At 53.0% G+C, this 115,343-nt stretch carries 101 protein-coding genes, 1 tRNA gene and 1 other RNA gene (2 of these 103 cut by a window edge); 55 read left to right on the plus strand and 48 right to left on the minus strand.

Going from position 1 to position 115,343, the window contains the following annotated elements; genetic code table 11:
• The 21 genes from FDX19_RS05865 to nikR form a co-directional block, all read left to right on the plus strand.
• Positions 1–453, plus strand: partial view of an AI-2E family transporter gene (locus FDX19_RS05865; RefSeq protein ID WP_137381982.1) — the end only. Its footprint begins 594 nt before the window's first position; 453 of the gene's 1,047 nt are visible here — the last part of the coding sequence; its start codon lies beyond the left edge, outside the window; its stop codon occupies positions 451–453.
• A gap of 471 nt (positions 454–924) precedes the next feature.
• Complete coding sequence (locus FDX19_RS05870) at positions 925–1,302, plus strand: hypothetical protein (protein ID WP_122973906.1); 378 nt, start codon at positions 925–927, stop codon at positions 1,300–1,302.
• Between the two features lie 68 nt (positions 1,303–1,370).
• The gene (locus FDX19_RS05875) at positions 1,371–2,432 is read left to right on the plus strand and encodes a class I SAM-dependent methyltransferase (RefSeq protein ID WP_137381983.1); all 1,062 of its coding nucleotides are present in this window, start codon (positions 1,371–1,373) and stop codon (positions 2,430–2,432) included.
• 40 nt (positions 2,433–2,472) lie between these two features.
• The gene (locus tag FDX19_RS05880) at positions 2,473–3,195 is read left to right on the plus strand and encodes a beta-ketoacyl synthase chain length factor (protein WP_137381984.1); all 723 of its coding nucleotides are present in this window, start codon (positions 2,473–2,475) and stop codon (positions 3,193–3,195) included.
• The gene (locus FDX19_RS05885; protein WP_137381985.1) at positions 3,192–4,007 is read left to right on the plus strand and encodes a 1-acyl-sn-glycerol-3-phosphate acyltransferase; all 816 of its coding nucleotides are present in this window, start codon (positions 3,192–3,194) and stop codon (positions 4,005–4,007) included. The genes FDX19_RS05880 and FDX19_RS05885 overlap by 4 nt, the downstream gene beginning before the upstream one ends.
• A complete protein-coding gene (locus FDX19_RS05890; RefSeq protein WP_048213596.1) occupies positions 3,988–4,245 on the plus strand; it encodes a phosphopantetheine-binding protein in 258 nt (85 codons plus the stop codon). The genes FDX19_RS05885 and FDX19_RS05890 overlap by 20 nt, the downstream gene beginning before the upstream one ends.
• A 12-nt stretch (positions 4,246–4,257) precedes the next feature.
• Positions 4,258–4,509 carry an acyl carrier protein gene (locus FDX19_RS05895; RefSeq protein ID WP_005121566.1) on the plus strand — a complete coding sequence of 84 codons (252 nt, stop codon included), beginning with the start codon at positions 4,258–4,260 and terminating at the stop codon, positions 4,507–4,509.
• Positions 4,510–4,515: 6 nt separating this feature from the next.
• Complete coding sequence (locus FDX19_RS05900) at positions 4,516–5,097, plus strand: hypothetical protein (protein ID WP_137381986.1); 582 nt, start codon at positions 4,516–4,518, stop codon at positions 5,095–5,097.
• Positions 5,094–6,455 carry an AMP-binding protein gene (locus FDX19_RS05905; RefSeq protein ID WP_137381987.1) on the plus strand — a complete coding sequence of 454 codons (1,362 nt, stop codon included), beginning with the start codon at positions 5,094–5,096 and terminating at the stop codon, positions 6,453–6,455. The genes FDX19_RS05900 and FDX19_RS05905 overlap by 4 nt, the downstream gene beginning before the upstream one ends.
• Positions 6,442–6,795, plus strand: coding sequence for a beta-hydroxyacyl-ACP dehydratase (locus FDX19_RS05910; protein WP_137381988.1), 354 nt, complete (start codon positions 6,442–6,444; stop codon positions 6,793–6,795). Before FDX19_RS05905 ends, FDX19_RS05910 begins: the two co-directional genes overlap by 14 nt.
• Positions 6,786–8,477 carry a glycosyltransferase gene (locus FDX19_RS05915; protein ID WP_137381989.1) on the plus strand — a complete coding sequence of 564 codons (1,692 nt, stop codon included), beginning with the start codon at positions 6,786–6,788 and terminating at the stop codon, positions 8,475–8,477. Before FDX19_RS05910 ends, FDX19_RS05915 begins: the two co-directional genes overlap by 10 nt.
• 3 nt (positions 8,478–8,480) lie before the next feature.
• Entirely contained in the window at positions 8,481–8,903 is a 423-nt protein-coding gene (locus tag FDX19_RS05920) for a thioesterase family protein (protein ID WP_045448568.1), read from the plus strand.
• The gene (locus FDX19_RS05925) at positions 8,900–9,505 is read left to right on the plus strand and encodes an outer membrane lipoprotein carrier protein LolA (RefSeq protein WP_137381990.1); all 606 of its coding nucleotides are present in this window, start codon (positions 8,900–8,902) and stop codon (positions 9,503–9,505) included. The genes FDX19_RS05920 and FDX19_RS05925 overlap by 4 nt, the downstream gene beginning before the upstream one ends.
• Positions 9,474–11,792, plus strand: a complete 2,319-nt coding sequence (locus tag FDX19_RS05930) for an MMPL family transporter (protein ID WP_137381991.1) — start codon at positions 9,474–9,476, stop codon at positions 11,790–11,792. Before FDX19_RS05925 ends, FDX19_RS05930 begins: the two co-directional genes overlap by 32 nt.
• The gene (locus FDX19_RS05935) at positions 11,789–12,457 is read left to right on the plus strand and encodes a DUF3261 domain-containing protein (RefSeq protein WP_249357530.1); all 669 of its coding nucleotides are present in this window, start codon (positions 11,789–11,791) and stop codon (positions 12,455–12,457) included. The genes FDX19_RS05930 and FDX19_RS05935 overlap by 4 nt, the downstream gene beginning before the upstream one ends.
• A gap of 1 nt (position 12,458) precedes the next feature.
• A complete protein-coding gene (locus FDX19_RS05940) occupies positions 12,459–13,628 on the plus strand; it encodes a beta-ketoacyl-[acyl-carrier-protein] synthase family protein (protein ID WP_137381992.1) in 1,170 nt (389 codons plus the stop codon).
• A complete protein-coding gene (locus FDX19_RS05945) occupies positions 13,625–14,101 on the plus strand; it encodes a 3-hydroxy-fatty acyl-ACP dehydratase (RefSeq protein WP_137381993.1) in 477 nt (158 codons plus the stop codon). The genes FDX19_RS05940 and FDX19_RS05945 overlap by 4 nt, the downstream gene beginning before the upstream one ends.
• Positions 14,098–14,829 carry a 3-ketoacyl-ACP reductase FabG2 gene (locus FDX19_RS05950; protein ID WP_137381994.1) on the plus strand — a complete coding sequence of 244 codons (732 nt, stop codon included), beginning with the start codon at positions 14,098–14,100 and terminating at the stop codon, positions 14,827–14,829. Before FDX19_RS05945 ends, FDX19_RS05950 begins: the two co-directional genes overlap by 4 nt.
• On the plus strand, positions 14,826–16,055 hold the full coding sequence (locus FDX19_RS05955; protein WP_137381995.1) for a beta-ketoacyl-ACP synthase: 1,230 nt from the start codon (positions 14,826–14,828) through the stop codon (positions 16,053–16,055). Before FDX19_RS05950 ends, FDX19_RS05955 begins: the two co-directional genes overlap by 4 nt.
• Position 16,056: 1 nt before the next feature.
• Entirely contained in the window at positions 16,057–16,635 is a 579-nt protein-coding gene (gene acpT, locus FDX19_RS05960) for a 4'-phosphopantetheinyl transferase AcpT (RefSeq protein ID WP_137381996.1), read from the plus strand.
• 49 nt (positions 16,636–16,684) lie between these two features.
• Complete coding sequence (nikR, locus tag FDX19_RS05965; protein WP_005121550.1) at positions 16,685–17,086, plus strand: nickel-responsive transcriptional regulator NikR; 402 nt, start codon at positions 16,685–16,687, stop codon at positions 17,084–17,086.
• Between the two features lie 83 nt (positions 17,087–17,169).
• Here nikR and FDX19_RS05970 read toward each other — a convergent pair whose 3' ends face one another.
• From FDX19_RS05970 to FDX19_RS06015, 10 genes are all read right to left on the minus strand, one after another.
• Positions 17,170–18,294: an ABC transporter permease gene (locus FDX19_RS05970; RefSeq protein ID WP_137381997.1), complete on the minus strand. Its 1,125-nt coding sequence runs from the start codon at positions 18,292–18,294 to the stop codon at positions 17,170–17,172.
• Positions 18,294–21,041 (minus strand): ribosome-associated ATPase/putative transporter RbbA, encoded by a 2,748-nt coding sequence (rbbA, locus tag FDX19_RS05975; RefSeq protein ID WP_137381998.1) that lies wholly within the window; start codon positions 21,039–21,041, stop codon positions 18,294–18,296. The genes FDX19_RS05970 and rbbA overlap by 1 nt, the downstream gene beginning before the upstream one ends.
• Complete coding sequence (locus FDX19_RS05980) at positions 21,038–22,105, minus strand: HlyD family secretion protein (RefSeq protein ID WP_137381999.1); 1,068 nt, start codon at positions 22,103–22,105, stop codon at positions 21,038–21,040. Before FDX19_RS05980 ends, rbbA begins: the two co-directional genes overlap by 4 nt.
• Before the next feature lie 362 nt (positions 22,106–22,467).
• The gene (locus FDX19_RS05985) at positions 22,468–23,634 is read right to left on the minus strand and encodes an iron-containing alcohol dehydrogenase (RefSeq protein ID WP_137382000.1); all 1,167 of its coding nucleotides are present in this window, start codon (positions 23,632–23,634) and stop codon (positions 22,468–22,470) included.
• Positions 23,635–23,667: 33 nt separating this feature from the next.
• Complete coding sequence (locus tag FDX19_RS05990; RefSeq protein WP_137382001.1) at positions 23,668–23,982, minus strand: putative quinol monooxygenase; 315 nt, start codon at positions 23,980–23,982, stop codon at positions 23,668–23,670.
• 17 nt (positions 23,983–23,999) lie between these two features.
• Complete coding sequence (locus tag FDX19_RS05995; RefSeq protein ID WP_137382002.1) at positions 24,000–24,575, minus strand: glycerol-3-phosphate responsive antiterminator; 576 nt, start codon at positions 24,573–24,575, stop codon at positions 24,000–24,002.
• Positions 24,575–26,131: an FAD-binding oxidoreductase gene (locus tag FDX19_RS06000; RefSeq protein WP_137382003.1), complete on the minus strand. Its 1,557-nt coding sequence runs from the start codon at positions 26,129–26,131 to the stop codon at positions 24,575–24,577. The genes FDX19_RS05995 and FDX19_RS06000 overlap by 1 nt, the downstream gene beginning before the upstream one ends.
• The gene (locus FDX19_RS06005) at positions 26,128–27,807 is read right to left on the minus strand and encodes a glycerol-3-phosphate dehydrogenase/oxidase (RefSeq protein ID WP_137382004.1); all 1,680 of its coding nucleotides are present in this window, start codon (positions 27,805–27,807) and stop codon (positions 26,128–26,130) included. Before FDX19_RS06005 ends, FDX19_RS06000 begins: the two co-directional genes overlap by 4 nt.
• Positions 27,804–29,348: an FGGY family carbohydrate kinase gene (locus FDX19_RS06010; RefSeq protein ID WP_137382005.1), complete on the minus strand. Its 1,545-nt coding sequence runs from the start codon at positions 29,346–29,348 to the stop codon at positions 27,804–27,806. The genes FDX19_RS06005 and FDX19_RS06010 overlap by 4 nt, the downstream gene beginning before the upstream one ends.
• Positions 29,345–30,835, minus strand: a complete 1,491-nt coding sequence (locus FDX19_RS06015; RefSeq protein ID WP_368666070.1) for an MFS transporter — start codon at positions 30,833–30,835, stop codon at positions 29,345–29,347. The genes FDX19_RS06010 and FDX19_RS06015 overlap by 4 nt, the downstream gene beginning before the upstream one ends.
• 548 nt (positions 30,836–31,383) lie before the next feature.
• Between FDX19_RS06015 and FDX19_RS06020 the strand changes: the two genes are divergently transcribed.
• From FDX19_RS06020 to FDX19_RS06035, 4 genes are all read left to right on the plus strand, one after another.
• On the plus strand, positions 31,384–32,673 hold the full coding sequence (locus tag FDX19_RS06020) for an MFS transporter (RefSeq protein ID WP_048213619.1): 1,290 nt from the start codon (positions 31,384–31,386) through the stop codon (positions 32,671–32,673).
• A complete protein-coding gene (locus FDX19_RS06025; protein ID WP_137382007.1) occupies positions 32,645–33,670 on the plus strand; it encodes an alcohol dehydrogenase catalytic domain-containing protein in 1,026 nt (341 codons plus the stop codon). Before FDX19_RS06020 ends, FDX19_RS06025 begins: the two co-directional genes overlap by 29 nt.
• Positions 33,671–33,690: 20 nt before the next feature.
• Positions 33,691–34,875, plus strand: coding sequence for a mannonate dehydratase (gene uxuA / locus FDX19_RS06030; RefSeq protein ID WP_137382008.1), 1,185 nt, complete (start codon positions 33,691–33,693; stop codon positions 34,873–34,875).
• Positions 34,876–34,980: 105 nt separating this feature from the next.
• Positions 34,981–36,453, plus strand: coding sequence for a fructuronate reductase (locus FDX19_RS06035; RefSeq protein ID WP_137382009.1), 1,473 nt, complete (start codon positions 34,981–34,983; stop codon positions 36,451–36,453).
• A gap of 10 nt (positions 36,454–36,463) precedes the next feature.
• Here the strand turns inward: FDX19_RS06035 and FDX19_RS06040 are convergent, their stop codons facing one another.
• Together FDX19_RS06040 and FDX19_RS06045 are read right to left on the minus strand one after the other, a co-directional pair.
• A complete protein-coding gene (locus tag FDX19_RS06040; protein ID WP_137382010.1) occupies positions 36,464–37,135 on the minus strand; it encodes a FadR/GntR family transcriptional regulator in 672 nt (223 codons plus the stop codon).
• A 143-nt stretch (positions 37,136–37,278) separates the two neighbouring features.
• Complete coding sequence (locus FDX19_RS06045; RefSeq protein ID WP_137382011.1) at positions 37,279–38,472, minus strand: NAD(P)/FAD-dependent oxidoreductase; 1,194 nt, start codon at positions 38,470–38,472, stop codon at positions 37,279–37,281.
• Between the two features lie 229 nt (positions 38,473–38,701).
• On the opposite strand from FDX19_RS06045, the gene pitA reads away from it, so the two are divergent.
• Entirely contained in the window at positions 38,702–40,201 is a 1,500-nt protein-coding gene (pitA, locus tag FDX19_RS06050) for an inorganic phosphate transporter PitA (RefSeq protein ID WP_137382012.1), read from the plus strand.
• A 64-nt stretch (positions 40,202–40,265) separates the two neighbouring features.
• On the opposite strand, the gene uspB is transcribed toward pitA, so the two are convergent.
• The gene (gene uspB, locus FDX19_RS06055; RefSeq protein WP_003023371.1) at positions 40,266–40,601 is read right to left on the minus strand and encodes a universal stress protein UspB; all 336 of its coding nucleotides are present in this window, start codon (positions 40,599–40,601) and stop codon (positions 40,266–40,268) included.
• A gap of 393 nt (positions 40,602–40,994) precedes the next feature.
• Between uspB and uspA the strand changes: the two genes are divergently transcribed.
• Positions 40,995–41,432 (plus strand): universal stress protein UspA, encoded by a 438-nt coding sequence (uspA, locus tag FDX19_RS06060; RefSeq protein WP_137382013.1) that lies wholly within the window; start codon positions 40,995–40,997, stop codon positions 41,430–41,432.
• A gap of 281 nt (positions 41,433–41,713) precedes the next feature.
• Positions 41,714–43,186, plus strand: coding sequence for a dipeptide/tripeptide permease DtpB (gene dtpB / locus FDX19_RS06065; RefSeq protein ID WP_137382014.1), 1,473 nt, complete (start codon positions 41,714–41,716; stop codon positions 43,184–43,186).
• 87 nt (positions 43,187–43,273) lie between these two features.
• Here dtpB and FDX19_RS06070 read toward each other — a convergent pair whose 3' ends face one another.
• A complete protein-coding gene (locus FDX19_RS06070; RefSeq protein ID WP_137382015.1) occupies positions 43,274–43,777 on the minus strand; it encodes an Rrf2 family transcriptional regulator in 504 nt (167 codons plus the stop codon).
• 231 nt (positions 43,778–44,008) lie between these two features.
• Here FDX19_RS06070 and FDX19_RS06075 point away from each other — a divergent pair, with 231 nt between their 5' ends.
• Complete coding sequence (locus tag FDX19_RS06075) at positions 44,009–45,208, plus strand: NAD(P)/FAD-dependent oxidoreductase (protein WP_137382016.1); 1,200 nt, start codon at positions 44,009–44,011, stop codon at positions 45,206–45,208.
• Positions 45,209–45,314: 106 nt separating this feature from the next.
• On the opposite strand, the gene rsmJ is transcribed toward FDX19_RS06075, so the two are convergent.
• Entirely contained in the window at positions 45,315–46,064 is a 750-nt protein-coding gene (gene rsmJ / locus FDX19_RS06080; RefSeq protein ID WP_137382017.1) for a 16S rRNA (guanine(1516)-N(2))-methyltransferase RsmJ, read from the minus strand.
• A gap of 133 nt (positions 46,065–46,197) precedes the next feature.
• Entirely contained in the window at positions 46,198–48,240 is a 2,043-nt protein-coding gene (prlC, locus tag FDX19_RS06085) for an oligopeptidase A (protein ID WP_137382018.1), read from the minus strand.
• Between the two features lie 207 nt (positions 48,241–48,447).
• On the opposite strand from prlC, the gene FDX19_RS06090 reads away from it, so the two are divergent.
• Together FDX19_RS06090 and gorA are read left to right on the plus strand one after the other, a co-directional pair.
• Complete coding sequence (locus tag FDX19_RS06090) at positions 48,448–49,290, plus strand: 23S rRNA (adenine(2030)-N(6))-methyltransferase RlmJ (RefSeq protein ID WP_137382019.1); 843 nt, start codon at positions 48,448–48,450, stop codon at positions 49,288–49,290.
• A gap of 104 nt (positions 49,291–49,394) precedes the next feature.
• Positions 49,395–50,747: a glutathione-disulfide reductase gene (gene gorA, locus FDX19_RS06095; protein WP_137382020.1), complete on the plus strand. Its 1,353-nt coding sequence runs from the start codon at positions 49,395–49,397 to the stop codon at positions 50,745–50,747.
• A 96-nt stretch (positions 50,748–50,843) separates the two neighbouring features.
• Here gorA and FDX19_RS06100 read toward each other — a convergent pair whose 3' ends face one another.
• Positions 50,844–52,007 carry a mandelate racemase/muconate lactonizing enzyme family protein gene (locus FDX19_RS06100; RefSeq protein WP_137382021.1) on the minus strand — a complete coding sequence of 388 codons (1,164 nt, stop codon included), beginning with the start codon at positions 52,005–52,007 and terminating at the stop codon, positions 50,844–50,846.
• Between the two features lie 183 nt (positions 52,008–52,190).
• Here FDX19_RS06100 and FDX19_RS06105 point away from each other — a divergent pair, with 183 nt between their 5' ends.
• Positions 52,191–53,117, plus strand: a complete 927-nt coding sequence (locus FDX19_RS06105) for a LysR family transcriptional regulator (RefSeq protein ID WP_137382022.1) — start codon at positions 52,191–52,193, stop codon at positions 53,115–53,117.
• A gap of 65 nt (positions 53,118–53,182) precedes the next feature.
• Here FDX19_RS06105 and FDX19_RS06110 read toward each other — a convergent pair whose 3' ends face one another.
• On the minus strand, positions 53,183–54,577 hold the full coding sequence (locus FDX19_RS06110) for a cytochrome-c peroxidase (RefSeq protein ID WP_137382023.1): 1,395 nt from the start codon (positions 54,575–54,577) through the stop codon (positions 53,183–53,185).
• A gap of 426 nt (positions 54,578–55,003) precedes the next feature.
• On the opposite strand from FDX19_RS06110, the gene FDX19_RS06115 reads away from it, so the two are divergent.
• Positions 55,004–56,653 (plus strand): alpha,alpha-trehalase, encoded by a 1,650-nt coding sequence (locus FDX19_RS06115; protein WP_137382024.1) that lies wholly within the window; start codon positions 55,004–55,006, stop codon positions 56,651–56,653.
• A gap of 38 nt (positions 56,654–56,691) precedes the next feature.
• Here FDX19_RS06115 and FDX19_RS06120 read toward each other — a convergent pair whose 3' ends face one another.
• Positions 56,692–58,281, minus strand: a complete 1,590-nt coding sequence (locus FDX19_RS06120) for an STY4199 family HEPN domain-containing protein (RefSeq protein WP_137382025.1) — start codon at positions 58,279–58,281, stop codon at positions 56,692–56,694.
• Between the two features lie 411 nt (positions 58,282–58,692).
• Between FDX19_RS06120 and FDX19_RS06125 the strand changes: the two genes are divergently transcribed.
• Positions 58,693–59,043, plus strand: a complete 351-nt coding sequence (locus FDX19_RS06125; protein ID WP_137382198.1) for a lysozyme — start codon at positions 58,693–58,695, stop codon at positions 59,041–59,043.
• Between the two features lie 18 nt (positions 59,044–59,061).
• Here the strand turns inward: FDX19_RS06125 and FDX19_RS06130 are convergent, their stop codons facing one another.
• Complete coding sequence (locus FDX19_RS06130) at positions 59,062–59,664, minus strand: response regulator transcription factor (protein WP_137382199.1); 603 nt, start codon at positions 59,662–59,664, stop codon at positions 59,062–59,064.
• Between the two features lie 369 nt (positions 59,665–60,033).
• Positions 60,034–60,792: an SDR family NAD(P)-dependent oxidoreductase gene (locus FDX19_RS06135; protein ID WP_137382026.1), complete on the minus strand. Its 759-nt coding sequence runs from the start codon at positions 60,790–60,792 to the stop codon at positions 60,034–60,036.
• A gap of 119 nt (positions 60,793–60,911) precedes the next feature.
• On the opposite strand from FDX19_RS06135, the gene FDX19_RS06140 reads away from it, so the two are divergent.
• The 3 genes from FDX19_RS06140 (at position 60,912) to FDX19_RS06150 (ending at position 64,503) form a co-directional block, all read left to right on the plus strand.
• Positions 60,912–61,811 carry a LysR family transcriptional regulator gene (locus tag FDX19_RS06140; RefSeq protein ID WP_137382027.1) on the plus strand — a complete coding sequence of 300 codons (900 nt, stop codon included), beginning with the start codon at positions 60,912–60,914 and terminating at the stop codon, positions 61,809–61,811.
• Positions 61,812–61,881: 70 nt separating this feature from the next.
• Complete coding sequence (gene yhjD / locus FDX19_RS06145) at positions 61,882–62,880, plus strand: inner membrane protein YhjD (RefSeq protein ID WP_137382028.1); 999 nt, start codon at positions 61,882–61,884, stop codon at positions 62,878–62,880.
• A gap of 300 nt (positions 62,881–63,180) precedes the next feature.
• Entirely contained in the window at positions 63,181–64,503 is a 1,323-nt protein-coding gene (locus tag FDX19_RS06150; protein ID WP_137382029.1) for an MFS transporter, read from the plus strand.
• An 82-nt stretch (positions 64,504–64,585) separates the two neighbouring features.
• On the opposite strand, the gene FDX19_RS06155 is transcribed toward FDX19_RS06150, so the two are convergent.
• Positions 64,586–66,646: an AsmA family protein gene (locus FDX19_RS06155; protein WP_137382030.1), complete on the minus strand. Its 2,061-nt coding sequence runs from the start codon at positions 66,644–66,646 to the stop codon at positions 64,586–64,588.
• Positions 66,647–66,723: 77 nt separating this feature from the next.
• Complete coding sequence (gene pdeH / locus FDX19_RS06160) at positions 66,724–67,491, minus strand: cyclic-guanylate-specific phosphodiesterase (RefSeq protein ID WP_137382031.1); 768 nt, start codon at positions 67,489–67,491, stop codon at positions 66,724–66,726.
• A gap of 227 nt (positions 67,492–67,718) precedes the next feature.
• Here pdeH and FDX19_RS06165 point away from each other — a divergent pair, with 227 nt between their 5' ends.
• Positions 67,719–68,648, plus strand: coding sequence for a sugar kinase (locus FDX19_RS06165; protein ID WP_137382032.1), 930 nt, complete (start codon positions 67,719–67,721; stop codon positions 68,646–68,648).
• A gap of 99 nt (positions 68,649–68,747) precedes the next feature.
• On the opposite strand, the gene FDX19_RS06170 is transcribed toward FDX19_RS06165, so the two are convergent.
• From FDX19_RS06170 to FDX19_RS06185, 4 genes are all read right to left on the minus strand, one after another.
• Positions 68,748–70,241, minus strand: a complete 1,494-nt coding sequence (locus FDX19_RS06170) for a pitrilysin family protein (RefSeq protein ID WP_137382033.1) — start codon at positions 70,239–70,241, stop codon at positions 68,748–68,750.
• A gap of 222 nt (positions 70,242–70,463) precedes the next feature.
• On the minus strand, positions 70,464–71,750 hold the full coding sequence (dctA, locus tag FDX19_RS06175; RefSeq protein ID WP_048213643.1) for a C4-dicarboxylate transporter DctC: 1,287 nt from the start codon (positions 71,748–71,750) through the stop codon (positions 70,464–70,466).
• Between the two features lie 157 nt (positions 71,751–71,907).
• The gene (gene hmsP, locus FDX19_RS06180; RefSeq protein ID WP_137382034.1) at positions 71,908–73,914 is read right to left on the minus strand and encodes a biofilm formation regulator HmsP; all 2,007 of its coding nucleotides are present in this window, start codon (positions 73,912–73,914) and stop codon (positions 71,908–71,910) included.
• A 226-nt stretch (positions 73,915–74,140) separates the two neighbouring features.
• On the minus strand, positions 74,141–74,248 hold the full coding sequence (locus tag FDX19_RS06185; RefSeq protein WP_137382035.1) for a type I toxin-antitoxin system toxin Ldr family protein: 108 nt from the start codon (positions 74,246–74,248) through the stop codon (positions 74,141–74,143).
• 426 nt (positions 74,249–74,674) lie between these two features.
• On the opposite strand from FDX19_RS06185, the gene megL reads away from it, so the two are divergent.
• Both megL and FDX19_RS06200 read left to right on the plus strand, forming a co-directional pair.
• The gene (megL, locus tag FDX19_RS06195) at positions 74,675–75,871 is read left to right on the plus strand and encodes a methionine gamma-lyase (protein ID WP_137382036.1); all 1,197 of its coding nucleotides are present in this window, start codon (positions 74,675–74,677) and stop codon (positions 75,869–75,871) included.
• A 117-nt stretch (positions 75,872–75,988) separates the two neighbouring features.
• A complete protein-coding gene (locus tag FDX19_RS06200; RefSeq protein ID WP_137382037.1) occupies positions 75,989–77,287 on the plus strand; it encodes an amino acid permease in 1,299 nt (432 codons plus the stop codon).
• Between the two features lie 32 nt (positions 77,288–77,319).
• Here the strand turns inward: FDX19_RS06200 and FDX19_RS06205 are convergent, their stop codons facing one another.
• From FDX19_RS06205 to FDX19_RS06260, 12 genes are all read right to left on the minus strand, one after another.
• On the minus strand, positions 77,320–78,522 hold the full coding sequence (locus FDX19_RS06205) for a sigma-54-dependent Fis family transcriptional regulator (protein WP_137382038.1): 1,203 nt from the start codon (positions 78,520–78,522) through the stop codon (positions 77,320–77,322).
• Between the two features lie 176 nt (positions 78,523–78,698).
• Positions 78,699–79,703, minus strand: a complete 1,005-nt coding sequence (dppF, locus tag FDX19_RS06210) for a dipeptide ABC transporter ATP-binding subunit DppF (protein ID WP_043018667.1) — start codon at positions 79,701–79,703, stop codon at positions 78,699–78,701.
• Positions 79,700–80,683 (minus strand): dipeptide ABC transporter ATP-binding protein, encoded by a 984-nt coding sequence (gene dppD, locus FDX19_RS06215; protein ID WP_137382039.1) that lies wholly within the window; start codon positions 80,681–80,683, stop codon positions 79,700–79,702. The genes dppF and dppD overlap by 4 nt, the downstream gene beginning before the upstream one ends.
• 10 nt (positions 80,684–80,693) lie before the next feature.
• Positions 80,694–81,596 (minus strand): dipeptide ABC transporter permease DppC, encoded by a 903-nt coding sequence (dppC, locus tag FDX19_RS06220; protein ID WP_137382040.1) that lies wholly within the window; start codon positions 81,594–81,596, stop codon positions 80,694–80,696.
• Positions 81,597–81,605: 9 nt separating this feature from the next.
• Positions 81,606–82,625: a dipeptide ABC transporter permease DppB gene (dppB, locus tag FDX19_RS06225; RefSeq protein ID WP_003827415.1), complete on the minus strand. Its 1,020-nt coding sequence runs from the start codon at positions 82,623–82,625 to the stop codon at positions 81,606–81,608.
• Between the two features lie 166 nt (positions 82,626–82,791).
• Positions 82,792–84,399, minus strand: coding sequence for a dipeptide ABC transporter periplasmic-binding protein DppA (gene dppA / locus FDX19_RS06235; RefSeq protein ID WP_137382041.1), 1,608 nt, complete (start codon positions 84,397–84,399; stop codon positions 82,792–82,794).
• Positions 84,314–84,550, minus strand: a complete 237-nt coding sequence (locus FDX19_RS25060) for a hypothetical protein (RefSeq protein WP_170974355.1) — start codon at positions 84,548–84,550, stop codon at positions 84,314–84,316. The genes dppA and FDX19_RS25060 overlap by 86 nt, the downstream gene beginning before the upstream one ends.
• Positions 84,551–85,150: 600 nt before the next feature.
• Positions 85,151–85,282: non-coding RNA, RtT sRNA (locus tag FDX19_RS06240), on the minus strand.
• 33 nt (positions 85,283–85,315) lie between these two features.
• Positions 85,316–85,392: transfer RNA gene (locus FDX19_RS06245), tRNA-Pro, on the minus strand.
• Positions 85,393–85,482: 90 nt separating this feature from the next.
• Positions 85,483–87,174 (minus strand): kdo(2)-lipid A phosphoethanolamine 7''-transferase, encoded by a 1,692-nt coding sequence (eptB, locus tag FDX19_RS06250; RefSeq protein ID WP_137382042.1) that lies wholly within the window; start codon positions 87,172–87,174, stop codon positions 85,483–85,485.
• 209 nt (positions 87,175–87,383) lie between these two features.
• On the minus strand, positions 87,384–88,586 hold the full coding sequence (locus FDX19_RS06255) for an MFS transporter (RefSeq protein WP_137382043.1): 1,203 nt from the start codon (positions 88,584–88,586) through the stop codon (positions 87,384–87,386).
• Between the two features lie 251 nt (positions 88,587–88,837).
• The gene (locus tag FDX19_RS06260) at positions 88,838–89,539 is read right to left on the minus strand and encodes an autotransporter outer membrane beta-barrel domain-containing protein (protein WP_137382044.1); all 702 of its coding nucleotides are present in this window, start codon (positions 89,537–89,539) and stop codon (positions 88,838–88,840) included.
• 159 nt (positions 89,540–89,698) lie between these two features.
• Here FDX19_RS06260 and tag point away from each other — a divergent pair, with 159 nt between their 5' ends.
• On the plus strand, positions 89,699–90,268 hold the full coding sequence (gene tag, locus FDX19_RS06265; RefSeq protein ID WP_137382045.1) for a DNA-3-methyladenine glycosylase I: 570 nt from the start codon (positions 89,699–89,701) through the stop codon (positions 90,266–90,268).
• Positions 90,258–90,698, plus strand: coding sequence for an N-acetyltransferase (locus FDX19_RS06270; protein ID WP_137382046.1), 441 nt, complete (start codon positions 90,258–90,260; stop codon positions 90,696–90,698). The genes tag and FDX19_RS06270 overlap by 11 nt, the downstream gene beginning before the upstream one ends.
• Here the strand turns inward: FDX19_RS06270 and FDX19_RS06275 are convergent.
• Positions 90,667–93,000 carry a molybdopterin guanine dinucleotide-containing S/N-oxide reductase gene (locus FDX19_RS06275; RefSeq protein WP_137382047.1) on the minus strand — a complete coding sequence of 778 codons (2,334 nt, stop codon included), beginning with the start codon at positions 92,998–93,000 and terminating at the stop codon, positions 90,667–90,669. The genes FDX19_RS06270 and FDX19_RS06275 overlap by 32 nt on opposite strands.
• Before the next feature lie 160 nt (positions 93,001–93,160).
• Here FDX19_RS06275 and FDX19_RS06280 point away from each other — a divergent pair, with 160 nt between their 5' ends.
• From FDX19_RS06280 to ghrB, 6 genes are all read left to right on the plus strand, one after another.
• Positions 93,161–93,823, plus strand: coding sequence for an OmpA family lipoprotein (locus FDX19_RS06280; RefSeq protein WP_101742802.1), 663 nt, complete (start codon positions 93,161–93,163; stop codon positions 93,821–93,823).
• Between the two features lie 141 nt (positions 93,824–93,964).
• Complete coding sequence (locus FDX19_RS06285) at positions 93,965–94,981, plus strand: LacI family DNA-binding transcriptional regulator (protein WP_137382048.1); 1,017 nt, start codon at positions 93,965–93,967, stop codon at positions 94,979–94,981.
• Between the two features lie 100 nt (positions 94,982–95,081).
• The gene (locus tag FDX19_RS06290; protein WP_137382049.1) at positions 95,082–95,831 is read left to right on the plus strand and encodes a sugar phosphate isomerase/epimerase; all 750 of its coding nucleotides are present in this window, start codon (positions 95,082–95,084) and stop codon (positions 95,829–95,831) included.
• 3 nt (positions 95,832–95,834) lie between these two features.
• Entirely contained in the window at positions 95,835–96,773 is a 939-nt protein-coding gene (locus FDX19_RS06295; RefSeq protein ID WP_137382050.1) for a sugar kinase, read from the plus strand.
• Positions 96,774–96,837: 64 nt separating this feature from the next.
• On the plus strand, positions 96,838–98,118 hold the full coding sequence (locus tag FDX19_RS06300) for an MFS transporter (protein WP_137382051.1): 1,281 nt from the start codon (positions 96,838–96,840) through the stop codon (positions 98,116–98,118).
• Positions 98,119–98,140: 22 nt separating this feature from the next.
• Positions 98,141–99,115, plus strand: a complete 975-nt coding sequence (gene ghrB, locus FDX19_RS06305) for a glyoxylate/hydroxypyruvate reductase GhrB (RefSeq protein ID WP_137382052.1) — start codon at positions 98,141–98,143, stop codon at positions 99,113–99,115.
• Between the two features lie 61 nt (positions 99,116–99,176).
• Here ghrB and FDX19_RS06310 read toward each other — a convergent pair whose 3' ends face one another.
• On the minus strand, positions 99,177–99,887 hold the full coding sequence (locus FDX19_RS06310; RefSeq protein WP_048213663.1) for a DUF3053 domain-containing protein: 711 nt from the start codon (positions 99,885–99,887) through the stop codon (positions 99,177–99,179).
• A gap of 380 nt (positions 99,888–100,267) precedes the next feature.
• Between FDX19_RS06310 and FDX19_RS06315 the strand changes: the two genes are divergently transcribed.
• The 3 genes from FDX19_RS06315 (at position 100,268) to cueP (ending at position 101,777) form a co-directional block, all read left to right on the plus strand.
• Complete coding sequence (locus FDX19_RS06315) at positions 100,268–100,558, plus strand: HTH-type transcriptional regulator (protein ID WP_048213664.1); 291 nt, start codon at positions 100,268–100,270, stop codon at positions 100,556–100,558.
• A gap of 280 nt (positions 100,559–100,838) precedes the next feature.
• On the plus strand, positions 100,839–101,051 hold the full coding sequence (gene cspA, locus FDX19_RS06320; protein WP_000014594.1) for an RNA chaperone/antiterminator CspA: 213 nt from the start codon (positions 100,839–100,841) through the stop codon (positions 101,049–101,051).
• A gap of 186 nt (positions 101,052–101,237) precedes the next feature.
• Entirely contained in the window at positions 101,238–101,777 is a 540-nt protein-coding gene (gene cueP, locus FDX19_RS06325) for a copper-binding periplasmic metallochaperone CueP (protein WP_137382053.1), read from the plus strand.
• A gap of 66 nt (positions 101,778–101,843) precedes the next feature.
• Here the strand turns inward: cueP and glyS are convergent, their stop codons facing one another.
• The 3 genes from glyS to FDX19_RS06340 form a co-directional block, all read right to left on the minus strand.
• Positions 101,844–103,913, minus strand: a complete 2,070-nt coding sequence (gene glyS, locus FDX19_RS06330; protein ID WP_137382054.1) for a glycine--tRNA ligase subunit beta — start codon at positions 103,911–103,913, stop codon at positions 101,844–101,846.
• Between the two features lie 9 nt (positions 103,914–103,922).
• Complete coding sequence (gene glyQ, locus FDX19_RS06335) at positions 103,923–104,834, minus strand: glycine--tRNA ligase subunit alpha (RefSeq protein WP_001168551.1); 912 nt, start codon at positions 104,832–104,834, stop codon at positions 103,923–103,925.
• Positions 104,835–104,929: 95 nt separating this feature from the next.
• The gene (locus FDX19_RS06340) at positions 104,930–105,238 is read right to left on the minus strand and encodes a YsaB family lipoprotein (protein WP_137382055.1); all 309 of its coding nucleotides are present in this window, start codon (positions 105,236–105,238) and stop codon (positions 104,930–104,932) included.
• A 171-nt stretch (positions 105,239–105,409) separates the two neighbouring features.
• Here FDX19_RS06340 and FDX19_RS06345 point away from each other — a divergent pair, with 171 nt between their 5' ends.
• Positions 105,410–106,405 (plus strand): acyltransferase, encoded by a 996-nt coding sequence (locus FDX19_RS06345; protein ID WP_137382056.1) that lies wholly within the window; start codon positions 105,410–105,412, stop codon positions 106,403–106,405.
• Here the strand turns inward: FDX19_RS06345 and yiaB are convergent.
• The 3 genes from yiaB to xylA form a co-directional block, all read right to left on the minus strand.
• Positions 106,402–106,767, minus strand: coding sequence for an inner membrane protein YiaB (yiaB, locus tag FDX19_RS06350; protein WP_137382057.1), 366 nt, complete (start codon positions 106,765–106,767; stop codon positions 106,402–106,404). The two genes, FDX19_RS06345 and yiaB, sit on opposite strands and share 4 nt — an antisense overlap.
• Positions 106,768–106,936: 169 nt before the next feature.
• Positions 106,937–108,391, minus strand: coding sequence for a xylulokinase (xylB, locus tag FDX19_RS06355; RefSeq protein WP_137382058.1), 1,455 nt, complete (start codon positions 108,389–108,391; stop codon positions 106,937–106,939).
• Between the two features lie 72 nt (positions 108,392–108,463).
• The gene (xylA, locus tag FDX19_RS06360) at positions 108,464–109,786 is read right to left on the minus strand and encodes a xylose isomerase (RefSeq protein ID WP_137382059.1); all 1,323 of its coding nucleotides are present in this window, start codon (positions 109,784–109,786) and stop codon (positions 108,464–108,466) included.
• Between the two features lie 359 nt (positions 109,787–110,145).
• Between xylA and xylR the strand changes: the two genes are divergently transcribed.
• A complete protein-coding gene (gene xylR / locus FDX19_RS06365) occupies positions 110,146–111,324 on the plus strand; it encodes a D-xylose utilization transcriptional activator XylR (RefSeq protein WP_137382060.1) in 1,179 nt (392 codons plus the stop codon).
• A gap of 46 nt (positions 111,325–111,370) precedes the next feature.
• On the opposite strand, the gene FDX19_RS06370 is transcribed toward xylR, so the two are convergent.
• The gene (locus FDX19_RS06370) at positions 111,371–112,195 is read right to left on the minus strand and encodes a protein bax (RefSeq protein ID WP_061066797.1); all 825 of its coding nucleotides are present in this window, start codon (positions 112,193–112,195) and stop codon (positions 111,371–111,373) included.
• 316 nt (positions 112,196–112,511) lie between these two features.
• Between FDX19_RS06370 and malS the strand changes: the two genes are divergently transcribed.
• Both malS and avtA read left to right on the plus strand, forming a co-directional pair.
• Positions 112,512–114,542 (plus strand): alpha-amylase, encoded by a 2,031-nt coding sequence (gene malS / locus FDX19_RS06375; protein WP_137382061.1) that lies wholly within the window; start codon positions 112,512–112,514, stop codon positions 114,540–114,542.
• Between the two features lie 176 nt (positions 114,543–114,718).
• Positions 114,719–115,343 carry the 5' end (the start) of a valine--pyruvate transaminase gene (gene avtA / locus FDX19_RS06380; RefSeq protein ID WP_137382062.1) on the plus strand. It continues 626 nt past the right edge of the window, so 625 of the gene's 1,251 nt are visible here — the first part of the coding sequence; it begins with the start codon at positions 114,719–114,721; its stop codon lies off the right edge, out of view.

Below are 115,343 nucleotides of genomic sequence, written 5' to 3' on the forward strand. Positions count from 1 at the left end.
CTGAAAACGTTGCTCAGCTTATGGACTGGCGCCATCGTCTGGCTGGGACTGGCGCTAATGGGCATTCAGTTTGCTCTGATGTGGGGCGTGCTGGCCTTCCTGCTCAATTATGTGCCCAACATAGGCTCGGTTATTTCCGCCGTGCCGCCCATGATTCAGGCGTTGCTGTTCAATGGCCTTTACGAATGCGTGCTGGTCGGCGCGCTGTTTCTGGTGGTGCATATGGTGATTGGCAATATCCTTGAGCCGCGTATGATGGGGCATCGCCTGGGATTGTCGACGCTGATCGTTTTCCTTTCCCTGTTGGTATGGGGATGGCTGCTCGGTCCCGTGGGCATGTTGCTCTCCGTCCCATTAACCAGCGTGTGTAAAATCTGGATGGAAACCACCACCGGCGGCAGCAAACTGGCCATTTTGCTTGGTCCCGGCAGACCCAAAAGTCGGCTACCCTGAAAAACTACCAACCGAGGTAGTTTTTATCTTTTTATATGCCCGTTAAACTGATATCCATACAGGTATATATCGCAATTTATCTTAAATAAAGAGTGAAAAGGATTTCATTTTTTAATAAAGAAAATACATAAGTCAAGGTGATGGTTTCTTTGCCAAAACGCATAAAAATAATGACTCCCCCCACAGCATTTAACTCAAACTATCTGCCTATATTTAAAGGTTATTTTATTTGATACGTTTTATCTAAAAATCTATACTTCTCGCCGATGATTACGCTGAAAAATTTCCGTTGAAGAAAATCACTGCATATTACCATCCGGCAACCTCATTGCCTTGCTATTGGACACGTGAAATAAGATGCTAATTTAGCTTAAATAAAATCACAGGTACTGCAGGGCGATCATTATTTCGAAGCTTATTATTAAACACGTATAAACAGTACTTTGAGAGGGAGTTTTAATGAAACAGTATATTAAGTGGTTTGCGGCCATTGCCGTTGTCGGTGCGCTGGCGGGTTGTGCGCGTACTGCGCCGATCGATCAAGTTCACACCAGCGTAAGCGCGGGGCACACTCAGGATCAGGTTAAAACCGCGATTCTGAAAGCGGGCATTCAACGCCAATGGGTCATGTCTGAAGCCGGTCCTGGTGTCATTAAAGCACGCCAACAAACCCGCGATCATGTGGCTGAAGTCCGTATCACCTATACCGCCACCAGCTATGACATTAAATACGACAGCAGCCTTAACCTGCAGGCTTCTGGTGGAAAAATCCATAAAAACTACAACCGCTGGGTACGCAATCTGGATAAAGACATCCAGCTCAATCTGTCCGCCGGTGCCAATCTGTAATTACGCCTAAAGTCGGGCCGAAAAGGCCCGATACTCTTACTCTCTGCCATTTAACAGGTTGTCCCCACATGTACGAACAGGATTCGCTTAGCGCACTGGATGCCATTACTGAAGCACAACGTATCGCCTTTGCCCCTATGCTTTTTCAAACCGCGTTGTGTCTGCGAAATGCGGGAGTACTCACCTGGCTGGACAAGCAAGGTAAACGCGGCGCCACGCTCGACGAAATTACCGAGAACAGCACCATCAACGAATATGCCGCCAGCATCCTGTTAGATATGGGGTTAAGTGGGCGAATCATTACCCACAAAGAAGGATATTATTACCTCGCAAAAGTCGGCCACTTCCTTTTACATGACACGATGACGCGTGTGAATATGGATTTCACCCAGGATGTTTGTTATCAGGGACTGTTCTATCTGGAGAATGCGCTGAAAGAAGGGAAGCCCGCGGGATTAAAAATTTTTGGCGACTGGCCAACAATCTATCCTGCACTGTCGCAATTACCCCTGGCTGCGCGTGAAAGTTGGTTCGCTTTCGATCATTACTATTCAGATGGCGCATTTGATGCCGCATTGCCATATGTATTCGCCAGCGCCCCTGCAACCCTGTACGATGTCGGCGGAAATACTGGGAAATGGGCGTTACGTTGTTGTCAACATGATGACAATATTGCAGTCACTCTATTAGATTTGCCGCAACAAATTGCACTTGCCCGCGAAAATATCGAAAATGCGGGATTATCCCATCGCATTAATTTCCATGCTGTGGATATGCTTAGCGACTCGCCTTTACCCGCAGAGGCAGATATCTGGTGGATGAGCCAATTTCTGGACTGTTTTTCCCCGGAACAAATTATCGCCATACTGAGCAACATTGCTCGGGTGATGAAACCGGGCGCGAAGCTGTGCATTATGGAACTGTTTTGGGATGCCCAAAAATTTGAAGCGGCCTCATTTAGCCTGAATGCGTCTTCGCTTTATTTTACCTGTATGGCGAATGGCAACAGCCGTTTCTACAGCGTAGAGAAGTTTTATCACTATCTGAATCAGGCAGGTTTTCAGGTAGATGAACGCCACGACAACTTAGGTGTTGGGCATACTTTATTGATATGTCAGAAGAAAAAATAAGAAACAATCGGAAAAACCGATTTACCGCGGATACGCGTTGATGAAATTTGCATTCAACATTATCGACTGGCAGGCCAAGGCGCCAGGGTTAAGCGAAACAGAACAGTGGCATGAATGGTCACGGTTTTCGCACGCCATCGATCCCACCGCGCCATTGGCTAAACTCAGCGAGTTACCGATGATGACGGCTCGCCGCCTCAGCTCCGGTAGCAAACTGGCCGTTGATTGCGGGCTGGCGATGCTACGCCGTCATGATATCGATGCCGTGTTGTACACCAGCCGCCATGGTGAACTGGAGCGTAACTACAGGATCCTGCACGCCCTGGCGACTGAGCAGGCTCTCTCACCAACCGATTTTGCCCTCTCTGTGCATAATTCTGCGGTGGGAAACCTGACCATCGCCGCGAAAAAACCGATTGTCTCCTCCTCGCTTTCTGCTGGCAGGGATACGTTCCAGCAGGGGCTGTGCGAAGTCATCGGGCTGTTGCAGGCGGGATATCAGCGCGTATTGATGGTCGATTTCGACGGTTTTCTGCCCGAGTTTTATCATCCACAGTTGCCGCCTGATATGCCAACATGGCCGTTTGCCGTCGCACTGGTTATTGAATCCGGTGATCGCTGGCAATGCGAAACCCGTCCACACCACGCGCAAGGTGAGACGCCATTGCCACAAAGCCTGTTGTTTTTACAGCATTATTTGCAAGATACCGCGGCGTTTACCCTGCCAGGCGAGCGCGTACAGTGGCAGTGGAGTCAGGGATGAACACGATTTTCCTGCGGCTTAATTGGGTATGGCGACTGGTGATGACCGGTTTTTGCTTTGCCCTGTTTGGCCTCGGCGGACTGCTCCTTTCTACCGTCTGGTTTAACGTATTGCTCATCGCGGTATGGGATAAAGCCCGACGTCGGCGTATCGCCAGACGCAGCATTGCTGCCAGTTTTCGCCTCTTTTTAACGGTGGTAAAGCGACTTGGCGTGCTGGATTACCAGATTGCAGGACGAGACATTTTACGCAACGAACAAGGGTGCCTGGTCGTCGCCAATCATCCGACGCTCATCGACTACGTGCTACTGGCCTCGGTCATGCCAGAAACCGACTGTCTGGTGAAAAGCGCATTACTAAAAAACCCGTTTCTCGGCGGCGTGGTCCGGGCAGCAGATTATCTGATTAACAGTCAGGCTGATGCGCTGTTACCTGCGTGCCAGCAACGTCTGGAACAAGGCGATACCATTTTAATTTTCCCCGAGGGAACCCGTACACGCCCCGGAGAGGAAATGACGTTACAGCGTGGTGCGGCGAATATCGCCGTACGCTGCAGCAGCGATTTACGCATCGTCACCATTAACTGCAGCGAACAAATGCTGGATAAAGAAAGCAAATGGTACGACGTCCCATCGATAAAGCCCATGTTCACCATTTCAGTACACGAACGGGTTAAGATCGACCAATTTTACGACGCAAATTCACAAGAACCGGCGCTGGCCGCAAGGCAGTTGAACCGGCATCTTTTGCTTCAATTACAACCAGGTACTTTACCTCTTTCAGGAATTAATGATGCAAGCGCTTTATCTTGAAATCAAAAATCTCATTATAACGACATTGAATCTCGACGAACTGACAGCTGACGATATTGATACCGAAGCGGCACTCTTTGGCGATGGATTAGGTCTGGACTCAATCGACGCCCTGGAGCTGGGGCTGGCGGTGAAAAACGAGTATGGCGTGGTCCTCTCAGCAGAGAGCGAAGAAATGCGTCAGCACTTCTTCTCCGTCGCCACGCTGGCATCGTTCATTCACGCGCAACGTGCCTGAGGATAGTCCGTTATGACCGAACAAAAAGCCATTTACGAAGAAGTCTCCTCACTGCTGGTCAAACTGTTTGAAGTCGACCCGCAGGACATTAAGCCTGAGGCGCGCCTGTACGAAGATCTGGAGCTCGACAGCATCGACGCCGTCGACATGATCGTGCATCTGCAAAAGAAAACCGGTAAGAAAATCAAGCCGGAAGAGTTCAAAGCAGTACGCACCGTACAAGATGTCGTCGACGCGGTAGAACGCCTTCTCAAAGAAGCGTAATTCACCGTGTCGGGCACTCGCTCGCTGCCAGTCGTACAACTGCTAACAGGCCTACTGTTGTTGGCCTGGCCGTTTTTGATCTGGTTTGGCCTTGCGCATAACAGTTTGCACTGGTTGCTACCGTTGATGGCGCTACTCCTTTTTTTACGCTTTCGCCAGACCCGGCGACAGGCGGGGCCGTTGCGCGTCGTGACTCAGGTCGTGGCGGTCGCAGGTATCACGTTGTGCATTGCCAGTTATCTGCTCAAGACGCATCAGTTGCTGCTGTTTTACCCGGTAGTGGTAAACAGCGTCATGCTGTCGGTATTTGGTGGCTCTCTGTGGTCCGCGATGCCCATTGTTGAACGCCTGGCGCGGCTGCGCGACCCAAATCTGCCCGAGGCAGGAGTACGCTACACTCGCCGTGTGACGCAAATCTGGTGCGCCTTTTTCATCATCAACGGCAGCGTTGCGCTCTTTACCGCACTGAATGGCGATATGACCCTGTGGACGACCTGGAACGGTATGGTTTCCTATCTGCTGATGGGAACATTGATGGTCGGCGAGTGGTTAGTTCGCCAACTGGTGATAAAACGAGATACCCAATGAAGCAGCCCCTCACACTTGCTCAATGGCTCTGTGACCCACGCCCGAACGACGTTCCTGTTGCGTGGCAGGAAGAGCATACCTGGACGCTGGGTCATCTGCGCCTCGATGTGGCCCAGCTGATAACATACCTGCAGCAGCAGGAAGGTGAGCGCTGGGCATTGTGCTTCGAGAACAGCTATTTATTTATCGTCGCACTGCTGGCCACGTTACATGCTGGCAAAACGCCGGTGATCCCAGGGCATTGTCGCGTTTCGTTGTTAAACGAGCAGCACAGGCTGTTTGACGGGGTACTGAGCGATAAAGCGCTGGAGTGGCAGGGAACGCTGCGGGTGGTCAGTTCTGCCATGACACCCGTGAGCCACGACATCACCTTTCCGGCAATACGCAGCGACGCCTTTGTGGAGCTGTTCACTTCCGGTTCGACCGGCCAGCCGAAACGCGTGATCAAACCGATCGCTCGTCTGGATAGCGAAGCGGCATTGCTCGCGACGCGCTTTGCCGATCGTCTGGCAGGCTGCCGGGTGGTTGCGTCTGTGGTTCCGCAACATCTGTATGGTCTGACGTTTCGTATTTTCTTGCCAATGGCCTTAGGTCTGCCGCTGCACGCGGCAATGCTGTGGTATGCCGAACAACTGGCGGCGTTGAGCTCTGATCATCGGTATGCGTTTATCAGCAGTCCGGCATTTCTGAAACGCCTCGACCATCACCTGGCGCCGCCGCCGGTCGAACTGATTCTGTCTGCGGGCGGTATGCTGCCCTGGCAGGACGTCGCGCAGGCTGCTGACTGGCTGAATGTCTGGCCCGATGAGATCTACGGCAGCACTGAAACCGGAGTCCTTGCGTGGCGTTATCGCCATCAAGATGATGTGGCATGGCTGCCTTTTCCCGGCGTCAGATTTCAGCCAGAAAATGACGCATTTCGCGTATTTTCACCGCTAATTGCCGCTGATGATGGCCTGTTGCTGGATGATATTCTGCAATTTACTGAAAACGGTCAGTTTCGCCTGATGGGCAGGCGCGGGCGAGTCGTCAAGATTGAAGAGAAACGCATTTCACTCAGCGAAGTGGAGCAACGCTTACTGGCGCTGGACGGTATCCGTGACGTCGCGGCATTGCCGGTCTCACGCGGGGGGCGCCAGGGTGTTGGCGTCCTGCTGGTTCTGGATGACAAAGCCCATCAACGCTGGCTCGCGTGCGGAGGAAAACCGCAAGAACTGACCTGGCGACGTTCGCTGTTACCCTGGCTGGAGCCGGTCGCCGTTCCCCGCTACTGGCGGGTGATTGATGAGATTCCGGTCAACAGTATGAACAAGCGTGTCTATGCGCAATTACAGGAGTTATTTCATGAAACCCCATGAAATCGAGCGCCATCAGGCACAGCCTCAACAGGCTGAGATTGTTTTACATCTCGACCCTTCGCTGTTTTGGTTCAGCGGACATTTTGCCGTGCAGCCACTGCTGCCAGGCGTTGCACAGCTGGATTGGGCGATGCATTACGCCACCACGTTGCTGGTCCCTGGCTGGCGTTTTCACAGTATTCAGAACGTGAAGTTCCAGTCACCGCTATTGCCTGAAACCACCGTCACCCTGAGCCTGAGCTGGCAGGAAGAACGTCAGATGCTCTCTTTTAGTTACCAGCGCCACGACGGTGAAGCGCGCCATACCGCCAGCAGCGGGAAAATTCGGTTATGCCGCTGACGTTTTCCCCGTGCGTGTTGATCCCCTGCTATAACCACGGCGCGATGATGTCGGGCGTATTGGATCGTCTTCAACCGTTCAATCTCCCCTGCATTGTGGTGGACGATGGCAGCGACAAGACCACACAAGACGAACTGGCACGCCTGGCGGCAGAATACCGCAATCTGACGTTAATTCGCCTGCCGGTCAACGCAGGCAAAGGCGCGGCGGTGATTAGCGGAATTCAGGCGGCGGCAGATGCCGGGTTCAGTCATGCCGTGCAGGTCGATGCCGACGGGCAGCATGCCATTGAAGATATTCCCAGGCTGCTTGCATTAGCAAAAGAACATCCGACAGCGCTCATTTCCGGGCAACCGATTTACGATGATTCTGTTCCTCGCTCGCGCCTGTACGGACGCTGGGTAACCCACATCTGGGTGTGGATAGAAACGCTCTCGTTGCAGCTAAAAGACAGTATGTGCGGCTTCCGGGTGTATCCGGTGGCACCTACACTGCAACTGGCACAGCGCGTGACGCTCGGCAAACGGATGGATTTTGATACCGAAGTGATGGTGCGCCTCTACTGGCAAGGCAACACCAGCTATTTTATCCCCACGCGAGTTACCTATCCGCAGGACGGGCTATCCCATTTCGACGCGCTCAAAGACAATCTGCGCATTTCATTAATGCACACTCGCCTGTTTTTTGGCATGTTGCCGCGCATCCCCTCCCTGCTTTTTCGTCGTTCATCAACACACTGGGCGCAGCAGCAGGAAGTCAAAGGGCTGTGGGGAATGCGTCTGATGCTGCTGGTCTGGCGTTTACTCGGTCGCAAAGCCTTCTCCCTGCTACTGTATCCGGTAGTCGGCGTTTACTGGCTCACCGCATCAACTGCCCGAAAAGCCTCTCAGAGCTGGATTAGCCGCGTACGGGCGCAACTGATCGCACGCCGGATGCCAGTACCGTCAAACCTGACCAGTTATCAGCATTTCCTGCGTTTTGGCGGCGCGATGCTGGATAAGATTGCCAGCTGGCGCGGTGAGCTGCACATCGGCCGCGATGTTGTTTTTGCACCAGGCGCAGAAGAGACGCTAAATGTCAGCGACCCGCGAGGAAAACTGCTGCTGGCTTCGCATCTGGGCGATGTCGAAGCCTGTCGGGCACTGGCCCAGCTGCAGGGCAGTAAAACAATCAATGCGCTGGTATTTAGCAATAACGCCCAACGCTTTAAACAAATTATGGAAGAAATGGCCCCGCAGGCTGGGTTAAACCTGCTTCCGGTGAACGATATCGGCCCGGATACCGCCATTCTGCTCAAAGAGAAACTGGATCGTGGCGAATGGATAGCCATCGTCGGCGATCGCATCGCCGTCACGACCCAACGTGGCGGCGAATGGCGTGTCTGCTGGAGCCGCTTTATGGGACAGGTTGCGCCATTCCCACAGGGCCCGTTCATTCTTGCGTCTATTTTACGCTGCCCGGTGGATCTGATTTTCGCCCTGCGCCAGCAGGAAAAGCTACATATCCACTGCGAACCGTTTGCTGACCCGCTGCTCTTGCCACGCGCCACCCGACAACAGGCATTACAACATACCGTCGATCGCTACGCCGAACGCCTTGAGCACTATGCACTTCAGTCGCCACTCGACTGGTTTAACTTTTTCGATTTCTGGCAACTGCCGGACACCAAAGACAAGGAGTAAAGGGTGCTTAACGATCCCCGCTTTACGGCTGAAGTCGAGCTGACCATTCCGTTTCACGACGTCGATATGATGGGTGTAGCGTGGCATGGCAACTACTTCCGCTATTTCGAGATTGCCCGTGAGGCACTGCTGAACCAATTCGATTACGGTTATCGGCAGATGAAAGAATCTGGCTATCTGTGGCCGGTGGTCGACACTCGCGTGAAGTATCGCAATGCCCTGACTTTCGAGCAGCGTATCCGTGTACGCGCTCAAATTAAAGAGTTCGAAAATCGCCTGCGTATCGGCTACGAAATTTTTGATGCTGAAACAGGGAAACGCGCCACAACAGGCTACACCATCCAGGTCGCCGTCGACGAAAAAAGCCGTGAACTGTGCTTTGTCAGCCCCGATATTCTGTTTGAACGGATGGGAGTGACACCATGAAATTATGGCCATTGCTCCTATTGCTCGTCAGCCCTTTCGTCAGTGCTCTGACGCTTGACGCCCTGCAACAGCGTTTTACCGAACAACCGGTGGTTCGCGCCCACTTCGATCAAACCCGGACGATAAAGGATCTGCCGCAGCCGCTGCGATCTCAGGGCAACATGTTGATCGCCCGCGACCAGGGCCTGTTATGGGACCAAACCGCGCCATTCCCGATGCAGTTGCTACTGGATGACAAACGGATGGTTCAGGCGATTAACGGTCAACCGCCGCAGACCATCACCGCGGAGAATAACCCGCAAATGTTCCAGTTTAACCATCTGCTACGGGCGCTATTCCAGGCGGATCGTACGGTGCTGGAACAAAACTTCCGCGTGGCATTTGCAGACTTAGGGGACGGTCGCTGGACGCTACGCCTGACGCCAATCACCACCCCGCTGGATAAGATTTTTGCGACGATTGATTTAGCCGGCAAGACCTACCTGGAGAGTATTCAGCTCAATGATAAGCAGGGCGATCGTACCGATATCGCGCTTTCCCAACACCAACTCACGCCAGCGCAACTGACCGATGACGAACGCCAACGCTTTGCCGCCCAGTAAACGCCCCGCGCTGCTATGGGGAGCCGCCTGCCTGATTCTGCTGGGCATCTTGCTGACGCTGCTACCTCAGGCCCGGCTTAACAGCAGCGTGCTGGCCATGTTGCCAAAACAGACACTGGGGGCCATCCCGCCGAGTCTGAACGAGGGGTTTATGCAGCGCCTTGACCGCCAGTTGGTCTGGCTGGTGAGCCCCGGTAAACAACCGGACCCGGCGGTGGCACGCGACTGGCTGGCGCTACTGCAAAAATCGCACGCGCTGGCCCAGGTGAAAGGCCCGATGGATGCCAACAGCCAGCAGGCCTGGGGGGCTTTCTTCTGGCAACATCGTAACGGCCTGATAGATAACGACACCCGCGCCCGTCTGCAAAACGGCGGCGAAGCGCAGGCCCAGTGGATCCTGTCCCAGCTTTACTCGGCGTTCTCCGGCGTCAGCGGCAAAGAGCTACAAAACGATCCCCTCATGCTGATGCGTGGCTCGCAGTTGGCCATGGCTAAAAATGGGCAGCGTTTACGCCTGATGGACGGCTGGCTGGTCACGCAGGACGAGCAAGGCAACTACTGGTATCTGTTACACGGTGAGCTGACTGGCTCATCGTTTGATATGCAACAGACGCACCAATTGGTCAGCACGCTCAATACGCTGGAAGGTGAGTTCAAAACCCACTATCCGCAGGCACAACTGCTGTCTCGCGGGACGCTGTTCTACAGCGATTACGCCAGCCAGCAAGCGAAACAGGATATCTCGACCCTCGGTATAGCGACCGTGATCGGGGTGATCCTGCTCATCGTGGCCGTGTTTCGTTCGCTGCGTCCGCTGCTGCTGTGCCTGATTTCAATTGGTATTGGCGCGCTGGCGGGAACCGTCGTCACGCTGCTGGTTTTTGGCGAGCTCCATCTGATGACGCTGGTGATGAGCATGAGCATTATCGGTATTTCCGCCGACTATACGCTCTACTATTTGACCGAGCGGATGGTGCACGGTGCAGAAACATCGCCATGGCAAAGCCTTGCCAAAGTACGCAATGCCCTGCTCCTGGCCCTGCTCACTACCGTGGTAGCTTATCTGATTATGATGCTGGCCCCCTTCCCCGGTATTCGCCAGATGGCGGTATTCGCAGCGGTGGGTCTGAGCGCCTCGTGTTTGACGGTCATTTTCTGGCACCCCTGGTTGTGTCGTCGCTTGCCGGTGCGCCCAGTTCCGGCCATGGTGCTCATGCTACGCTGGCTTGCCGCCTGGCGGCGGAATAAGACATTATCCGTTGGCCTGCCGGTGGCGCTGGCATTGTTCTCGTTGGCAGGCATGGCGACGCTACGCGTAGACGATGATATCTCCCAGTTACAGGCGCTGCCGCAGGGCATTCTCGCTCAGGAAAAAGCGATTACCGCCCTGACCGGGCAAAGCGTCGACCAGAAGTGGTTTGTCGTGTACGGCAAATCCGCTCAGCAAACGCTGGAGCGACTGGAAGCCTTGACTCCCGCGCTGGAAGAGGCAAAAAAAGGCGGATTACTCAGCGGATATCGCACCATTCCGCTCAATTCACTCGCCCGGCAGCAGCAGGATCTCACCCTGCTAAAAGATGCCGCGCCCGCCGTCACAAAGGCCTTAAACAGCGCCGGACTGGCAACGGTGAAACCCGAGCTTAGCGCCATGCCGGTCACCGTCGATGCCTGGCTTTCCAGCCCGGCCAGTGAGGGCTGGCGCTTGCTGTGGCTGTCGCTGGCGGACGGCGAAAGCAGCGTACTGGTTCCCGTTGAAGGCGTGAAACACAGTGATGCTTTAAACTCGCTCAGCACGAAATATTCCGGCGTGGCGTGGGTGGATCGTAAGAGCAGCTTTGACAATCTGTTTGCCCTTTATCGCCATATTCTGACCGGCTTGCTGTGCGTTGCGCTGGCGGTAATTACCTGTGGCGCCGTGATTCGACTTGGCTGGCGTAAGGGCTTAATTAGCCTGGTACCCTCCGTATTGTCTTTAGGTTGTGGCCTGGCGGTACTGGCCCTGAGTGGCCATGCGCTCAACGTGTTCTCACTGCTGGCATTGGTGCTGGTACTGGGGATTGGCATTAACTACACGCTGTTTTTCAGTAATCCACGCGGCACACCACTGACGTCACTACTGGCTATCACGCTGGCGATGATGACCACGCTCCTGACGCTCGGCATGCTGGTCTTTAGCGCCACTCAGGCAATCAGCAGCTTTGGCATTGTGCTGGTAAGCGGCATTTTCACCGCCTTCCTGCTGTCACCGCTGGCGATGCCAGGGAAAAGAGAGAAGAAAAAACGATGAGTAAACCGATATTTCGTTGGTTGAGTGGGCTTTTGCCGGATGGCGGCATTGTCGGTCAACACCAGCGCATCAATTGTAGGCCGGATAAGCACAGCGCCATCCGGCGGGGCCTGCTCGTCGCCACGTTACTGCTGGCCGGATGCGGCCACTCGCAGCCGGAACAGCAAGGCCGTCCGCAAGCCTGGTTAGAGCCGGGCGCTCGTGTGACGCTACCCGCGCCGGGGATTTCTCCCGCGGTGAATTCACAACAGCTGCTGACCGGAAGTTTTAACGGCAAAACTCAGTCGCTGTTGGTGATGCTTAACGCTGATGATAAGAAAATCACACTGGCTGGATTGTCATCAGTTGGCATTCGCCTGTTCCTCGTCACTTACGATGAAAAAGGGCTGCATGCCGAACAATCAATCGTGGTCCCGCAGCTGCCGCCAGCCAGCCAAGTGCTCGCCGACGTGATGCTTAGCCACTGGCCGATTAGCGCCTGGCAGCCACAGCTGCCGAAGGGCTGGACGCTCACCGATATCGGCGACAAGCGCGAGCTGCGCAACGCCCGCGGCAAGCTGGTCACCGAAATCACCTACCTGAACCGCAAAGGCAAGCGCGAACCGATCAGCATTGAGCAGCACGTGTTTAAATACCACATCACCATTCAATACCTGGGTGACTGAGATGATCTACATTTCTGCCGTTGGCATGATTAACGCGTTGGGTAATAACACCGATGAAATCGCAGCCAATCTCACACGTGGCATCGCGCCAGGAATGCGTCCGCGCGCGAACTGGCTGCAGGGACACCCACCCGCCGTATTAGCAGGCGTAGACGGTGAACTGCCCGCAATCCCTCAGCAATTTAGCGCTCATCGTTCGCGCAATAACCAGCTACTGCTGGCCGCACTGGCACAAATCCAGCCCCAGGTGGACGACGCAATCACCCGGTTTGGCCGCGATCGTATTGCTGTCGTTCTCGGCACCAGCACCTCCGGTCTGGATGAAGGTGACGTTCACGTTGATCTGATGCTCAATGACAAAGAGAGCACCGACTGGCGCTACCCGCAGCAGGAACTGGGCGATCCGTCGCGTTTTCTTAGCCACTGGTTGGCGCTGGATGGCCCGGCCTTTACGCTCTCAACCGCCTGCTCGTCCAGTGCGCGGGCTATCATGAGCGGGCGTCGCTTAATCGAATCTGGTTTGGTGGATATTGCCATTGTCGGCGGTGCCGATACGCTAAGTCGGATGCCCATTAACGGTTTCCACAGTCTGGAATCGCTCTCCCCAACGCGATGTCAGCCGTTTGGCCGCGACCGCAATGGGATCACCATCGGCGAAGGCGCCGCCTTGATGGTATTAACCCGCGAGCCCCAGCCCATTGCGCTCCTGGGCGTCGGTGAATCCAGCGATGCGTACCATATTTCGGCTCCCCACCCGCAGGGAGAGGGCGCCATTCGCGCCATAGGCCAGGCGCTTAACGACGCAGGAATGACACCGGAACACGTGGGCTATATCAATCTGCACGGAACGGCCACTCCGCTAAACGATCAGATTGAGTCCAACGTCGTGAGCACGCTATTTGGCGACACGGTCCCATGCAGTTCCACCAAACACCTGACCGGGCACACGTTGGGCGCTGCGGGGATCACCGAAGCCGCGATCGGTATGCTGATTTTGCAACGCAACCTGCCGCTGCCAGCGCAGGATTTTAGCCAGTCGCCACGCGATGAAACATTGCCACCCTGCGGCATCATTGAACAGCCGCAGCCGCTGACTCGTCCGGTAATCTTATCTAACTCGTTCGCCTTCGGCGGTAATAATGCCAGCATCCTGCTCGGGAGAATCTCATGAGCCACTATTTATCACCGGGGGATTATTTACCACATGATGCGCCGATGCTGCTCCTTGAAGAGGTCGACAGCGTGACGGACGAGACCGCCACCTGCCACGTGACGGTATCGGCCAACAGCGTACTGGCCCCGTTCCTCGATCCTGATGGCAATCTACCCGGCTGGTTCGCACTGGAATTAATGGCGCAGACCATTGGCGTCTGGTCTGGCTGGCACCGCCAGCAACACGGTCAGGCGAGTATTGCGTTAGGCATGGTGCTGGGCGCACGCGAGTTAGTCTGTGCTGCGGGTGTTCTGCCTGCCGGGAAAAAGCTGAGCATCCATGTCAAATTGCTGATGCAGGATGCACGATTCGGTAGCTTTGAATGCGTCATTCAGGCAGACGACAAGACGCTGGCAACCGGTCGCGTCAACACCTTCCAGCCGACAGCAGAAGAAATTAACACGCTATTTCAACAAGGAGCGTCCACATGAGTCGTTCAGTTTTAGTTACGGGTGCCAGCAAAGGTATCGGTCGCGCCATCGCCAGACAACTGGCGGCAGACGGCTTTGTGGTCGGCGTGCACTATCATCGCGATGCGCAAGGTGCACAAGACACGCTGGAGGCTATCCTCGCCGCGGGCGGCACAGGGCGTCTGTTGACGTTTGACGTTGCCAATCGCGAGCAGTGCCGTGAAGTACTGGAGCACGATATTGAGGTTCACGGCGCATGGTACGGTATTGTCAGCAACGCCGGAGTCACTCGTGATGCCGCCTTCCCTGCGCTCAGCGATAACGACTGGGATGCGGTGATCCACACCAACCTCGACAGCTTTTACAACGTCATTCATCCGTGCATGATGCCGATGATTAGCGCACGCCAGGGAGGTCGTATCATCACACTGTCTTCGGTATCCGGCGTGATGGGCAACCGCGGTCAGGTTAATTACAGTGCAGCAAAAGCCGGTATTATTGGCGCCACCAAAGCGCTGGCCATCGAACTGGCAAAACGCAAAATTACCGTAAACTGCATTGCACCGGGACTGATTGATACCGGGATGATCGAGATGGAAGAAGCCGCATTGAAAGAGGCGATGTCGATGATCCCCATGAAACGGATAGGTCAGGCTGAAGAAGTGGCCGGACTTGCCAGTTATTTAATGTCGGATGTGGCGGGCTATGTCACTCGCCAGGTGATTTCCATCAATGGAGGGATGTTATGACACGTCGTGTCGTGATTACAGGCATGGGCGGCGTCACCGCCTTTGGGGAAAACTGGCAGGATGTCTCCGCCAGGCTGTTGGCCTATGAAAATGCGGTACGCAAAATGCCGGAGTGGCAGGTTTATGACGGGCTGCACACGCTGTTAGGTGCGCCAATCGACAACTTCACGCTGCCGGAACACTATACCCGCAAGCGCATTCGCGCCATGGGTCGCGTATCGCTGATGTCCACTCGCGCATCAGAACTGGCGTTAGAACAGGCCGGACTGATTGGCGATCGGGTACTGACCAACGGTGAAACCGGAATAGCATACGGTTCCTCCACAGGCAGCACCGGGCCGGTGAGTGAGTTCGCGACCATGCTGACCGAGAAACACACCAATAACATCACCGGCACGACCTACGTGCAAATGATGCCGCACACCACGGCTGTTAACACCGGGTTGTTTTTCGGCCTGCGTGGGCGAGTCATCCCGACATCCAGCGCCTGCACCTCTGGTAGCCAGGCCATTGGTTACGCATGGGAAGCCATCCGTCACGGCTATCAAACGGTGATGGTTGCCGGCGGTGCAGAAGAACTGTGCCCTTCCGAAGCCGCCGTATTTGATACGCTGTTCGCCACCAGCCAGCACAACGACGAACCGAAAACCACCCCCTCCCCATTCGATGAAAAACGCGATGGCCTGGTCATCGGGGAAGGCGCAGGTACGCTGGTGCTGGAAGAGTTGGAACACGCTAAAGCACGCGGAGCAACGATTTACGGTGAAATCGTCGGCTTTGCCACTAACTGCGATGCTGCCCATATCACCCAGCCACAGCGTGAAACAATGCAGATTTGCATGGAAAAATCGCTGAGCATGGCCGGTATTAGCGCCCAGGATATCGGCTATATTTCCGCGCACGGTACCGCAACCGATCGTGGCGATATTGCAGAAAGTCAGGCGACTGCCGCAATTTATGGTGATAATGTGCCGCTATCCTCGCTTAAAAGCTATTTTGGGCATACCCTTGGCGCTTGTGGCGCGCTGGAGGCCTGGATGAGTCTGCAAATGATGCGTGAAGGCTGGTTTGCGCCTACGCTGAATTTGAGTCAGCCAGATGCCAATTGTGGCGCGCTGGATTACATTATGGGTGAAGCCCGCAAGATTGATTGCGAGTTTTTGCAGAGCAATAACTTTGCGTTTGGCGGCATCAATACTTCTATCATCATCAAACGTTGGCCGTGATATGTACCGGATCGTTCTAGGGAAAGTTTCTGATTTAAGCACCGGCGTACTGCCTCATGCGCTCTATGAGCTGGCACCGCAGGGTGCTCGCCGCGCACGCTGGCTGGCGGGCCGCGTGCTGCTTTCCCATGCCCTTTCGCCATTGCCTGATATCGTCTACGGCGAGCAAGGAAAACCGGCCTTTTCAGCCGACACGCCGCTGTGGTTCAATCTTAGCCACAGCGGTGATGACATTGCTCTGCTGCTTAGCGACGAAGGAGAAGTGGGCTGCGATATTGAAGTCGTGCGCCCGCGCGAAAACTGGAAGACGCTGGCGAATACGGTGTTCAGTCTTGGGGAACATGCCGAAATCGAAGCGGAACATCCGGACCACCAACTGGCGGCTTTCTGGCGCATCTGGACACGCAAAGAAGCCATCGTTAAGCAGCGTGGCGGCAGCGCCTGGCAAATTGTCAGCGTCGATAGCACTACGCTGACATCCTCGCTCTCCGTTAGCCAGTGCCAGCTCGACACCCTGAGTCTGGCCGTGTGCACGCCAACGCCATTTACCCTGACAGCCGACGCCGTGCAGAGGCTGTAACTCCCGCATTCCCTGTGCGCCGACGCGCGACATGAAAGGTTAACTGCAGATGCAACGAGTCACCATTACTCTCGATGACGATTTACTGGAAACGCTGGATAGCCTGAGCCAGCGCCGTGGTTACAACAACCGCTCTGAAGCGATTCGCGATATTTTGCGCGGTGCACTGGCGCAGGAAACGACCCAGGAGCATGGCACTCAGGGTTTCGCGGTACTCTCGTATGTTTATGAACATGAGAAGCGTGATTTGGCCAGCCGCATTGTTTCGACGCAGCACCATCACCATGATTTGTCGGTCGCTACGCTACACGTTCACATCAACCATGACGACTGCCTGGAAATCGCCGTGCTGAAAGGCGATATGGGCGATGTGCAGCATTTTGCCGATGATGTGATTTCCCAGCGCGGCGTACGTCACGGTCATTTGCAGTGCCTGCCGAAAGAAGAGTAATTGCCTGTTTCGTTGCCGGATGGCGGCTGCGCCTTATCCGGCCTACGTAGGCCGGGCAAGCGAAGCGCCCCCGGCAATAATGATTACGCCATCGTGCCAATCGTCTTGCGAAAGCGTAGTAGCGCTATCAGGAAAAACGCACTGCCAATCGCCAGCAGCGTCAGAAACTGCGGCCAGACGATACTGAACCCAGCCCCACGATAAAGAATCGCCTGCGCCAGGCTGACAAAGTGGGTCGTTGGCATGGTTAGCATGATGTCCTGCACGGCCTGCGGCATACTTTCACGCGGCGTAGAGCCCCCTGAGAGCATCTGTAACGGCAACAGCACCAGAATCATCAGCAATCCCAGTTGCGGCATCGACCGTGCCAGCGTCCCCATAAAAATACCAATCGAGGTAGTGGCAAACAGGCTCAGCGCCACGCCCAGCATAAATAGCGGTATCGAGCCTTCAATCGGCACGCCGAGTACCCCTTTCACCATCAACATCAGCGACAACCCGGAAACGACCAGCACCACCAACCCCATCGACCAGATTTTTGCCATCATGATTTCAAACGGTGTCACCGGCATCACCAGCAGGTGCTCTATCGTCCCGTGCTCGCGTTCGCGGATCAGCGCCGATCCGGTGAGCACAATCGCCAGCATGGTAATGTTGTTGATGATTGCCATCACCGCGCCAAAACGGGCAGGTTCCAGATTAGGGTTAAAGCGCATGCGCATTTCCAGCGCTACCGGCGGCTCAGTGTTGTCACGGTAACGCGCCACAAAGCTATTCACTTCGCCACTGATGATATTCTGGATATAGCTGTTGCCGGTAAACGCCTGGCTCATTCGCGTGGCATCCACGTTAACCTGAATATCCGGCTGTCGTCCTGCCAGCACATCGCGCTGAAAATCAGGCGGAATATTCACAGCAAAGGTATAGCGTCCGGCATCCAGCCCGGCATCCATTTCATCGGCAGTGATCATCTCCGGCGGTAAAAACCACGGGCGATAAAAGCTGTTCACAATGCGGTTCGACAGCTGCGACTGGTCCATATCGGCGATAGCAATCGGCGCCAGATGCAGCGACCCAGGCAGCACCGTCGCAGAAGAGTAAACCGATACCGTGAAGGCGAAGACAATCAGCGTCAGCATCGCTTTGTCACCCAGCAGGCTGCGCAACTCTTTGATACCAAGATTATAAATATTGCGTAATCGGCGCATCACCCCTCCTGTTTTTTCAGCAGTAATACGCTCAGACCGATCACCACCGGAATGGCGATTGCCAGCGGGATAAACAGCTGCCACAGATCCATCAGATCCAACGCTTTCGAGAACGTTCCACGCGCAATGGTCAGAAAATGACTGGTCGGGTAGATTTCGCCAATCCACCGGCCCGGCCCTTCCAGCGAAGCCACCGGATCGATCATCCCGGAAAACTGCGTCGCCGGGATCAGCGTGATAATCGCGGTACCAAAAATGGCGGCGATCTGGCTTTTCATAAACGTGGAGATTAACAGCCCCAGTCCGGTAGCAATGGTGACGTACAGCAGCGCGGCCAGCGTCAGGGTTAAAAAACTCCCCTTATGCGGCACACCGAACACAAACACCGACAACGCGCACAGCAGCAGGAAGTTCAGCATGCCCAGCACGATGTACGGCAACTGTTTGCCGAGTAAAAACTCGCTGCGGGTCGTGGGCGTAACGTACAGGTTGATAATCGACCCCAGCTCTTTCTCACGCACTACGCTGAGGGCGCTGAGCATGGAAGGAATCATCATCAACAGCAGTGGGATCACCGCCGGAACAATCGCCGGCAGGCTCTTCACATCCGGGTTGTAGCGATAACGCGTCTCAATGGTCATCAGCCCGTTCTGACCACTGGCATTGGGCTGACGCGCCATTACATCCTGCAGCCAGGTCTGGTGCATAGCCTGTACGTAACCCCTTACCGTTTCGGCCCGGCTCGGCATCGCGCCATCAACCCAGACGCCAATCTTCACCGGCGTGCCACGCGCAATATCGCGGCCAAAGTTAGGTGGAATTTCTATCGCCACCGCCACTTCGCCCGAACGCATTCGCTTGTCCAGCTCGTCATAGCTGGTAAGCGGCGGCTGCTCGATAAAATAGCGCGATCCCGCCAGATTCAGCGTCCACGCCTGGCTGCTGACGGTCTGGTCACGGTCGAGTACGGAGAAACGCAGATTTTCCACGTCCATGCTGATGCCGTAGCCCATGATCAGCATCAGAATCACCGTCCCCATCAGCGCCAGCGTTGAACGCACCGGGTCCCGCCGCAGCTCCAGCGCTTCACGCCGGCTGTAGCTGAACAAGCGCCGCAGGCTAAAGCCCTGGCGCGGCGGCTGACTGTTTTCATGCACTGCCGGAACATTGGCGGGCGGTAACTGAGCTTCCGGTGCCGGGCCTGCGGCTTCCTGTAGCCAGGAGATAAACGCCTCTTCCAGGTTGGCAGCTCCACGCTGTTTCACCAGCTCCTGCGGCGTGCCGCTGGCGAGCACTTTTCCGGCGTGCATCAGCGACATGCGGTCGCAGCGCTCCGCCTCATTCATAAAGTGGGTGGAGATAAAAATAGTCACTTTGTCCTGGCGCGACAGATCGACCATCAGTTGCCAGAACATATCTCTCGCCACCGGATCGACCCCGGAGGTCGGTTCATCAAGAATGAGCATCTCCGGGCGATGGATCACCGCCACCGCCAGCGACAGGCGCTGACGAATCCCCAGCGGTAAGGCGCCAGGCAGCACGTCTTCAACATCGGTCAGCGAAAAGCGCTCGCTCATCTCCTGCACACGCCCGGGGATTTCCGCTTCGGGGATATGGAACAGCCGTGCATGAAGCTCAAGGTTTTGCCGCACGGTCAGTTCGCTGTAGAGCGAAAAGGCCTGCGACATATAGCCCACCCGACGGCGGGTATCGATATTTTTCGGGTCAACCGCTTGCCCAAACAGCCACGCCTCACCTTCGCTTGCGGGCAGCAGTCCGGTGAGCATCTTCATGGTGGTGGATTTACCGCAGCCGTTGGAGCCGAGAAAGCCGAAGATCTCCCCGCGGGGAATGCGAAAGTTAACGTGGTCAACGGCGACAAACTTGCCGAAGCGCATGGTCAGATCTTTCGCCTCAATGGCGACCTCTTCCTGCTCGGCGTGATACGGCGGGATCACCACCGGTTTATGCGCCTGGCGCTGGGCTTCGGGTAACAGCGCGATAAATGCCTGTTCCAGCGTGGCGCTGTTCGTTTTTTCGCGCAACTGCTGCGCGCTGCCGGTAGCTAATACCTCACCCGCGTTCATCGCCACCAGCCAGTCAAAGCGCTCGGCTTCTTCCATATAGGCGGTGGCAACCAGCACGCTCATATTGGTCTGACGCTGGCGAATGCTGTTAATCAGATCCCAGAACTGGGCGCGTGACAGCGGGTCTACCCCGGTGGTGGGTTCATCAAGAATGAGCAATTCCGGGTCGTGGATCAACGCACAGCACAGCCCCAGCTTTTGTTTCATCCCGCCCGACAGTTTCCCGGCTGGGCGGTCGCGAAACGGCGCCAGCCCGGTGCTGTTCAGCAGTTCGGTAATCCGTGCTTCTCGCTCCGTTTTGTCATGGCCAAACAGCCGGGCAAAGAAGTCGACGTTCTCATACACCGACAGCGTGTGGTACAGGTTTTTACCCAGTCCTTGCGGCATCCAGGCAATACGCGGGCAGACATCACGACGATGCTTCGGGTCGCGCATGTCGCCACCCAGCACCATCACGTTACCCTGTTCAATCACCCGCGCACCGGAAATAAGCGACAGCAGGCTCGATTTTCCGACGCCATCCGGGCCAATCAGCCCCACCATACAGCGGGCGGGGATATCCAGCGTGATATTGTTCAGCGCGACCGTTGTCCCGTAATGCTGACTCACGCCGTCAAGGTGCGCCACGGGAGGAACGGGAACCAGCGCCAGATGCGTCATTGCGGCAACCTCACCACCAGGGAGTCAGGCCAGGCGCGACTTTCATCCAGGCGCACCCAGGCCATGCCCGGTAGACCGGTTTTCACGTACTCAAGATGCTGCTGCAACAGCTCTGGCGGAATACGCGCTTTCACGCGGAACATCAGTTTCAGCCGCTCATCGCTGGTTTCGACCGTTTTCGGCGTGAACTGCGCGACGCTGGCCACAAAGCTGATGGTCGCAGGGATACGCAGATCCGGCGCGGCATCCAGCACCAGGCGTGCTTCGCCGCCAATCTTCAGTAAACCAGCCTGTTCGGTAGGTAAGAAGAACGTCATGTAGACATCGCTGAGATCGACCATATTCAGCACGCGCCCGCCAGCGGACAGCACTTCGCCCGGTTCGGCTACGCGATACTGTACGCGACCATCGCGCGGGGCTTTAAGCTCGCTGTCATCGATATCTGCCGCAATGCGTCGTTCGGTGGCCTGTGCAGCTTCGACCCGGGTTTGCGCCTGGATGATACTGGTGCGAGCGGCTTCAATCGCCGCTTTCGCGGCAGAGACCTGCGCCTTTGCCGATTCCAGCGCCGCACGCGCACTTTCAGCGGCGGCGCGGTCGTCATCCAGTTGTTGCTCAGACACCGCACCACGCTGGGACAGTGAACGGGAGCGCACATGGCGTTTAGAGACCGACTGCAGCTCTGCTTCACGCTGTTTGACTACCGACTGCGCGGCCCGCATTTCACTTTGCCGTTGTTCCAGCAGCGCTCGTGCCGCCGCCACCGCACTTTCCGCTTCTTTGATTTGCGCGACCGCTTCCAGTCGCTGCTCGTGCAGCACGCGGGTATCCATTTTCGCCAGCACCTCGCCCTGACGGACAAACTGCCCTTCCGACACGAGAATCGTGTCAATTCGCCCGGCAATCTTGGTGGCAATATCCACTTCGGTGGCTTCAATTCGGCCATTGCTGGCTGCAAACCCTTCCGGTATTCCCGCAGGACGGAGCATCCACCATGCTATCGCGGCCACCACAATCAGGATGCCCGCCCCCCACCACATCAGATGACGCTTAAACTTATCCATATTCGACCCGCCGTAATCCCTGTTATCAAACGATGCGTGTCACAAAACCCACTGAACCGCTATCCAGTGAGAGATTCCATCCGGGATGAGAAGGAATGAAAAACGATGGCCAAAGAGCGGACAGGCGTTAAGGCAACGCTTACCGCGAAGGAAGTGAATGACGAAAATGCTGTGAAATCGGGTAGTAATGTTGTCATCATCAGCGTTCCTGGCCGGAAATGAAACACGCATACTCATAACTGCTATCTATTGAATACTAACACCTGGATTCGATATGTCTATTCGGTTGTTCTCGCGTTGTCCTCGGCCAAAACAGTGTCCGGCAATCCGCTCGCCGGACAAGCTTCTGGCGAGTGTTCTGTTTAAAACGCGTGTTGGTATAGCCGCAACGCATCGTCTGCCGTGAGCGGAACAGGGTTGTTATCCAGAAGACGGGTCTGCTGCATGGCATCCTGAGCCAATATCGCCAGCGTTTCAGCAGGGATATCGACATCGCGCAGCCTTTTCGGTGCACCAGATTCAGCAATAATGCGTACCATCGCAGCAATAAATATCGCGGCATCTTTCTCTATATTCCCCGACACCTCCTCGCCAATGACAGCCGCCAGCTCGGCATAGTATGGCGCAGCGACTGGCGCATTAAACTGCAGCACCGGAATCAGCATCAGCGCATTCGACAAACCATGTGGAATATGATGGCGAGCCCCCAATGGATAAGCCAACGCATGCACCGCCCCCACGGGAGAGTTGGCGAAAGCCTGACCTGCCAGCATTGCCCCCAACAACACACTTTCTCTGGCTTCCCGATTGTGGCCATCATGGCAGGCCGTCACCAGATGGCGACTAATTAAGCGTAATGCTTCCCGTGCCAGCGCATCCGAAATGGGGTTCTTCTTATGTTTACCGGTATAAGCCTCAATGGCATGAACCATCGCGTCGATGCCGGCCGCCGCCGTATGAACCGGAGGAAGTCCAAGCGTCAATTGTGCATCCAGCAGCACCAAATCGCCATATAGCTGTGGTGCGACAATCCCCATTTTGCTGTCATCATTGGTCGTCAAAATCGAAATATTAGTGACTTCTGACCCCGTCCCTGCCGTGGTAGGGATGTTAATCAGCGGCAGACGCTGCCCGGACACTTTGCCAATACCGTAAAGCGCCTGCAGATCTTGCTCAGAGTTGATTAACACGGCCACCAGCTTCGCGACATCCAGCGAGGAGCCGCCGCCCAGACCAATAACCATGTCGCAATGGTCATCGCGAGCAACCTGTAAGGCTTCCCGGACAAGACGTTCCTGCGGATCGGGTTGGACCCGATCATAGACCGTCACCTGAAACCCTGCCTCTTGCAGGCTATGCAAAACAGGCGGCAGAATCCCTGCTTTGACCAGTCCGGGGTCGGTCACCAACAACACGCGACGCGCGCTAAATCGCAGCTGAATAATCTCCCCTGCTCGTGATGCTCCCGCCCATTCGACGATAATTTCCGGTACAGTTGAAAACGTAAAATCCTTCATGACAGTGTTCATTGATGTACTCCTGGTAGTAAAAATAGCCAGCTTTTAACTACGCGGTGCATCGGCATGAGTGAGAAAGCTTTTCACCTCTTTACGCTCCAGCAACGGGTTGATAATCCCAACGCCAATACGTTGAAAATGCTCCGTTTGTCGATGAATTTCGAGACCTTGTTCGCAACGATAAGTCTCAATAATCACAAAGCGATCGCCGTCTTCCGTGGAACGGAAAAACTCATAGGCGATGTTTTCAGGCTCCTGACGCGAGGCCTGGGCAAGCAGTCTGAGCTCTTCATTGACCTTGTCCCCCATTCCCTGACGAGAATAGTAATGTGCAATAACAAGAAGTTGTGTATTTTCCATAGTCGGCTCCCGGTGTTCTAACGGCGAAGGTCTATATCCCATAACGCGCTATCACTGCTCGAAACGGCTATCGCGCCGTGTAACAGCGCCGTTTGAGCATGTTCCTCGTTACAGACGAAGCCTGATGCCACTATCGGCGGCAACACATTACGGTCAGCCTGTGAGAGTAGCGGCAACATCTGCGCGGGCATCAGTTGCACGTAATCGGGTTCGCTTTGTTCTACGGCTTTCAGGCTACGTAACCAGGTGGAACGGTCGGTGACAAAGATTTTCTGCATCGTCACCAGTCCACACTTTTTCGCACGCTGTACGGTTTGTAAACGCGTCGAGAGCAACCCCATCGCTCCCGTTTCGGCCACATAATCAATGCCGCCCTTATCCTGGGACAGCCCATTGCAGCTGTCGATATTCACGATGACGTACTTCCCCGCCTTCGACAGCAGTTCTATCACCGGATGGAGCTTAATCAGGTCAATGTTGGCAATAATGCAGACTTCCGCCTTGCTGGACAGCGCGGTTTTCAATTGCTCAATTCCGTAAATCGCCATGATGACGGGCTGGCGCGCCAGGAGCACGCCAAGATTTTTGATCATTATTGACCTGCCTGATGTGAAGGAAGATCGACGCTTAACCCCAGTTTGCCTGGGTTAAGAATGTTTTTCGGATCCAGCGCATATTTGATATCCGCCAGAACGGAAAGCGATTCGCCTAAAGAAGCCTGCATATAGGGCGAACGCAGGAGACCCACACCATGATGGTGGCTAAGGGAGGTGTTGTGCTTAATTAACACCGCATTCGCTGCATCCCATGCCGCACGATACCAGGCCGCACGTTGTTCAATCGCCACATCACCGCGCAATGAGAAATAGAGGCATGCGCCGTCGATGTAGGCGTGAGACTGATGCGCCGAACCGGCCAGCGTGCCGGGTACGGCGTTAATCGCAGCCACCACATCATCATACACGTCGCTAAGATCGCGCCAACGACCCACCATTTCCAGCGTATCCGCCACCAGACCTGGGCTCTTTTTAAAGCCTTCAGCACTTTTTCCGGTCAGATATCGGGTGTCCAGCCAGCGTTCAAAAATAGCCTCGCCGTCGAGTTGTTGTCCGCTGCGTTGGCACACGCGTTCGCTGATAGCCAGTACCGCATCGACAATCTCAGGCTCCCCCTCATCCGCAATCAACAGGACATTGGTCTCTGGTAAACCAAACTGCACGCCGCTTTCCAGGTTATCGTACAGGCGCAACGCTGCGGGGTTCGCGCCATGCTGTAAGATTTCACGGCATGCCTCCAGACCACTGGCGAAGCTGGAAAAACCCCAGGCGATGGCACGCCCATAGTCAGGTAAACGATGCAGTTTCAGACGCACACGGACAATCACCCCCAATGTGCCTTCAGAACCAATAAACATCTGCTGTAGATCAGGCCCCGTTGCGCTACGCGCATAGCCACCCACGGTGATTAAGCGGCCATCGGCAAGGACGACATCCATCCCAAAAACCATATCTTCAATTTTTCCGTAGCGGGTCGACAACTGTCCCGCGCCACGACAGGCCACCCAACCGCCCACGGTACTGATACCAAACGATGACGGCCAGTGGCCCATCGTCATGCCGTACTCTTTTTGGATGGTTTGTTCAAAAATATCGCCGAACATGCCGGCTTCAACGTCAACAATCTGACTTTGTGGATCGAAGTCGATAAGTTTGTTGAGTTCGCAAACATCCAGCACAATGCCCCCCCGCAACGGCAATGCGGCGCCAGTGACGTTACTGCGCCCGGCGGAAACCGTGACCGGGATTGCCAACGCATTCGCCAGACGCATCACATCCTGAATTTGTTCTACCGTAGAGACACGTACAATCGCCCCTTTTGACGTGGCCGGTGCGCCCTGGGTTTCCGCAATCATCGATCCGGCCCACCAGTCGCGGGTCCAGGTAATCACATCAGACTCCGACGTCAGCACCTCATCAGCAATGACCCGCAGTCGATCAAACGTTGCCTCGCTCATCACCACCGGATCAATTTGCATCCCTTTCGCGCCACCGCTGCTTTTGATATCCGTCGCCCATGCCGGGCACGTGTGTGCACCTACCGTATAATTTCCACGGTTGTAACCGCGTTTAATCGCTTCTTTACTGATCATTCGGATGTCCCCATAAGAGTTGATTTTTCATGTTTAATTGCCGCCCGATAGCTGGCTACCTGCCGGGCCACCTGTTCAGGCTGAAGCTTGAGCTCTTGTTGCAGAATTTCCCCCACGCGTTCCGCAGCATTCGCTGACGCATCACGAGCCATCAGACGGGCACGAATTCGGCGCGATAACACATCATCAATGGTACTGGCGAGTTCATGGCGCACGGCATACACCACTTCCGCTTCGGTATAGGGAAGCCCTTCCACAATTGGCTTTGCCAGTAAGGGATTGGACTGGATAAGGTCACTGACAAAATGCGCTTCCGTCCCGTAGCGCTCCCCCAGGTGCGCAGACAAACCGCCCGATGCCAGAATCGCCTGCGGGTCATAGCCCGCCGCCCCCAGCAACCAGGCGGTTTTGGTTGAGCAGGCCTTTTTACGGCCGAGTATTTTGCTGGCGGCATCGATGGTCTCTTCTGCCATATGACGTGATGTCGTCAGCTTGCCGCCGACAATCGTAATCAGACCATCTGCCGCAACCGTGATTTCATGATTACGTTTCATCTCAACGGTCTTGCCTCCCGCCGTCCCCACCAGAGGGCGGCAACCGGCGATACTTCCCACCACGTCTTCCGGGCGGAGATCGGTTTTCAATGCCGAATTCGCCCCTTCCAGCAGAAAGTCCAGTTCAGCGCGATTGCAGTGAACATCATTGAGATCGCCCTGATAATCCTCATCGGTGGTACCCAAATAGGAAACGTTGCCCCAACGGGTGATCGTTGCGCGGCGACTGCGCCCGGCAACCGGGATCGTCACCGTGCAATCATTGCGGATCTTCATCCACGGAATAGCAACATGTACCCCTTTGGCAGGACGGATATTCAGCGGCGATGCGTCACCTTTTTTCAGCCCATTCCAGTCACGTAGCCAGACGCCCGTCGCCATGATGACAACCCGTGCGTTGACCTGAATTTCTCTGCCATCGGCATAGACGATGGCTCCATTCACTTTGCCGTGCTGGTCGCGCGTGGTTTCGATGACTTCCGCGTGGTTGGTCACCACCGCGCCATGAAACGCCGCCGTGCGCACCAATGCCAACGTCAGTCGGGCATCGTCGACGCGGGCATCGAAATACATAAAACCACCGGATAGCTGTTCTTCTTTGAGCGTCGGGCAATGCGACAGCACTTCCGCAGGGGTCAATTTTTGGTGAAGGATGCCTTCCCGCCATCCTCCCGCAAGGTCGTAGGTCCAGAGCAGGCTTTCAAATGCAGCGGACATCCGCTTGTCGAATACGCCATTTTTATCGAGCACCGGGAATAAAAAAGGTAACCGTTGCACCAGATGACGGGCATTCCTCCGCATACGCTGGCGTTCGAGCAAAGAGTGGCGAACCAGTCCCAGATTTCCTTGTTCGATATAGCGCAGACCGCCGTGTACCATTTTCGATGACTTTGATGAAGTGCCTGAGGCAAAGTCACTTTTCTCAATCAGCGCCACCCGGTAGCCACGCAGGCTGGCATCCAACGCCGCATAGGCTCCGGTTACGCCACCACCGACAATCAGAATGTCGTAGGTGTCGCTTTCCAGTCGATCCAGTTGCTCAGGTCGATGCAGACGCAGCGGCTCTGCACCGTACATCTCACTACAGGTTTTGTTGGGCTTTCGCGAAGGGAATAACTTCATGAGTAAGTGTGCTCCTGATTAGCTGAGGTGAGGCTGTCGGCGGCTTCCATTTCGAGTGCAATACGCATCGCCCAGCGGTTAATTTTTTGCTCGCGAAGGTCATGACTGATTTTCGGCTCAAATAGCCGCGCGGTTTTTAGCATGGCGCAGGCATCCGACAGCGAGTCCCACAGCAGCCCATTGGCTCCTGCCAAAAACGCAACGCCACGTAAGCTTGCCCGCGCCGTTTCGGCCATTCGCCGCACAGGAATACCGCTAAGATCGGCCTGGATTTGCAATAACGTATCGCTATTTGATAACCCTCCCCCGACCACCAACTCTTTTGTGGGGATCCCGGTTGCCGCTTCATTTGCGCGAATACAGGCCGCGACCGAATGCGCAATCCCTTCCAGAATCGCGTAGGCCACCTGCGAGCGCGTGGTCGAAATTGAGATACCGTTCAGGGACGCACGGGCATGAGGCTGGAGATGGGGTACGCGTAGCCCCGTTAGCGCCGGAATAAAACTTACGCCACCCGCGTCGCTAGCCTGCGCGGCCAGTTCGCTGATCTGTTCGGGTGAGTCAAACCAATGCAGCTTTTCGCACACCCAGTTGAGCGCCGAACCGGTAGTGGGGACAAAGGTTTCGACAGAGAAATGTGAAAGCCCTTTTTGGCGACGCGCCGTCATGGTGAGCGTACTTTCACAGCCCTTTTGCAATGTTGGTACCGCTGGCCCCATCATTAAATCAACAAAGCTGCCAGTGCCATGCATACAAAAAGCCTGCCCTCGCTCGGTACACCCCAGCCCAATCGCCCCCGCAAACTGATCCCCTGCGCAGGCCAGGATCGGCACGCTTATCCCCAGAATATCTTCACGCGTGGTGCCGAAGTCATCGGCATCATCATGTAATTCAGGCAACAATGACGCCGGAAAGCCCAGCGTCTGTAGCCATGGCAAATGATAGTGATGCTCTTTGAGGCAATACGCGCCAGCAGAGGTGGCATTTGTCGGAGTGGTGACACTTTTTTTCTCCTGCGCCAAATGCCAAAGCAACCAGCTATCAACGGTACCAAAGACCAGTGTTCCAGCCTGATACGCCTTCGCCACCGCAGGCGTATTGGCAAGATGGTGCGACGCCCAAAGATAAGGAGAGCGTATCCCAACCGGTCGCCCAATCAGCGGCAGCAGTTTTGCGTCCCATTCAGGGGCTAGCTGGGCCAGTTCGTCCGTGAAACGCGCATCCTGCCAGACCATCGCCGGAGTTAATGCCTTGCCCGTTTGCGCATCCCACAGCACTGCCGTTGAGCGTTGGGTCGCAATCGCCAGCGCCACAATGCGCATCTTGTTGCATTGCGCGTTAGCTATCGCTTTGCGACAAACCTCAATAGTGGCCTGCAAGACCTCGTCAGCATCTTGTTCCACCACACCATGACGCAGACTACTGACCTGAAGCGGCTGGTATTCCAGGCAGTGAACCTGGCTATTTTGTGCAACAACTGCCGCACGGGTCCCCGATGTACCTTCATCAATAGCCAGAATGACATCTTCGTATTCACTCATTTCGTACTCCTGTTTGATTCTGGGGCCATCGACTCTGGATAAGGTGAATGGGGTGATTCGAACTGCGGCGCACCAGGCTCGTTATCCGGCTGAATAGTGGTGCGGGTGGGGTCCCACGGAATAACAAAACAGATAATGCTCGCAAACAGCGGCACGGCAGACATGATCAGGAAGGTCGTTTGCAGGCCATACAAATCACGGAAGACCGGGAAAATAAACAGCCCAAGCGCCGCACCTATTGCCCCGAGCGCACCGACCACGCCGTTCGCGCCAGCCCGCAGTTCACTGCGAAAAGAGAGTGACGACAGGCTTTTCCCGTTTGCACCAGGTCCGCCAGAGTGGCAAAGAATAAACAGTGCAGGGACCAACAAAGAGGCCCAAAGTGGCATAGTGTCACTGAACAGACCCAGCGTGAGTAGCACGAGGAAGGCCACGGCAAAACCGATCGCCGAGGCGCGGCGCAACCCCAGACGGCGTCCAATCGCAGGCGATAAGAAACCGCCGACGATGCCGAAAACGTTAAAAAATAGTGAACATAAAGTTGCGTAAACAAAGTTTTTACCAAACATCGCAGCACTAATAACCGGCAAATACCAGCCCACACCGAAATATTGGATCGACTGACAGATTTGAACGGTCGAAGCCAGAATCGTACGTGGTAAATAAACACCACGGAATATTAACAGCACATTTCTTGCGCCTTTTTCAGCCTGCCCAATAACGGGTTTCTGTTCTGCTTTTGGCGCCAGAATAAATTGGTCACCGTATATTTTATTCATGGCAACGATAGCGTCAGGTAATCGTGATTTCCTTGCCAACCAGACCGGACTTTCCACTAAATAACGGAACTGGAAAAATAGAACGATCAGTCCACATAATGCCGTTACAGCAATGGAATAACGCCAGATGGCATCACCTACGTCCCATGAGTAAAACATCAGCGCTAATACCAAATTTAAACAAACGGCAACATACCAGACACCCTGCCAGGTATTTAGACGGCTTTTGAGTTTCACAGGCGTGAACTCTGCCAGCATGGCCATTGCCACAGCAAAGTCCATCCCGTAAGAGACACCAACAAAGAAACGACCTACGATAATCGTGCTAAAACTGGAAGATGACATCACCAACAAAGCACCAATCACCGCCATTATTTTGGCAATAATCAGCGGTGGCACACGACCCCAGCGATCGGCTATCCAGCCGCCAATCGGGTTAAATAATATGGCGACCCAGGATGAAAATGAGGTGAGTAGTGCAACTTCGGTCGCAGTAAGATTTAAATTGCGGGTCATTGGGTTTAATCCAGCACTGAGGGCTGAATTTGAAAAAGCATCAAGAAAAAGACCGCCTAGCGCCAACCACCAAATAACACCAGCTCTGCCACTGATTTTTCCCCTGGCATCGATGCAATTAATGACATCATCTACACCGCGGATTTTTATCGGATTTGAGAATGAACATGCGGACATGGCTTTCCCCTTCATAATATTCGGAAGAAGGTCGCCATTAGCTAAAAAAATGCAATAAGAGACCATCTTAATTTCACAGATAGTCTCTTATCTAAAATCTGTATTTTTCCACTCTAGAAGGTAACCCAAAGCGTGTCAAAGCGACTTTTAGTCCCATCGTTGATTCTGTGACATGTAGCTCAAATGTTAATGAAGCATTACAAAAAGAGGTCGTTATAAACCATTTTTCCGTTCTCTGCGGGTGGGATACCACTGTGACTGTACCTGGCCGCTGCGCTGGTTGACTGATTTGCGCTGAACGTTCGCCGTTTTCCCTGTACGACGCTATTGCAATATCCACCCAAAATAGGTGTTGAATACGAAGCTCGTTTTTATCCCAAATTTCACCACTAACATCAAAAACCTTAAAATTCATAAAGATATGCCAACACACATTTGACCGTGATTATTTAACGCGCTAATTTTTCGTTATGTTGATCACATTCGTATCAAAAGAATGGTGATCTTAAAATAGGTTTTAAATATTGTGGTCAGGCCACTAGACCACAATAAGAGGATATATCATGAAAAGAAAAACAATGGGATGGCTTATCGTTTTTCTTCTTTTTATAGTTTACATGCTTAACTATATGGATCGTTCAGCATTGTCGATCACCGCTCCACTCATCGAAAAGGAATTAGGATTCAATGCTGCTGAGATGGGTATGATATTCAGCGCATTCTTTGTTGGTTATGCACTATTTAACTTTATCGGTGGCTGGGCCAGTGACCGATTTGGCCCCAAGACAGTATTTCTGGTCGCCGCATTACTCTGGTCAGTATTTTGTGGGATGACCAGTCTGGTTACTGGCTTATGGACTATGCTGGCTGTTCGCGTATTATTCGGCATGGCTGAAGGGCCGGTCAGTGCTGCAGGTAATAAAATAATCAATAACTGGATTTCGCGTAAAGAATCGGCCACTGCCATCGGTATTTTCAGCGCAGGTTCGCCGTTGGGCGGCGCAATTTCCGGTCCGGTGGTTGGTCTGCTGGCTCTTTCATTAGGCTGGCGTCCGGCATTCGGTATTATTTTCCTGTTTGGTTTAGCCTGGGTATTACTTTGGTATTTCATTGCCAGTGATAAACCCTCAAAAAGTAAACACCTCGCCCCGGAAGAACGGGTCGATTTTGAAAACCATGATGACATCATTTTAGCGGATGACGGTAAAGCGATGCCTTCTCTCGGCTACTACATGAAGCAGCCGATGGTGTGGGCAACGACGCTGGCCTTCTTCAGCTATAACTACATACTCTTTTTCTTCCTGACCTGGTTCCCAAGCTATCTGAACCACTCGCTACACCTTGATATTAAAGAAATCAGTATTGCAACGGTGATCCCCTGGGTGATTGGTGCAATCGGCATGGTATTGGGGGGCGTATGCTCTGACTTTATCTATCGGGTAACGGGCAACGCCCTGCTTTCTCGCCGTCTCATTCTCGGTGTTTGCCTGGCTGGAGCGGCAATCTGTGTGGCGGTTTCTGGAACGGTTACCACTATCGGCAGTGCCGTTGGATTGATGTCAGTCTCGTTATTCCTGCTGTATTTGACTGGACCTATTTATTGGGCAGTTATTCAGGATGTCGTGCACAAAGATAAAGTGGGTAGCGTCGGTGGTGCCATGCATGGGCTGGCAAATATATCCGGAATTATTGGCCCTTTGGTCACCGGATTTATTGTTCAGTTCAGCGGTAAATATGATTACGCATTCTATCTGGCTGGTGCTATTGCGATTGTTTCCAGCTGCCTGGTATTCGTATTTGTCAAAAATAAAGGATTAAAAACAAATGAAAGTCAAAGCTGTCTACATCAATAAACCTGGTGAAATTGAAACCCGTTGGGTTGATTACCCGGAAAAGAAAGATAATGAAGTATTAATAAAGGTTGATGCTGCTGGAATATGTGGCTCTGATATAGGTGCATTTCGCGGCACTAACCCCCTGGTGACCTATCCACGTATTATTGGACATGAAGTCACGGGTATTGTTATTAAACAAGGCAAGGGTATGCCAGCAAATATTAAGGAAGGTGACCGCGTTATCGTTGATCCTTATATTTATTGTGGTCATTGCTACCCCTGTTCAGTGGGGAGAACAAATTGCTGTGAAAACCTGAAGGTCATTGGCGTACATATTGATGGTGCAATGCAGGAGGTGGTTGCTCACCCCGCGCATTTGATTCACAAAATCCCGGATGACGTCGCCACTGAGATGGCTCCGTTGGCTGAACCATTGACTATCGCACTGCATGCGCTACATCGCGCCAAACTGACGGCCGGGGAGCATATCGCCATTATTGGAGCCGGTGCGATTGGTCTGATGGCAGCATTGAGCGCATTGCGCTACGGTGCGACGCCAATTCTGATCGATATCGTGGACGAACGACTTCAGTACGCAAAATCGCTGGGCGTGCCTTACGTCATCAATCCGTCGAACACCCAGGTTGTTGAGGCGATTAAAGATATCACGCAGGGGACGATGGCACAGGTTGTCGTCGAAGCATCTGGTGCCAACAGTGCAATTCGCGAAACGCTGGATCTTGCTTCGTTTGCGGGTCGTATTGCTTTCACCGGCTGGCCAAAACAGGAGACATCGTTACCCACTAACCTGATCACGTTTAAAGAGTTGGATCTGCGCGGATCACGTACCAGTGCTGGCGAATTCGAAGAAGCGTTACAGATGCTGGCTACGCTGAACATTAATCCTGCAGATGTCGTCAGCAAGGTGGTGAATATTGATGATGTGCCTGACGCCGTGAAGGAACTCGCTCAATACCCGGAACGCTATCTGAAGATCAATGCGACCTTTCATTAATTTTTCCAGGAGATAAAGCAATGGAACAAACCTGGCGTTGGTATGGCCCGAACGATCCCGTGTCGTTGTCCGATGTTCGTCAAGCCGGTGCAACGGGTGTGGTAACTGCACTGCACCATATTCCAAACGGTGAAGTCTGGTCCGTAGAAGAAATTCTCAAACGCAAAGCGATCGTGGAAAAAGCGGGTCTGGTCTGGTCGGTCGTGGAAAGCGTGCCGATCCATGAAGACATCAAGACCCACACGGGCCAGTACGATCTGTGGATCAAGAATTACCAGCAGACGCTGCGCAATCTCGCCCAATGCGGCATCTTTACCGTGTGCTACAACTTCATGCCGGTTCTGGACTGGACCCGTACCGACCTGGAGTATGTGCTACCCGACGGTTCAAAGGCTCTGCGCTTTGACCAGATTGAGTTTGCCGCCTTTGAGCTGCATATCCTCAAGCGTCCCGGTGCGGAAGCGGACTACAGCGCGGAGGAAATTGCCCAGGCTCACCAGCGTTTTGCGGATATGAGCGAAGAGGACAAAGCCCGGCTGACGCGAAATATCATTGCCGGTCTGCCAGGTGCCGAGGAAGGCTATACGCTGGATCAATTCCGTAGCCACCTTGCAACCTATAAAGATATCGACAAAGCAGCCTTACGGGAAAATTTCGCCTGGTTCCTGAAAGCCATTATCCCGGTAGCGGAAGAAGTGGGTGTACGTATGGCGGTTCATCCGGATGATCCACCGCGCCCAATTCTTGGCCTGCCGCGCATCGTTTCTACTGTAGAAGATATGCAGTGGATGGTGGATACCGTAAGCAGTACCGCCAACGGTTTTACGATGTGTACAGGATCTTACGGCGTACGCGCAGACAACGATTTGGTGGATATGATCAAACAGTTCGGCCCGCGGATTTACTTTACGCACCTGCGTTCCACACAACGCGAAGAGAATCCCAAAACCTTCCATGAGGCGGCACATCTTTCCGGGGATGTCGATATGTACAACGTCGTGAAAGCGATAGTCGAAGAAGAACAGCGGCGTAAAGCGGAAGGCAACGCCTCACTTATCCCCATGCGACCAGACCATGGTCATCAAATGCTTGATGATCTGAAAAAGAAAACCAACCCAGGGTATTCCGCTATTGGTCGCCTTAAAGGCCTGGCTGAAGTACGCGGCGTTGAACTGGCTATCCAGCGTGCCTTCTTCAATCAGTAACCACATTGCCGCATGGTATCCCCGCCATGCGGTTTTTCACTTTCAGTCAGGACCGGTCTTTGATAGCGCATTATCAAAGAAGATCATCAATGACAGGAGTTTGTCATGGACAAGAATCTCGCCACCGCCCAGATTTCCACCCCACGCCCGCGCTGGGATCGTTCACGCCTTGTTTCGCGCATCGTACATCTTGGTTGCGGTGCTTTTCACCGCGCTCATCAGGCACTCTATACACATCATTTGCTGGAAAGCAGTGACAGCGACTGGGGTATCTGTGAGGTCAACCTGATGCCCGGAAACGATGCCACACTGATTCAAAACCTGAAGGCGCAGGATCTGCTGTACACCGTTGCCGAGCGCGGAGCACAAACGACAGAGCTTAAAATCATTGGCGCGATGAAAGAAGCGCTGCATCCTGAGTTTGACGGCTGTGAAGCCATTATCCACGCAATGGCACGTCCAGAAACGGCTATCGTTTCACTGACCATCACCGAAAAAGGATATTGCACAGATGCCGCCAGCGGCGAGCTGGATCTGAATCATCCGTTTATCCAGCACGACATTGCTCACCCACAGTCCCCCAAATCCGCAATGGGTTATATCGTCGAAGCCCTCGCGCTACGCCGCCAGCAGGGATTGAAGGCTTTTACTGTGCTGTCCTGCGACAACGTGCGAGAAAATGGCCACGTCGCAAAAACCGCGGTCCTGGGTTTAGCCGCCGAGCGCGATCCGCAGCTGGCTGAGTGGATTGCCGAACAGGCAACGTTCCCCTGCACGATGGTAGACCGCATCGTTCCGGCAGCAACAGAAGAGACGTTAGCGCAAATCGCTGAACAGCTTGGGGTAGATGATCCCTGTGCCATTGCCTGTGAGCCGTTCCGTCAGTGGGTGATTGAAGATAACTTTGTCAATGGGCGTCCGGACTGGGATCGCGTGGGCGCACAGTTTGTAGCAGATGTGGTGCCTTTTGAGATGATGAAGTTACGCATGCTCAACGGCAGCCACTCTTTCCTGGCGTACCTTGGTTATCTGGGCGGGTATGAAACGATTGCCGATACGATGACCAACCCGGCGTATCGCAATGCAGCGCGGGCTTTAATGCTCAATGAACAAGCGCCGACGCTGTCGATGCCGGAAGGAACAGACCTTGCGGCTTATGCAGAGCTGCTGATTGCGCGCTTTACTAATCCATCACTGAAGCACCGAACCTGGCAAATTGCGATGGATGGCAGCCAGAAATTACCGCAACGCTTGCTGGACCCCATTCGACTCCATCTGAAAAAAGGCGCAGACGCTCGCCATCTGACGTTGGGAGTCGCCGGTTGGATGCGCTACATCAGCGGTGTGGATGAACAAGGTCATCCGATTGAGGTGATAGATCCGCTGTCAGCGCAGTATCAGGCTATTTATCAACAGTATCAATCAATAGAAGAACGTGTCCGGGCGCTGTTAACCATTGACACTATCTTTGGGCGAGACCTTTGCGAGAACACAGACTTTATCGAACGCGTAACCGCTGCCTGTCAGCAGTTGCACAGCGTAGGCGCACGTGCCGCGGTAGCCGCTCTACGCCAATAGCGTGGTGTGATTAAAGACCCACGATCTGTCTGACATAGGCCAGATGTTCCAGCGATTTTTGGTAAGCACCGTCAGCATCAGCCTGGCGGATCGCATCCACAATCGCTTTATGCTGTGTATTCATGCTGGTTAATACATCCCGATTGCCGGAACGTTTGTCCAGTCCGGCATACGGGATATTAACGCGCTGTTCCCACAGCATTCGCGACATATCAAGCAGTACGCGGTTCTGGCTGGCTTCTGATACTGTTAAATGAAATTGCTTATCGAGGGAATAAAAACCATGCACATTGTTTTCGCTAATGGCCTTTTCCATGCTGAGATGCAGTGCTTCAAGCTGGCTAATGAGATCATCTTTCCCGGCCTGAGCAGCAAGACGCGCACAATGGCTGTCGACCAACTCACGCGAATAGAGGATTTCTTCAATCGTATAATCACTGGTGGAATGCTTTTTATCAGCAACAATCACACCATTACCTGACTGGATGGTGATCCATCCGGAAATCTCCAGCACAATCAGCGCTTCTCTGAGCGATGCGCGACTTACGCCAAGTTGCTTCGCCAGCTCACGTTCGGGGGGTAAGAAGCTTCCCGGCGGAAAAATACCATCATTGATGAGCTTAATGATGAGATTGGCTATCTTTTGATAGAGCCGCTCCTGTTTTACCTCAGGAATAACCATGTGTCTCCCGTTCTCTTATCTGTGCGATTTTTAACTGATTTATCATATCATTCCTGGAGTTAAGAAACGCACGTCAGAGTCAGTTCATGTATCACACATCACGATGATATTTTTTCTTATTGTGTGCAGACAGAGTCTTTCACTTATGCAGACCCCAAATCCTGTGCACATGCCCAGGCGCTCGACCACGCCCACTGGAAGTTATACCCACCCAACCAGCCGGTGACATCCATCACTTCACCAATAAAGTACAGCCCTGGCACTTTGCGGGCTTCCATCGTGCGCGAAGACAGTTCGTTGGTATCCACGCCACCCAGCGTGACCTCCGCTGTGCGATACCCTTCCGTACCGTTCGGCTGCACCCGCCATTCAGTTAACGTCTCCACCAGCGTTTGCTGATCGCGCACGTTAAGTTGTTTCAGCGTTACATCCGGGATTTGCCCTAATTGCTGCAGGCATTCCACCAGACGTTTCGGCAACTGCATCGCTAACGTGTTCTTTAAGCTCTGATTTGGATGTGCGCTTCGTTGTTCGTCGAGAAAGCTCGCAAGGTCAACATCCGGCAACAAATTAATGCTGACAAATTCGCCGGGCTGCCAAAAACTGGAAATTTGCAAAACGGCCGGACCTGAAAGCCCACGGTGCGTAAAGAGCAGGTTTTCACGAAATACGGTGCCGTCTTCAGCGGTGATTACGGAAGGAACAGACACGCCTGAGAGCACCTGAAGCTGCTCCAGCAGTGGCTTATGCAACGTAAAGGGCACCAGGCCTGCGCGCGTCGGCAACACCTTCAGTCCAAACTGTTCGGCAATTTTATAACCAAACGGCGTTGCCCCCAGACCCGGCATGGAAAGCCCACCGGAGGCAATCACCAATTTCTTCGCACCGACCGTCATCCCGTTCAGTTCCAGGATGAAGCCGTCATCATCTCGTGTGACGCTCAGGACTTCGCTACGTAACCGCATCGTAACGTTACCTTTTTCGCACTCGGCAACCAGCATATCGACGATTTGTTGGGCCGAATCATCGCAGAACAGCTGACCAAGCGTTTTTTCGTGCCAGGCAATGCCGTGTTTCCCCACCAGATCGATAAAGTCCCACTGTGTATAGCGAGCCAGCGCCGATTTGCAAAAATGCGGGTTTTGACTCAAATATGCAGCCGGTTCCACATAAAGATTGGTAAAGTTACAACGCCCTCCGCCGGACATGAGGATCTTACGTCCCGGCTTTTTACCATTATCAATCAGCAGTACTTGACTGCCTGCTTGCCCTGCCTGCGCGGCACAGAACATACCCGCTGCGCCAGCGCCTATAATAACGGTATCAAACCTTTCCACGTTGCGATCCTCTCTAAAAAGCGGGCGTGAATTGTAAAGATTCCTCAGTGGTCGCACCAGCACCAAACTATCAATAATAGGTATTTATATGAATTCTATAGGATAATTCTTTAGTGGTGTAAAACAAAGCAGGAGACAAATCAAAAAAACTCTATATTTCACTTTGCCCGCGCCGCCAAAGTCACTGATAATGCGCCGCGTTCATGTCCTCAAAATGGCGTAACGTCCTATGCTACATTTGTTTGCTGGCCTGGATTTACATACCGGGCTTTTATTATTGCTTGCTCTGGCTTTTGTGCTGTTCTACGAAGCAATTAACGGCTTCCACGATACAGCCAATGCTGTCGCAACCGTGATCTATACCCGTGCAATGCGTTCGCAATTGGCGGTGGTCATGGCTGCGTTGTTCAACTTCTTTGGTGTTTTGCTGGGTGGTCTCAGCGTAGCGTATGCCATCGTGCATATGCTACCAACGGATCTGCTGCTCAACATGGGTTCTTCACATGGCCTCGCCATGGTGTTCTCCATGCTGCTGGCGGCAATTATCTGGAACCTCGGTACCTGGTACTTTGGTCTGCCTGCATCCAGCTCCCACACGCTGATTGGCGCGATCATCGGTATTGGTTTAACCAATGCGTTGATGAACGGGACTTCAGTGGTGGACGCACTTAACATCCCGAAAGTGCTCAATATTTTCGGTTCGCTGATCATTTCCCCTATTGTCGGTCTGGTGTTCGCTGGCGGTCTGATCTTCTTGCTGCGTCGTTACTGGAACGGCACCAAGAAGCGGGCGCGTATTCACCTGACGCCAGCAGAGCGTGAAAAGAAAGATGGTAAGAAAAAGCCGCCGTTCTGGACGCGTATCGCGCTGATCCTCTCCGCTATCGGTGTGGCGTTCTCTCATGGCGCTAACGATGGGCAGAAAGGTATTGGTCTGGTAATGCTGGTACTGATTGGCGTAGCGCCTGCAGGTTTCGTGGTGAATATGAATGCTTCTGGTTACGAAATTACGCGTACCCGTGATGCTATCAATAACGTCGAAACCTACTTCCAGCAGCGCCCTGACCTGCTCAAACAGGCGACCGGCGTTGATCAGTTGATTCCGTCTCCGACGGAAACGGCGACAACGACACCAGCAGAGTTCCATTGTCACCCGGCAAATACCATCAACGCGCTTGAGCGTGCGAAAGGTATGTTGGCGAACCTGGAAACCTACGACAAGCTAAGCGTTGAGCAGCGTAGCCAGCTGCGTCGCATTATGCTGTGCATTTCTGATACGACCGATAAAGTCGTGAAACTGCCTGGCGTAAGCAGCGACGATCAGCGCCTGCTGAAGAAACTGAAAACCGACATGCTGAGCACCATTGAGTACGCACCCGTGTGGATTATCATGGCTGTTGCTCTGGCTCTGGGCTGCGGTACGATGATTGGCTGGCGTCGCGTGGCGACCACTATCGGTGAGAAAATCGGTAAGAAAGGCATGACCTATGCTCAGGGGATGTCGGCACAGATGACTGCCGCAGTCTCTATCGGTCTCGCCAGTTACACCGGTATGCCTGTTTCCACCACTCACGTTCTCTCCTCTTCTGTTGCAGGGACGATGGTTGTTGACGGTGGCGGTTTGCAGCGTAAAACGGTAACCAGCATTCTGATGGCCTGGGTCTTCACCCTGCCAGCAGCGATTATCCTTTCCGGGGTGCTGTACTGGCTCTCCCTGAAGCTAATCTAAGCGCATGCACAGTAAAAAAGCGGGTCAGGAAACTGACCCGCTTTTTTTATATCTGTCGTAGAAATCAGTGCCAGATAATCAGCGCGACCATACTGATTAACACCAGCCCACATAACGCGCTGGTAAGGATGAACTGACCGCGAACCCGCTCACAGCGGCGAATAAACTCATCGTCATGATGATCACGGTAACGCTGAGCGTAGATATACCACACCAGACGCATCTGCTTGTTAGGTTGCCCATGCGAGGTAAAAAAGCCGCCCCCATCGACATACTGGTAAAGTAATGGATCGCAACCACGAAGTACCACTAACAGTGCGCGTAGCGAAGAAAAATAACGCGCCATATTAACAATGCAAACGACACATAAAGCCCAGAATAACGCAATGGTGCTTATCATATCTCCTCCCCGGCGACCCGCCCACGGAAATCCTTTCCGGGACTACCGCTCCCCGATACCCTGCCAAACCATTCAGTGAAGAGTACAACTGAAACCGCTCGTGTTAGTGTCACGCATCCGAGCGCCTCTCTAAATAGTGTAGGAGATCAGTTAATTTTTTTGCCAGAAGGTTAAGCACTATCAATGCAATTAACTAAAAAATTTGTTTAACTACTTGGCAAGCAAGGCGGATTGACGGATTATCCCGGTCGCTATAATGTAAGGATAGTCCTTATAAGGTACGTTTTTACGACTGGGCTAGCCCCGCGCACAACGTTCGCAGGACGCGGATGACGCGGCGGCAAATGAACGCCAGCAGGCTAGTCATCGACAACTTATGGAAGGAGTAACACTATGGCTTATAAACACATTCTTATCGCGGTTGATCTTTCTCCAGAAAGCAAAGTTCTGGTTGAAAAAGCGGTCTCTATGGCGCGGCCTTACAATGCGAAAGTCTCCCTTATCCACGTTGACGTAAACTATTCCGACCTGTACACCGGGCTAATCGACGTGAATCTGGGCGACATGCAGAAACGCATTTCTGAAGAAACCCACCACGCCTTAACCGAGCTGTCCACCAATGCAGGCTACCCAATCACCGAAACCCTGAGCGGTAGCGGCGACCTGGGCCAGGTCCTGGTCGATGCCATCAAAAAATACGACATGGATCTCGTCGTTTGTGGCCACCACCAGGATTTCTGGAGCAAACTGATGTCCTCCGCGCGTCAACTGATCAACACCGTGCACGTCGACATGTTGATTGTTCCGCTGCGTGACGAAGAAGAAGCATAAAATGCTTGCTGCCGGGGAATAACCCGGCCCGCTGCAAACAGTAAAGCCTGTAAACGCCCGCCTGTGCGGGCGTTTTTGTTTTTATCATTCGGACACAATTAGTACATCAATCCAACAAATAAATCATAATTAGTGTGATCAACTAATTGGATCGAAAACTATCTCTATAATAATCTACTCTTACGGCTAATCGCCGCAGTCTATAACAAAATAAGACTTTTTCGGCGCGTTTAAGAATACGCGTTCATACTTTTCGGGATGGCTTTGAAAGGCGAAGGAATATGAATACTACTGCACCTACGGGCTTGCTGCAGCAACCTCGTCCGTTCTTCATGATCTTCTTTGTGGAATTATGGGAACGATTTGGCTATTACGGCGTTCAGGGCATCCTGGCGGTATTTTTTGTTAAGCAGCTCGGATTTTCTCAGGAACAGGCTTTTATCACCTTTGGCGCGTTTGCGGCATTGGTATACGGCCTGATCTCCATCGGCGGCTATGTCGGCGACCATCTTTTAGGGACCAAACGCACGCTGGTGCTCGGCGCTATCGTACTGGCACTTGGTTACTTCATGACCGGGATGTCACTGCTCAAGCCCGACCTGATTTTTATCGCACTGGGTACCATTGCCGTGGGTAACGGGCTGTTTAAAGCCAACCCGGCAAGCCTGCTGTCAAAATGCTATCCCCCGAAAGACGCCCGTCTGGACGGTGCTTTTACCCTGTTTTATATGTCGATCAACATCGGTTCGCTGTTGTCACTGTCGCTGGCGCCGGTGATTGCCGATAAGTTTGGTTACGCCGTTACCTATAACCTGTGCGGTGCCGGGCTTATCGTTGCGCTGCTGGTCTACTTTGCCTGTCGTGGCATGGTGAAGAATATCGGTTCTGAACCCGATCATAAGCCGCTGAATTTCCGTAACCTGCTCTATGTGCTGGCCGGTACGGTGGTGATGGTATTCATCTGCGCCTGGCTGATGCACAACGTTAAAGTTGCCAACCTGGTGCTGATCGTACTGTCGATTGTCGTCACCATTATCTTCTTCCGTCAGGCATTCAAACTGGATAAAACCGGACGCAATAAGATGTTCGTGGCCTTTATCCTGATGCTGGAAGCGGTGGTGTTCTACGTGCTGTATGCACAGATGCCGACATCACTGAACTTCTTTGCCATCAATAACGTGCATCATGAAATTCTCGGTATTACCATCAACCCGGTGAGTTTCCAGGCGCTGAACCCCTTCTGGGTGGTACTGGCAAGCCCGGTGCTGGCCGCGATTTATACCCGTCTGGGCAACAAGGGCAAAGACCTGACCATGCCGATGAAGTTTACGCTTGGCATGTTCCTGTGCTCACTAGGCTTCCTGACTGCCGCCGCAGCCGGAATGTGGTTTGCCGATGCGCAAGGGCTGACGTCTCCGTGGTTTATCGTGCTGGTTTATCTGTTCCAGAGTCTGGGTGAACTGCTGATTAGCGCCCTGGGACTGGCAATGGTCGCCGCGCTGGTGCCACAACACCTGATGGGCTTTATTCTTGGGATGTGGTTCCTGACCCAGGCAGCAGCCTTCCTGATGGGGGGTTACGTCGCAACGTTTACAGCCGTACCGGAAAACATTACCGATCCACTCCAGACGCTGCCTATCTACACCAACGTGTTCAGCAAGATTGGCCTGGTCACCCTGGCGGTAACGGTCGTGATGGCGATGATGGTGCCATGGCTGAACCGCATGATTAATACGCCGAGTACCGAACAGTAATACACCGTGCCGGATGGCGGCTATTGCCTAATCCGGCCTACGTTCACTATGCCCGGTACGCCTTGCGCTATCGGGCATTTCCAACCGCTACCCTTTGCGCGCGTTTATCCACTCCTGCACTTCCACCACGAAGGTATCTGGCGCTTTGCGGTACATCTTACGTGCCAAATCCAGAATGGTATGCTGGCCAAGCGCTTCTTCCATGCGCTGTTGCGCCATGTCCATTACCGAACGCACGCCGCAAATGCCTTCACAAGCCCACTGTGGCGGATGCTCCTCAAAAACGGCCAAACGCTGGCGAATTTCACGACACTCAAAAATACGCTTATCGCCATCGATGGCATTGACCACATCCAGCACAGTGATGTCTTCCGCGGGTTTAGCCAACTGGAAACCGCCGCCCTTGCCCTCAATACTGCGCACCAGACCTGCTTTCGACAGACGAGTGAAGATTTTTGCCAGATAGTCATATGGCACGCTTTGTAGTTCGGCAATTTCTCGCACGCTCATATCCCGCGCATCGCCTTTGCTGTCGACCATACACATCAGGCTATGGATGCCGTACTCAACCCCGGAACTGTAAAATGCCATTTTTTATCTCAGCCAAAATGAATCTGAGTTTATTGTAGCTTTTTCATCTAAAGCATTCCAGAGAACAGAGTGATTCCTCATAAGCATAAAAATATAAATAGATATTTATCAAATAGATAATAAAAAATCTCAACGCAATAAAGAAAAAAGGATCAGGATCGCATTGCAATCCATAACTACGACCAATAAAATCCGAGTAAATAATTCGTAGTCACCAGTGAGATACAACTAATGCAGAAACAAATTCTGATCGTGGGTGCCGGTTTTGCCGGTATGTGGGCAGCATTGAGCGCCGCACGTCTGGCGGATAAAAACCAGCAGGCCATTGATATTACGGTGATTGCGCCACAGCCAGAGCTACGTGTACGCCCGCGTTTTTATGAAAGCGCGGTCCACACGCTGGTCGCCCCGCTGCAACCGTTATTCGACACCACCGGCGTTAACTTCCTGCAAGGTCACGTTGAGCAGATCCTCCCGGCCTCTAAAGAGGTAAGCTGGAAAGATGCCAACGGTGAAATTCATCTGCGCCGCTACGACCGCCTGGTGCTCGCCAGCGGCAGCCACGTAAACCGCGACATTGTCGCCGGCGCCGCCGAGCACGCGTTTGACCTCGACCAACTCGAGAGCGCCGCCGTACTGGAGCAGCACATTAAGGATCTGGCGTTACAACCGGAATGTGAGGCTCGCAATACGGTCGTGGTCTGTGGCGGCGGCTTTACCGGGATTGAAATGGCGCTGGAATTGCCGGGGCGTTTGCGCGAAATATTAGGTGCTGATGCTAAGACCAGAGTTGTCGTAGTTGAACGCGGCGCTCAACCAGGCGGGCGCTGGAGCCAGGAATTACGTGATGTCATTATCGAAGCCTCCGCTGAACTGGGCGTCGAATGGCGGGTCAATGCGGAAGTGGAGTGCGTGGATGCCTGCGGCGTCACGCTGAAAGATGGGCAGACCATCGCCTCACAGACCGTTATCTGGACGGTTGGCGTCCAGGCAAACGAGTTAACGGCGCAAATTGACGCACCGCGCGATCGCCAGGGTCGCCTGCATGTGGACGCTAACCTTCAGGTCATCGGCCATGATGATATCTATGCCACCGGCGATGTGGCTTATGCCGCCACCGATGATAAAGGTAATCACGCGCTAATGACCTGCCAGCACGCTATTTTACTGGGCAAATTTGCCGGAAATAACGCGGCAGCCAGCTTGCTAAACGTTGCGCCACTGCCGTACCGTCAGGAAAACTACGTCACCTGTCTGGATCTGGGTGCCTGGGGCGCGGTGTATACCGAAGGGTGGGATCAGCAGGTAAAACTGACGCGTGCAGAGGCGAAAAAGCTGAAGGTATCTATTGTCAGTGAGTTGATATATCCACCGAAGGCTGACAAGGCCGTAGCGTTTGAGATTGCCGACCCGCTGGCTCCATTCGTGTAGTCGAATCGCCGGATGCGGCTAACGCCTTATCCGGCTTACAAACCACACTCAGCCGTAGGCCTGATAAGCGCAGCGCATCAGGCGATTCAGCGCACAGACCTACAAACTATGCTGTCCCTGAGTAGATATCGAACCGATGCCCTTTGGTGACTACCGCATTGGGTGTCGCCACATCCGCGAGCGGCGGCGCGTAATCCGGGCGCTTCACCACGACACGTTTAGTCGCCAGCTGACGCGCAGGCTCCAGCAGGCCGTCAGCATCCAGATCCGGCCCCACCAGCGACTGAAACACGCGCATCTCTTTTTTCACCAGCGCGCTTTTCTGCTTATGTGGAAACATCGGGTCGAGATACACCACCTGCGGGCGCGGAGTGATATCGGTTAACGCCGTCAGACTGGACGCATGGATCAGTTGTAATCGCTCCTGCAACCACAGCCCGATTTCCGGGTCGGCATAGCCGCGCGCCAGGCCATCGTCGAGCAGCGCCGCCACCACCGGATTACGTTCCAGCATTCGTACGCGACAGCCTACCGAGGCCAGCACAAATGCATCGCGCCCCAGTCCTGCGGTGGCATCGACCACGTCTGGCAGATAATCGCCTTTAATGCCGACCGCCTTCGCTACCGCTTCACCGCGGCCACCGCCAAACTTGCGCCGATGGGCCATCGCCCCGCCGACAAAATCAACGAAGATACCGCCAAGTTTGGGTTCATCACGTTTACGCAGTTCCAGATGCTCTGCTGTCATCACCAGCGCCATCAGGTTATCTTCATCGTGTTCTAACCCCCAGCGGGCAGCAAGAACAGATAAGGCGCCGTCTCCGGCGCCTGTTTCATCAATTAAGCAGATTTTCAATTCCGCTTTACCCTAAATAATTCGAGTTGCATCAAGACAACAAGTGAAGGAATCCCTGGGAACGTACAAATAGTACGTGACCAGGGTGAGTGAGCGCAGTTGCCGGAGAGGCAGCTTGAAGTATGACGGTAAATCAGCCTTTAATCCCGTAATGCTCCAGCATCGCATCCAGCTGCGGCTCACGGCCACGGAAGCGTTTGAACAGCGTCATTGGCTCCTCAGCCCCCCCTCGAGTCAGGATGCTATCCAGGAAAGACTGTCCGGTTTGGCGGTTGAAAATCCCCTCTTCTTCAAAGCGAGAGAACGCGTCAGCCGCCAGGACATCAGCCCACAGATAGCTGTAGTAACCCGCTGCGTAGCCGCCCGCAAAAATGTGGCTGAAGGCATGCGGGAAGCGGCCCCATGTCGGCCCTGGCACGACGGCAACCTGCTTTTTAATCTCGGCCAGGGTTTCAAGGATTTTCGCCCCTTGCTGCGGGTTAAACTCCGCGTGCAGACGGAAATCAAACAGGCCGAATTCCAGCTGACGCAGAATAAACAGCGCTGCCTGGTAGTTTTTCGCCGCCAGCATTTTATCCAGCAATTCTTTCGGCAGCGGCTCACCGGTTTCATAGTGACCGGAGATAAACGCCAGCGCTTCTGGCTCCCAGCACCAGTTCTCCATAAACTGGCTCGGCAGTTCGACGGCATCCCACGGCACGCCGTTGATGCCGGAAACACCGGCCGTTTCGATGCGGGTCAGCATGTGGTGCAGACCGTGACCAAACTCATGGAACAGGGTGATCACTTCATCGTGGGTAAACAGCGCCGGTTTACCGTTCACCGGACGGTTGAAGTTACAGGTCAGATAAGCGACCGGTTTTTGCAACGTACCGTCGGTTTTACGCATCTGGCCGACACAGTCGTCCATCCACGCCCCGCCGCGTTTGTGTTCACGCGCGTACAGGTCCAGATAGAAGCTGCCACGCAGCTCGTTGTTTTCATCGTACAGTTCAAAGAAGCGAACTTCCGGATGCCAGACGTCTACGTCAGTACGCTCTTTCGCGGTAATGCCGTAAATGCGCTTAACCACTTCAAACAGGCCGTTAACCGCTTTGTTTTCCGGGAAGTAAGGACGCAACTGCTCATCGCTGATGCTGTAAAGGTGCTGTTTTTGCTTCTCGCTGTAGTACGCGATGTCCCACGGCTGCAGCTCATCAACGCCAAATTCCGCTTTCGCGAAGGCGCGCAGTTGGGCCAGCTCTTTCTCACCCTGCGGACGGGCGCGTTTCGCCAGATCCGTCAGGAAGTCGAGCACCTGCTGCGGGTTTTCCGCCATTTTCGTGGCCAGAGATTTAAAGGCGTAGCTTTCGAAGCCCAGCAGTTGAGCCAGTTCGTGGCGCAGCGCGAGGATCTCTTCCATTATCGGGCTGTTATCCCATTTGCCCGCGTTTGGCCCCTGGTCAGATGCGCGGGTGGAATAAGCGCGGTACATCTCTTCACGCAGAGCCTGGTTGTCGCAGTAGGTCATGACCGGCAGGTAGCTCGGGATGTCCAGCGTCAGCAGATAACCTTCCTGCTCTTTGGCTTCAGCCTGGGCTTTAGCGGCGGCCAGCGCACTTTCCGGCATCCCGGCAAGCGCAGATTCGTCGGTGACGAGTTTGGTCCAGCCCATAGTCGCATCCAGCACGTTGTTGCTGTACAGGTTACCCAGTTCAGACAGACGGGTCGCGATTTCGCCATAGCGCTGTTGTTTTTCTTTCGGCAAACCAATGCCAGACAGCTCAAAATCACGCAGTGCGTTATCGACCGCTTTTTTCTGTGCGGTATTCAGGGTGGCGTAATGATCGCCATCGCGCAGATCGCGGTAGGCTTTGTACAGCCCCTCATGTTGCCCAACCCAGGTGCTGTATTCAGACAGCAGCGGCAGCGTTTGTTCGTATGCTTCGCGCAGCTCCGGGCTGTTTTTCACCGAATTCAGGTGGCTGACCGGAGAGAAAATACGCCCCAGAACATCGTCCACTTCCGCCAATGGCTGGCAGAGATTTTCCCAGGTGTACGGCGCGCCCTGCGCAACCACGCGTTCAACGTTTTCGCGGCAATCGTTTAGCGCCTTAGTCACAGCGGGAACGACATGCTCAGGCTGAATTTTAGAAAACGGCGGCAGTTCGAAGGGAGTCAGCAATGGATTGGTCATTAGCGCGGTCCTGTTGAAAAGAGTGAATGAAGCGCGTATCCGGCGCTGTGCATATTATTTGTAGAATGGGGTTAAGTGTAGAGGATTTCAATACTCACCGTGATGGAAAGACGCCCGGTGGCGCTACGCTTACCGGGCCTACGGGTAATCTGTGCCGATCTGCTGTAAACTGTGGCAAATCGTCATTTCAGCGGAATTTCATTACCCATGCTCAGTTATCGCCACAGTTATCACGCAGGCAACCACGCCGACGTCCTTAAACACACCGTTCAGAGCCTGATCATTGAATCGCTCAAAGAGAAAGAAAAACCGTTTCTCTATCTGGACACCCATGCCGGCGCTGGCCGTTATCAGCTGAGCAGTGAACATGCCGAACGTACCGGTGAATATCTGGAAGGCATCGCCCGTATCTGGCAGCAGGACGATTTGCCTGCCGAACTGGAACCCTATATTTCTGTCGTGCAGCATTTCAACCGGAGTGGTCAGCTGCGCTACTACCCGGGTTCTCCGCTGATTGCCCGCCAGTTATTGCGTGAGCAGGACAGCCTGCAATTGACAGAACTGCACCCGAGCGATTTTCCGCTACTGCGTTCCGAGTTCCAGAAAGACGAACGTGCGCGCGTCGCTAAAGCCGACGGCTACCAGCAGTTAAAAGCAAAATTACCGCCGGTTTCCCGTCGTGGATTGATCCTTATCGATCCCCCGTACGAAATTAAATCCGACTATCAGGCCGTCGTCACCGGCATCAGCGAAGGTTACAAACGTTTCGCGACCGGTACCTATGCACTGTGGTATCCGGTAGTCCTGCGTCAGCAAATCAAACGTATGATTCATGATCTGGAAGACACCGGCATTCGTCGCATCCTGCAAATTGAGCTGGCGGTACGCCCGGACAGCGATCAGCGCGGCATGACGGCGTCCGGCATGATTGTGATTAACCCGCCGTGGAAGCTGGAACAGCAGATGAACAACGTCCTGCCGTGGCTACACAGCAAACTGGTTCCGGCAGGAACCGGGCACACTTCCGTCAGCTGGATCGTGCCGGAGTAATTGCAGCCATCGGTGGAACCTTTTAATTTCAGGTATACAATCGCGAATATTTTGGCGGATGGCATAACGCTTCTCCGCCCTACAATGAACATGAAGGAGCGGTCATGACCAAGCACTATGATTACATCGCTATCGGCGGCGGCAGCGGCGGTATTGCCTCCATTAACCGTGCGGCAATGTACGGCCAGAAATGCGCACTGATTGAAGCCAAAGAGCTGGGCGGCACCTGCGTCAACGTTGGCTGCGTACCGAAGAAAGTGATGTGGCATGCCGCGCAGATCCGCGAAGCTATTCATATGTATGGCCCGGATTATGGTTTCGACACCACTATCAATAAGTTCGACTGGGATAAACTGATCGCCAGCCGTACCGCCTATATCGATCGCATCCATACCTCGTACGATAACGTGTTGGGTAAAAATAACGTCGATGTTATTAAAGGCTTTGCCCGCTTCGTTGATGCTAAAACCATTGAAGTGAACGGCGAAACGATCACTGCCGATCATATTTTAATTGCCACCGGCGGTCGCCCGAGCCATCCGAACATTCCGGGTGTGGAATACGGTATCGACTCCGACGGTTTCTTTGAGCTGCCAGCACTGCCGAAACGCGTGGCCGTTGTTGGCGCAGGCTATATCGCCGTTGAGCTGGCGGGCGTCATTAACGGTCTGGGCGCGCAAACGCATCTCTTTGTGCGTAAACACGCGCCGCTGCGTAGCTTTGACCCGATGATTGTCGACACGCTGGTTGAAGTGATGAACACTGAAGGCCCGACCCTGCATACTCACGCGATTCCAAAAGCCGTGGTTAAAAATGCAGACGGCAGCCTGACTCTGCAACTGGAAGACGGCCGTAGCGAAACGGTAGATTGCCTGATCTGGGCAATTGGTCGTGAACCTGCCACCGACAACTTCAACCTGGCAGCAACGGGCGTGAAAACCAACGAAAAAGGCTACATCGTCGTTGATAAATACCAGAACACCAGCGTGCCGGGTATTTATGCGGTCGGCGATAATACCGGTGCCGTTGAGCTGACGCCGGTGGCGGTTGCCGCAGGCCGTCGTCTGTCCGAACGTCTGTTTAATAACAAGCCGGACGAGCATCTGGACTACAGCAACATTCCAACCGTGGTCTTCAGCCATCCGCCAATTGGTACTGTAGGGTTAACCGAGCAGCAGGCGCGCGAACAGCACGGTGATGATCAGGTAAAAGTGTATAAATCATCGTTTACCGCGATGTATACCGCTGTTACCACACACCGTCAGCCATGCCGCATGAAGCTGGTCTGCGTTGGACCAGAAGAGAAGATTGTCGGTATTCACGGCATCGGCTTTGGCATGGACGAAATGCTGCAAGGCTTCGCGGTAGCACTGAAAATGGGCGCAACCAAGAAAGATTTCGACAATACCGTAGCGATCCACCCAACTGCGGCTGAAGAATTCGTCACCATGCGTTAAGCGCACACGTGTAGAAAGATTGCGATCGCGATTCACTACACGCTCAAACAACGCCCCTCCGGCAACCAGAGGGGCGTTACATCATCTCAGCCAGCGCTATTCAGCCAACGCACGCATCTCTTTAATCAGGTCTGATTTCCCCTCAAAACCAATGCCCGGCAGTTCAGGCATGACAATATGACCGTCCTCCACCGTCACAGAATCCGGGAAACCGCCGTACGGCTGGAACAAGTCCGGGTAACTTTCATTGCCGCCCAGGCCAAGACCCGCCGCAATGTTCAGCGACATCTGGTGGCCGCCATGGGGTATGCAGCGTGATGGAGACCAGCCAAACTGCGCAAGGACATCCAGCGTGCGCAGGTATTCGACCAGACCGTAGGAAAGCGCACAGTCAAATTGCAGGTAATCGCGATCCGGGCGCATGCCGCCATAACGCAGCAGGTTACGCGCATCCTGATGCGAAAAGAGGTTCTCACCGGTCGCCATTGAGCCTGGGTAAAACTCTGACAGCGCAGCCTGCAAGGAATAATCCAGCGGGTCGCCCGCCTCTTCATACCAGAACAACGGGTATTCACGCAGCATTTTGGCGTAGGCAATACTGGTTTCCAGATCAAAGCGACCATTGGCGTCGACGGCCAGGCGTGCTTCATCGCCAATTTCCGCGAGGACCGCGTCAATTCGGCGGCGGTCTTCATCGAGCGATGCCCCGCCGATTTTCATTTTAACCACGTTATAGCCGCGATTCAGGTAGCCTCGCATTTCCTGACGCAACGCGCTCAGGTCTTTACCCGGATAATAGTAACCGCCCGCTGCGTAAACAAAGACGCGCGGGTTGGCCTCAACGCCCTTCATCTCAGCCAGCAGACGGAACAACGGCTTGTTGGCAATTTTGGCGACGGCATCCCAAATAGCCATATCCAGCGTGCCGACGGCGACCGAACGTTCGCCATGTCCCCCCGGTTTCTCGTTACTCATCATGACATCCCAGATTTTATGCGGATCCAGGTTATCACCTTTGGCATTCAGCAGGCTTTCCGGGTCTGCGTCCAGAATGCGGTTACGAAAGCGCTCGCGGATCAATCCCCCCTGACCATAACGACCATTAGAGTTAAATCCGTATCCCACAACCCGGCGTCCCGCTATTTCAACATCCGTCACAACAGCCACCAGGCTGGTTGTCATCTTGCTAAAATCGATATAGGCGTTACGAATAGGGGAAGCGATGGGTTTAGTTATTTCTACAACATCGAGGATACGCATGTTTTCTCCGGCGGGTTCTTAGTCAGTTGTGCTCGCACTTACGCGCCTGTAAAAAGTGATATCTCATGCCGGTTTATTATTGGCATAATGCACGCAGGCAGTATTTAAGGACGCCATCGTCCTGTCTTTTTCCATCTTAAGCAGTGCTCATCTGCTGATCTAATGCCAAAGAGGCTGGCTGTAATGCAAAATCGGCATCACCTGGAACTCACCTGGCTTGAAGACTGCATTGCGCTGGCGCAGTCACTCAATTTCTCCCGGGCAGCCGCTTCCCGATATGTGACGCAGCCCGCATTCAGCCGACGTATCGTCTCTCTGGAAGAGTGGCTTGGAACGCCGATTTTTGAACGCAACCGCCGTGGCGTCAGCCTGACTCGTGCAGGGGAAGTGTTCGTCGCTCAGGTGCCCGAACTGATCCGCGCGCTTTACACCCTGAGAAATGAAACTATTGAAGCAGCAGGAAATACCCGACCAGATGTTATTTTCTCTGCAACACACTCCCTGTCGTTCTCCTTTTTTCCGGCGCTGATGCGTAATAACGAAAAAATCGCCCGTTTCGGCTCATTTCGCCTGCTATCAGATACCCTCAGCGCCTGTGAACGGATGATTGAAAAAGGGGATGCGCAGTTTCTGCTGTGTTATTACCACCCTCACATGCACATCAACCTTGATCGGACGAAATATCTCAGCGTCCGCCTTGGACGAGAAACATTATTACCCTACTCAAAATGCGCTCCCGGCTCTTCTCAGCCGCTCTGGCAGGCAACGGGGGGCAAGAAATTTCCGTTTCTCTCCTTCTCTGCAGAATCCGGTTTGGGGAGGATCCTCTCGAACACGTCTCCGGTGAATCATGCCCGACGCGGTATGGACATCGCCTTCACCGCCGATCTGGCCGCCACGCTGCTGGCAATGGTCAAAGCCGGGGACGGCATTGCCTGGCTGCCGGAAAGCCTGGCGGCTCCGGACGTTCAGGCCGGGACCATCGCCGTTGCGGCCCCGCAACAGAGTGGATTGTGGGTACCCATTGATATCAGACTGTTTCGACCTGCGGCCAGGATGTCCAGGGCAGTGGAAGAATTGTGGGAAATATTCGTGGCTGAGCAGATATAACCGACGGCCAGGTAAAGGAAAATTATCCAGCCTGCAAAACGTATCAGGCTGGACAGGGGGAATGATTATTTACCCTGCATATATGGCGTATACACCCCGTTAAGACTTTCGAGGAACGCCACAATATCGTCGATATCTTCCTGCGGCAGTTCCTTACCCACCTGATAACGCAGCATCAGTTTCACTGCGCCATCGAGCGTCGGTACATCGCCACGATGGAAATAAGGTGCAGTTAGCGCAACGTTACGCAGACCCGGTACTTTCTGACGCAGCTTGTCACGTAATTCATTCGTCACGTTCATCCGGCCAATATCTGCCGCGGTGACTTCGCCAAAATTAAAGTCCTTTTTCAGCCCCAGGGGCTCAAATGAGCGTCCGCCTAAAATAATACCGCCATGACAGGTCGCACACTTATTATCTTTAAACAACTGATAGCCCTGTTTTTGCTGGGCAGTTAACGCCGTTTCATCGCCACGTAACCACTTATCAAATGGCGAATTTGGCGTAATGAGCGTTTTCTCAAACTCAGCAATCGCGTCAGTAATATTGTCACCACTGAATCCCTGCGGATAAACCGCGATAAATTGTTGCTTCAGAAGCGGATCTTTATCCAGTTTCTGGATAATTTCATCCCAGGATTTAGACGCCATTTCAATGGGATTTAACGGCGGGCCACCGGCCTGCGCCTGCAGCGTCGGCGCACGCCCATCCCAGAATTGCTCCACGTTAAACACCGAGTTAAAGACCGTCGGCGCATTAATTGGTCCAACGGCTCCCCCCACGCCGATTGACGTTTTTCTGCCATCCACGCCGCCCGCATTCAGAGCATGGCAGTGCGCACAAGAAATCGTGCTATCGCCGGAAATCCGTGGATCATGATAGAGCGAGAAACCGAGCGCCACTTTACGGGCATCTGTCGGGATACTTTCCGGTATCGGTTGAACCGGTTCGTTGCGATGTTGAGCTGCCGTATCACTGCTGGCGTAGTACTGCTCGCGTTGTTTTGCAATCCAGCCAAGAATCTCTTTGCGCTCAGCATCACTAACCTTACCGGCCCAGTGCAGCGCGGTATAACGCGTTGGCGGCATAGTATCGTACTGCATCACCCATTCAATTTTATTCAGATCGCTTTGCGAAACGGGTTTATCCGCGACCAGTGCCGCACGCACGGCTTCAAGATTGAAGGATTTATATCCCAGTTGAATATCGTAATTCATCAACTGTTTAGCGACAGGAAAAGAAGAATAGAAAGGTAATTCCGCTGAAGGGGTATGACAATAATCGCATCCTTTTTCGCGTAAAAAACCTAATACTTTATTATTTTCTTCCAGCGTAGAAGCCTGAACATCAGCTTGTTTACTACGTTGATTATCGTGATACCACACATAACCGGATAATCCAAAATAACAAATCACGATGCCTGCTATAGCCATCGCGGTAAGACGGGTAATGATTTTCATTATTTTACCCTCACCGTTGTGAGTTATTGTGACCCAGAAAATTAGAATAATTAATGCACAGTCTTTGTCAGACCTGACCATCATAGGAAATGGGGGGATTACTTTTTTGATAAGTATCAATCAATTACATGGGCGGGAACTATCGATAGAATAGCCTGCGCCTATTATAAGAATGAACCGTTACCAGGTTCTATTCACACCTCGTTGCAATCGAATGTTCTGAAAATGAATTAGTTTTAGATTGTGAATAATTATAAATTTCTCATTGTTATCATTGGGATAGTTTTATTTCTTTATTATTGATAAGCATAAAAACGTGATCGACCGCACGCTTTACTCACCCGGCACCGAAGCGAATGTCTACGCTTAACAGACGACCAGGCAATAGCCTTAGCATTTCAACCGTTACCGGAGGTCTTTCTCATTATGCTCAACCAGAAACTACCCCACGCCTCTTCAGAAGAACTGACGATCGACGTCGATCTACTTTATGAAATGGATCCGTGCGAGTTAAAGCTGGATGACATGATTGAGGCGGAGCCTGAACCGGAAATGATTGAGGGGCTTCCCGCCTCGGACGCGTTAACCCCCGCCGATCGTTACCTCGAACTGTTCGAGCACGTCCAGTCATCCAAACTGTTTGCTGATAGCAAAACCTTTCCCGACTGCGCACCCAAAATGGACCCGCTGGATATTTTGATTCGCTATCGTAAAGTCAAACGACACCGGGACTTTGACCTGCAACGCTTTGTCGCGAACCATTTCTGGCTGCCGGAAACCCCCACCAGCGAATATGTTTCCGACCCTGAAAGCTCGCTGAAAGAGCATATTGATCAACTGTGGCCAGTGCTGACTCGCGAGCCGCAGGATCATATTCCCTGGTCTTCGCTGCTGGCGCTACCGCAGTCATACATCGTGCCGGGCGGGCGCTTTAGCGAAACTTACTATTGGGATTCCTACTTCACCATGCTGGGGCTCGCGGAGAGTGGCCGGGAGGACTTACTGAAATGTATGGCAGATAACTTTGCCTGGATGATCGAAAACTATGGTCACATCCCGAACGGTAACCGTACCTACTATCTGAGTCGCTCCCAGCCACCGGTCTTTGCGCTCATGGTCGAACTGTTCGAAGAGGATGGCGTACGCGGTGCGCGTCGTTATCTTGATCATCTTAAAATGGAGTACGCGTTCTGGATGGATGGCGCCGACTCGCTGGTGCTTAATCAGGCGTACCGCCACGTGATCAGAATGCCGGACGGTTCTCTGCTCAACCGCTATTGGGACGATCGTGATACCCCGCGCGATGAGTCCTGGCTTGAAGACGTAGAAACGGCAAAGCATTCAGGCCGACCACCTAATGAGGTTTATCGGGATCTGCGTGCGGGTGCGGCCTCCGGCTGGGATTACTCATCACGTTGGTTGCGCGATGCCGGTCGCCTCGCCAGCATCCGCACTACCCAGTTCATCCCGATTGATCTGAACGCGTTCCTCTACAAACTGGAAAGTACGATTGCGAACATTTCTGCATTAAAAGGAGAGCGAGATACCGAAGCGCTGTTTCGCCAGAAAGCCAGCGACCGCCGTGCCGCCGTGAACCGCTATTTGTGGGACGACGAAAATGGCTGCTACCGCGATTACGACTGGCGACGTGAGCAAATGGCTCTCTTCTCTGCTGCCAGCATCGTTCCGTTGTATGTCGGCATGGCGACCCACGAACAAGCTGACCGACTCGCCAACGCGGTACGCAGTCGCTTACTCACCCCAGGCGGCATTTTAGCGACCGAGTATGAAACCGGCGAACAGTGGGATAAACCCAACGGTTGGGCACCGCTGCAGTGGATGGCGATTCAGGGATTTAAACTGTATGGCGATGACCATCTCGGTGATGAAATCGCCCGTAACTGGCTGAAAACGGTTAATATTTTTTATCAGGAACACCACAAGCTAATCGAAAAATACCATATCGCTGACGGCACGCCGCGCGAGGGCGGCGGTGGGGAATATCCGTTGCAGGACGGATTTGGCTGGACGAATGGCGTGGTGCGCCGATTAATCGGTTTGTACGGTGAACCGTAAATGTCTGACGGCCTGATGCCACGAAATGCATCGGCCCGTTAGTTAATGGCATCGTACAGCGCGGTGTGGATTTTCTGCCATTTCTTGTTCTCTGCATTGGGATCTGCACGCACACGCAGTTGGGCCTGTTCCACATCATACTGCTGACGAGCAACGACCTCCGGTGTCGAGCAGAAACTGTGTAGGTAGCTTTTATGCAGTGACGTCAGCGATGCGCCATTCGACATGGCATGGCTGAGCGTACTCATAAACTGCTGGCAGGGTTTAGCCTCATCCATCTGTGAGGGATAGCGCAGCAGCAGCTTCAGAACTGCAGTGTTCCCCGCGGAAAATGCCTGCTCCGTCCACGCCAGCTTCCAGTCCATACCGCCTTGCAGGAACAGTGACGTGACGCGGGTATCGTTGCGATCGATAGCTGCCCGCATATTAAAGGTATCCCATGTAATGCCCATTCGGGTCACCGATTCTCGTGCGGAAGGCGCATCACGCCGCGGCTCCTCCTGTACTATCTCAACAGCTTGCCCTGAAGATGCTTGCGGCGCAGGTGCATTGAATAGCCAGAAAGCACCCAGCGAGACTGCCAGAACCATGACACCGACCGCCACCCACAGCATGCCGGAAATCAGCTGTTCGCGCTCTTCGGCCGTGCGCTGCGCTCGCTTTTCAGGAGGATCGATACTGTCGGCAATTTCCTTTTTATCACCCCCAGCCTGCTCGTCTTTTTGCCTTGCCGTTTCCCAGAATTGACGCACCGTCGACTCATCAGATTCCAGATACGATGCAGGATTGATACGCGTTCGACGCTCTTCAAACGCCCGCTGCACAGAGTGCGTAATTTGTTGGTACTGGTAATTTAACAGCATCAGCTGTACTGACGTCAGCGGTTGCTGAGCAATGATAGCGTTTCGCGCCAGTCGGCAATCATCCAGAAACATTCGCAGCGTTAAGCGCGGTTCGACAAACAGCATCAACACTGACGTATCATTAAAAATCTGCGTAAAGTGGCGAACAAATAGCTTCTTATCGACCACCATTAACGCCAGTTCGCTAAACAACATGCCGTCCAGCGCATCACGCCCTTCGCCCAGCTTTAACCAACGACGCAAGCGTTCGGCGCCAAAGTGCTGCTTCAGGAAACTGTTTAGCGGATGCTGATCTGGCCATACCCGTGCAACGAGGGCTTTGAGCGTTAATTCTATTGCGCGAAGCTGACGCTGCGCCCGCATCTGCGCATCCGGCCCTCCGATTTCGATATCGGTTTGATAGTTCAGGAGCGGCTGTTGTTGGCGTAATTGCTCCAGTGCGGCCACAAAACGCAGCGCGGAAATCAGCTGGTTTTCACTGACATCCTGACCGCTTTCATACTGAGGCACACTCTGTTGAAGATGGCGTAAACGCAACGTGAACTGGCTGAGTTGCGCATCATTCATCTGCAAGCGTCTGGCGACAGCCCCCCAACCGCCCAGATTCAGTCGGGCCTGATCGAGTTGCTCCAGAAACCAGCGCGGATCTTTGCCCTCGGCCACATGGACGCCTAACAGCAGCAAAATTTCCACCGACGCCTGACGGATGATCCCCAAACAATGTTCGAATGGCGCACATGTCGCCTGTAACGCGCTATTGGTCATTATCTTCCCTAAAAGAGCCCAGAAAGGTGCGGCCTCACGATGTATTCGTTATCTTTTTATAAACGTGGTACTGCGCAGAATTGCGCCGCAGCACACTAGAACACATTCATATAACAAATAAATGTGTTTTGCAGTGACAACGGCAAAATCATTGAAATTAATTCTGGAGATAAACCCGTGTCTGTGTTGAAAACAGCGCGACCGCCTCACAATGACGGAGAGTGACTGGCTATGTCTGGTGATTCGCAATAGCATATCGGGAAAAGTGCCTGAGATGACAGGATGTTCAGCCGGTAAAAACGTGAGTGCCGCCCCTTAAGTCGTAAGGCGTTTATGGCCAAAAATGGCCATATGGCAACTACATCTGCTGATAATTATCTTTATACTGTTTTTCTTTTAAGAGAAATCATTATGCCGCATTTCGCCGCTCATTTTACCTCCGCTGGTATTGCATTTATCAAGCAATGGCAGGGCCTGTCGCTGGAAAAGTATCAGGATAAAAATGGTGTATGGGTCATTGGCTACGGGCATGAAATTACACCCGATGAAACCTTTGTTACCCCCATTTCAATGGCGCAAGCAGAGGCTCTGCTGCTCGCGGATATGGATATCTGCAAAGCATTAATACGCACAAATAAACCTCAGCTTAACGACCCGTTTCAACAAGAGGTCTTTATTGCGTGGATGCTAAGTATTGGGATAACGCGCTTTTGTCACGCAGAAATGTGGTCAGTTAATATTTCACAGCCAGATAGCGTCTGACCGTGAAATAAATATCAATTATAGAAATTCATTTAACATCATTGCCGCCTGAGTACGGTTTTTAACTTCCAGACGCTGATAAAGTGACTCAAGGTGGGCTTTTACCGTTCCGGTACTGATATTTAACAGCCGACCAATTTGTTTATTTGACTCACCAGCCGCCAGCATGGTCAGGATCTCTCGCTGGCGGGCGCTTAATGTTTTTATATTTTGCCTGCTGCTATCGTTTGTCGCTAAGTGATCCCTGGGAAGAAACATCATGCCCATCGCAACGCTGTTAAGCGCCAGAGTAAAGGTTTCAGCATCAGAGTCACGTGGCACAATGGCCAGCACGTTTAATTGCGTCACATCCTGCAGCCATTTCTTACTGCAATCAGTGGCTGAGATCAGCACCTTCACCGTTGAAAAAGAGTGTGCAATCTGTTGCAGCAAGCTGCAGCAAAACTCACCGTCAAGATCACCGTCCAGCATGAGTAGCGCATCCGGGGTGTTTTCCAGTTTTTGCCAAAGGTCATCTGCCTGACTGACACCCTGAACATTCACTCCTGGAATTTGTTGCTGTAAACTTACATTCATTCCATGAATAAATATTGACTGCCTGTCAAACATTATTACCTGCATTATTAACTCTCCGTCTAAAAAAATAGTAGCCTTGAGACGCGAAAGGGTATTCTTCACGAGGAAAAATAAGAACTCACCATTTGGCGGGGGTCATTCTACCGATAAGCGAAGAATAAAGAAGCAAGAGTTATGAATAGTTACAGCTCAAGAAAAAGGATTACACAAAGCGGGCAGAACAGGATAGATTTCTGAGACATTCCTCATTTATCGAGGGTCAGAATCCCTTACTTAATATTAATTTTCAGAGAATACATTTTTAGCTGAAAATAAGACATCCTGAACAAATAATAAATATGTTACAAACTACAATATAGCATTAAGTGCTCATTCAACAGCTACCGCAGCCTGTTGAATAAGCACGTTGCCGCGTTACAGGAACATCCCGCCAGATATCTCAATACGCTGTGCAGTCATCCAGGCGAGTTCATCGCTGAGCAACGCGGCGATGGCATCACCGATATCATCCGGTAGCCCGACGCGTCCCAGCGCCGTTTGCGAGGCAATATACGCATTCAGTTGCGCGTTATCACGCACATTCCCACCGCCAAAATCAGTTTCAATCGCGCCCGGCGCAATAATATTTGCCGTAATACCACGTTCCCCCAACTCTTTAGCCTGATAGCGGGTGAGCACTTCCATCGCCCCTTTCATGGCGGCATAGGCGCTGTAGCCCGGTAGAGCAAAACGCGCCAGACCGGTCGAGACATTGAGGATCCTTCCCCCCTTGTTCATCAGCGGAAGAAGACTCTGCGTCAGGAAAAATGGCCCCTTAAACTGGATACTCAGCAGTTGGTCAAATTGCGCTTCGGTGAATGCAGAGTACGGCGCAGTAATGCCGATCCCGGCATTGTTCAATAAATAATCAAACCCTTCACTTTGCCACTGTGTCTTTACGGTGTGTTTCATCTGTTCAACGAAGGATGGGAAAGTTGAAATATCGCCGACATTTAACGGTAATGCCGCTGCTTTTCCACCAGATTGCCGAATTTCATCCACAACCTGCTGCGCCTCTTTTTCATTGCTGTTCCACGTCAGGACGATACCTATTCCTTTGTTCGCCAGCTTAAGTGCCGCGTTTTTACCAAGCCCGCGACCGCCACCGGTCACTAATGCGATACGTTGCGTCATAAGAAACCTCATTTCAGGTGTTGTGATGATTGAGACAAAGCTTATTAGGTGGTAGAAGAACAATAAATATCGCTAATTGCGCATTACTGTTTCATTTAGAACAACAATAGGGCATGGGAATGGATAAAATTCACGCAATGCAGTTGTTCATCCGCGTCGCAGAACTGGAGAGTTTTTCGCGTGCGGCAGACACCCTTGGACTTCCTAAAGGTAGCGTATCGCGCCAAATTCAGGGCCTGGAAAATCACCTGGGCACGCAGCTTCTGCACCGCACCACCCGGCGCGTTCAGCTGACGCAGGACGGCATGATCTATTACGAGCGTGCAAAAGATCTGTTGAGCAATCTGGATGAACTGGATGGGTTATTCCATCACGATCCAGCCAGTATCAGCGGTAAGCTGCGCGTCGATATGCCGGTTGGCGTGGCGAGAAATCTGGTCATGCCCCGCCTGCCCACCTTTTTGCATCAGTATCCGGGGCTGGAGCTTGAACTCAGCAGCAGTGACCGCCTGGTGGACTTAATTCGCGAGGGTTTCGACTGTGTCGTTCGCGTTGGCACATTGAAAGATTCGGGGTTGATTGCCCGACCGCTGGGGAAACTCACGCAGATTAACTGTGCCAGCCCACAGTATCTGGCCCGCTTTGGTTATCCGGAAAGCCTGGAGGATTTGGCCTCACATGCCGTGGTGCATTACTCAGTGAATTTGGGGACTCGCGCACAGGGTTTCGAGGTGGCTACAGACAATGGGACTGCATGGGTAAAAACGGGCGGCATGCTGACGGTGAACAGCACCGAAACCTATCATGCCGCATGCCTTGCCGGGCTGGGTATTATTCAGGTACCACGCGTCGGGGTGCGTGAAGCCCTTCGCGCCGGTACGCTGGTTGAAGTGCTGCCGCAATATCGGGCCGAGCCCATGCCCGTTTCTTTGCTGTATCCACACCGCCGTAACCTTTCCCGCCGGGTACATCTGTTCATGGAATGGTTGACCGCTGTGATGAAAGACTATGTGGATTAGCCCATTTTTCGGGAAGTGGGTCTGAGCGGCTATAATGTCATGAGTAAACAAAATAAGGACTACCGATCGGATGACGCAGGAACACGACGCAAAGCACCCTACGCCTGAACAACAGCAAACCACCACAACGCCGGTGAAAAACGCCAAAGCGAACCAGGCGCTGAAAACAGCCATAACCTTCGCAGACAAAGTTCAACGTCAACCTGTTATCGCCCACCTGATCCGCGCAGCTGAGCGTTTTAATGACCGAATGGGGAATCAGTTTGGCGCAGCCATCACGTACTTCTCGTTCCTGTCGATGATCCCTATCCTGATGGTGTCGTTTGCGGCGGCCGGTTTTATTCTCGCCTCACACCCCACGTTATTACAGGATATCTTCAGCAAAATATTGCTCAACGTTAGCGATCCGACGCTGGCCTCGACGCTGAAAAACACCATTAATACTGCCGTTCAGCAACGTACTACCGTGGGTCTGGTGGGGCTTGGCATCGCCCTCTACTCTGGGATCAACTGGATGGGAAACCTGCGTGAAGCGATTCGCGCGCAGTCGCGGGACGTCTGGGAACGCACACCGCAGGATCAGGAAAAAATATGGGTTAAATACCTGCGTGATTTTGTCTCATTGATTGGATTGCTGATTGCGCTGATCGTTACGCTATCAATTACCTCCATTGCCGGTTCTGCCCAGCAAATGATCATCTCGGCACTGTATCTCGACGGTATTGAATGGCTGAAACCCGCATGGCGGTTGATTGGCCTGGCGATCTCCATTTTTGCCAACTATTTGCTGTTCTTCTGGATTTTCTGGCGTCTGCCGCGCCATCGCCCGCGCAAGAGAGCGTTGATTCGTGGCACATTTATCGCCGCGCTGGGCTTTGAAGCGATCAAAATGATTATGACGTATACGCTACCATCGTTGGTGCAATCACCGTCGGGCGCAGCATTTGGCTCTGTACTTGGGCTGATGGCATTTTTCTATTTCTTCGCCCGTCTGACCTTGTTCTGTGCGGCCTGGATTGCTACCGCAGAATACAAAGATGACCCGCGCATGCCGGGGAAAACGCAATAGCCAAAGCCGGATGAGTGGTGAATTGCCGGATAAGCACAGCGCCATCCGGCAATTATAATGCCGCCTGTTCTCACCGATTTAGTGAATAAATCCAACCCGTAACTTTTATTTAACCAAAAACCAGTTTTATCATCCAAGTTTTAAATTGTGTGAAGCATTTCATAGAAGTGAAATCTCAAGCCTAAAAATTATCCCCTTTTTGATCCATTTTTGACCGACCTCAAAGTTTGTTACAGATTGAAATGTCTCTTTTGCTGTGCGTAATATGACCTTTCGTTCGGCCAAAAATAAGAAAATATTATGCAAGCAACCGCCACAACACTCGATAACGAACAGGAACACGCCCCGGTCAACTCGCGCAATAAAGTCGTCGTCGCTTCACTCATCGGCACTGCCATTGAGTTTTTCGACTTCTATATTTACGCGACCGCAGCGGTGATCGTGTTCCCCCACATCTTCTTCCCGCAGGGCGACCCCGCGGCGGCAACGCTACAGTCGCTGGCTACCTTTGCTATCGCCTTCGTGGCACGCCCGATCGGCTCTGCCGTATTCGGGCATTTCGGCGATCGTGTTGGACGTAAAGTCACGCTGGTTGCTTCACTGCTCACCATGGGGATTTCAACGGTCGTCATCGGTCTGCTGCCGGGTTATGAAACCATCGGCATTTTCGCCCCGTTGCTGCTGGCGCTGGCGCGTTTTGGCCAGGGTTTAGGCCTGGGAGGTGAATGGGGCGGTGCTGCACTGCTGGCGACGGAAAACGCACCACCGCGTAAACGCGCGCTGTACGGTTCATTCCCGCAGTTGGGTGCACCTATTGGTTTCTTTTTCGCTAACGGCACGTTCCTGTTGCTCTCCTGGCTGTTGACCGATGAGCAATTTATGAGCTGGGGATGGCGCGTACCGTTCATCTTCTCTGCCGTACTGGTCATTATCGGTCTGTACGTCCGTGTTTCGCTCCACGAATCGCCGGTATTTGCCAAAGTCGCCGCAGCGAAAAAGCAGGTAAAAATCCCGCTGGGCACTCTGCTGACAAAGCATGTTCGCGTGACCATCCTCGGCACGTTCATCATGCTGGCGACCTATACGCTGTTCTATATCATGACCGTCTACTCGATGACGTTCAGTACCGCCGCAGCGCCTGTAGGGCTTGGCCTACCGCGTAATGACGTGTTGTGGATGCTGATGATGGCGGTGATTGGCTTCGGCGTGATGGTGCCGGTGGCAGGTCTGCTGGCCGATGCGTTTGGTCGTCGCAAAAGCATGCTCATCATCACCACGCTTATCATTCTGTTTGCACTGTTTGCCTTTAAGCCGTTGCTGGGTTCCGGCAACCCGGTGCTGGTGTTCGCCTTCCTGTTGTTGGGCTTGAGCCTGATGGGGCTGACATTCGGCCCAATGGGGGCACTGCTGCCGGAGTTGTTCCCGACCGAAGTGCGCTACACGGGGGCATCATTCTCGTATAACGTCTCGTCGATTCTCGGTGCCTCAGTTGCCCCCTATATTGCCGCATGGCTGCAGGGGAACTACGGTCTGGCGGCGGTAGGAACCTATCTGGCATCAATGGCGGCGTTAACCCTGGTCGCCCTGCTGTTAACTCATGAGACACGGCATAAGTCATTGTGATTTTTTGCCGGATGGCGGTGTAACCCCTTCTCCGGTCTGGGTTGAGCATAAAATCCAGGCCGGATAAATATCCGGCCAGACATCACTGCTTCATCTGCGACAAAATCGTCCGGCACTGATTCGTTTCGTTTTCAGACGGAGAAATTAGCGCCAGCAGCGCCGCCGCTGGCGTAACCAGCGTTGCCAGCGCGGCAGCCACCGCACCGCGTGCAATCAACGGCCCTGCTTTTACCCCAGCCTGTGGGTTCTTAAATGTCCCGCGAACATACAGCGGTGAACGCAGGGTAATAATACGAATGCCTTTGCTCTCCGGGTCGATGGTTAAATCCAGTTGCTCAGACGCAAAGCTCGCCGTACCGGTGACATTAATGACCGCGTTTTCTGTGTCAAAGGCAAATATCTGCGGACGCGCCACACCGTTAACAATATCCAGATTCGCCGCCGCGCAGTTCACCCGTACTTCGTCATCACCGAATATTTGTCCGACGATATAGTTACCCAGATTCAGCCCAACGATCTCCATCAGATTGCGACTGACCAATCCATCATTCATCAACAGCTTCAGATTACCGTTGCTGTTACCCAGCAGCGCAGCCACTGAATTTCCGCTACCGCTCAACCTGGCATCACCGTTCATTTCACCGAGCGTTTTCTGCATCAGCGCCACATCCGGCATCAACGCTTTTAGCTTCAGCCGCCGCGCCTGAATATCCGCCTGCCCGCGCATCGGCTTTTTATCCCCTTCCAGATGGATGCTGGAAACAATGCTGCCTCCCGCGAGGCCAAATTTCAGTGGCTGCAGGCGCAGGTCAGCATTTTTCAGGAGGATATGGGTGGAGAGATCGCTTACCGGCAAGCGGCTACCGTGCTCAATCCGTTGCCCTTTGAAACGCACGTCAGCATCCATCACGTTCCATTTGTCGGTTTCAAAACGGTCATACGGCAAGACTTTGCCGGCGGGTTGCACGCTGGTCTCACCTTTGCGTCGTTCAGATTGTTTTGCCCGCTCGGCCCCTTTACCCGAATCAACGCCAATCAACGGTCCTAAATCCGCCAGTCGCAGTTGGCGTGATTCAACGTCGCCTTTTAGCATCGGGCGCGGCTTGCCGGTGGTATAGGTAAGCGTTCCGTGAATATCGCTATCGCCAATGCGACCATTAAAATGACGGTATTCAAAAAGAGAGGACTTTTCTGGATCGATTTTCGCCACCAGACGCCCGTCCGTTTCAAACGGTGGCGTATCCGGTAACAGCACACCGGTCAAATCGTATAAATCCCCGAGTGAATCCCCAGAGAATTTAAGCCGTAGATCGACACCGCCCATATTCATCGGGTCATTTATCGTGCCGCTAAATACCACGCGCGTGTTGCCCGAGCGAAAGTCAGCCTGTATCGGAAAAGGGGTACCTTCGCCGCGTAACGCCAGCATCCCGCCTATTTTTCCCGTTCCGGTTAGCGGTTCACCGTTGTAGCGGCCCTGGGCTTTCAGACCAAAAACGTAATCCTCAACGCTGGCGCTCCCTTCTTTGCTGTTGGTGCCTGTCACTTCGCTAAACGGTAGCGGCTTGCCTAATGGATCGACCAGGATCTCCAGCTCCGATTGCGTCACCCTATCGTTAACAGCAATACGCCCTTGATCGAACAGAATGTTGTCGAGGCGAAATGACCAGGCAGAGGGAGTGGCATCCGGATCGCGGTTTTTATCCCCAGCGAGCGTAAAGGTCCAGTTGTTGTTTTCCTCCGACAGCCGAATGAGCCGCGCATCGGGTTTCACCAGCTTGACCCACGGTAACCAGATGGTTTTTGTCAGCAGCGCCAACGGGGCAAGCGTCGCTTCAACACGGGGGAGATGTACCATTGTGACGTCGGGAATATCTGGCGGGTTGCCGAGGATAATATCGTCAGCATGGACATGCGGCCACGGAACCCAGCTGCGCCAGCCGGTTTCCTGCTTCTGGCGTTCCCAGACGACGCCCAGGTCACCGCGTATGGCGAATGGACGGTTGAGTTCAGTAGAGACTTTCTGGTTGATGGTCGGTTTGAGCCGGTTCCAGTCAAATGTCGCAATCACAATGATGAGCACGACGATCAGCAACAAGAAAATCCCTACTACAGATGTGGCTATTTTACTTGTTTTCGTCACGTTTACCTCCTGACTTCCTCCCTTGCCTGTCCTAAAGATAGTCCAGCAGGGCGAAAAAGAGGCGCGCTACATCCGCATCAAAGCGCCAGAATCACCTCTTCAAGGGTACTCAGCGGCACCGGACGAGAGAGGAAATAGCCCTGAGCAGCAAAAGCCGGTGAGTTTTGCACATCGCGCCACTCTTCCAGGGTTTCAACACCTTCGACAATCACGCCACGGCAATAGCGGTTCATAAGCTGGAGCAGCAAAGTGAAGAGGTTACGGCCTTCCGGCGTCTGACGCAGCATCACAAACAGATCCCGCGCCACTTTGATGTAGTCGTAGCTCACTTCGCTAAGGGCCGAGAAATTGGCCATCCCGGTACCAAAATCATCCAGCCAGAGCGGGCCGAACTCGCACATCGAGGCAAACGACGATCCCTTCGGCAAGCGGATATGCTCGACCAACTCAAAGCGTAGCCAGGGCAGGCATTCAATGATTTTCAGGATCTCGGGGTCCTGGCGCATCGCAATGAGCGTCGGGCCATCGACATTGACGGAGGCCAGCAGATCGTGGGCTCTGAAAAAATCACTTTTCAGTTCAAGTTGTTCAAGCTGCTCTTTCACTACCTCAACGCGATGCCGAACAGCCACTTCAGCAAAATAACGGTCTGGCGCAATGCGTTGAGAAGGGTTATCAGGATGGCTCACGACAGTTAGCAGCTCGACGGCCATCAGCCGACCATTAGTCTGGTAAATGGGCTGATAAGTGTAAGCACGCTCGCACTGCAGCCAATAGCGTCGCTCCTGCAAGCATTCGATACTCGCATCTGGCGTAATTAGCTGCTGGGTGACCTGCTTTATCATCTGAGGTGTCCTGTAAATAAGAGTGTGACTGACCGGACTCGTCAAAGGTTATCGGCGCTCAGGCGCAGAACTTTACGTTCAGCAGTACGCAAAATAAAAACAGCGGTAAAAACGACACAGAACACGTTCTGGCTCAAAAAAATAATGGAACGTTGTTTTAATATAGTTGACCACTTAACACCCACAGCGCACACTAACGCTAATTTTTTTCAGAGCAGGTTACGACTATGTCCAGGAAGATTGCCGTGATTGGCGAATGCATGATTGAGCTGTCACAGAAAGGCGCTGACGTTCAGCGCGGATTCGGTGGCGACACGTTGAATACATCCGTTTATATTGCCCGTCAGGTCGATTCTGCGGCCCTTTCCGTACATTACGTCACGGCGCTGGGCACTGACAGTTTCAGCCAGCAAATGCTGGAATCCTGGCAGGGCGAAAACGTCGATACGTCATTAACCCAGCGTATGGAAAACCGTCTGCCAGGTCTCTATTACATCGAGACTGACAGTACTGGCGAGCGCACCTTCTATTACTGGCGTAATGAAGCGGCGGCGAAATTCTGGCTGGAGAGCGAACAATCCGACGCCATTTGCAAAACGCTGGCGACATTCGACTACCTGTACCTGAGCGGAATCAGCCTGGCGATTTTAAGCCCGGCCAGCCGTGACAAACTGCTGTCGCTGCTGCGCGAGTGTCGTGCCAACGGCGGCAAGGTCATTTTTGACAACAACTACCGCCCGCGTCTGTGGAGCAGCAAAGAAGAAACTCAGCAGGTGTATCAGCAGATGCTGGAGTGCACCAATATTGCATTCCTGACGCTGGACGATGAAGACGCGCTGTGGGGTGAAAAACCCGTAGAGGACGTGATTGCCCGGACTCACGCAGCCGGCGTAAAGGAAGTGGTTGTGAAGCGCGGCGCAGACTCTTGCCTGGTGTCCATCGAGGGTGAAGGACTTATCGATGTACCGGCTGTAAAATTACCGAAAGAGAAAGTGATCGATACCACGGCGGCAGGAGACTCCTTCAGTGCCGGGTATCTGGCAGTGCGTTTAACCGGTGGCGATGCCGCTGAAGCAGCTAAACGCGGTCACCTGACGGCAAGCACCGTTATTCAGCATCGCGGGGCGATTATTCCACGCGACGCCATGCCGCAGTAACGTGTTGTTTTTGTAGGCCGGATAAGGCGTTAACACCGCATCCGGTATTGAGTAGGCCGGGGGCGCTTCGTCTTCCCGGCCTACACGTTACACTACCCTTTACTGTACCGCCGGAATATCCGTCACTTCTGGGTGAGATTCATCCGTTTCAACCGGCGTTGCCGCCGTAGTCGCTGGCACCATGATGCTATCCCATGTCGCCTGCAGATCCTTCATGTTGAACTCAGGTTCCCCTTTCGGCTGAAGCAGAATGAGAGCCATATCCTGCGATAGCTGCTGACGCAAATCCTGATTCAGCATCTCAACGGTCAGGCCATTAAGGAAGTTCTGCCGTAAACGCTGATACTGTTCTGGCGCGATATCTACCACCTGGTTTTGCAACGAGCGCAAACGCTGGCTGATCAAAATATCGGTATCAGTGCGGCCGTAGGTAGCAAACAGTTTCTGCAATTCCAGATTTTTTTGCGCCACCAGCGCATTGAACTCTTCTTCCGGCAGGCCCTTGTCCCGCACTTTCGCCAGTTCGCGAGCCACCGTGCCCAGGTTCGCATTCAGCTTATCGTTCGGCGATTCAACGTTAATGGCGCACTGTGCACGCAGGAACAGCACCCGACAGTCAAAGCCGAGGCCGATGTCTTTCGCGTTGTTCCTGGATAACGTCTGCTGGATATGCCAGAACAGCGCTTCACGGGCTAAATCGGCACGCCAGTAGCGTAACAACGCGGCGGATTCACGAATAGGTTGCCACGGCGCGTCCCACATGATGGAAAGACGATCCTGGCGTACCGCATCGGTCATAATGCTTACCGCTTCTGCACGCAGTGGAGAGAGCGTAGGCACCGGTGCCGGCGTTTCACGTTTTCCGTTTAACTCACCGAAGGTTTTATTGATTTGCTCAGCCACGCTGCGTGCGTCAACGTTACCGACGATAATGAGCGTCATTGCGTCCGGGGTATACCATTTCTGGTAGAACGACTGAATTTTGGCTGCATCAATCGGCTTTTTCAGCGGATCGGCGGGATCGTGCCCTAACAGAGTGGAGCCTTTCAGACGATAGCGCCACCACCCTTCTTTGGTATCCGTCGGCCATGTTGCCACCATATCTTCGCTGCTCAGCGCATGGTTAACCGTTTCTGGCGTAATGGTCAGCTTGCCGGAGATATTCGCCAGATATGAAAGCGACTCTTTCAGCAGGTCATTCCGGCTATTGGGTAGGCTGAGGTTATACAGCGTGGAATCATAGGAAACGATAACGGGCGGCATGGGGCGTTTAGGATCAAACCCCTGCTGCCACAGAGAACGAGCTTGCGTGGCATCAAGGCCACCGCTTTGCGTCAGCGCGATACGTGGGATCGCATGGCTAAAACCACTCTGTTGCGTACTTTCGGTGAGTGAACCGGTATTTACCAGCAGGCGAACCTCAATACGGTCGCTGGGGCGCTGGGGGGTGGCTAACACTTGCCACTGGAGACCATTCGCCAGCGTGCCCTGTTGCCACGCCGGGTCAGGCTGGAGCGCATCTGCCTGCACATAGCCGGCAGAGGCCATCATCAGCAAGCCGCCCGCTAAAAGTCGAATTTTTGTGCCCTGCATGTGAACCCCTGATCAACTATCCTGGTAATAAAAAGACAGCCCTGAGAAGGACCCTCTGAATATGACGTTAAAAACACTTCGTGTTAGACCGCAAGAACATAAAAATGTCACGGAAGAAGTGAAAAAATCCCGAAACCGTCGCACAGACAGTTTCAGGCACAGGGGGTAATTATGCGCAAACGCCCGCAGTCCTGGAAGGGACTACGGGCATAAGTGACGAGATTAAGAGGATAAATCGTGCGTTTTGCCATCCGGCGCACGATTATTCAGCACATCATCAAGCTTTTTGTGGTCCAGTTCTTTCACCCACTTAGCCACAACGACCGTTGCCACACCGTTACCGACCAGGTTAGTCAGCGCACGCGCTTCAGACATAAAGCGGTCAATACCCAGGATGAGCGCCAGACCCGCTACCGGCAGATGCCCTACTGCGGAAATCGTCGCTGCCAGCACGATAAAGCCACTTCCGGTCACACCCGCTGCACCTTTCGAGGAGAGCAGCAGCACCACCAACAGGGTTATCTGATGGAAGATATCCATATGACTATTGGTGGCCTGCGCGATAAACACCGCCGCCATCGTCAGGTATATCGATGTTCCATCAAGGTTAAACGAGTAGCCGGTGGGAATAACCAGACCAACGACGGACTTCCGGCAACCCAGCTTTTCCATCTTATCAAGCATACGCGGCAGCGCTGACTCGGAAGAAGAGGTCCCGAGAACGATCAGCAGTTCTTCACGGATATAGCGGATAAACTTAAAGATGCTGAAGCCGGTTGCGCGAGCAATCGAGCCCAGCACCACGACCACAAACAGGATACAGGTGATGTAGAAGCAAATAATCAACTGACCCAGTTGCACCAGCGTTCCAACGCCATACTTACCGATGGTAAAGGCCATGGCACCGAAAGCACCGATCGGCGCAAGGCGCATGATCATGTTGATAATGCCGAAAATAACCTGCGAGAAACTTTCAATTACGTTGAAAATCATCTGGCCTTTGCTGCCCAGACGGTGCAGAGCAAAACCAAACATCACCGCGAACAACAATACCTGCAGGATGTTGCCGCTGGCGAACGCGCCGATGACGCTACCCGGGATAATATCCATCAGGAAGCCCACGATCCCCTGGTCTTTTGCCTGCTCGGCGTAAATCGCTACCGCTTTGGCATCCAGCGTTGCCGGATCGACGTTCATCCCGGCCCCGGGTTGCACCACGTTGACGATGATAAGACCAATGATCAGCGCAATCGTACTAACCACTTCAAAATAAAGCAGTGCAACCGCACCTGTGCGGCCGACTGCTTTCATACTTTCCATACCTGCAATGCCGGTCACGACAGTACAGAAGATAACAGGTGCGATGACCATCTTAATGAGCTTAACGAACGCGTCGCCAAGCGGTTTCATTTGGGCGCCTAATTCAGGGTAGTAATGGCCAAGGAGGATACCAATGGCAATTGCTGTCAGGACCTGAAAGTAAAGGCTTTTGAAGATAGAGGTTTTCATAGGGTGTCCTTAAAGTAAAAACCACAGGTCTTGTAAGGTTTTGTTTAACCTGCGGCCTTAAAGTAACACCCACACAACATGACAGAAATGCACCTGGATCATAATTGATACAAATTTGTTAAAAATTTTGAACTGGCTCGCACAAGCGCTACCTTTTTTAACTTTTGTAATCAGCTGATTCCTTCGCTAAATAGCGTTCTTCGAAGATATCTGCCGGAACCGGACGGGCAAACAGGAATCCTTGCGCGACTTCCACCCCTGCCTGTGATAACCAGTCGCGTTGCGCTTCGGTTTCAACGCCTTCCGCAATCATTTGCAAATTGAGACTATGAGCCAGCTGAATAATGGCAGAAATCATACTGCTATCCTCTGGCAGGCCTTCAACAAACATCTTATCGATTTTGAGCACATCAACTGGCAGTGACTTCATGTGCTGCAACTGCCGCAGACCCGCATAGCCCATACCAAAGTCATCCAACGCAATGCGTACCCCCGCATTGCGCAGCGGACGCAGGATAGCGACAGCGGCGTTTGGATCATCGATATGCCGGCTTTCGGTAACTTCCAGAATCAAGGTACCGGGCTTAATGCGATATCGGTTTAACAACTCCAGCAGATCCGACACCATACTCGGATGCATCAGCTGTAGCGCAGACAGATTCACCGACAGCGGTAACATCAGACCTCGTTCCTGCCAGGCCGCAAGCTGGCGACAAGACTCCTCCAGCACCCAATATCCAACCGTCACCATCAGACCACAGGATTCAATCCTGTCGATTAGCCCTTCCGGTAATTCCCAGCTTCCGTCTGCCTGCTGCATCCGCAATAAAGCTTCAGCACTCAACATCTTGCCGCTGGCGATCTCGACCTGCGGCTGCATCCACAACGCAAATTGCTGGTGATCAAGCGCGGTCAGAATGTCGTTCTCTTCGGTCAAACGCTGCTGTGCTTCTTCCATTTGCTGCGGATCAAAGAATTGGATCTGGTTTTTACCCTTACGACGCGAGGTTAGCACTGCCGATAGCGCGCGGCTGTATAGCTGTTCCGCCGTCAAATCGCCGTAGTACATCGCCACCCCAATATTGCAACTCGGGCGTAGCTGGATACCCTGAATCGGCAACCGTTCATTCATGATAGTGAGTACTTGCTGACCTAATGTGATTGCATGCCAGGGTTCCTTCACACCGTGCGCGATAATCGCGAAGTCATAGCCGCTCACCTGAGTAAGCACCATTCTGGGCGCCAGCACCGATCTCAGTTTCTCAACCAGCGTCAACAGCAGGATTTCCCGCTGGGTCTCGGTCAATACACCGGCGGTATCACGCAGGGTTTCGCAGGTGACAATCATCAGCGCAGTTGTTTGCGGGCCAGTAACAATCTGCTCCAGTAGCCCCATTAAGAACGTCTTATTTGGCAGTTCAGAGACCGGAAAGCGCATCGAATTGTCGTTCTGCTCTTCACTGTGGCGCAGGACCAGCTGCTGATTCAGGTTGTAGCTACGCACCAACATCCCAATCTCATCATCCTGATGCATAGGCGGTAATGCCAGTTGATAGCCGATCAGCTCCTGCTGCGGAATATCGTTCAGTTCGCGAGCAATTTTGCGTAACGGGTGCACAATCAGGCGGTTAATACACCAGGAGATGGCGACCGACAGGATTAACGACAAAAGTAAGTAAATGGTCACTAACGTTGAAAGCGTGCTCGTCACGAATTTGTACATGCGGTATGAATCCGCTTGTAACACCAGATACGCCAGCGGCTGTGGGTTGGCGGAGCGCTCAAGAGAATAGACCGGGAGCGAAATCTGCACCGGCAGTTCAAACAGTCGAGTCACCGTCACCGGAACGGGGCGTTCAGGGATAAAGCTCATCCGCAATGCCTGAAACTGGTTGGGCAGTACCACATCCGCGCGACTGACCACGCCAGCGGGCTGGATACGGCTTAAAATCATTTCCGCTTCGGGGATATCCCCCTTCAGGATGGCGGCCGACAGAGGTTCACGGACGGAGCGAGCGATGCTTTCCAGTTGCGTAGCCGTGTTATAGCGGTTCTGCTGGACCAAATGGAACAACAAAACGGTGCAAAAAATAAAAACAAACACCATGACAACGGCCGCAACCATCGCCATCTGCTTAATTGTTAACGAGCGACTGACACGCAAACTGACTCTCCACGGATAGACAAAAACTGCCGTCAGAGTATACCCCATCGTAGCGGTATTAAGAGAGGCGGTATCTGAAAACTTCCCTGTGTGCATTATCGCCGCAGGTTAGACACATGACGCTGGGATTTACCTGCAATTAAGGCGAAAAAGGCCGCAAAGTTGCCTCTGCGGCCCGGTTCGGGCGCATATTGCCATTACGGCAACCAGACACCCATAAGGGGCATTACTTACTGTTACGTAGCCAGTTCACAATCAGACTGGCAATAATGCCAGCGATGATCAGCGCTGCCAGATCGTGCCAGAAAGCACTACCCAGTTGCATGAGCGTCATATAGCCGCCTGCGTTGCAATGGCAACTGTTCACGGCTATTCTTGAGTTGTTCAGGTTCAAGTTAGCCCCCGTTTTGTTGCCAGGTTTTTACCGAACAACGTGCGGGGGTTTTCTCTTTCCAGCAACCTATGCCGCCGGGGATCAAGCCCCCGCAACATTGCGCCTCACCGGGATATCCCGGCTTGCCGCTGATTCTACGGTAACCCTTTCGCCCTGGCACCCCGGCGCCATCCACTCTGCGTGAAGCCTCGCAATTACGGCGCTACAAATCCGATATGGCTGGAAAGATTGTTGCCAGTTGGCAACTTTCCTGACGCTCCCCTGAAATAAAAATTACCTAATTCATTGATATTTAAATCTTAATTTTCTGGCACAGCAATTGCTATTTGAGTGTGAGCTGTTCTGTTCCGAATTAAAGGAGATATCATGTCTGACTGTCGTACTTACGGATTCAATACCCAGATCGTTCACGCGGGGCAACAACCCGACCCTTCAACCGGCGCGCTCAGTACGCCTATCTTCCAGACTTCAACGTTTGTTTTTGACAGCGCCGAACAGGGTGCCGCCCGCTTTGCGCTCGAAGAGTCCGGGTACATTTATACCCGTTTGGGTAACCCCACCACCGATGCGCTGGAGAAAAAGCTGGCAGTTCTGGAAAGGGGTGAAGCCGCGCTGGCAACAGCATCCGGCATTTCCGCCATCACCACGACTCTGCTGACGCTGTGTCAACAAGGTGACCATATCGTTTCTGCCAGCGCAATTTATGGTTGTACTCACGCTTTTCTGTCGCACAGCATGCCGAAGTTCGGCATTAACGTGAGTTTTGTCGACGCCGCGAAACCGGAAGAAATCCGCGCCGCGATGCGGCCGGAAACTAAAGTGGTGTATATCGAAACGCCCGCCAACCCGACGCTCTCATTGGTCGATATCGAAACAGTGGCGGGTATCGCCCATCAACAGGGCGCTTTGCTGGTCGTGGATAACACCTTTATGTCGCCATATTGTCAGCAGCCTCTGCAATTGGGCGCAGACATCGTGGTCCACAGTGTAACCAAGTACATTAACGGACACGGTGATGTGATTGGCGGCATCATTGTCGGGAAGCAGGAGTTTATCGACCAGGCGCGGTTTGTCGGTTTGAAGGACATCACCGGTGGCTGTATGAGCCCTTTCAACGCCTGGCTAACCCTACGCGGCGTTAAAACATTGGGTATTCGTATGGAACGTCACTGTGAAAACGCGCTGAAAATTGCCCGTTTCCTCGAAGGACATCCCTCCATTACCCGCGTGTATTATCCTGGCCTGTCTTCGCACCCACAGTATGAGCTGGGCCAGCGGCAAATGAGCTTGCCAGGAGGAATCATCAGCTTCGAAATCGCCGGCGGCCTCGAGGCTGGCAGACGGATGATCAATTCTGTAGAATTGTGCCTCCTCGCGGTCAGTCTCGGTGATACCGAAACCCTCATTCAGCACCCAGCGTCTATGACACATTCGCCCGTTGCGCCAGAGGAACGGCTTAAAGCAGGTATTACCGACGGGCTTATCCGTCTTTCTGTGGGTCTTGAAGATCCAGAAGATATTATTAACGACCTTGAACACGCCATCAGAAAGGCAACATTCTGACCATTACGGCCGGAACCGACGACGCTCGGTTCAGGCCGTTGAGAATCAAGGCACAACAGTCTGGCTATACGCGCACTCCTTTTTTGAGGAGAACGGGTATTTTGGGCAGGGGGTTCTATGCAGGACAACACATTACAATTAAGCAACAATACAGCAACCGCCGTACCATTCTCAAAGAAAATACCGTTTACAAAATACGATTTTGGCTGGGTATTACTCTGCATCGGCATGGCAATTGGTGCGGGTACAGTTCTGATGCCGGTACAAATTGGCTTAACCGGCATTTGGGTTTTTATTGTCGCCTTTATTATCGCTTACCCGGCAACGTATATTGTGCAGGACATTTATTTAAAAACATTATCAGAAAGTGAAACCTGCAATGACTACACCGATATTATAAGTCATTACCTTGGGAAAAACTGGGGGGTATTCCTCGGTGTAATTTACTTTTTGATGATTATTCATGGAATATTCATCTATTCATTATCGGTTGTTTTTGACAGTGCCTCATATATAAAAACCTTCGGGCTAACCGATACCGACCTTTCGCAATCAATCATCTATAAAGTGGCTATTTTTGCGGTACTGGTCGCCATTGCTTCCGGTGGAGAAAAGCTGCTGTTCAAAATCTCCGGTCCGATGGTGGTGGTAAAAGTCGGCATTATCATCATCTTCGGCTTTGCGATGGTCCCACACTGGAACTTCAGCAATATCAGCGCCTTTCCTGAAGCATCGGTCTTCTTTCGTGACGTGCTACTGACCATCCCGTTCTGCTTCTTCTCAGCGGTGTTTATTCAGGTGCTGAACCCCATGAATATCGCCTACCGCAAGCGGGTGGCTGACCGGGTGCTAGCGACGCGCATGGCCATTCGTACCCACCGCATCAGCTACATTACGTTGATTGCAGTCATCCTGTTTTTCTCCTTCTCATTTACCTTTTCGATTAGCCATGAAGAGGCGGTTTCAGCCTTCGAACAGAATATTTCTGCACTGGCTTTGGCAGCGCAGGTCATTCCTGGTCAAATTATTCACATCACCTCCACGATATTGAATATCTTTGCTGTCCTGACCGCATTCTTCGGTATTTACCTGGGCTTCCATGAAGCGATTAAAGGGATTATCCTTAACGTACTTAGCCGTGTAATTAATGTTGAGAAAATAAACCCACTAGTACTTACATTGGGTATTTGCACATTTATCGTTATTACGCTGGTTATTTGGGTTTCGTTCCGCGTCTCAGTGCTGGTATTCTTCCAGTTAGGCAGTCCGCTGTATGGAATTGTGTCGTGTATTATTCCGTTTTTCTTGATCTATAAAGTGGCGCAACTGGAAAAACTGCGCGGGCTAAAAACCTGGCTAATCCTGATCTACGGAGTTTTACTGTGCCTGTCACCACTGTTGAAGTTGATTGAATAATCCGATGACAGCGCCGTCAGCCCTGACGGCGCTTAACTCACGCTCTCAAGCTGGTAGCTACGAATTTTGTTCAATACCGTGGTATGCGATACGCCCAGCGCCTTAGCAATATGCCGCGACGACACATTCTCTTCCACCATCTGCTCAATTAACTGACGCTCGGCGCACTGGACCTGTTCTTTAAACGGACGTTGGGTGTGGCGCAATTCGCCTGCCGACAGATTCGCCATCCCCAGGTCTTCCCGGGTAATAACATCAGATTCGGCCATCAGCATCAGACGAATAATCGTGTTTTCCAGCTCGCGTACGTTACCCGGCCAGCTGTGCTGATGCAAAGCGTCAAAACAGGCTTTATCCAGAATAATTCGCCGTTGGAACTCCTTCGCGTATTTCTGCACAAAGTGACGGATCAGCAGACTGATATCCTGCGGGCGCGCGCGTAACGGTGGAATGGTGAGTGAAAGTACGTTGATGCGGTAATAGAGATCGGCACGCAGCAGACGTTGCTCCACCATCTCTTCCAGATTCGCGTTAGTCGCCACAATAATACGCGCATTAACCGGAATAGTTTGCGCCCCGCCAACGCGACGGATCCCCCCATCCTGAAGGACACGCAACAATTTGGCCTGTAAGCTCAGCGACATTTCACCAAATTCATCCAGAAAAAGGGTGCCTTTATCAGCCATTTCAAACAGCCCTTTTTTGCCTTTACAGTCCGCGCCACTGAAGGCCCCTTTCTCATAGCCAAAAAATTCACTTTCCATCAGCGATTCGGGAAGCGCTGAACAGTTAACCGGAATAAACGGATAAAAACGCCGTGACCCGGAATTATGGATGGCCCGGGCAAGCAGTTCCTTACCAGTTCCGGTTTCACCACGAACCAAAACGGTATATTTGCTATCCGCGATTCTGATCGCTTTTTCTATCAGCAGTTGCATGCTCTGGCTGCTGCAAATAATGTCAGAAAAATAACGCGGACGTTCCGGTTCAGACATCGACAGTTCGCTTATCTCTTCGCACAGATAAGCAACGTTAATAATATCAGCACGCTGGCTTAAGCAGGATTGTACGCAGGAAATATCCTGCAACTGGCGACACCAGGATTTAATCAGAATGCGTCCAGGCGTAACTTTCATGGAGATGATATTGATATCACAGCAGGAAAATTCCTTCAGGACATCCTCAACCATCGACAGACGATCAATTGTTTTAATATCCCAGCGTATCGTGACCACATTTGCTCCTGGTAGTTAGCAACTGCGAAGTAGATATTTCTGTGACGAAAGCCAACCTGACTACATTCTAGACACTATGGAATAATGTTCTGCCAATGGACTCACATTGTGGGAGTAAAAACGAATTATAAAAAAACCGGAGCACAAGGCTCCGGTTATTGGGTCATAACCCACGTTTATTGCTGCGGATTTTCATCCTGGTCAACGGCAAAGCACGCAACCAGTTGGCCGCCGTAGTCTTTCAGCTGTGGCTGTAGCTGGGTACAAGGACCAAAGCGACGACGGCAACGGGCATTGAACGCACAACCTGGTGGCGGATTCAGCGGGCTTGGCAGCTCGCCGGTCAGCTTAATGCGCTCGCGGCGGTCATCCGGGTTCAGACGTGGTGTCGCAGAAAGCAGCGCCTGCGTATACGGATGGCGCGGATTATTGAAGATCTGATCTTTGGTGCCCTTCTCCACACAACGGCCCAGGTACATCACCATCACTTCATCCGCAATATGTTCCACTACCGACAGGTCGTGCGAGATAAAGACGTAGGACAACCCCAGCTCCTGCTGCAGGTCCATCATCAGGTTCAACACCTGCGCACGCACGGATACATCCAGCGCGGAAACGGGTTCGTCGGCAATCACTACATCCGGGTCAAGCATCAGGCCACGGGCAATCGCAATACGCTGACGCTGGCCGCCGGAGAACATATGCGGATAGCGGTCGTAGTGCTCGGTTTTCAATCCTACTTTCGCCATCATCGCCAGCGCTTTTTCACGGCGCTGCTCTTTGCTGAGTGTGGAGTTGATCAGCAACGGCTCTTCCAGAATCTGCCCCACTTTCTTACGCGGGTTCAGAGAACCGTACGGGTTCTGGAACACAATCTGGATTTTCTGCCGACGCAATTTCTGCGCCTGTGGGTCGTGCTTCAGCAGATCCTGCCCCTGATAATACAGTTCACCGCCGGTCGGGACTTCAATCATCGTCAGCAGGCGACCAAGGGTGGATTTCCCACAGCCCGACTCACCGACTACCGCCAGTGTTTTACCGCGCTCTAAGGTAAACGAAACGCCGTCCAGCGCTTTCACCAGGCGTTCCGGGGCAAACATCCCCTTTTTCACCGGGTAGTGTTTTTTCAGATCAATAGCCTGCAACAGCGGCTGTGGCAAAGCGGCCTTTTGCGTACTCATAGCCCAGGCCTCCCGGCATCATCAAGTGGGTAGTGGCATTTCGACTGACGACCGCCTTCCAGCAGGTTCAGTTCAGGTTCTTCAGCGCGGCATTTGTCGGTTGCATAGGGGCAGCGAGGATTCAACAGACAACCGTTCGGGCGGTCATATTTCCCTGGCACCACACCCGGCAACGATGCCAGACGCGCTTTATCCTGAGCAAACTCCGGCAGCGCACGCAACAACGCCTGGGTATACGGATGACGCGGCGCGCGGAAAATGTCGTGCGCGGCTCCGGTTTCCACCACCTGACCGGCATACATCACGATAATTTTATGCGCAGCCTCGGCCACCAGCGCCAGGTCATGAGTGATCAGAACCAGCGCCATGTTCTCTTTCTGTTGCAGTTCCAACAGCAGCTCAATGATCTGTGCCTGAATGGTCACGTCCAGCGCCGTTGTCGGTTCGTCGGCAATAAGCAGCTTCGGACGACAGGCGATCGCCATCGCGATCATCACACGCTGGCTCATTCCACCGGACAGCTGGTGCGGATACACATCCAGACGCGAGGCCGGGTCAGGGATACCCACCAGCGTTAGCAGGTCAATTGCCCGCTGAACACGCGTTTTTTTGTTGCCGCCCTGGTGTACCTTAATGGCTTCCATGATCTGGTAACCCACGGTATAGCACGGGTTAAGGCTGGTCATCGGGTCCTGGAAGATCATCGCGACTTCCGCGCCCACTAACTGGCGACGCTCTTTCTCAGAGATGCGCTTCAGATCGCGACCGTTAAACTCCAGATTTTCGGCCATTACCCGGCCTGGGTAGTCAATCAATCCCATAATCGCCAGCGAGCTGACGGACTTACCAGAGCCTGACTCCCCAACAATGCCAACCACTTCACCCTGGTTCACACTGTAGCTAATGCGGTCTACGGCGCGGAATTCGGAACCAACATCGCCGAAGTGCACCGATAATTTATCTACATTTAATAACGCCATCTCGAACCTCTTACTGCTTCAGTTTGGGATCGAGCGCGTCACGCAGACCGTCACCCATCAGGTTAAATGCCAGCACCGTCAGCAGGATCGCCAGACCCGGGAAGGTCACGACCCACCAGGCACTCTGCGCAAACTGCAACACGTCGGAGAGCATGGTTCCCCATTCCGGCGTTGGTGGTTGCGCACCCATACCCAGGAAGCCAAGCGCGGCCATATCGAGAATAGCGTTAGAGAAGCCGAGCGACGCCTGAACAATCAGCGGCGCAAGACAGTTAGGAAGAATATTAACGAACATCTGACGCATCGCACCGGCACCCGCTACGCGGGAAGCGGTAACGTAATCACGGTTAACTTCCACCAGGACTGCGGCACGCGTCAGACGGACATAGTGCGGCAATGCCACGAACGTCAGCGCCAGCGCGGCGTTACCAATAGAAGGACCAAATACGGCAACCAGCACCAGAGCCAGCAACAGGCTCGGCAGCGCCAGCATAATATCGACCACACGCATGATGACGTTATCGACGATACCGCCAAAGTAACCGGCAACCAGACCGAGCACCACGCCCATTAACAGGGACAGTACCACCACCAGGCAGCCAACCAGCAGCGATAAACGCGCGCCATACATCAGACGCGACAGCACATCGCGGCCGACATCGTCAGTACCGAACAGATGCGCCATGGTGCCGCCTTCCTGCCACGCAGGAGGAGCCAGCAGCGTATCGCGGAACTGATCAGCGGGATTGTACGGGGCGAGAACGTTGGCAAAGACCGCAATCAGGATCATCACCACCACATACACCAGCCCGACAACCGCACCTTTGTTGCGTTTAAAATAGTGCCAGAACTCCTGCAACGGGGTCATCGGCACCGGTGCAGCAATAACTTTATTTTCAGTAACCTGTGACATGATGGCCCCTTACTTCTTATGCCGAATACGCGGGTTCACCACGCCGTACAGTAGGTCTACCAGCAGGTTGACGAGAATAATCATCGTCGCCACCAGTAATACCCCGCCCTGCACTACCGGATAATCACGGCGTTGCAGCGCATCAATCAGCCAGCGCCCCAGCCCCGGCCACGAGAAGATGGTTTCGGTCAGGATCGCCCCCGCCAGCAGCGTACCAACCTGAAGACCAATAACGGTCACAACAGGCAGCATGGCGTTGCGCAGAGCATGAATGATGATGACGCGCATACGGGTCAACCCTTTGGCGCGCGCGGTACGAATGTAGTCTTCGCCCAGCACTTCCAGCATCGATGAACGGGTCATACGCACAATCACCGCCAGGGGAATGGTGCCAAGCACCATCGCCGGCAGGATCATATGCGCCAGCGCATCAATGAAATTGCCCTCTTCACCCCAGATGGCGGTGTCGATCAGCATAAATCCGGTCAGTGGATTGGAATCATCAAGAAACACCATGTCGCTCACGCGCCCGGAAACCGGCGTCAGGTTCCACTGCACGGAAACCAGCATGATCAGCATCATGCCCCACCAGAAAATCGGCATTGAGTAACCGGTCAGCGCCAGACCAACGGCGGTATGATCGAATATGGAGCCGCGCTTAACAGCAGCAAGTACACCCACCGGGATACCCACTGCGACGGCGAAAATCATCGCGCAGACGCCGAGTTCCAGCGTTGCTTTGAAGCGAGGCACGAACTCTTCCCACACCGGTAAACGGCTTTTCAGCGAGATACCTAAGTCACCATGCATAACCCCCCAGATATAGTGGAGGTACTGCTGCCACATCGGTTTATCCAGACCGAGTTCAGCCAGCAATTGAGCGTGACGCTCAGGGGAGATCCCACGTTCACCCGCCATGATCATGACCGGATCGCCGGGGATCATATGGACGAAGGCAAAGGTGAGAAGAGTGATACCGATAAACGTGGGGATGACGAGTCCCAAACGTCGGAGAATGAACTGCAACATAACCCGGATTCTCTCTAATGACGCACGGCCTGGAACCGTGAGTCTGTATTGCTCACAAATCTTATCCCACGCAAACTGCATCGCGGGTAAAGCATTACGCCGGAGGGCGCTGCGCTTATCCGGCCTACACAATACCGGGGCGCAGCGCTTCCTTGATTGCTTTTAATTATTCGACAGAAACGTTTTCGAAGTGGTGTTTGCCTAATGGATCAACCACATAGCCTTTCACTTCTTTACGCACTGGTTCGTACACGGTGGAGTGAGCAACAATCAGAGCCGGAGCCTGATCGTGCATAACAACCTGCGCTTGCTTGTACAGTTCAATACGTTTGTTGTGGTCGTCGGTCGCACGCGCCGGCTGGATCAGGTCTTCAAACGGCTTGTAGCACCAGCGAGAGTAGTTGGAACCGTCTTTCGCTGCCGCACAGCTGAACAGGGTAGCGAAGAAGTTGTCCGGATCCCCGTTGTCCCCGGTCCAGCCCATCATCACCGCCTGATGCTCACCCGCTTTGGCACGTTTCAGATACTCGCCCCACTCGTAGGTCACAATCTTGGCCTGAACGCCAATTTTCGCCCAGTCAGCCTGAACCATTTCCGCCATACGGCGTGCGTTCGGGTTGTAAGGACGCTGTACCGGCATGGCCCACAGCTCAACGGTAAAGCCTTTCTCCTGACCTGCTTCCTTCAGCAGCGCTTTGGCCTTCTCAGGATCGTAGGTGTAGTCTTTAATATCGTCGTTATAGCCCCACATGGTCGGTGGGATCAGGTTTTTCGCGGCAACGCCAGCGCCCTGATAAACCGCCTTAATGATGGCTTCTTTGTTTACCGCGTAGGTCAACGCCTGACGGACTTTCACGTCATCAAACGGTTTCTTCTCGGTGTTGAAAGAGAGGTAGCCAACGTTCAGACCGGCCTGCTCCATCAGATTGATGTTTTTATCCTGCTTCATGCGTGCGATGTCTGCCGGGTTCGGGTACGGCATGACCTGGCACTCGTTCTTCTGCAGTTTGGCATAACGCACAGAAGCGTCAGGCGTAATGGAGAAGACCAGACGGTCGATCTGCGGCTTGGTGCCCCAGAAGCCGTCGAACGCTTTATACAGAATACGGGAGTCTTTCTGGTACTGTTGCAGCTGGAACGGACCGGTACCGATAGGGTTCAGATCCACTTTCTCCGGGGAACCGGCTTTCAGCATGTTGTCCGCATATTCTTTAGAAAGAATAGAGGCGAAGTCCATCGCCAGGTCAGCCAGGAACGGTGCTTCCGGACGGGTCAGTACGAACTGGACGGTTTTATCATCCACTTTTTTCACTTCGGCGATCAGATCCGGCAGACCCATCCCTTCGAAGTATTCATAGCTGCCGCCAGAGACTTTATGGTACGGGTTCTGGGCATTTTTCTGACGATCGAAAGAGAACACCACGTCATCGGCGTTAAAATCGCGCGTCGGTTTGAAATCTTTGTTGTCCTGCCACTTCACGCCAGGGCGAAGGTGGAAGGTATAGGTTTTACCGTCTTCGCTGATTTCCCACTTCTCAGCAAGGCCGGGGATCACTTCGGTGGTACCGGTTTTGAATTCAACCAGGCGGTTATAGATCGGTACGGAGCTGGCATCATAGGTAGTACCAGAGGTGAAAAGCTGTGGGTTAAAGCCTTCAGGAGATCCTTCTGAACAATAAACCAGAGTTTTAGCCTGTACGCTTGCGGCGCAGGTCATGGCCACCAGGCTCAGACCAAGCTTCAGCATCCCTGACTTCTTCAAGGAAATACTCATTCTTCTGCTCCAAATGTGATGTTTGTTGTTTTACCCTTTGCAGTGGGTTTGCACCGCCTGGCCTTTTTTGTTTTTTACCCGGCCGGGTCGGCGTTAAGAGGATGGGGATTCCGTTCACATAAGCGACTGAGTTGCAGTGCGGATTCTCCATGAAATGCCCCTCATGCCCTACAATCTGTCAACAGAATGTGAAAACGTCAATACAGGTAACCGTGATTTACACCAACGGTGAGAATTGGCAAACAAAGATTAAAAAAAGTGCAGGCGGGTATTTTCAGCAGGGAAATTTGTGCTACGCGCACTATGCCAGAATAAATATCTTCATATTCAGAAACATTTGGTGATTAACATTTATGCAAATTATGAAAAATTTCTCAACACATGCTGCATATCTGAGCGATTAATACCATGAACGTTAAAACGCACAGCGGAAAATGCTGAGTTCAGCCATAAGTAACGCAAAAAAAGATTCAAGCAAATATAAAAAAAGGCAATGGAATATGTCACAGAATCGTTAACAGTCAGTGGGAAGTGGTGCACAATTTTTGCAGATAAAATGAAGGTCAAAATGGGGACGGGAAAACGCTAAATACGTCCTGCCAGCGCTTTCCTGTAGGCCAGATAAGGCGTCTGCGCCGCCATCCGGCAATGCCTGTTATAGCGTGATGTTTTACCTGATGGCGCTTCGCTTATCAGGCCTACAAAAGCCACAAACGCAAAAAGCCCGCTCAAAGAGCGGGCTTTTCTAATTTGGTCGGTGATAGAGGATGACTCGCCACTTCGTGGCTCGCCCTGCGGGCCGTTGCTGGCGCAACGTTCTCTCGCTCCGCTCGAGTCGAACCTCTTCCCCCGGAGGTTCTCATCCTCACGGGCTTCAAATGCAAAAAACCCTGCTCGTTGAGCAGGGTTTTAAATTTGGTCGGTGATAGAGGATTCGAACCTCCGACCCCTTCGTCCCGAACGAAGTGCGCTACCAGGCTGCGCCAATCACCGAATGCGGGGCGCATCTTACTGCTCAACTGCACGCCCGTCAATCCCTTAGTATCAAAATGCCATTCGATCGGCGAGAAAGTCAGCAGCCCATTACTGGGCTACAAACTTCTTGTCGTCCGGGACATGACACCAGTTGTTATTCTCATTTATACCGCCGTTTGGCGAGGTATATCCAAGGCAGCCGAGAATGGTGTCGTACAGTTCAACATGGCGACGCGGAACCTTCATATCAGCCTCCTGCTTAAGGTGGGCGAAGGCTTTCGCATGATCGGGGTCTTCCAGATACTTATCCGACATCCACACCAACATAGGAACGCGGAACTGCTCTGGCGGTGCCATTTTACGTGGCGTACCGTGCAGGTGCTCACGCTCGTTGATCGACTCACCGTGATCGGCAGCATAGAACACAATCGCTTTCTTATCGCGCAGCTGGTCAAACACCTTGGTGATAAAGTGGTCAACATAGGTTACCGAGTTATCAAATGAGTTAATCATCTGCGCTTTCGAACAACCGCTATCAACATTGACACACTCCGGCTTCCACTGGGCGTACTCACGGGTATAGCGCTGCGTGTAGTTAAAGTGCGAGCCTTTGGTATGCAGGATAATCAGGTGCTTACCATTATCGTCCGGTTTGATTGATTGCTGCATCTCAGAGATCAGCAGCATATCGTCAACCGTTTTGCCACGGTTACGCGGCTCAGCGCCAATCTGCTCACGATATGCGATGTTCTCCGCCATCGTGTTGCTGTAAAACCACATCTCACTTTGCATCGCGTAGAGATCGGTATTAAAACCTAGCTGGCTGAGTACGGAAAAGACGTTTTGTTCTTTCAGCGTACGCTGCGGGTTTTCCTCTGCTCCGCCTTCACGAACAAACATACAGCGTAGCGAAAGTTTGGTTGCCGTATCACACGAATATCCACGGAAAGCGGCCAGGTTTTTTTCCTGAGCCAGCCTTGGCGTGGTATTTCTCTCGTAGCCAAAAATACCCATATGATCCCAGCGGGTCGTTTCGCCGATAATAAACACGACGTAGGTATCATCAATATTCTTGGGGGCAACGTAGGTAAATTTCTTCGCCGGATTCATCAACGACTTGTTATCGGAAGACTCATCGACCTGCGCCCAGGCATACAGACCCAGCGCGGACAGCCAGTTTGAAGGCAAATATGAATTTGCCACTACACCACCGTAGCTGGGCAAATCAATACCCGTTTCCCGTTCAACTGATTTCTGCTGTATTCCAAGTAAACGAATTGGCGCCCACACCATCAAGCCAGCCAACAGAACAACGGCCACACTACGCCATCTCATTCCTGGCGTACGTATTTGTTTTAGCAGGGTGTAGCGGCAGCGGTTACTCCAGATAAGCAGCAGCGGCAAAATGCTGACCGACACCAGCCACACGATAAAATGCCAGCCCACAACTTCTTTTGATAAATCAATATCGGTTGTCATGACCGAGGCAATAATGCCGTAGCCAATTACCACATTCAGGAAGGTCATGTAATAGCTGGCACCAGCGGAACACAGCACCACAAAGGTAGCCAGTACGCGCCAGGCCCGCCGACCAAACAGAGACAGAAGACGAAGTAAAAAGAAGGTAACCAGCACGGTGCCGGCCAATTCAACAACCGCAGAGATTCCTTTCAGCGCGGTAAATTCCTGCACATAGCTGCCGAAGCGGCGATAAAAAACTGCGCAGTTCATAAACAGACCGATATAGATCGCAAGCAAGAAGCTAAGCTTTTGCTGCGTCATCGATTTAATGTATCTCATGCAAAAAAACCCTGGGAATCGGGATAAAAACACCCTGTGAAGTGGTCAATCGACCAAACAGGGGAAAATGCGACAACAGCAGAGATGAAATGTCTACGGGCGCGGCTAAGTAGACCACAGGAGGAGAGAAAAGTGCTTATGGTGAATGCAAACGGCGCATATATTTTTGTAAATATATGCGCCGTGTATAAATCAGACGAAGTGTAAAATCAGGCGTGTGCCTCAGTAAATACGCTACGCTGCGGCTGGCGAATGGTCGTGGACAGCGCCAGCGAGATGATTAACAGCGCAAAGATAACGCAGAAGGTCACATAGAAACCGCCGAACAGCGAGGCGATAATTGACCCGCAGATGCTGCCAATCCCGAAGCCCAGGTAGATAACCCCATAGTTTTTCGCCAGGTTATTCAGGCCGAAGAACTCACTCACCAGTGACGGGAAGACCGTAATGGTGCCACCGAAGTTGAAGGCGACACAGGCAATGGCTGCGAAGAATGTCACTTCATTCAGCGGAGCAAAAAGCAGCGCCGCCATACCCACCAGCGAAACAACCTGACCAATGGTGATAACGCGAATACGGGAAATTTTGTCGGACAGAATCCCCAGAACCAGACGACCTGACAGGTTCGCGATAGAAATAACGGTTACCGCATTCGCCGCTGTTGCCACATCCATTTTTGCCAGGCTTTGGGCGATATCTTTCGCGACACCAATCACGTAAAGCCCGCTCATGCACGCCGTCAGGAACATCACTGCCAGCATCCAGTACTGTGGTTTACGCATGGATTGCGCCAGCGTGTAGTCGTTCTCTACCACGCCATTCACGGCTTTAACGTCCTGGTTTGGCGCATCTTTCATCAGCGTGGAGCCAAAGACAATCATCACCAGTACAATCGCGCCCCAAATCATAAAGGTCTTTTCCAGACCCACGGAGCTCAGCAGCTGGCTGTCGATAAATTTAAAACCGAGGCTACCCAGGCCGTAAGAACCGATCGCAAAGGCGGAAATCAGCCCTTTACGCTCAGGGAACCATTTCACGCAGTTGGACAGGGTTAACAGGTATCCTGCACCGTCAGCCAGACCAACCAGTACACCGGCACTCAGCCACAGCATAATCAGGCTGTCAGAATGCGCGGTTAAGAAGAAGCCCACACCCAGTAAGATACCGGATGCCATGGTGACGCGTTTCACGCCGAAACGTTCCTGAAGCTTCCCGGCGACGGAAGAAGAGATCGCCAGACCCAGACTCAGCAAACCAAAGGAAAATGCAACCTGACTAACCGGTGCATCAAGCTTTGAAGAGAGTGCGCCATTGAACAGGCTCCAGGTATAAACAGAACCTAATGCAAATTGGGTAATGATGGTGCCGATCAGTGTCAGCCACCGGGTACGCTGATAATCAGAAGTTTTCATGGCAGTCTTCCTGCATAAACAAAATGGGAAATTCTCTGCCGACAACCATACCGAAGTGCTTTTATGACCAGGAGAAAACGGCATGAAATGCCATCAGGACGGAATGAAATGCCTGGATTGCGGAATGAATGACGAGACAAAAAGTCGGGTTACTGAATTTTATTGCCGGAGTTAGTGCACGCTATCGCTGGAATGCGTGTGATTCTTGATCCCAATATGTTACAGAGGTGTTTTATCCAGGCTTTTTTTCGTTAAAATTTGGCGCTCACTCCCATGGTGTACAGGTAGTCGCTGTTATTCGTACTGTTTTCTGCCTGAGAAAGTGCCGCATAGGCAGCCATATGCTGATTCAGCAGCATATCTGCACCGACAGTGACATCGACCCAGTTACCATCCTGACTCGTCGTCGCCATACGATTGAGACCCGATTGCGCCTTCCAGATATTCTCGCCAAATTGCTGGTTATAACTGATTTGCGCCCATGGCCGTATATCGCCAAGCTGCGAGTCGACCCGCCAACCCAGGGTACTGACGCTGGCATGCCACATCGGATCGGTCAGCGTTAGCGAAGTCACACTGTCGCCAAATTCGTTGTAGGTAGAGGTGGTTGAGCCATCATAATGCAGGGCTGCGACGGGCCCCGTCGTCACCTTACGGGAAAGGGGAAAATTCCAGCCCACGCTCATACCGCTGGTCGCATCCAGAGCCGTTTGGTCCGCCAGATTCACTACCGGCCCCGCCACGTTCTGGGTGGAGCGAATGCGCTCTTCCAGAATGTCGTTATAACGTGGTTGGTGATCGCTGTCCCATGTATAGCGTTCCGACGTATGACCGGACAGCGCATCAACGATATATTCTTGTTGCCAGCCATATGCCGTATTGGCAAACAGCGCACAAACGATGACGTTCGCCAGAATTAACCTCTGACGACCACTACTGTTTCTTATAATCATCAACGCGACTCCAGAAAAGAGCCGAATTCGGCGATATTATTGTCATTGTTTAAAGGATATCGGGCACATGAGGCCCTGTATTAAATATTGTCTTTTTAGCGGGCGCGTCAAGGCGAGCCGAATGAAATTTTTACGCCAGTAAAAACAGCGAGGAAGAGTATGCAACGTTGCGGCTGGGTCAGTCAGGATCCACTATACATTGCCTATCATGACAAGGAATGGGGCGTCCCGGAAACCGATGGAAAAAAGCTGTTCGAAATGATCTGCCTTGAAGGCCAGCAGGCTGGGCTGTCATGGATAACGGTGCTGAAGAAACGGGAAAACTATCGCCAGGCATTCCACCACTTCGATCCTGCAACCGTTGCGGCGATGACCGAAGAGGATGTAGAAAGGCTGGTACTGGATGCCGGTATTATTCGTCATCGGGGAAAGATTCAGGCCATTATCGGTAACGCCCGCGCCTTTTTGGCAATGGAGCAAAACGGTGAGCCGTTTAGCGAGTTCGTCTGGTCATTCGTCGATAACCAACCGCAGTTAACCCGTGCCGCCAGTCTGAGCGATATCCCCACTTCAACGCCCGCTTCTGACGCGCTTTCTAAAGCGTTAAAGAAACGGGGATTTAAGTTTGTTGGCACCACCATCTGTTACTCCTTTATGCAGGCATGCGGTCTGGTCAACGACCATGTCTTCGGCTGCATGTGCTACCCAGGAGAGCAACATGATTCGTGAATCCAACGCTGACGATCTGGCACCCATTCTGGCACTGTGGATGGAAAGCACCATTTTTGCCCATCCTTTTATCGAAGAACGCTACTGGCGCGAGAGTGAGCCTATCGTACGTGATGTCTACCTGCCCGCTGCGCAAACCTGGGTGTGGGAAGAAAACGGTGTGCTCAAAGGTTTTGCCAGCGTGATGGAAGAGCGTTTTTTAGGCGCGCTGTTTGTAGAGCCTGCCGCCATCAGAAGCGGTATCGGCAAAGCGCTGGTGCAACATGTGCAGCAGCGCTTTTCGTGGCTCAGCCTGGAGGTCTACCAGAAGAATCAATCAGCGGTAAACTTCTACCACGCACTGGGCTTTCGCATTGAAGACAGCGCGTGGCAGGAAGAGACTCACCATCCAACCTGGATTATGGGCTGGCAGGTGGATCAAACGCCGTAAGCACCAGGTTCGGCCCACTGTACTTCTCCAGCCACGCCAGCGCGGTATTGCCCGCACAGCCGTTCCCCAGCTTCGAGCTGGGGAGATCTTTGGTCAGCACGTTGACAGCGCCATTTTTACAAATACCGTCGGCGGCCGGGTCCAAATCAGGCCAGGCCCCCTCGTGAATACAGATGACGCCGGGTTTGATCCCTGTCGTCACAACAGCACCCGCCAGGATATGCCCGCGGTGGTTCCACACCCTGACCGTATCGCCATCTGCAATCCCCCGCGCTTGCGCATCCTGCGGGTGTATTGTCACCGGCTCCCGATCCGCCACCGCATACTGTTCGCGTAACGCACTGTAGTTGAGCTGGCTGTGCAAACGGTGAGCCGGATGGGCGGAGAGCACCTGCAGTTGGTCGGGTTCGGCATTGCCGAACCACTCATCGGGCTCCAGCCACATCGGGTGTCCTGCACAATCCGCATAGCCGTAACCTGCAATTTTTGCAGAATAGATTTCAATTTTTCCGCTGTCTGTTTTCAGCGGATGCGCCTGTGGATCGCGGCGAAAATCAGCAAAACGGATGAATTGCGTATTTGCGGCGTTTTCCGGCATTTCGATCAGTGCATTCTTTTGCCAGAACTCAGCGAAGGGCGGCAGTGTAACCTGCTGGCTGGCGCCACGCTGCGCAGCAATGTCGTAAAATGTTTCCAGCCATGCCTGTTCGCTTTTCCCCTCAGTGAATCGGTCATATCCGCCTTTTTCCCAACGTTCACTCAGCTCGGCAAAAACATCAAAATCGTTGCGCGCTTCAGCCTGTGGTGGCACGACCTGCTTCATCGGCACCAGATGCTGGTTGCTGTAGTCTCCGGTCATGGTCAAATCGTTACGTTCAAAAGAGGTTGTCGCGGGTAACACGATATCGGCATGCTTCGCCGCAGCGGTCCAGAAACACTCTGAGATAACCACCAGCTCCGGCTTTTGCCAGGCGCGGATCAAACGATTGGTATCCTGATGATGCGTGAAGTTTGCGCCACCGGCCCACCAGAGCATGCGGATGTCCGGGAAATGCCGATCCATACCGTTGTGCTGATAGAAACCGCCGGGATTTTCCAGCGCCTCAACGATACGCGCCACCGGGATTTTATCCACCGCGTCGGTGCCGCCTTTGAGGCTCCCTTGCATCGAAGCCAGTACCGCTGCACGACGCGTCGGGTTCCCACCGTTGGCAAAATGATACGACAGTCCAAATCCGCCGCCGGGCGTGCCAATTTGACCGAGCATGGCGGCCAGCGTGACGATCATCCAGTGTTTCTGCTCGCCATACTGCTGGCGTTGCATGCCCCATCCCGCCATCAGCATGGTGGTGTTTTGGTGAAATATCTCCGCAAGTTCGCGTATTTTCGCTGCCGAAATACCACAAATTTCAGCAGCCCATTCTGCCGTTTTCGCTACCCCATCGGATTTACCCAGCAGGTAGTCGGCGAACGAATCATATCCGGTTGTACAACGGGCGAGAAAATCCTCGTCATGCCAGTCGTTTTCCACCAGCGTATACGCGATACCCAGCATCAACGCTACGTCGGTTCCCATATGCGGGGCGATCCATTCCATTTTGTCGCCAAAGAACGCCACGCTTTCCGATCGCATTGGATCGATGCAGATCAATCGCTTACCGCTATCGCGCAGCGCTTCAAAGTAAGCAATACCCTGTTCGTCAGAAGCATTCCAGGCAATTTTCAGCGTATTCAGCGGGTTAGCGCTCCACAGCACCACCACATCGCTATGCCCCAGCACCATCGGCCAGCTGGTCTGCTGCTGGTAAACTTCGTTGCCACCTACTACATACGGCATGATGGCCTGTGCCGCCCCCGTAGAATAATCCCCCAGGTGCCCGGTATATCCCCCCGCCAGCGCCATATAGCGCTGCAGCAGGGTCGCCGCTTTGTGTAATACGCCGTTCGACCGCCAGCCGTACGAGCCGGCAAAAATCGAGGCTGGGCCGTAACCGTCACGGATGCGCTTATGCTGCGCATCGATAAGATTCAGCGCATCGTCCCAGCTTACACGAACAAACTCATCCTGCCCGCGCACGCCTTGCGGATTATCCGGCGAGGCAAGGAATCCTTTACGCACCATGGGAAAACGTACCCGCGTTTTACTGTGTACCTGATCGCGAACCACGGTTTGCAGCGAGTTAGGATGAGAGGTGGGTAATGCCCCCCGGGATGAAAAAACGGTCTCGCCATCGGTTTCGACAACAATAGGTCCCCAGTGTGCGGCAGTTAACACCGGGTAATGAGCAGGTGAATTAGCCAAGATAGCGCTCCTGAATGCGATGTGACGGCTTATGGTTATGCCGTTCAATGTTACTTACAAATTTCAGAGTCTTCCCTGGAATTTTCTTCATGTTCAGACGTCATAATCAACCGCCACGGTCGCTGTGGTAAAAGAAGAAAAAAGTCATTAAGGAATTAAGATGAAGAAACGTGTATTTGTTATTGCTGCCATCGTGAGCGGCGCCCTGGCGGTATCTGGCTGCACAACAAACCCTTACACCGGCGAGCGAGAAGCAGGAAAATCCGGCATCGGCGCGGGTATCGGTTCCCTGGTTGGTGCGGGTATTGGCGCCCTTTCGTCTTCGAAGAAAGATCGCGGCAAAGGCGCGCTGATTGGTGCAGCGGCAGGTGCGGCTGTGGGTGGCGGTATCGGTTATTACATGGATGTGCAGGAAGCTAAACTGCGCGAGAAAATGCAGGGAACTGGCGTCAGCGTGACGCGTAGCGGCGATAACATCATTCTGAACATGCCAAACAATGTCACCTTCGACAGCAGCAGCGCCAACCTGAAACCGGCGGGCGCAAACACGCTGACCGGCGTGGCAATGGTACTGAAAGAGTACAATAAAACCGCCGTCAACGTGTTGGGCTTCACCGACAGCACTGGCAGCCAGGATTTGAACATGCGTCTGTCACAGCAGCGTGCCGACTCCGTCGCCAGCGCGTTGATTACCCAGGGCGTGGCTGCGAACCGCATTCGCACTCAGGGTATGGGCCCGGCGAACCCCATCGCCAGCAACAGCACGGCTGAAGGTAAAGCGCAGAACCGTCGCGTAGAGATTACGCTGAGTCCTGTACAGTAATCGTTGAGCCGGGTGGCGGCTTCGCCTTACCCGGCCTACGTTCGACATGTAAGCCCGGTAAGCACTGCGCCACCGGGCAAATTACTTGCTTCGTCAGATTTTCCCGCTAAGGTATTCTCACTAAATCCAGGGAAATCAGCGATGAGCAAATCAACACGGGCAACCATCAGCGATGTGGCAAAAGCCGCAAAAACCGGCAAGACCAGCATTTCACGCTACCTCAACGGTGAAAAGCATCTGCTATCCGACGCGCTGTTAGCCCGCATTGAAAAAGCCATTGCCGAACTCGACTACCGTCCCAGCCTGATGGCCAGAGGCCTGAAGCATGGGCGTACCCGCCTGATTGGCCTGATTATCGCTGATATAACCAACCCCTACTCCGTCAACGTGTTAAGCGGTATTGAAGCCGCCTGCCGTGACAAAGGTTTTACCCCGCTGGTCTGTAACACCAACAACGAAGTGGATCAGGAGCTGCATTATCTCGACCTGCTGCGCAGCTACCAGGTCGAAGGGATCGTGGTGAACGCCGTCGGGATGCGTGAAGAAGGACTGAACCGTCTGCAACAGTCTGCGCTGCCAATGGTACTGATTGACCGTAAGATCCCTGATTTCGCCTGCGATATGGTCGGGCTGGATAACACCCAGGCAGCGACCGTCGCTACCGAACACCTGCTTGAACAAGGTTTTGAAGCCATTCTGTTCCTTAGCGAGCCACTGGGGATGGTGAATACTCGCCGCGAGCGTCTGAGCGCCTTTCGCGCCACGCTCGCACAATCCCCTGGTGTCATCGCACAAAATGCGGAAGTCCCGCTAACGGACAATACGCAACTCGATGACACGCTGCGCCAGTTTCACCAGCAGCATCGTGGGATGCGCAAAGCCGTTATCTCTGCTAATGGCGCCCTGACGTTGCAGGTTGCCCGTGCGTTAAAGCGTATTGGCCTCAACTGGGGCAGCGACATCGGTCTGCTCGGGTTTGACGAGCTGGAATGGGCCGAACTGGCTGGCGTCGGCATCACCACGCTAAAACAGCCCACCTGGCAGATTGGCTACACCGCCGTCGAGCAGGTAGTACGCCGGATCGATGGCGACTCAGACGCAATCCAGGAACAGGTTTTTTCCGGCGAACTGATCGTTCGTGGCTCCACCGCCCGCTAAATTTCCTTCGTGATGGTGATCATAAATTCAACATCACAGGCTTTTCTTTGGAACCGGTTCCATCTAGCGTTACAGCAAGAACGCTAGTTTTGGAGTTTCCATGAATAGAAAAATTATGGTGGTCACTGCCGCTTACGGCTACGACCAGGTACGCGCCGCAGGTGGGCAAACGGCCCTGCTGCCCATCATTGCCGAAGCCGGTGCTGACGGGGTTGAAATCCGCCGCGAAATGCTGACCGACGCCGAGCTAAAAACACTGCCAACAATGGCCTCTGCTATTGAAATTTTCGGCCTGCTGGCATGCTACTCCGCCCCCGAACCGCTGTTCACCGAAGACGGAAATCTTAATCCTCGCCTTCCGGAACTACTCCAGGAAGCGCAAGCCCTGCAAGCACTGTGGTTAAAAGTTTCCCTCGGCCATTTTGCCCATGACGGACAGTTCGACGTGTTGCGCGAATGGCTGGACAACAGCGGGATGGAGCTGGTTGTCGAAAACGATCAGACATCCTGTGGACGCCTGCAACCGATGAAGCGCTTTAACGATGCCTGTCAGGCATTCAATCTGCCCATTTCTCTGACCTTCGATATGGGTAACTGGTTGTGGGTAGGTGATTCTGCGGAAGAGGCTGCACAGCAGTTGGCCTCAAGCGTTGGATATATCCATGTGAAAGCCGCCACACCACATCGTGACAGTTACCGTGCCGTGCCGCCCGATCGCGCAGAACCACGCTGGCTGGCGCTGCTGGACACGTTGCCCGCAGATGTTCCGCGCGGCATTGAATTCCCCCTGGAAGGGCAAGACTTGACGGCGGTTACCCGTCATTACGTCGCTCTGTTACGCAAGGAGTAACACATGAAAAATTCACTGGACGTTGTCACCATTGGTGAAGCGATGGCGATGTTTGTCGCCACGCAAACCGGTGATTTGGCGGACGTGGAGCAGTTTATTAAACGCGTTGCAGGCGCTGAACTTAACGTGGCGACCGGCCTTGCTCGTCTGGGTCTGAACGTAGGCTGGGTCAGCCGCGTGGGTAACGACAGTTTTGGCCGTTTTATTATTAAGTCGCTGGAGAAAGAAGGGATTGATGCGCAGGGAGTCACTCTGGACGGGCGCTACGCTACCGGCTTTCAGCTTAAATCTAAAGTCGAAAATGGAACCGATCCCATTGTGGAATATTTCCGCAAAGGCTCTGCAGCCAGCCATCTCAGCGTTGAGGATTATCACGATGGGTATTTCTCCAGCGCACGCCACCTGCACCTGAGCGGCGTTGCGGCTGCGCTGTCGGCCAGTTCATATGAACTACTGGCGCACACCGCCCGCACCATGAAAGCCCAGGGCAGGACCATCTCGTTCGATCCAAATTTGCGTCCGGTACTGTGGAAAAGCGAAGGCGAAATGGTGGAAAAACTCAACCGACTGGCATTCCAGGCTGACTGGGTACTGCCGGGGTTAAAAGAGGGCATGATTTTAACCGGACAACAGACACCAGAAGCCATTGCAGACTTTTATCTGCGTCATGGCGTGAAAGCCGTCATCGTGAAGACCGGGGCTGATGGGGCCTGGTACAAAGCAGCTAGCGGCGAGCAAGGCAGCGTCGCGCCGGTGAAAGTCGACAATGTGGTCGATACCGTCGGTGCAGGTGATGGCTTTGCCGTCGGCGTGATCAGCGCTCTGCTGGAAGGCCGCTCGCTGCATCAGGCGGTGACCCGCGGCAATAAAATTGGCGCTCTGGCCATTCAGGTTCAGGGCGACAGCGAAGGATTACCCACACGTGAACAATTAGGGGAATAAATTCCCGGCCAACTCTGTACCCTACAGACAGAGGCGGCGTATCAGCATAACCAGAGGGCAGTCTATGAATAGCTCAACCAATGCAGCAAAACGCTGGTGGTACATCATGCCAATCGTGTTTATCACGTATAGCCTGGCGTACCTTGACCGTGCGAACTTTAGCTTCGCTTCCGCCGCCGGTATCAACGAGGACCTCGGCATTACCAAAGGGATCTCTTCCCTGCTGGGCGCGCTGTTTTTTCTCGGCTATTTCTTCTTCCAGATCCCAGGCGCAATTTACGCCGAACGCCGCAGCGTACGTAAACTGATTTTTGTCTGTCTGATTCTGTGGGGCGCCTGCGCGTCACTGACCGGGATGGTCAGCAACATTCCAATGCTGGCCGCCATTCGCTTCATTCTTGGCGTCGTTGAAGCCGCGGTCATGCCTGCAATGCTGATTTATATCAGTAACTGGTTTACGAAGTCCGAGCGTTCGCGTGCCAATACCTTCCTGATCCTTGGTAACCCTGTCACCGTCCTGTGGATGTCCGTCGTGTCCGGATATCTGATCCAGGCGCTGGGCTGGCGTGAAATGTTCATCATTGAAGGTTTTCCGGCCATCATCTGGGCGTTCTGCTGGTGGGTACTGGTAAAAGACAAACCGTCGCAGGTAGGCTGGTTGTCAGAATCCGAAAAAGCCGCGCTGCAGGCCCAGTTAGAAAAAGAACAGCAGGGTATCAAAGCCGTGCGTAACTACGGCGAAGCGTTCCGCTCACGTAACGTTATCCTGCTGTGCATGCAGTACTTTGCCTGGAGTATTGGCGTCTACGGTTTTGTTCTGTGGTTGCCGTCAATTATCCGCAGCGGCGGTGCCAACCTGGGTATGGTAGAGGTCGGTTGGCTTTCGTCCGTTCCGTATCTGGCCGCAACGGCGGCGATGATCCTGGTTTCATGGGCTTCCGATAAACTGCAAAACCGTAAGCTGTTTGTCTGGCCACTGCTGCTGATTGCCGCTTTCGCCTTTATTGGCTCCTGGGCCGTTGGCGCAGACCACTTCTGGATTTCTTACACACTGCTGGTTATCGCCGGCGCGGCGATGTACGCCCCGTATGGTCCCTTCTTCGCCATCATTCCTGAGATGTTGCCGCGCAACGTCGCTGGGGGAGCCATGGCGTTGATCAACAGCATGGGCGCATTAGGCTCATTCTTTGGTTCCTGGTTTGTCGGCTACCTCAATGGCACCACTGGCAGCCCGTCCGCCTCATACATTTTTATGGGGGTAGCGCTTTTTGTCTCAGTGTGGCTAACTCTTATTGTTAAGCCTGCTAATAATCAACAGCTACCTATTGGCGCACGCCACGCTTAAATTTTAACTTACGGAGATTCGCATGAAGCCGTCCATTATTCTCTATAAAGCGTTACCTGACGATTTACTGCATCGCCTGGAAGAGCATTTTACTGTCACTCGGGTGCCTAACCTGCGTGCGGAAACCGTAGCACAGCACGCCGCAGCCTTTGCCAGCGCGGAAGGCCTGCTGGGCTCCAGTGAAGCCGTCAATACCGCCCTGCTGGAGAAAATGCCCAAACTGCGTGCGACCTCCACTATTTCCGTAGGCTATGACAATTTCGATGTTGAGGCCTTAAACGCACGCAAGGTGCTGCTGATGCACACGCCAACGGTGCTGACAGAAACCGTGGCGGACACGGTAATGGCGCTGGTGTTAAGTACCGCGCGACGCGTGGTGGAAGTCGCAGAACGCGTGAAGGCAGGCGAATGGACAAAAAGCATCGGGGCCGACTGGTTTGGTACCGATGTTCACCACAAGACGCTGGGCATTGTCGGCATGGGACGCATTGGGCTGGCGCTGGCGCAACGTGCGCATTTCGGCTTTAGCATGCCGATTCTGTATAACGCGCGTCGTCACCATCAGGAAGCGGAAGAACGTTTCAACGCGCGCTACTGCGACCTGGATACACTGCTGCAGGAATCGGATTTTGTTTGCCTGATTCTGCCGTTAACGGACGAAACCCACCACCTGTTCAGTACCGAACAGTTTGCCAAAATGAAGTCTTCTGCCATTTTCATTAACGCCGGGCGTGGCCCGGTGGTGGATGAGAACGCACTGATCGCCGCACTGCAAAGCGGGGAGATTCATGCCGCGGGCCTGGATGTGTTTGAACAAGAGCCGTTGCCGTCAGACTCACCGCTGCTGTCGCTGCCGAATGTGGTGGCGGTACCGCATATTGGTTCAGCCACGCATGAAACGCGCTATAACATGGCGGCTTGTGCTGTGGATAACTTAATTGACGCGCTGCAGGGAAAAGTTGAGAAGAACTGCGTGAATCCGCAAGTGGCCAAATAACACAAAAGGCCGGGTAGCATTGATGCTCACCCGGCCTTTAATGTGTCTTACCGTACGGCGATTACTGCGCGGCATTCACCGCAGCAGTCCATGCCTGATTAAATGCCTGATGCTGCGCCGCCAGCGGGCCAATCAGCGTATTGTACTGACTGGCCTGTTGTGAGGTTGGGAACTGGATGCCGTTCGCAACAAAGCTCACCTGCGTATCCTGCTGCGCGATAAAATCGCCTACCTGCACCAACTGCTGCGTGAAAACTTGCGCGGCTGGGATCAGCGGCTGTAACGCCTCTGCCGGTGCGGTCACGACTTTGCTGTAAACCTGATCAAAGACAGGTTTCAGGTCATCACCCTGCTTCAGCGCGCCATGGGCAGCATCTGCCTGTAGCTTCGCATTCTGCAACTGTTGTCCTAACACGCCCAGCGCGCCATTTGCCTGACGCAGCGGTTCACGCTGAGTCATATAATCCTGAGGAACACGGATTGCGTTTACGCTATCAACAACCGGGCGCAGACCGGAGTCCATTGCCTGATTAACCTGCTGTGAATAGCCATAAAGAATCGCGTAATCGGACACAAACGGGCCAAACTGTTTTTTCTGATCGGCGGTCAGCGTCGGTAAACGCTCTCCGCTACGCATTGCAGTATTCTGCAGAAAATCGATAAACGCTTTGCGTTGATCGCCTTCTTTATCAAAACACCCACTCAGGCCAACTACCATTAAGAGCGCCAAAACAGGCGCAAACCAGCGAGAGCAGGACTTACCTGTCGCCATTTTAATACTCCTTTCACCCAAAAATGCGCACAACGACACCCGCGTGCCTGACGTTGACAAGGATAGTCCAGGTCAGCCCCGCAAGATACCCTTTCCGCGTAATCTTGTCGGGGAAAATAACGGTTTCCGCCGCCCGGTGTTTTGCTCAACAATGCTCCATTCACATAACGGCGCTCTATTTTAGTCATCTTTACAATTGGAAGGGTTCGATCGGAGATCCCGACCTTTATCAGTTCGTTAGCCAACTAAAGGTTGTCACCCGCGATTCGCTGAAACGAATCCACAACGCATACCTTAAATTCGCCTTCATTTTTTCCGACTACGCTTAATGAGCTTCGATGAAATTCACGATCCCGCTGTGTGATTTATAGGAGTTCTCAATGGAATACAAAGATCCTATGTTTGAACTGCTAAGCAGTCTGGAGCAGATTGTTTTTAAAGATGTATCGCAGACGGTTACTCAGACGCAAAAAACCAACCCTTTCGCTGAATTTGAACAACTACGACGAGGGACAGGTTTAAAAACAGATGATTTCGCCCGGGTGATGGGCGTGACGGTCGCGATGGTTCATGAATGGGAGTCTAAACGCGTGAAGCCATCCAGTACCGAATTGAAGTTGATGCGCCTGATTCAGGCAGATCCACGATTAAGTAAGCAGTTGATGGATTAAGTTATTTTCAAATTTATCCTAAGAGCGGTCCTACTGAAGGGCCGTTCCTCCACTGCCAATATCCACAAAAAAGAAAATAGTAGTTGCATCCACCGGCGTAAAATGAGTTAATGCGCTCAACGGTTTGACGTACAGACCATTACAGCAGTTTAGTAAGGCAAGTCCCTTCAAGAGTTATCGTTGATACCCTTCGTAGTGAGCATTTCCTTTACTGTTAAAAAATCTGTAAAGCACGCCATATCGCCGAAAGGCACACTTATTTTTTAAAAGGTAATACACTATGTCCGGTAAAATGACTGGTATCGTAAAATGGTTCAACGCTGACAAAGGCTTCGGCTTCATCACTCCTGACGATGGCTCTAAAGACGTGTTCGTACACTTCTCTGCTATCCAGAACGATGGCTACAAATCCCTGGACGAAGGTCAGAAAGTTTCCTTCACCATCGAAAGCGGCGCTAAAGGCCCGGCAGCTGGCAACGTAACCAGCCTGTAAGCTTAAAAAGCTCAAGATTCTGAATCCCTGCCAAACGGCGGGGATTTTTTTTTATTTGTTCTCCGCGCCCCCTCTCCCGAACGCGTCTTTGCATTACTTTACCCATCACACCTTTGACCTTTCCCTAAGGGCAAGCTTTATAGTGAGCGAGTTTATATTCCACAATTTTCACAAGGAATTGAAGCTATGTCGAAATCCTCACTGCTGTTATTTTTAGGTTTGCTCACAACCGGTAGCGCCTTAGCGGCAACGCCGGAAGCCAATTTCCTGGCTGAACACGGACTCAGCGGGAAATCCGTCGAGCAAATCGTCGAGACCATTGACCAATCACCGCAGAGTCGCCCGCTGCCGTACTCAGCGTCCATCACCAGCACCGCGCTGAAGCTCTCTTCGGGCGACCAGGTGTATACGATGCCGCTCGGCGATAAGTTCTATCTGTCATTTGCCCCTTATGAGTGGCAAACGCACCCTTGTTTCAACCACAGCCTTTCCGGTTGTCAGGGCGAAATGCCTGGGAAAAAATTCAACGTCAAAGTGACGGATAGCAAAGGGGATGTGGTGGTACAAAAAGCGATGAAGAGCGGCCGTAATGGCTTTGTCGGGGTATGGCTACCGCGCAATATGGAAGGCACCATCGCAGTAAGCTACAACGGTAAAACGGCGGAGTATCCTGTTAAGACGATGGAAGACAGCCAGACCTGTCTGACAAAATTGCAGTTGCGCTAACAACATAAAAAAATGCCGGATAAGGCGAAGCCGCCATCCGGCATTTTCTAAATCAGCGCAGGGCCGTTACTGCAGCAGCGAAATATCCGCCACGCGCAGGAACAGCTCGCGCAGTTTTTCGAGCATAGACAGACGGTTAATACGCAGATCTTTATCTTCTACGTTAACCATCACTTTCTCGAAGAACGCATCGACCGGTTCACGCAGCGCCGATAGCTCAACCAGCGCTTCCTGGTAATGCCCGGCTGCAAAGACAGGCTCCAGCTTGTCGCGCAGCACCACTACCTGCATCGCCAGCGCAATTTCTTCCGGCTCTTTCAGCGTTGCCGCATTTACGCGGTCATTCAACGTCTCTTCAGACTTCGCCAGGATGTTCGATACACGCTTGTTCGCCGCAGCCAGCGCGGACGCGGCTTCCAGCGTACGGAAGTGCGAAACCGCCTTCATACGCGCGTCGAAATCAGCCGGACGAGTCGGACGACGCGCCAGCACGGCCTGAATGGTATCGACGGTGTAACCCTCGTCCTGATACCAGGCGCGGAAACGACCCAGCATGAAGTCGATAACGTCATCCACCACGTTGGCGTTGGTCAGCTTGTCACCATACAGACGAACCGCTTCTTCCGTCAGCGTTTGCAGATCCAGATTCAGGTTCTTCTCAACGATGATACGCAGCACGCCCAGCGCGGCACGACGCAGCGCAAACGGGTCTTTGTCACCTTTCGGATGCTGACCGATACCGAAGATACCCGCCAGAGTATCCATCTTATCGGCAATCGCCACGGCACAGGCAACCGGGTTAGACGGCAGATCATCACCGGCGAAGCGCGGCTGATACTGCTCGTTCAACGCCACAGCCACATCTTCCGCTTCGCCATCATGACGTGCGTAGTGCATGCCCATTACGCCCTGGGTGTCGGTGAACTCGAAGACCATGTTGGTCATCAGGTCGCACTTAGACAGCAGGCCAGCACGCGTTGCGTGGTTTACATCAGCGCCAATCTGTTCGGCAATCCAACCCGCCAGCACCTGAATACGATCAGTCTTGTCACGCAGCGTACCCAGTTGCTGTTGGAACAGCACGGTTTGCAGACGCGGCAGATGGTCTTCCAGACGTTTTTTACGGTCAGTATTGAAGAAGAACTCGGCATCCGCCAGACGCGGACGAACCACCTTCTCGTTACCGGAGATAATCTGGCTCGGATCTTTCGATTCGATATTGGCAACGAAGATAAAGTTCGGCAGCAGTTTGCCGTCGTTCGCATAAACCGGGAAGTACTTCTGGTCACCTTTCATGGTGTGTACCAGCGCTTCAGACGGCACCGCGAGGAATTTCTCTTCGAACTTCGCAGTCAACACTACCGGCCATTCCACCAGCGAGGTGACTTCTTCCAGCAGGCTTTCACTCAGGTCAGCATTACCGCCAATCTTACGCGCCGCTTCTTCAGCATCGGCTTTGATTTTCGCTTTACGCTCAGCGTAATCCGCAATCACTTTGCCGCGCTGGCGCAGGATTTCTGGGTACTGGTCGGCAGAATCGATGGTGAATTCCGGCTCGCCCATAAAGCGATGACCGCGGATCACGCGATCGGACTGAATACCCAGAATCGTTGCCGAAATCACTTTGTCGCCCAGCAGCAGAGTCACCGTGTGAACCGGACGCACGAAGTGGACGTCAGACGCGCCCCAGCGCATCAGTTTCGGGATCGGCAGCTTCGCCAGCGAAGTCGCAATCATGTTCGGCAGCAGCGTTTCTGCGCTTTCGCCTTTCACGTGCGCACGGTACAGCAGCCACTCACCTTTATCAGTCGTCAGACGTTCAGCCTGATCAACGGTGATACCACAACCACGCGCCCAACCTTCTGCCGCTTTACTCGGTTTACCTTCAGCATCAAACGCCTGGGCAATGGCCGGTCCGCGCTTCTCAACTTCACGATCGGGTTGAGATTCCGCCAGGGCAGCGACTTTCAGCGCCAGACGACGCGGCGCGGCAAACCACTCAACATTGCCGTGCGCGAGGCCTGCGTTATCCAGCTCCGCGGTGAAGTTCGCAGCAAAGGACTCAGCCAGGCTGCGCAGTGCTTTTGGTGGCAGCTCTTCAGTGCCGATTTCCACCAGAAAAGTTTTCTCAGACATGGCCGCCTCTTATTTGTCTTTGTTGCACATCGGGAAGCCAAGGGCTTCACGGGAAGCGTAGTAAGCTTCTGCCACTGCTTTGGTCAACGTGCGAATGCGCAGGATGTAGCGCTGGCGCTCGGTGACAGAGATGGCTTTGCGCGCATCCAGCAGGTTGAAGCTATGGGCGGCTTTCAGAATACGTTCATACGCAGGCAACGGCAGCGGGTTTTCCAGCGCCAGCAGCTGCTGTGCTTCTTTCTCGTACTGCTCGAAGCAGGTGAACAGGAAGTCCACATCGGCGTATTCGAAGTTGTAAGTGGATTGCTCCACTTCGTTCTGATGGAACACGTCGCCGTAGGTTGTTTTGCCCAGCGGACCGTCGCTCCAGACCAGGTCGTAAACGCTGTCTACGCCCTGAATGTACATGGCCAGACGTTCCAGACCGTAGGTGATTTCCCCGGTAACTGGCTTACATTCCAGGCCACCAACCTGCTGGAAGTAGGTGAACTGCGTGACTTCCATGCCGTTCAGCCACACTTCCCAACCGAGACCCCAGGCACCCAACGTCGGGTTTTCCCAGTTATCTTCCACGAAACGGATATCGTGAATGGTCGGGTCCATACCCAGCTCTTTCAGAGAACCCAGGTACAGTTCCTGAATATTGTCCGGTGACGGCTTAATCACTACCTGGAACTGATAGTAGTGCTGTAAGCGGTTCGGGTTTTCGCCATAGCGCCCGTCGGTCGGACGACGAGAAGGCTGCACATAAGCAGTCGCCATCGGTTCCGGCCCCAGTGCACGCAGGCAGGTCATTGGGTGAGATGTTCCCGCGCCGACTTCCATGTCCAATGGTTGAACGATGGTGCAGCCCTGGCGAGCCCAGTAATCCTGTAAGGTCAGGATCAAGCCCTGGAAGGTCCTGGTATCAAACTTTTGCATATTATTTCGTGCTGGATACGTGTGGATTTAAAGGAAGCGATCAGTATACCCGCTGGCTGCAAGATATACAGTACGAAACGGGAAAAAGGGGGAACTTAGCGCATGGAAAGGTGCAAAAACTGCCCGTCTGCGTCAAATGAGCAGACAAAACTCTCTTTACGGAAGGTAGAACCGCGCATCTCATAGCTACCCTGGAATTGCTCAAGACCGGTGATAGCAATTTTCTGGGCACCCGTATTATAAAGTTCCGATGCTTCGCTTTTGCACAATGACTCCATATCCAGCGAACGCGTAGCAGTAATTTTGCCCTTTTGCGCTTTCTGCACGGGTGCTGACGATTGTGGATCGGCGCACCCCGCCAGCAGCAGCGTGAGGATGGCTGGAAAGAAATACTTCATCATCATTTTATTACCGCCTGGTTTGCTGGTCAGTCTTATTATTAGTGTCTGGAAACAGATCCTATTGTGAGAATCTCCCCAGGCCATCACAAGCTTTAGCGTAATAACTCGGATTAATCCAGTGAGCGATGTTCGCAAATACCAGTCAGACTTTTTTTAGTGAAGACAGAGGAACTGATGCAGCCCAAAATTTTCTGGATTGATAACTTACGCGGGATAGCCTGTTTAATGGTTGTGATGATTCACACCACGACCTGGTACATCACCAATGCGCAAAGCGTCAGCCCGGTAAATTGGGATCTTGCCAATGTGCTAAATTCAGCTTCTCGCGTTAGCGTCCCGCTGTTTTTTATGATCTCGGGTTATCTCTTTTTCGGCGAGCGCAGCGCCAGACCGCGACATTTCATCCGCATCGCATTGTGTATTCTGTTTTACAGCACCGTGGCACTGGCCTACATCCTGCTGTTCACCTCGATCAACGCTGAGCTATCGTTGAAAAACCTGCTGCAAAAACCGGTGTTCTACCACCTGTGGTTTTTCTTCGCTATTGCCGTTATCTACCTGGTATCCCCACTGATTCAGGTGAAAAATATCAGCGGAAAAATGCTGCTGGCAGTGATGGTCGTGATTGGCGTTATTGCCAATCCCAACACCGTATCGCAAAAAATTGGCGGCTTTGAGTGGCTACCCATCAACCTGTACATCAGTGGCGATACGTTCTACTACATTCTGTACGGCATGCTGGGCCGGGCAATTGGCATGATGGAGACACAAAAGCGCTCACTCACCTGGCTCTGCGCAGCGTTGTGTCTCGTCGCCGTGTTTGTTATTTCCCGCGGGACGCTGCATGAACTCCAGTGGCGAGGCAATTTTGCCGATACCTGGTATCTCTATTGTGGCCCGGCGGTATTTATCTTTGCTGCATCGCTCCTGACGCTGGTTAAAAACACGCTCAGCACACGCACACTGCCCATACTGGGGCTTATTTCCCGTCACTCGTTAGGTATTTACGGTTTCCACGCGCTGATCATTCATGCGCTACGTACCCGCGGCATTGAACTCAAAAACTGGCCACCGCTGGATATGCTATGGATTTTTAGCGCCACGCTGGCGGGTAGTTTGCTGTTGTCGATATTGTTGCAGCGTATCGATACGCGCAGGCTGGTGAGTTAGGATTCTCCAGACAGCTCGTTTTCAGACGAACGCTGCAGTAACACTTGCCCCAGTAAACTCACAAAGAATGCCGCTGGGTATAACCCCATTTCGAGGGGTAACAGGCTGGCATTCCACACCCCCACCAGCAGTAACCCGACGGTTATCAGCGCCACCATCTGACACACAGAAGCGAAACGTTCGTCGTTCTGATTGAGATTTACAGCACGCTGATAAGCGTACGTCACAAACATTCCCGTCATCAGCACGCCGAAAAAATAGCCTTTGCCACTCAATAACGGGCACGCCCGCCATAAGCCAATAACGTAAATGAGTGCGCCGGAAAGAAACAATAGCCATGGCAATAGCCTTGTCGTCTTCATTGGGATCTCCTTATCCTCTACCACGGATACAATATGAATAACCCACTCAAGACAATACAGAAAAACGCTATCTCACTGAGATTTCAGATTACATTCATGCACATAAATTATTGATTCAATGAAAACATACATGAGGAAAATCCCCTCTGCGCATCAGAGGGGAACACGATCAGGACATTAAGGGCAGCAATTGCTGATAGATACGACGGAAGGTTTCCCGACGTTGTTGATACCAAGCATGTTGCTCTGCATCAGGGTAATGCGCCTGCTCCAGCACCAGTTGAGGCAGTAAGTCAGTGAGTGGTTGTTGTGGATTCATCGCAATTTGCGCCAGCCGGGCTGCGCCCAGGGCAGGACCGACATCGCCCCCGGTACGGTAATCCAGCTGCAGTCCGCTGATATCCGACAACATCTGCCGCCAGTATTCACTACGCGCCCCACCACCGATGAGCGTAATGCTGGCCGGTGTAACGCCACAGGCATGTACCACATCCATACCGTCAGCTAAGGCGAATCCCACACCTTCAAGTACCGCTCGCGCCAGTTCTGCCGGACCATGCTGATGCGTCAGGCCAAAAAAGACGCCTTTCGCCTGCGGGTTATTGTGCGGCGTACGTTCCCCGGACAGATAGGGTAAAAACCAGACCGGCTCAGCGTGTTCATCCGCCTCTTGCGCAGCAGCAATCAACGCAGGAACGCTCGCCAGTCCGGTTAATTTTGCCGCCCAGTCGAGGCAGGATGCGGCGCTCAGCATCACTGACATCAGATGCCACCGTTCAGGCAACGCATGGCAGAAGCTGTGTACCGCACTTTCTGGTTTACTGAGAAAGCCGTCGCTTACGGCAAAGTAGACGCCGGACGTACCCAATGACAGCATTGCCTGGCCTGCATTCATCATCCCTACGCCAACCGCACCCGCCGCGTTATCGCCACCACCCGCAACGACCGCAACCTCTGACATGCCCCAGGATTGCGCGATACCAGGCAACAGCGTTCCGGTAATCGCACTGCCCTCGTACAAGGCCGGCATATGCGCACGAGTCAGCTGGCACGCCGCCAACATGACGTCACTCCAGTCACGTTTCGCGACATCCAGCCACATCGTACCTGCGGCATCCGACATATCGCTGGCAAACTCGCCGGTCATACGCAGACGCAGGTAATCTTTCGGCAGCAGGACTTTATCAACCTGGCTGAAAATGTCCGGTTCATGGCGCTGAACCCACAGCAATTTAGGGGCAGTAAAGCCAGGCATCATCAGATTGCCGGTAATCACACGAGATTGCGGCACCTGATTTTCCAGCATCGCACATTCTTCGGCGCAGCGACCGTCATTCCACAGAATTGCCGGTCGCAGAACCTTCTGCTGCTTATCAAGCAGCGTCGCGCCGTGCATCTGCCCGGCAAGACCTAACGCCTTTACCTCGCTGAGAGAATGTTGCTGACCCAACGTTTTTACAGCACGGTCCGTCGCCAGCCACCACTGTTCAGGATCCTGCTCCGACCATAGCGGATGAGGCCGCGAGACGGTCAGTTTCTCCGTATGCGAGGCCACCACATCGCCCTGCTCGTTCAGCAGAATGGCCTTTACGCCTGATGTACCAAGATCTATCCCGATATACATAGGGTATCGTTCCTTAAAGAAAGGCCCGGTAGCGAATCGCTATCCGGGCTTACGGACGTACTCAGCAGTCCATTATTTGTCGAACAAATAATGGTTTACCAGATTTTCCAGCTGTTCCTGATGGCCGCTCTGATGCACCGGTGCCAGGTTATGTTGTTCAGCGTACTGCGCAATTTCCGTCAGCGTCATCTGACCTTTCAGAATTTGCTGGCCCAGCTCACCATTCCAACCGGCATAACGTTTTGCCACGCGCTGATCCAGGCCACCGTCTTCAATCATATGGGCCGCAATTTTCAGCGACAGCGCCATGGTATCCATCGCACCAATATGACCATAGAACAGATCGTATTTATCGGTACTCTGACGACGGACTTTGGCATCAAAGTTCAGGCCACCAGTGGTAAAACCGCCCGCTTTCAGGATTTCGTACATGACCAGCGCATTCTCTTCTACGCTGTTCGGGAATTGGTCGGTATCCCAGCCCAGTTGTGCGTCGCCACGGTTCGCATCGACGGAACCAAATAGCCCCAGAGCAATCGCCGTAGCGATTTCGTGGTGGAACGAATGGCCTGCCAGCGTGGCATGGTTGGCTTCAATATTCAGTTTGATCTCTTTTTCCAGACCGAACTGCTTGAGGAATCCGTAAACGGTCGCAGCATCGTAGTCATACTGGTGTTTCGTGGGTTCTTGCGGCTTCGGTTCGATCAGTAAGGTGCCCTGGAAACCGGTTTTGTGTTTATGCTCGACCACCAGTTGCATAAAGCGGCCAATCTGCTCACGTTCCTGACGCAGGTCGGTATTAAGCAGCGTTTCATAACCTTCACGGCCGCCCCACAGAACGTAGTTCTCGCCACCTAATTTATGTGTGGCATCCATGGCAGTCACGACCTGCGTGGCCGCCCAGCTGAAGACTTCCGGGTCCGGGTTAGTCGCCGCGCCTGCGCCATAACGTGGGTTAGTAAAGCAGTTTGCCGTACCCCACAGCAGTTTCACGCCGCTCTGTTCCTGTTTTGCCGCCAGCACATCCACCATCTGGGCAAAGTTATTTTTATACTCTTTCAGTGACGCGCCTTCAGGCGAGACGTCAACATCATGGAAGCAGTAGTAAGGCACATTCAGCTTATGGAAAAACTCAAAGGCCACATCCGCTTTACGTTTTGCCAGCGCCAATGCCTCACCCGGCTGTTGCCACGGACGGTCGAAGGCCCCCATACCGAACATATCCGCGCCGTTCCAGCAGAAAGTGTGCCAGTAGCAGGCGGCAAAGCGCAGATGATCTTCCATGCGCTTGCCCAGCACGATTTCATCAGGGTTGTAATGGCGAAATGCGAGTGGGTTAGTGGATTTTGTACCTTCAAAACGAACGCGATCGAGTTGGTCAAAATAAGCCTGCATAATAAGCTCCATAATCAGGTAATACGGCAAGTAAACTGCGATACAGTCATACTGGAATTTCCTGATTTATTGCTCAATTACGTTATTTCACACCGCCATTAAGAGAATACCCAAATGTGCGCTGGCTCCCAAAAATGCACACTGAATAAGCAATTAAAAAAGCGATCGCGATCGGCTCTTCATCAATAAACAAAAAACCGTAATACGCAGATAAGAAATGACAATTGTCTTCCTGGTCGGGGTGTGTGAATTTTGCGTAGCGTTACGCAAATAAGAAATTTGTCACGCTTCATCAAGTAGTCGCACCTGCGGTTTTGGTAGTATCGACAGGCCACATTAACCTTTCAGGATAGGCTCTTATGTTTGATAAACGACACCGTATCACCCTATTATTTAATGCTAATAAAGCCTATGACCGCCAGGTGGTAGAGGGCGTAGGTGAATATTTACAGGCATCGCAATCCGAGTGGGATATATTCATTGAGGAAGATTTCCGTGCCCGTATTGATAATATCAAAGACTGGTTAGGCGACGGTGTTATTGCTGATTATGACGATGATGACATTGCACAATTACTTGCCGATGTCGATGTTCCCATCATCGGTGTCGGGGGTTCCTACCATCTTGAAAGCGATTATCCACCCGTCCATTACATTGCGACTGATAACCATGCACTGGTGGAAAGCGCTTTTTTGCATCTAAAAGAAAAAGGGGTCAACCGATTCGCATTTTATGGTCTGCCCTCTTCCAGCGGCAAGCGCTGGGCTGCCGAGCGTGAATATGCCTTTTGCCAGTTGGTCGCCAAAGAGAAGTACCGTGGCGTTGTTTATCAGGGGCTGGAAACCGCACCCGAAAACTGGCAACACGCGCAAAATCGACTGGCGGACTGGCTGCAAACTTTACCCCCGCAAACCGGTATTATCGCCGTGACCGACGCGCGTGCGCGGCATGTTCTGCAGGCCTGCGAGCATTTGCATATCCCGGTGCCGGAAAAACTGTGTGTTATTGGGATCGATAACGAAGAACTCACCCGTTACCTGTCCCGGGTCGCGCTGTCATCCGTTGCTCAGGGCGCGCGACAGATGGGCTATCAGGCAGCAAAACTTCTGCACCGCTTACTGGCGAATGAAGAACTGCCGCTGCAACGCATTCTGGTGCCTCCGGTACGCGTCGTGAATCGTCGTTCAACCGACTATCGCTCACTGACCGATCCCGCCGTCATTCAGGCAATGCATTTTATCCGCAACCATGCCTGCAAAGGCATCAAAGTCGAGCAAGTGCTGGATGCAGTAGGGATTTCACGTTCGAATCTCGAGAAGCGCTTTAAAGACGAGGTCGGGGAGACCATCCACGCCGTGATTCATGCCGAAAAACTGGAAAAAGCGCGTAGCCTGTTGATCTCCACGACGCTCGCAATAAACGAAATTTCACAAATGTGCGGCTACCCGTCGTTGCAGTATTTCTATTCCGTTTTCAAGAAAGAATACGATACGACGCCAAAAGAGTATCGTGACATGAACAGTGAGGTGATGCTGTAAGGGGAATTGTGCCGGATAGCGGTTTCGCCTTATCCGGCCTGTGGAATTACATATGCGCGGCGATTAAACGCTGGTTATCCTGGTACATCGCGAACAGATAGTTATTGTAACTCTGTCCTTTGGTGGAGTACCCCTTCAGCTTATGGATCATCGCGGTCGCTGTCACTTCCTGATCGGCTTTACGCAACTGCGCGCGCGATTTACGGAAGGAAGAGTATGCCGGGTGCGTGTTCAGGTTAATGACATAGGCATTCACCGACTCTTTTACCGATTCAAACTGTGAGTAGCCTTTCACCTTACCGGGTGCATTGTTGCAGCGGCCTTTGACACATTTCATGCCAAACAGGTTGTTATTGCTACGCGCCAGTTTCGATGTGCCCCAACCGCTTTCAGCCGCAGCCATAGTCGCCACCATACTGGTAGGGATGATGTCTACGCGCTCAAGCAGCGTATTCCATGGAATTTTACGCGTGTTACCAGACCAGCTCACCTTGTAGCGTTTCGCGATATCTTTCATACGCGTACGCTCAGTCGGTGACCAGCGATTCTGGTACTGCTTTGAGATCAGCCAGTTACGGTCCGCCGTAATGGCAGCATTTTGACTGGTAATATAAGGCATAACCGTCCGGAGAAACGCTTTTTTCCTTGGTGTTCCGGAAGGGTATTTTCGCAAATCAGGAAGTGAACTACTCTTTGCACTATTGCGAGAATACTCTTGTTTACTGCTTACCTGTGTATTACTTGCCTTGATTACCTGGGGCTTATGACTCGTTGTTGCCGTGTGTGTCTTTGCCAGCACCTCACCCGAAAATGCAATGGTGAGTAACATAAGAATCATTGCCCCATATCGTCGAATGGGAGTCAATATCATTAGGTCTCCTGGTCGGATTTAAACATTCCAACACCTTATATTTTTCACAAAAATGAGAGATGAATCTCAAATCATATCAAAAATAGCCGTCAAGAGCACCCAAAGGAATAGTCCAATTCTGAAACTATGTCACGTACAAACCGTTCCGGGTGCGGTTAATTCGAAGAAAATGTGGAGGTTATCGCAAAATCAGGTCGTTTTTTGCGCGTGATCGCTCACCCTCATCTCTCATCCGGGCAGAATCGCCGCTAAGGATGAGTTTTCGCTCTGATTTCACTGGCAAACTGGCGTAAATCGCAGCATCAAGGACAGCATTATGAAACTTGCCGCCGTTGCGCTGGTATTACTGCCCGGCATTGCCATCGCCTCATCATGGACTTCTCAGGGATTTCCTACCTTCGCAGCGGAAGGTACGGGTAAATTTGTCAGCCATGCAGCGTTGACGAAGGGTACTCGCCCTTTGACCCTGAATTTTGACCAACAGTGCTGGCAGCCTACAGATGCCATTAAACTCAATCAGATGCTGTCGCTAAAACCCTGTGAAGGCACGCCGCCACAGTGGCGTTTATTTAAAGACGGCGATTACACATTGGAAGTCGATACCCGCTCCGGTACACCGACGCTAATGCTGTCAGTAAAAAACGTGGCAGATCCCGTCACCGCCCCGATCCGCCAGTGTCCAAAATGGGATGGCTCGCCGCTGGCGCTGGATGTGAGCCAGACCTTCCCGGAAGGCACCGTGGTACGCGATTACTATAGCCAGCAAACGGTAACGGTGAAAAACGGAACCATTACCCTGCAACCCGACGCGGCCAGCAATGGACTTTTACTGTTAGAGCGGGCGGAAACAGATGCCCCTGCCGCTTTCGACTGGCACAACGCCACGGTGTACTTCGTACTGACAGATCGCTTTGAAAACGGCGATCCGACTAACGATCACAGCTATGGTCGTCGCAATGACGGTATGCAGGAAATTGGTACCTTTCACGGGGGAGATTTACGCGGGCTGACCAACAAACTCGACTACCTGCAACGTCTGGGCATCAACGCCTTGTGGATCAGCGCGCCGTTTGAGCAAATCCACGGCTGGGTTGGCGGTGGTACTAAAGGCGATTTTCCCCACTATGCCTATCACGGTTACTACACCCAGGACTGGACCACGCTCGACGCCAACATGGGTAACGAGGCCGACCTGCGCGCGCTGGTTGACGGCGCGCATCAACGCGGCATCCGCATTCTGTTCGATATTGTCATGAACCATACCGGCTACGCCACGCTAGCTGATATGCAGGAGTACCAGTTTGGGGCGTTGTACTTGTCAGGTGAGGAACTGGAAAAAACGCTCGGTGAACGCTGGACGGACTGGAAACCCGTGTCCGGGCAGAGCTGGCACAGCTTTAATGATTACATCAACTTCAGTGATAAAGCCGCGTGGGAAAAATGGTGGGGGAAAAAGTGGCTCCGCACTGACATTGGCGACTACGACAATCCGGGTTTTGACGACCTGACCATGTCGCTGGCTTTCCTGCCCGATCTGAAAACGGAGTCAACTACGCCTTCGGGTTTGCCGAATTTTTATCAACACAAGCCGGATACCCACGCCAAAGCTATCCCTGGTTATACGCCACGAGATTATCTGACTCACTGGCTCAGCCAGTGGGTGCGTGACTACGGCATTGACGGTTTTCGGGTCGATACCGCTAAACATGTCGAGCTTCCGGCCTGGCAACAGCTAAAAGCGCAGGCCAGCTCAGCGTTGGCCGAATGGAAGAAAGCTAATCCAGACAAAGCGCTGGATGATAAACCCTTCTGGATGACCGGTGAGGCCTGGGGACATGGCGTCATGCAAAGCGATTATTACCGCCACGGTTTCGATGCGATGATCAATTTTGACTATCAGGAGCAGGCGGCCAGGGCCGTCGATTGTCTGGCGAATATCGATCTCACCTGGCAGCAGATGGCCGATAAATTGCAGGATTTCAACGTGCTAAGCTATCTCTCATCGCACGATACCCGGCTGTTCCGTGAAGGTGGAGACAAAGCCGCCGAGTTGTTATTGCTGACGCCTGGCGCGGTACAACTTTTTTACGGTGACGAGTCGGCACGCCCCTTCGGCCCAACCGGCTCAGATCCATTACAGGGGACGCGCTCGCAGATGAACTGGCAGGACGTTAACGGGAAATCTGCCGCCAGCGTCGCGCACTGGCAGCGCATTAGCCAATTCAGGGCCCGACATCCCGCAATCGGAGCAGGTAAACAAACCACGCTTTCATTAAAGCAGGGATACGGATTTATCCGCGAACATGGCGACGATAAAGTCATGGTCGTGTGGGCTGGTCAACCCTGATCCCAACAGGCTTCTCGTGCTCAACGGCGCGGGAAGCCAGATTCAATATAAAAAACTATCCAGCAAAAAATCTGCAGCACAAAACATCAATTCGGCTCTGTAGGCCTGATTTGCACCCCGCCATAGGTAGCGCTATGGTTAGCCACTTTAATACTGAGTTCGACAGACCACCTGCTATGACATTCTCACTTTTTGGCGACAAATTTACCCGCCATTCAGGCATCACACGCCTGATGGAGGACCTCAACGACGGCTTACGCACCCCAGGCGCTATCATGCTCGGCGGCGGTAATCCGGCACAAATTCCAGAGATGCAAAATTACTTTCAGTCTCTGCTGGCAGAGATGCTGGAAAACGGCAAAGCCACTGATGCGCTTTGTAATTATGACGGTCCACAAGGTAAAACCGAGCTACTGTCTGAGCTGGCGAAACTACTACGTGAGAAGCTGGGTTGGGATATCGAACCACAAAATATTGCACTGACAAATGGCAGTCAGAGCGCGTTTTTCTACTTATTCAACCTCTTCGCCGGCCGTCGTGCCGATGGAACCACCCGAAAAGTGTTGTTCCCGTTGGCACCGGAATACATTGGTTATGCCGATTCAGGGCTCGAAGAAGACCTTTTCGTTTCAGCACGCCCAAACATCGAACTGTTACCGGAAGGCCAGTTTAAGTATCACGTTGACTTTGAACACCTGCATATCGGCGAAGAGACGGGCATGATTTGCGTGTCACGTCCGACGAACCCGACCGGCAATGTGATCACCGATGAAGAGCTGATGAAGCTGGACCGGCTGGCCA

It is taken from the genome of Citrobacter sp. wls619 (assembly GCF_005281345.1).
In the GTDB taxonomy this organism is placed as follows: Bacteria; Pseudomonadota; Gammaproteobacteria; order Enterobacterales; family Enterobacteriaceae; genus Citrobacter.

Coding starts and splice junctions, on each gene's coding strand:
- FDX19_RS05875 (WP_137381983.1), top strand. CDS start 1,371: ATGTACGAACAGGATTCGCTTAGCGCACTGGATGCCATTACTGAAGCA.
- FDX19_RS05880 (WP_137381984.1), top strand. CDS start 2,473: ATGAAATTTGCATTCAACATTATCGACTGGCAGGCCAAGGCGCCAGGG.
- FDX19_RS05885 (WP_137381985.1), top strand. CDS start 3,192: ATGAACACGATTTTCCTGCGGCTTAATTGGGTATGGCGACTGGTGATG.
- FDX19_RS05890 (WP_048213596.1), top strand. CDS start 3,988: ATGCAAGCGCTTTATCTTGAAATCAAAAATCTCATTATAACGACATTG.
- FDX19_RS05895 (WP_005121566.1), top strand. CDS start 4,258: ATGACCGAACAAAAAGCCATTTACGAAGAAGTCTCCTCACTGCTGGTC.
- FDX19_RS05905 (WP_137381987.1), top strand. CDS start 5,094: ATGAAGCAGCCCCTCACACTTGCTCAATGGCTCTGTGACCCACGCCCG.
- FDX19_RS05910 (WP_137381988.1), top strand. CDS start 6,442: ATGAAACCCCATGAAATCGAGCGCCATCAGGCACAGCCTCAACAGGCT.
- FDX19_RS05915 (WP_137381989.1), top strand. CDS start 6,786: ATGCCGCTGACGTTTTCCCCGTGCGTGTTGATCCCCTGCTATAACCAC.
- FDX19_RS05925 (WP_137381990.1), top strand. CDS start 8,900: ATGAAATTATGGCCATTGCTCCTATTGCTCGTCAGCCCTTTCGTCAGT.
- FDX19_RS05930 (WP_137381991.1), top strand. CDS start 9,474: ATGACGAACGCCAACGCTTTGCCGCCCAGTAAACGCCCCGCGCTGCTA.
- FDX19_RS05935 (WP_249357530.1), top strand. CDS start 11,789: ATGAGTAAACCGATATTTCGTTGGTTGAGTGGGCTTTTGCCGGATGGC.
- FDX19_RS05940 (WP_137381992.1), top strand. CDS start 12,459: ATGATCTACATTTCTGCCGTTGGCATGATTAACGCGTTGGGTAATAAC.
- FDX19_RS05945 (WP_137381993.1), top strand. CDS start 13,625: ATGAGCCACTATTTATCACCGGGGGATTATTTACCACATGATGCGCCG.
- FDX19_RS05950 (WP_137381994.1), top strand. CDS start 14,098: ATGAGTCGTTCAGTTTTAGTTACGGGTGCCAGCAAAGGTATCGGTCGC.
- FDX19_RS05955 (WP_137381995.1), top strand. CDS start 14,826: ATGACACGTCGTGTCGTGATTACAGGCATGGGCGGCGTCACCGCCTTT.
- acpT (WP_137381996.1), top strand. CDS start 16,057: ATGTACCGGATCGTTCTAGGGAAAGTTTCTGATTTAAGCACCGGCGTA.
- nikR (WP_005121550.1), top strand. CDS start 16,685: ATGCAACGAGTCACCATTACTCTCGATGACGATTTACTGGAAACGCTG.
- FDX19_RS05970 (WP_137381997.1), bottom strand. CDS start 18,294: ATGCGCCGATTACGCAATATTTATAATCTTGGTATCAAAGAGTTGCGC.
- rbbA (WP_137381998.1), bottom strand. CDS start 21,041: ATGACGCATCTGGCGCTGGTTCCCGTTCCTCCCGTGGCGCACCTTGAC.
- FDX19_RS05980 (WP_137381999.1), bottom strand. CDS start 22,105: ATGGATAAGTTTAAGCGTCATCTGATGTGGTGGGGGGCGGGCATCCTG.
- FDX19_RS05985 (WP_137382000.1), bottom strand. CDS start 23,634: ATGAACACTGTCATGAAGGATTTTACGTTTTCAACTGTACCGGAAATT.
- FDX19_RS05990 (WP_137382001.1), bottom strand. CDS start 23,982: ATGGAAAATACACAACTTCTTGTTATTGCACATTACTATTCTCGTCAG.
- FDX19_RS05995 (WP_137382002.1), bottom strand. CDS start 24,575: ATGATCAAAAATCTTGGCGTGCTCCTGGCGCGCCAGCCCGTCATCATG.
- FDX19_RS06000 (WP_137382003.1), bottom strand. CDS start 26,131: ATGATCAGTAAAGAAGCGATTAAACGCGGTTACAACCGTGGAAATTAT.
- FDX19_RS06005 (WP_137382004.1), bottom strand. CDS start 27,807: ATGAAGTTATTCCCTTCGCGAAAGCCCAACAAAACCTGTAGTGAGATG.
- FDX19_RS06010 (WP_137382005.1), bottom strand. CDS start 29,348: ATGAGTGAATACGAAGATGTCATTCTGGCTATTGATGAAGGTACATCG.
- FDX19_RS06015 (WP_368666070.1), bottom strand. CDS start 30,835: ATGAAGGGGAAAGCCATGTCCGCATGTTCATTCTCAAATCCGATAAAA.
- FDX19_RS06020 (WP_048213619.1), top strand. CDS start 31,384: ATGAAAAGAAAAACAATGGGATGGCTTATCGTTTTTCTTCTTTTTATA.
- FDX19_RS06025 (WP_137382007.1), top strand. CDS start 32,645: ATGAAAGTCAAAGCTGTCTACATCAATAAACCTGGTGAAATTGAAACC.
- uxuA (WP_137382008.1), top strand. CDS start 33,691: ATGGAACAAACCTGGCGTTGGTATGGCCCGAACGATCCCGTGTCGTTG.
- FDX19_RS06035 (WP_137382009.1), top strand. CDS start 34,981: ATGGACAAGAATCTCGCCACCGCCCAGATTTCCACCCCACGCCCGCGC.
- FDX19_RS06040 (WP_137382010.1), bottom strand. CDS start 37,135: ATGGTTATTCCTGAGGTAAAACAGGAGCGGCTCTATCAAAAGATAGCC.
- pitA (WP_137382012.1), top strand. CDS start 38,702: ATGCTACATTTGTTTGCTGGCCTGGATTTACATACCGGGCTTTTATTA.
- uspB (WP_003023371.1), bottom strand. CDS start 40,601: ATGATAAGCACCATTGCGTTATTCTGGGCTTTATGTGTCGTTTGCATT.
- uspA (WP_137382013.1), top strand. CDS start 40,995: ATGGCTTATAAACACATTCTTATCGCGGTTGATCTTTCTCCAGAAAGC.
- dtpB (WP_137382014.1), top strand. CDS start 41,714: ATGAATACTACTGCACCTACGGGCTTGCTGCAGCAACCTCGTCCGTTC.
- FDX19_RS06070 (WP_137382015.1), bottom strand. CDS start 43,777: ATGGCATTTTACAGTTCCGGGGTTGAGTACGGCATCCATAGCCTGATG.
- FDX19_RS06075 (WP_137382016.1), top strand. CDS start 44,009: ATGCAGAAACAAATTCTGATCGTGGGTGCCGGTTTTGCCGGTATGTGG.
- prlC (WP_137382018.1), bottom strand. CDS start 48,240: ATGACCAATCCATTGCTGACTCCCTTCGAACTGCCGCCGTTTTCTAAA.
- FDX19_RS06090 (WP_137382019.1), top strand. CDS start 48,448: ATGCTCAGTTATCGCCACAGTTATCACGCAGGCAACCACGCCGACGTC.
- gorA (WP_137382020.1), top strand. CDS start 49,395: ATGACCAAGCACTATGATTACATCGCTATCGGCGGCGGCAGCGGCGGT.
- FDX19_RS06100 (WP_137382021.1), bottom strand. CDS start 52,007: ATGCGTATCCTCGATGTTGTAGAAATAACTAAACCCATCGCTTCCCCT.
- FDX19_RS06105 (WP_137382022.1), top strand. CDS start 52,191: ATGCAAAATCGGCATCACCTGGAACTCACCTGGCTTGAAGACTGCATT.
- FDX19_RS06110 (WP_137382023.1), bottom strand. CDS start 54,577: ATGAAAATCATTACCCGTCTTACCGCGATGGCTATAGCAGGCATCGTG.
- FDX19_RS06115 (WP_137382024.1), top strand. CDS start 55,004: ATGCTCAACCAGAAACTACCCCACGCCTCTTCAGAAGAACTGACGATC.
- FDX19_RS06120 (WP_137382025.1), bottom strand. CDS start 58,281: ATGACCAATAGCGCGTTACAGGCGACATGTGCGCCATTCGAACATTGT.
- FDX19_RS06125 (WP_137382198.1), top strand. CDS start 58,693: ATGCCGCATTTCGCCGCTCATTTTACCTCCGCTGGTATTGCATTTATC.
- FDX19_RS06130 (WP_137382199.1), bottom strand. CDS start 59,664: ATGCAGGTAATAATGTTTGACAGGCAGTCAATATTTATTCATGGAATG.
- FDX19_RS06135 (WP_137382026.1), bottom strand. CDS start 60,792: ATGACGCAACGTATCGCATTAGTGACCGGTGGCGGTCGCGGGCTTGGT.
- FDX19_RS06140 (WP_137382027.1), top strand. CDS start 60,912: ATGGATAAAATTCACGCAATGCAGTTGTTCATCCGCGTCGCAGAACTG.
- yhjD (WP_137382028.1), top strand. CDS start 61,882: ATGACGCAGGAACACGACGCAAAGCACCCTACGCCTGAACAACAGCAA.
- FDX19_RS06150 (WP_137382029.1), top strand. CDS start 63,181: ATGCAAGCAACCGCCACAACACTCGATAACGAACAGGAACACGCCCCG.
- pdeH (WP_137382031.1), bottom strand. CDS start 67,491: ATGATAAAGCAGGTCACCCAGCAGCTAATTACGCCAGATGCGAGTATC.
- FDX19_RS06165 (WP_137382032.1), top strand. CDS start 67,719: ATGTCCAGGAAGATTGCCGTGATTGGCGAATGCATGATTGAGCTGTCA.
- FDX19_RS06170 (WP_137382033.1), bottom strand. CDS start 70,241: ATGCAGGGCACAAAAATTCGACTTTTAGCGGGCGGCTTGCTGATGATG.
- dctA (WP_048213643.1), bottom strand. CDS start 71,750: ATGAAAACCTCTATCTTCAAAAGCCTTTACTTTCAGGTCCTGACAGCA.
- FDX19_RS06185 (WP_137382035.1), bottom strand. CDS start 74,248: ATGACGCTCATGCAACTGGGTAGTGCTTTCTGGCACGATCTGGCAGCG.
- megL (WP_137382036.1), top strand. CDS start 74,675: ATGTCTGACTGTCGTACTTACGGATTCAATACCCAGATCGTTCACGCG.
- FDX19_RS06200 (WP_137382037.1), top strand. CDS start 75,989: ATGCAGGACAACACATTACAATTAAGCAACAATACAGCAACCGCCGTA.
- dppF (WP_043018667.1), bottom strand. CDS start 79,703: ATGAGTACGCAAAAGGCCGCTTTGCCACAGCCGCTGTTGCAGGCTATT.
- dppD (WP_137382039.1), bottom strand. CDS start 80,683: ATGGCGTTATTAAATGTAGATAAATTATCGGTGCACTTCGGCGATGTT.
- dppC (WP_137382040.1), bottom strand. CDS start 81,596: ATGTCACAGGTTACTGAAAATAAAGTTATTGCTGCACCGGTGCCGATG.
- dppB (WP_003827415.1), bottom strand. CDS start 82,625: ATGTTGCAGTTCATTCTCCGACGTTTGGGACTCGTCATCCCCACGTTT.
- dppA (WP_137382041.1), bottom strand. CDS start 84,399: ATGAGTATTTCCTTGAAGAAGTCAGGGATGCTGAAGCTTGGTCTGAGC.
- FDX19_RS25060 (WP_170974355.1), bottom strand. CDS start 84,550: ATGGAGAATCCGCACTGCAACTCAGTCGCTTATGTGAACGGAATCCCC.
- eptB (WP_137382042.1), bottom strand. CDS start 87,174: ATGAGATACATTAAATCGATGACGCAGCAAAAGCTTAGCTTCTTGCTT.
- FDX19_RS06255 (WP_137382043.1), bottom strand. CDS start 88,586: ATGAAAACTTCTGATTATCAGCGTACCCGGTGGCTGACACTGATCGGC.
- FDX19_RS06260 (WP_137382044.1), bottom strand. CDS start 89,539: ATGATTATAAGAAACAGTAGTGGTCGTCAGAGGTTAATTCTGGCGAAC.
- tag (WP_137382045.1), top strand. CDS start 89,699: ATGCAACGTTGCGGCTGGGTCAGTCAGGATCCACTATACATTGCCTAT.
- FDX19_RS06270 (WP_137382046.1), top strand. CDS start 90,258: ATGATTCGTGAATCCAACGCTGACGATCTGGCACCCATTCTGGCACTG.
- FDX19_RS06280 (WP_101742802.1), top strand. CDS start 93,161: ATGAAGAAACGTGTATTTGTTATTGCTGCCATCGTGAGCGGCGCCCTG.
- FDX19_RS06285 (WP_137382048.1), top strand. CDS start 93,965: ATGAGCAAATCAACACGGGCAACCATCAGCGATGTGGCAAAAGCCGCA.
- FDX19_RS06290 (WP_137382049.1), top strand. CDS start 95,082: ATGAATAGAAAAATTATGGTGGTCACTGCCGCTTACGGCTACGACCAG.
- FDX19_RS06295 (WP_137382050.1), top strand. CDS start 95,835: ATGAAAAATTCACTGGACGTTGTCACCATTGGTGAAGCGATGGCGATG.
- FDX19_RS06300 (WP_137382051.1), top strand. CDS start 96,838: ATGAATAGCTCAACCAATGCAGCAAAACGCTGGTGGTACATCATGCCA.
- ghrB (WP_137382052.1), top strand. CDS start 98,141: ATGAAGCCGTCCATTATTCTCTATAAAGCGTTACCTGACGATTTACTG.
- FDX19_RS06310 (WP_048213663.1), bottom strand. CDS start 99,887: ATGGCGACAGGTAAGTCCTGCTCTCGCTGGTTTGCGCCTGTTTTGGCG.
- FDX19_RS06315 (WP_048213664.1), top strand. CDS start 100,268: ATGGAATACAAAGATCCTATGTTTGAACTGCTAAGCAGTCTGGAGCAG.
- cspA (WP_000014594.1), top strand. CDS start 100,839: ATGTCCGGTAAAATGACTGGTATCGTAAAATGGTTCAACGCTGACAAA.
- cueP (WP_137382053.1), top strand. CDS start 101,238: ATGTCGAAATCCTCACTGCTGTTATTTTTAGGTTTGCTCACAACCGGT.
- glyS (WP_137382054.1), bottom strand. CDS start 103,913: ATGTCTGAGAAAACTTTTCTGGTGGAAATCGGCACTGAAGAGCTGCCA.
- glyQ (WP_001168551.1), bottom strand. CDS start 104,834: ATGCAAAAGTTTGATACCAGGACCTTCCAGGGCTTGATCCTGACCTTA.
- FDX19_RS06340 (WP_137382055.1), bottom strand. CDS start 105,238: ATGATGATGAAGTATTTCTTTCCAGCCATCCTCACGCTGCTGCTGGCG.
- FDX19_RS06345 (WP_137382056.1), top strand. CDS start 105,410: ATGCAGCCCAAAATTTTCTGGATTGATAACTTACGCGGGATAGCCTGT.
- yiaB (WP_137382057.1), bottom strand. CDS start 106,767: ATGAAGACGACAAGGCTATTGCCATGGCTATTGTTTCTTTCCGGCGCA.
- xylB (WP_137382058.1), bottom strand. CDS start 108,391: ATGTATATCGGGATAGATCTTGGTACATCAGGCGTAAAGGCCATTCTG.
- xylA (WP_137382059.1), bottom strand. CDS start 109,786: ATGCAGGCTTATTTTGACCAACTCGATCGCGTTCGTTTTGAAGGTACA.
- xylR (WP_137382060.1), top strand. CDS start 110,146: ATGTTTGATAAACGACACCGTATCACCCTATTATTTAATGCTAATAAA.
- FDX19_RS06370 (WP_061066797.1), bottom strand. CDS start 112,195: ATGATATTGACTCCCATTCGACGATATGGGGCAATGATTCTTATGTTA.
- malS (WP_137382061.1), top strand. CDS start 112,512: ATGAAACTTGCCGCCGTTGCGCTGGTATTACTGCCCGGCATTGCCATC.